General features: G+C 60.9%; 112 protein-coding genes, 1 tRNA gene and 4 pseudogenes (1 of these 117 cut by a window edge). 52 read left to right on the top strand and 65 right to left on the bottom strand.

The features are described from left to right. The 7 genes from C266_RS16885 to C266_RS16855 all read right to left on the bottom strand — a co-directional run. Positions 1 to 664, bottom strand: the 5' portion of a protein-coding gene (locus C266_RS16885; RefSeq protein ID WP_010805713.1) for a pilus assembly protein TadG-related protein. The gene continues 593 nt to the left of window position 1, outside the view; only the first 664 of its 1,257 coding nucleotides appear in the window; its start codon is at positions 662 to 664; the stop codon falls past the left edge of the window. Positions 665 to 701: 37 nt separating this feature from the next. After that, on the bottom strand, positions 702 to 1,037 hold the full coding sequence (locus C266_RS16880; protein WP_010805714.1) for a hypothetical protein: 336 nt from the start codon (positions 1,035 to 1,037) through the stop codon (positions 702 to 704). Positions 1,038 to 1,061: 24 nt separating this feature from the next. Next, the gene (locus C266_RS16875) at positions 1,062 to 2,873 is read right to left on the bottom strand and encodes a type II and III secretion system protein family protein (RefSeq protein ID WP_010805715.1); all 1,812 of its coding nucleotides are present in this window, start codon (positions 2,871 to 2,873) and stop codon (positions 1,062 to 1,064) included. A gap of 124 nt (positions 2,874 to 2,997) precedes the next feature. Next, complete coding sequence (gene cpaB, locus C266_RS16870) at positions 2,998 to 3,831, bottom strand: Flp pilus assembly protein CpaB (RefSeq protein ID WP_010805716.1); 834 nt, start codon at positions 3,829 to 3,831, stop codon at positions 2,998 to 3,000. Continuing rightward, positions 3,828 to 5,255, bottom strand: a complete 1,428-nt coding sequence (locus C266_RS16865; protein WP_144265855.1) for an ATP-binding protein — start codon at positions 5,253 to 5,255, stop codon at positions 3,828 to 3,830. The genes cpaB and C266_RS16865 overlap by 4 nt, the downstream gene beginning before the upstream one ends. 88 nt (positions 5,256 to 5,343) lie before the next feature. Continuing rightward, on the bottom strand, positions 5,344 to 5,934 hold the full coding sequence (locus C266_RS16860) for a prepilin peptidase (RefSeq protein WP_010805718.1): 591 nt from the start codon (positions 5,932 to 5,934) through the stop codon (positions 5,344 to 5,346). A gap of 168 nt (positions 5,935 to 6,102) precedes the next feature. Continuing rightward, positions 6,103 to 6,288: a Flp family type IVb pilin gene (locus C266_RS16855; RefSeq protein ID WP_010805719.1), complete on the bottom strand. Its 186-nt coding sequence runs from the start codon at positions 6,286 to 6,288 to the stop codon at positions 6,103 to 6,105. Between the two features lie 1,220 nt (positions 6,289 to 7,508). Here C266_RS16855 and C266_RS16850 point away from each other — a divergent pair. The 3 genes from C266_RS16850 to C266_RS16840 are packed head-to-tail and all read left to right on the top strand — an operon-like array spanning position 7,509 to position 9,867. After that, a complete protein-coding gene (locus tag C266_RS16850) occupies positions 7,509 to 7,907 on the top strand; it encodes a hypothetical protein (RefSeq protein ID WP_010805720.1) in 399 nt (132 codons plus the stop codon). Next, complete coding sequence (locus C266_RS16845) at positions 7,904 to 8,839, top strand: phosphatase PAP2 family protein (RefSeq protein WP_010805721.1); 936 nt, start codon at positions 7,904 to 7,906, stop codon at positions 8,837 to 8,839. The genes C266_RS16850 and C266_RS16845 overlap by 4 nt, the downstream gene beginning before the upstream one ends. After that, on the top strand, positions 8,836 to 9,867 hold the full coding sequence (locus C266_RS16840) for a glycosyltransferase family 2 protein (RefSeq protein WP_010805722.1): 1,032 nt from the start codon (positions 8,836 to 8,838) through the stop codon (positions 9,865 to 9,867). The genes C266_RS16845 and C266_RS16840 overlap by 4 nt, the downstream gene beginning before the upstream one ends. A gap of 72 nt (positions 9,868 to 9,939) precedes the next feature. On the opposite strand, the gene C266_RS16835 is transcribed toward C266_RS16840, so the two are convergent. The 6 genes from C266_RS16835 to queA all read right to left on the bottom strand — a co-directional run bounded on the left by C266_RS16835 (position 9,940) and on the right by queA (position 16,696). Next, the gene (locus C266_RS16835; protein WP_010805723.1) at positions 9,940 to 10,626 is read right to left on the bottom strand and encodes a cytochrome b/b6 domain-containing protein; all 687 of its coding nucleotides are present in this window, start codon (positions 10,624 to 10,626) and stop codon (positions 9,940 to 9,942) included. 188 nt (positions 10,627 to 10,814) lie between these two features. Then, positions 10,815 to 11,792, bottom strand: a complete 978-nt coding sequence (secF, locus tag C266_RS16830; protein ID WP_010805724.1) for a protein translocase subunit SecF — start codon at positions 11,790 to 11,792, stop codon at positions 10,815 to 10,817. A 24-nt stretch (positions 11,793 to 11,816) separates the two neighbouring features. Further along, positions 11,817 to 13,709, bottom strand: a complete 1,893-nt coding sequence (secD, locus tag C266_RS16825; protein ID WP_010805725.1) for a protein translocase subunit SecD — start codon at positions 13,707 to 13,709, stop codon at positions 11,817 to 11,819. Positions 13,710 to 13,844: 135 nt separating this feature from the next. After that, positions 13,845 to 14,111, bottom strand: coding sequence for a preprotein translocase subunit YajC (yajC, locus tag C266_RS16820; protein ID WP_237165309.1), 267 nt, complete (start codon positions 14,109 to 14,111; stop codon positions 13,845 to 13,847). A 227-nt stretch (positions 14,112 to 14,338) separates the two neighbouring features. Then, the gene (tgt, locus tag C266_RS16815) at positions 14,339 to 15,469 is read right to left on the bottom strand and encodes a tRNA guanosine(34) transglycosylase Tgt (RefSeq protein ID WP_010805727.1); all 1,131 of its coding nucleotides are present in this window, start codon (positions 15,467 to 15,469) and stop codon (positions 14,339 to 14,341) included. A gap of 144 nt (positions 15,470 to 15,613) precedes the next feature. Beyond that, a complete protein-coding gene (gene queA / locus C266_RS16810; protein WP_010805728.1) occupies positions 15,614 to 16,696 on the bottom strand; it encodes a tRNA preQ1(34) S-adenosylmethionine ribosyltransferase-isomerase QueA in 1,083 nt (360 codons plus the stop codon). A gap of 102 nt (positions 16,697 to 16,798) precedes the next feature. On the opposite strand from queA, the gene recG reads away from it, so the two are divergent. The 3 genes from recG to C266_RS16795 all read left to right on the top strand — a co-directional run bounded on the left by recG (position 16,799) and on the right by C266_RS16795 (position 21,999). Then, a complete protein-coding gene (recG, locus tag C266_RS16805; protein ID WP_036663404.1) occupies positions 16,799 to 19,099 on the top strand; it encodes an ATP-dependent DNA helicase RecG in 2,301 nt (766 codons plus the stop codon). Positions 19,100 to 19,242: 143 nt separating this feature from the next. After that, positions 19,243 to 20,187, top strand: a complete 945-nt coding sequence (locus tag C266_RS16800) for a LysR substrate-binding domain-containing protein (protein WP_010805730.1) — start codon at positions 19,243 to 19,245, stop codon at positions 20,185 to 20,187. 363 nt (positions 20,188 to 20,550) lie between these two features. Beyond that, positions 20,551 to 21,999: a catalase gene (locus C266_RS16795; RefSeq protein ID WP_010805731.1), complete on the top strand. Its 1,449-nt coding sequence runs from the start codon at positions 20,551 to 20,553 to the stop codon at positions 21,997 to 21,999. A 137-nt stretch (positions 22,000 to 22,136) separates the two neighbouring features. Here the strand turns inward: C266_RS16795 and C266_RS16790 are convergent, their stop codons facing one another. Then, positions 22,137 to 22,796, bottom strand: a complete 660-nt coding sequence (locus tag C266_RS16790) for a thiamine phosphate synthase (protein ID WP_010805732.1) — start codon at positions 22,794 to 22,796, stop codon at positions 22,137 to 22,139. A gap of 224 nt (positions 22,797 to 23,020) precedes the next feature. On the opposite strand from C266_RS16790, the gene C266_RS16785 reads away from it, so the two are divergent. Together C266_RS16785 and C266_RS16780 are read left to right on the top strand one after the other, a co-directional pair. Continuing rightward, on the top strand, positions 23,021 to 23,809 hold the full coding sequence (locus tag C266_RS16785; protein ID WP_010805733.1) for a YdcF family protein: 789 nt from the start codon (positions 23,021 to 23,023) through the stop codon (positions 23,807 to 23,809). Positions 23,810 to 23,927: 118 nt separating this feature from the next. Continuing rightward, positions 23,928 to 24,335, top strand: a complete 408-nt coding sequence (locus C266_RS16780) for a heme-binding protein (protein WP_010805734.1) — start codon at positions 23,928 to 23,930, stop codon at positions 24,333 to 24,335. Positions 24,336 to 24,724: 389 nt separating this feature from the next. On the opposite strand, the gene hemP is transcribed toward C266_RS16780, so the two are convergent. The 10 genes from hemP to bfr all read right to left on the bottom strand — a co-directional run bounded on the left by hemP (position 24,725) and on the right by bfr (position 31,543). Beyond that, on the bottom strand, positions 24,725 to 24,970 hold the full coding sequence (gene hemP, locus C266_RS16775) for a hemin uptake protein HemP (RefSeq protein WP_010805735.1): 246 nt from the start codon (positions 24,968 to 24,970) through the stop codon (positions 24,725 to 24,727). A gap of 174 nt (positions 24,971 to 25,144) precedes the next feature. Next, the gene (locus tag C266_RS16770; RefSeq protein ID WP_010805736.1) at positions 25,145 to 25,615 is read right to left on the bottom strand and encodes an SRPBCC family protein; all 471 of its coding nucleotides are present in this window, start codon (positions 25,613 to 25,615) and stop codon (positions 25,145 to 25,147) included. Positions 25,616 to 25,684: 69 nt separating this feature from the next. Beyond that, a complete protein-coding gene (locus C266_RS16765) occupies positions 25,685 to 26,095 on the bottom strand; it encodes an OsmC family protein (RefSeq protein ID WP_010805737.1) in 411 nt (136 codons plus the stop codon). 158 nt (positions 26,096 to 26,253) lie between these two features. Continuing rightward, positions 26,254 to 27,150: a pirin family protein gene (locus C266_RS16760; protein WP_010805738.1), complete on the bottom strand. Its 897-nt coding sequence runs from the start codon at positions 27,148 to 27,150 to the stop codon at positions 26,254 to 26,256. Positions 27,151 to 27,388: 238 nt separating this feature from the next. Then, positions 27,389 to 27,814, bottom strand: coding sequence for a biopolymer transporter ExbD (locus tag C266_RS16755; protein WP_010805739.1), 426 nt, complete (start codon positions 27,812 to 27,814; stop codon positions 27,389 to 27,391). A gap of 27 nt (positions 27,815 to 27,841) precedes the next feature. After that, positions 27,842 to 28,579 carry a MotA/TolQ/ExbB proton channel family protein gene (locus C266_RS16750; protein ID WP_010805740.1) on the bottom strand — a complete coding sequence of 246 codons (738 nt, stop codon included), beginning with the start codon at positions 28,577 to 28,579 and terminating at the stop codon, positions 27,842 to 27,844. A gap of 39 nt (positions 28,580 to 28,618) precedes the next feature. Continuing rightward, positions 28,619 to 29,323, bottom strand: a complete 705-nt coding sequence (locus tag C266_RS16745) for an energy transducer TonB (protein ID WP_010805741.1) — start codon at positions 29,321 to 29,323, stop codon at positions 28,619 to 28,621. A gap of 384 nt (positions 29,324 to 29,707) precedes the next feature. Further along, entirely contained in the window at positions 29,708 to 29,968 is a 261-nt protein-coding gene (locus C266_RS16740; RefSeq protein ID WP_010805742.1) for a bacterioferritin-associated ferredoxin, read from the bottom strand. A 113-nt stretch (positions 29,969 to 30,081) separates the two neighbouring features. Next, on the bottom strand, positions 30,082 to 30,951 hold the full coding sequence (gene murI, locus C266_RS16735; RefSeq protein WP_010805743.1) for a glutamate racemase: 870 nt from the start codon (positions 30,949 to 30,951) through the stop codon (positions 30,082 to 30,084). A 112-nt stretch (positions 30,952 to 31,063) separates the two neighbouring features. Then, the gene (gene bfr, locus C266_RS16730) at positions 31,064 to 31,543 is read right to left on the bottom strand and encodes a bacterioferritin (protein ID WP_010805744.1); all 480 of its coding nucleotides are present in this window, start codon (positions 31,541 to 31,543) and stop codon (positions 31,064 to 31,066) included. Positions 31,544 to 31,644: 101 nt separating this feature from the next. On the opposite strand from bfr, the gene C266_RS27800 reads away from it, so the two are divergent. Then, positions 31,645 to 31,803, top strand: a complete 159-nt coding sequence (locus tag C266_RS27800; protein ID WP_168162929.1) for a hypothetical protein — start codon at positions 31,645 to 31,647, stop codon at positions 31,801 to 31,803. Between the two features lies 1 nt (position 31,804). On the opposite strand, the gene C266_RS16725 is transcribed toward C266_RS27800, so the two are convergent. The 3 genes from C266_RS16725 to C266_RS16715 form a co-directional block, all read right to left on the bottom strand. Then, a complete protein-coding gene (locus C266_RS16725) occupies positions 31,805 to 33,328 on the bottom strand; it encodes a fumarate hydratase (RefSeq protein ID WP_010805745.1) in 1,524 nt (507 codons plus the stop codon). A gap of 15 nt (positions 33,329 to 33,343) precedes the next feature. Beyond that, positions 33,344 to 33,571 (bottom strand): hypothetical protein, encoded by a 228-nt coding sequence (locus tag C266_RS28440; protein WP_371257156.1) that lies wholly within the window; start codon positions 33,569 to 33,571, stop codon positions 33,344 to 33,346. A gap of 218 nt (positions 33,572 to 33,789) precedes the next feature. Then, positions 33,790 to 34,743 carry a DMT family transporter gene (locus C266_RS16715; protein ID WP_081636349.1) on the bottom strand — a complete coding sequence of 318 codons (954 nt, stop codon included), beginning with the start codon at positions 34,741 to 34,743 and terminating at the stop codon, positions 33,790 to 33,792. A gap of 272 nt (positions 34,744 to 35,015) precedes the next feature. Between C266_RS16715 and acs the strand changes: the two genes are divergently transcribed. From acs to C266_RS16690, 5 genes are all read left to right on the top strand, one after another. Continuing rightward, positions 35,016 to 36,998, top strand: a complete 1,983-nt coding sequence (gene acs, locus C266_RS16710; protein ID WP_010805748.1) for an acetate--CoA ligase — start codon at positions 35,016 to 35,018, stop codon at positions 36,996 to 36,998. A gap of 21 nt (positions 36,999 to 37,019) precedes the next feature. Next, positions 37,020 to 37,508, top strand: coding sequence for a DUF4212 domain-containing protein (locus C266_RS26955; RefSeq protein ID WP_010805749.1), 489 nt, complete (start codon positions 37,020 to 37,022; stop codon positions 37,506 to 37,508). Beyond that, positions 37,505 to 39,523, top strand: coding sequence for a sodium:solute symporter family protein (locus C266_RS16700; protein WP_010805750.1), 2,019 nt, complete (start codon positions 37,505 to 37,507; stop codon positions 39,521 to 39,523). The genes C266_RS26955 and C266_RS16700 overlap by 4 nt, the downstream gene beginning before the upstream one ends. 85 nt (positions 39,524 to 39,608) lie before the next feature. Next, positions 39,609 to 39,699: transfer RNA gene (locus C266_RS16695), tRNA-Ser, on the top strand. A 216-nt stretch (positions 39,700 to 39,915) separates the two neighbouring features. Next, positions 39,916 to 40,101, top strand: coding sequence for a hypothetical protein (locus C266_RS16690; RefSeq protein WP_144265854.1), 186 nt, complete (start codon positions 39,916 to 39,918; stop codon positions 40,099 to 40,101). A gap of 128 nt (positions 40,102 to 40,229) precedes the next feature. Here C266_RS16690 and C266_RS16685 read toward each other — a convergent pair whose 3' ends face one another. The 8 genes from C266_RS16685 to C266_RS16645 form a co-directional block, all read right to left on the bottom strand. Then, complete coding sequence (locus C266_RS16685; RefSeq protein ID WP_010805752.1) at positions 40,230 to 40,649, bottom strand: type II toxin-antitoxin system HicB family antitoxin; 420 nt, start codon at positions 40,647 to 40,649, stop codon at positions 40,230 to 40,232. A gap of 83 nt (positions 40,650 to 40,732) precedes the next feature. Beyond that, positions 40,733 to 40,918 (bottom strand): type II toxin-antitoxin system HicA family toxin, encoded by a 186-nt coding sequence (locus C266_RS16680; RefSeq protein WP_010805753.1) that lies wholly within the window; start codon positions 40,916 to 40,918, stop codon positions 40,733 to 40,735. Positions 40,919 to 41,077: 159 nt separating this feature from the next. Continuing rightward, positions 41,078 to 42,031, bottom strand: coding sequence for a tyrosine-type recombinase/integrase (locus tag C266_RS16675; protein WP_246831201.1), 954 nt, complete (start codon positions 42,029 to 42,031; stop codon positions 41,078 to 41,080). A gap of 82 nt (positions 42,032 to 42,113) precedes the next feature. Next, a complete protein-coding gene (locus C266_RS16670; RefSeq protein ID WP_010805755.1) occupies positions 42,114 to 42,359 on the bottom strand; it encodes a DUF4224 domain-containing protein in 246 nt (81 codons plus the stop codon). A 12-nt stretch (positions 42,360 to 42,371) separates the two neighbouring features. Further along, a complete protein-coding gene (locus C266_RS16665; RefSeq protein ID WP_036663398.1) occupies positions 42,372 to 43,172 on the bottom strand; it encodes a hypothetical protein in 801 nt (266 codons plus the stop codon). 1,726 nt (positions 43,173 to 44,898) lie between these two features. Further along, positions 44,899 to 46,101: a Fic family protein gene (locus C266_RS16655; protein WP_010805758.1), complete on the bottom strand. Its 1,203-nt coding sequence runs from the start codon at positions 46,099 to 46,101 to the stop codon at positions 44,899 to 44,901. A gap of 727 nt (positions 46,102 to 46,828) precedes the next feature. Beyond that, positions 46,829 to 47,929: a hypothetical protein gene (locus C266_RS16650; RefSeq protein WP_010805759.1), complete on the bottom strand. Its 1,101-nt coding sequence runs from the start codon at positions 47,927 to 47,929 to the stop codon at positions 46,829 to 46,831. A gap of 9 nt (positions 47,930 to 47,938) precedes the next feature. Next, positions 47,939 to 49,123: a hypothetical protein gene (locus C266_RS16645; RefSeq protein ID WP_010805760.1), complete on the bottom strand. Its 1,185-nt coding sequence runs from the start codon at positions 49,121 to 49,123 to the stop codon at positions 47,939 to 47,941. A 642-nt stretch (positions 49,124 to 49,765) separates the two neighbouring features. Here C266_RS16645 and C266_RS16640 point away from each other — a divergent pair. The 3 genes and pseudogenes from C266_RS16640 (at position 49,766) to C266_RS28115 (ending at position 50,907) form a co-directional block, all read left to right on the top strand. Next, positions 49,766 to 50,081, top strand: a pseudogene (locus C266_RS16640) (transposase). Then, a complete protein-coding gene (locus tag C266_RS28120) occupies positions 50,078 to 50,485 on the top strand; it encodes a hypothetical protein (protein WP_246189685.1) in 408 nt (135 codons plus the stop codon). Before C266_RS16640 ends, C266_RS28120 begins: the two are co-directional and overlap by 4 nt. Next, the gene (locus tag C266_RS28115; RefSeq protein WP_246831200.1) at positions 50,413 to 50,907 is read left to right on the top strand and encodes an integrase core domain-containing protein; all 495 of its coding nucleotides are present in this window, start codon (positions 50,413 to 50,415) and stop codon (positions 50,905 to 50,907) included. The genes C266_RS28120 and C266_RS28115 overlap by 73 nt, the downstream gene beginning before the upstream one ends. A gap of 100 nt (positions 50,908 to 51,007) precedes the next feature. Here the strand turns inward: C266_RS28115 and C266_RS16630 are convergent, their stop codons facing one another. After that, positions 51,008 to 52,357 (bottom strand): PLP-dependent aminotransferase family protein, encoded by a 1,350-nt coding sequence (locus tag C266_RS16630; RefSeq protein ID WP_010805761.1) that lies wholly within the window; start codon positions 52,355 to 52,357, stop codon positions 51,008 to 51,010. 198 nt (positions 52,358 to 52,555) lie between these two features. On the opposite strand from C266_RS16630, the gene C266_RS16625 reads away from it, so the two are divergent. From C266_RS16625 to C266_RS28435, 5 genes are all read left to right on the top strand, one after another. After that, positions 52,556 to 53,842: a hydroxymethylglutaryl-CoA reductase, degradative gene (locus C266_RS16625; protein WP_010805762.1), complete on the top strand. Its 1,287-nt coding sequence runs from the start codon at positions 52,556 to 52,558 to the stop codon at positions 53,840 to 53,842. Beyond that, entirely contained in the window at positions 53,835 to 54,764 is a 930-nt protein-coding gene (locus tag C266_RS16620; protein WP_010805763.1) for a hydroxymethylglutaryl-CoA lyase, read from the top strand. Before C266_RS16625 ends, C266_RS16620 begins: the two co-directional genes overlap by 8 nt. 58 nt (positions 54,765 to 54,822) lie before the next feature. After that, positions 54,823 to 55,329, top strand: coding sequence for a hypothetical protein (locus tag C266_RS16615; protein ID WP_010805764.1), 507 nt, complete (start codon positions 54,823 to 54,825; stop codon positions 55,327 to 55,329). After that, positions 55,326 to 56,705 (top strand): tripartite tricarboxylate transporter permease, encoded by a 1,380-nt coding sequence (locus C266_RS16610; RefSeq protein WP_010805765.1) that lies wholly within the window; start codon positions 55,326 to 55,328, stop codon positions 56,703 to 56,705. The genes C266_RS16615 and C266_RS16610 overlap by 4 nt, the downstream gene beginning before the upstream one ends. A 214-nt stretch (positions 56,706 to 56,919) precedes the next feature. Continuing rightward, complete coding sequence (locus C266_RS28435; RefSeq protein ID WP_081636316.1) at positions 56,920 to 57,396, top strand: LysR substrate-binding domain-containing protein; 477 nt, start codon at positions 56,920 to 56,922, stop codon at positions 57,394 to 57,396. Positions 57,397 to 57,434: 38 nt separating this feature from the next. Here C266_RS28435 and C266_RS16605 read toward each other — a convergent pair whose 3' ends face one another. The 3 genes from C266_RS16605 to C266_RS16595 all read right to left on the bottom strand — a co-directional run bounded on the left by C266_RS16605 (position 57,435) and on the right by C266_RS16595 (position 60,375). Next, a complete protein-coding gene (locus C266_RS16605; RefSeq protein WP_036663394.1) occupies positions 57,435 to 58,331 on the bottom strand; it encodes a LysR family transcriptional regulator in 897 nt (298 codons plus the stop codon). A gap of 161 nt (positions 58,332 to 58,492) precedes the next feature. After that, positions 58,493 to 59,461 (bottom strand): alpha/beta hydrolase, encoded by a 969-nt coding sequence (locus C266_RS16600; RefSeq protein WP_010805767.1) that lies wholly within the window; start codon positions 59,459 to 59,461, stop codon positions 58,493 to 58,495. Positions 59,462 to 59,490: 29 nt separating this feature from the next. Further along, a complete protein-coding gene (locus C266_RS16595; RefSeq protein ID WP_010805768.1) occupies positions 59,491 to 60,375 on the bottom strand; it encodes an MBL fold metallo-hydrolase in 885 nt (294 codons plus the stop codon). A 357-nt stretch (positions 60,376 to 60,732) separates the two neighbouring features. Here C266_RS16595 and C266_RS16590 point away from each other — a divergent pair, with 357 nt between their 5' ends. Then, positions 60,733 to 61,074 (top strand): BrnA antitoxin family protein, encoded by a 342-nt coding sequence (locus tag C266_RS16590; RefSeq protein ID WP_010805769.1) that lies wholly within the window; start codon positions 60,733 to 60,735, stop codon positions 61,072 to 61,074. Between the two features lie 413 nt (positions 61,075 to 61,487). On the opposite strand, the gene tauA is transcribed toward C266_RS16590, so the two are convergent. Then, complete coding sequence (gene tauA, locus C266_RS16585) at positions 61,488 to 62,519, bottom strand: taurine ABC transporter substrate-binding protein (protein WP_036663391.1); 1,032 nt, start codon at positions 62,517 to 62,519, stop codon at positions 61,488 to 61,490. Between the two features lie 71 nt (positions 62,520 to 62,590). Then, positions 62,591 to 63,565, bottom strand: coding sequence for an agmatinase (speB, locus tag C266_RS16580; protein ID WP_010805771.1), 975 nt, complete (start codon positions 63,563 to 63,565; stop codon positions 62,591 to 62,593). Between the two features lie 210 nt (positions 63,566 to 63,775). Here speB and C266_RS16575 point away from each other — a divergent pair, with 210 nt between their 5' ends. Further along, complete coding sequence (locus C266_RS16575) at positions 63,776 to 64,681, top strand: LysR family transcriptional regulator (protein ID WP_010805772.1); 906 nt, start codon at positions 63,776 to 63,778, stop codon at positions 64,679 to 64,681. 376 nt (positions 64,682 to 65,057) lie between these two features. Here the strand turns inward: C266_RS16575 and C266_RS16570 are convergent, their stop codons facing one another. Genes C266_RS16570 through C266_RS16560 form a run of 3 tightly spaced genes read right to left on the bottom strand, consistent with a single transcriptional unit; the run spans position 65,058 to position 68,025 of the window. Next, the gene (locus C266_RS16570) at positions 65,058 to 66,386 is read right to left on the bottom strand and encodes an MFS transporter (RefSeq protein WP_010805774.1); all 1,329 of its coding nucleotides are present in this window, start codon (positions 66,384 to 66,386) and stop codon (positions 65,058 to 65,060) included. Positions 66,387 to 66,420: 34 nt separating this feature from the next. Continuing rightward, positions 66,421 to 67,173, bottom strand: a complete 753-nt coding sequence (locus C266_RS16565; protein ID WP_010805775.1) for an SDR family NAD(P)-dependent oxidoreductase — start codon at positions 67,171 to 67,173, stop codon at positions 66,421 to 66,423. A 9-nt stretch (positions 67,174 to 67,182) separates the two neighbouring features. Next, the gene (locus C266_RS16560; protein WP_010805776.1) at positions 67,183 to 68,025 is read right to left on the bottom strand and encodes a fumarylacetoacetate hydrolase family protein; all 843 of its coding nucleotides are present in this window, start codon (positions 68,023 to 68,025) and stop codon (positions 67,183 to 67,185) included. 157 nt (positions 68,026 to 68,182) lie between these two features. Here C266_RS16560 and C266_RS16555 point away from each other — a divergent pair, with 157 nt between their 5' ends. Next, a complete protein-coding gene (locus C266_RS16555; RefSeq protein WP_010805777.1) occupies positions 68,183 to 69,133 on the top strand; it encodes a LysR family transcriptional regulator in 951 nt (316 codons plus the stop codon). Here C266_RS16555 and C266_RS27505 read toward each other — a convergent pair. From C266_RS27505 to C266_RS16515, 9 genes and pseudogenes are all read right to left on the bottom strand, one after another. Then, a pseudogene (locus C266_RS27505) lies at positions 69,056 to 69,322 on the bottom strand (CoA transferase); the annotation flags it as partial. The gene C266_RS16555 and the pseudogene C266_RS27505 overlap by 78 nt on opposite strands. 28 nt (positions 69,323 to 69,350) lie before the next feature. Beyond that, entirely contained in the window at positions 69,351 to 70,472 is a 1,122-nt protein-coding gene (locus C266_RS16550; RefSeq protein WP_051126420.1) for a porin, read from the bottom strand. 222 nt (positions 70,473 to 70,694) lie between these two features. Next, positions 70,695 to 71,687 (bottom strand): hypothetical protein, encoded by a 993-nt coding sequence (locus C266_RS16545; protein WP_010805779.1) that lies wholly within the window; start codon positions 71,685 to 71,687, stop codon positions 70,695 to 70,697. A gap of 83 nt (positions 71,688 to 71,770) precedes the next feature. Beyond that, positions 71,771 to 72,718: an ABC transporter ATP-binding protein gene (locus C266_RS16540; RefSeq protein WP_010805780.1), complete on the bottom strand. Its 948-nt coding sequence runs from the start codon at positions 72,716 to 72,718 to the stop codon at positions 71,771 to 71,773. A 17-nt stretch (positions 72,719 to 72,735) separates the two neighbouring features. After that, a complete protein-coding gene (locus C266_RS16535; RefSeq protein WP_010805781.1) occupies positions 72,736 to 73,161 on the bottom strand; it encodes a heme-binding protein in 426 nt (141 codons plus the stop codon). Between the two features lie 10 nt (positions 73,162 to 73,171). Then, complete coding sequence (locus C266_RS16530; RefSeq protein WP_010805782.1) at positions 73,172 to 73,981, bottom strand: SDR family oxidoreductase; 810 nt, start codon at positions 73,979 to 73,981, stop codon at positions 73,172 to 73,174. After that, positions 73,972 to 75,414, bottom strand: coding sequence for a dihydropyrimidinase (gene hydA / locus C266_RS16525; protein ID WP_036663583.1), 1,443 nt, complete (start codon positions 75,412 to 75,414; stop codon positions 73,972 to 73,974). The genes C266_RS16530 and hydA overlap by 10 nt, the downstream gene beginning before the upstream one ends. Continuing rightward, on the bottom strand, positions 75,414 to 76,196 hold the full coding sequence (locus tag C266_RS16520; RefSeq protein WP_036663389.1) for an ABC transporter permease: 783 nt from the start codon (positions 76,194 to 76,196) through the stop codon (positions 75,414 to 75,416). Before C266_RS16520 ends, hydA begins: the two co-directional genes overlap by 1 nt. Further along, complete coding sequence (locus C266_RS16515) at positions 76,193 to 77,299, bottom strand: ABC transporter substrate-binding protein (RefSeq protein ID WP_010805785.1); 1,107 nt, start codon at positions 77,297 to 77,299, stop codon at positions 76,193 to 76,195. The genes C266_RS16520 and C266_RS16515 overlap by 4 nt, the downstream gene beginning before the upstream one ends. Positions 77,300 to 77,591: 292 nt before the next feature. Here C266_RS16515 and C266_RS16510 point away from each other — a divergent pair, with 292 nt between their 5' ends. The 6 genes from C266_RS16510 (at position 77,592) to C266_RS16485 (ending at position 83,575) form a co-directional block, all read left to right on the top strand. Next, positions 77,592 to 78,188 (top strand): GntR family transcriptional regulator, encoded by a 597-nt coding sequence (locus tag C266_RS16510; protein WP_168162928.1) that lies wholly within the window; start codon positions 77,592 to 77,594, stop codon positions 78,186 to 78,188. Positions 78,189 to 78,567: 379 nt separating this feature from the next. Further along, entirely contained in the window at positions 78,568 to 78,951 is a 384-nt protein-coding gene (locus C266_RS16505; protein WP_010805787.1) for a hypothetical protein, read from the top strand. Between the two features lie 426 nt (positions 78,952 to 79,377). Next, entirely contained in the window at positions 79,378 to 80,070 is a 693-nt protein-coding gene (locus tag C266_RS16500) for a hypothetical protein (protein ID WP_010805788.1), read from the top strand. After that, positions 80,071 to 80,697: a LysM peptidoglycan-binding domain-containing protein gene (locus C266_RS26300; RefSeq protein ID WP_051126380.1), complete on the top strand. Its 627-nt coding sequence runs from the start codon at positions 80,071 to 80,073 to the stop codon at positions 80,695 to 80,697. Then, positions 80,694 to 83,075 carry a hypothetical protein gene (locus tag C266_RS16490; protein ID WP_144265852.1) on the top strand — a complete coding sequence of 794 codons (2,382 nt, stop codon included), beginning with the start codon at positions 80,694 to 80,696 and terminating at the stop codon, positions 83,073 to 83,075. The genes C266_RS26300 and C266_RS16490 overlap by 4 nt, the downstream gene beginning before the upstream one ends. Beyond that, complete coding sequence (locus tag C266_RS16485) at positions 83,072 to 83,575, top strand: SMI1/KNR4 family protein (protein WP_010805789.1); 504 nt, start codon at positions 83,072 to 83,074, stop codon at positions 83,573 to 83,575. Before C266_RS16490 ends, C266_RS16485 begins: the two co-directional genes overlap by 4 nt. Here C266_RS16485 and C266_RS27945 read toward each other — a convergent pair. Both C266_RS27945 and C266_RS16480 read right to left on the bottom strand, forming a co-directional pair. Next, entirely contained in the window at positions 83,556 to 83,924 is a 369-nt protein-coding gene (locus C266_RS27945) for a hypothetical protein (protein ID WP_210400017.1), read from the bottom strand. The genes C266_RS16485 and C266_RS27945 overlap by 20 nt on opposite strands. A 652-nt stretch (positions 83,925 to 84,576) precedes the next feature. Continuing rightward, on the bottom strand, positions 84,577 to 85,092 hold the full coding sequence (locus C266_RS16480; RefSeq protein ID WP_010805790.1) for a 3'-5' exoribonuclease: 516 nt from the start codon (positions 85,090 to 85,092) through the stop codon (positions 84,577 to 84,579). Positions 85,093 to 85,447: 355 nt separating this feature from the next. Here C266_RS16480 and C266_RS16475 point away from each other — a divergent pair, with 355 nt between their 5' ends. Beyond that, entirely contained in the window at positions 85,448 to 86,368 is a 921-nt protein-coding gene (locus tag C266_RS16475) for a hypothetical protein (protein WP_144265851.1), read from the top strand. Next, entirely contained in the window at positions 86,365 to 86,679 is a 315-nt protein-coding gene (locus C266_RS27500; RefSeq protein ID WP_144265850.1) for a hypothetical protein, read from the top strand. Before C266_RS16475 ends, C266_RS27500 begins: the two co-directional genes overlap by 4 nt. A 387-nt stretch (positions 86,680 to 87,066) precedes the next feature. Here the strand turns inward: C266_RS27500 and C266_RS27790 are convergent, their stop codons facing one another. Beyond that, entirely contained in the window at positions 87,067 to 87,237 is a 171-nt protein-coding gene (locus tag C266_RS27790; RefSeq protein ID WP_168162927.1) for a hypothetical protein, read from the bottom strand. 1,295 nt (positions 87,238 to 88,532) lie between these two features. On the opposite strand from C266_RS27790, the gene C266_RS16470 reads away from it, so the two are divergent. From C266_RS16470 to hutG, 3 genes are all read left to right on the top strand, one after another. Beyond that, positions 88,533 to 89,540: a LysR family transcriptional regulator gene (locus C266_RS16470; RefSeq protein WP_036663574.1), complete on the top strand. Its 1,008-nt coding sequence runs from the start codon at positions 88,533 to 88,535 to the stop codon at positions 89,538 to 89,540. A 170-nt stretch (positions 89,541 to 89,710) separates the two neighbouring features. Then, positions 89,711 to 89,929, top strand: coding sequence for a hypothetical protein (locus C266_RS16465; protein WP_010805793.1), 219 nt, complete (start codon positions 89,711 to 89,713; stop codon positions 89,927 to 89,929). A 62-nt stretch (positions 89,930 to 89,991) separates the two neighbouring features. Then, the gene (gene hutG / locus C266_RS16460; RefSeq protein WP_036663571.1) at positions 89,992 to 90,789 is read left to right on the top strand and encodes an N-formylglutamate deformylase; all 798 of its coding nucleotides are present in this window, start codon (positions 89,992 to 89,994) and stop codon (positions 90,787 to 90,789) included. A gap of 162 nt (positions 90,790 to 90,951) precedes the next feature. Here hutG and C266_RS16455 read toward each other — a convergent pair whose 3' ends face one another. From C266_RS16455 to C266_RS16430, 6 genes are all read right to left on the bottom strand, one after another. Continuing rightward, on the bottom strand, positions 90,952 to 91,881 hold the full coding sequence (locus C266_RS16455) for an electron transfer flavoprotein subunit alpha/FixB family protein (protein ID WP_010805795.1): 930 nt from the start codon (positions 91,879 to 91,881) through the stop codon (positions 90,952 to 90,954). Continuing rightward, positions 91,882 to 92,631: an electron transfer flavoprotein subunit beta/FixA family protein gene (locus tag C266_RS16450; protein ID WP_010805796.1), complete on the bottom strand. Its 750-nt coding sequence runs from the start codon at positions 92,629 to 92,631 to the stop codon at positions 91,882 to 91,884. Positions 92,632 to 92,734: 103 nt separating this feature from the next. Next, entirely contained in the window at positions 92,735 to 93,328 is a 594-nt protein-coding gene (locus C266_RS26295) for a HutD family protein (protein ID WP_010805797.1), read from the bottom strand. 16 nt (positions 93,329 to 93,344) lie between these two features. Further along, on the bottom strand, positions 93,345 to 94,532 hold the full coding sequence (locus C266_RS16440; RefSeq protein ID WP_010805798.1) for an FAD-binding oxidoreductase: 1,188 nt from the start codon (positions 94,530 to 94,532) through the stop codon (positions 93,345 to 93,347). A 286-nt stretch (positions 94,533 to 94,818) separates the two neighbouring features. Further along, complete coding sequence (locus C266_RS16435; protein ID WP_010805799.1) at positions 94,819 to 95,499, bottom strand: TauD/TfdA family dioxygenase; 681 nt, start codon at positions 95,497 to 95,499, stop codon at positions 94,819 to 94,821. Between the two features lie 131 nt (positions 95,500 to 95,630). Continuing rightward, on the bottom strand, positions 95,631 to 95,954 hold the full coding sequence (locus C266_RS16430; RefSeq protein ID WP_010805800.1) for a ferredoxin family protein: 324 nt from the start codon (positions 95,952 to 95,954) through the stop codon (positions 95,631 to 95,633). Positions 95,955 to 96,192: 238 nt separating this feature from the next. On the opposite strand from C266_RS16430, the gene C266_RS16425 reads away from it, so the two are divergent. From C266_RS16425 to C266_RS28430, 11 genes and pseudogenes are all read left to right on the top strand, one after another. Further along, positions 96,193 to 97,668 (top strand): FAD-binding protein, encoded by a 1,476-nt coding sequence (locus C266_RS16425; protein ID WP_010805801.1) that lies wholly within the window; start codon positions 96,193 to 96,195, stop codon positions 97,666 to 97,668. 340 nt (positions 97,669 to 98,008) lie between these two features. After that, on the top strand, positions 98,009 to 98,341 hold the full coding sequence (locus C266_RS16420; protein WP_010805802.1) for a chorismate mutase: 333 nt from the start codon (positions 98,009 to 98,011) through the stop codon (positions 98,339 to 98,341). Between the two features lie 34 nt (positions 98,342 to 98,375). Beyond that, positions 98,376 to 99,146, top strand: coding sequence for a ferredoxin--NADP reductase (locus tag C266_RS16415; protein WP_010805803.1), 771 nt, complete (start codon positions 98,376 to 98,378; stop codon positions 99,144 to 99,146). Between the two features lie 252 nt (positions 99,147 to 99,398). Next, the gene (locus C266_RS26290; RefSeq protein ID WP_144265849.1) at positions 99,399 to 100,418 is read left to right on the top strand and encodes a LysR family transcriptional regulator; all 1,020 of its coding nucleotides are present in this window, start codon (positions 99,399 to 99,401) and stop codon (positions 100,416 to 100,418) included. Between the two features lie 212 nt (positions 100,419 to 100,630). Beyond that, complete coding sequence (locus tag C266_RS16405) at positions 100,631 to 102,001, top strand: MFS transporter (protein ID WP_010805805.1); 1,371 nt, start codon at positions 100,631 to 100,633, stop codon at positions 101,999 to 102,001. Positions 102,002 to 102,048: 47 nt separating this feature from the next. Continuing rightward, the gene (locus tag C266_RS16400) at positions 102,049 to 103,182 is read left to right on the top strand and encodes a porin (RefSeq protein ID WP_010805806.1); all 1,134 of its coding nucleotides are present in this window, start codon (positions 102,049 to 102,051) and stop codon (positions 103,180 to 103,182) included. 80 nt (positions 103,183 to 103,262) lie between these two features. Further along, positions 103,263 to 104,087, top strand: coding sequence for a shikimate dehydrogenase (locus tag C266_RS16395; RefSeq protein WP_246189681.1), 825 nt, complete (start codon positions 103,263 to 103,265; stop codon positions 104,085 to 104,087). An 8-nt stretch (positions 104,088 to 104,095) separates the two neighbouring features. Continuing rightward, positions 104,096 to 105,355, top strand: coding sequence for an FAD-dependent oxidoreductase (locus C266_RS16390; RefSeq protein ID WP_246189680.1), 1,260 nt, complete (start codon positions 104,096 to 104,098; stop codon positions 105,353 to 105,355). A gap of 92 nt (positions 105,356 to 105,447) precedes the next feature. Next, positions 105,448 to 106,401, top strand: coding sequence for a LysR family transcriptional regulator (locus tag C266_RS16385; protein ID WP_010805809.1), 954 nt, complete (start codon positions 105,448 to 105,450; stop codon positions 106,399 to 106,401). A 270-nt stretch (positions 106,402 to 106,671) separates the two neighbouring features. Beyond that, positions 106,672 to 107,445, top strand: coding sequence for an SDR family oxidoreductase (locus C266_RS16380; RefSeq protein WP_010805810.1), 774 nt, complete (start codon positions 106,672 to 106,674; stop codon positions 107,443 to 107,445). 102 nt (positions 107,446 to 107,547) lie between these two features. After that, a pseudogene (locus tag C266_RS28430) lies at positions 107,548 to 107,721 on the top strand (LysR family transcriptional regulator); the annotation flags it as partial. A gap of 15 nt (positions 107,722 to 107,736) precedes the next feature. Here C266_RS28430 and C266_RS28425 read toward each other — a convergent pair. Further along, a pseudogene (locus C266_RS28425) lies at positions 107,737 to 107,799 on the bottom strand (hypothetical protein); the annotation flags it as partial. Here C266_RS28425 and C266_RS16375 point away from each other — a divergent pair. Together C266_RS16375 and C266_RS16370 are read left to right on the top strand one after the other, a co-directional pair. Next, entirely contained in the window at positions 107,773 to 108,456 is a 684-nt protein-coding gene (locus C266_RS16375; RefSeq protein ID WP_371257155.1) for a LysR substrate-binding domain-containing protein, read from the top strand. The pseudogene C266_RS28425 and the gene C266_RS16375 overlap by 27 nt on opposite strands. 304 nt (positions 108,457 to 108,760) lie before the next feature. Continuing rightward, positions 108,761 to 109,714, top strand: coding sequence for a LysR family transcriptional regulator (locus tag C266_RS16370; RefSeq protein WP_010805812.1), 954 nt, complete (start codon positions 108,761 to 108,763; stop codon positions 109,712 to 109,714). Positions 109,715 to 109,745: 31 nt separating this feature from the next. Here C266_RS16370 and C266_RS16365 read toward each other — a convergent pair whose 3' ends face one another. Next, entirely contained in the window at positions 109,746 to 110,105 is a 360-nt protein-coding gene (locus C266_RS16365) for a cupin domain-containing protein (RefSeq protein ID WP_010805813.1), read from the bottom strand. 62 nt (positions 110,106 to 110,167) lie between these two features. Further along, on the bottom strand, positions 110,168 to 111,583 hold the full coding sequence (locus C266_RS16360) for an FAD-binding oxidoreductase (protein ID WP_246831198.1): 1,416 nt from the start codon (positions 111,581 to 111,583) through the stop codon (positions 110,168 to 110,170). A 401-nt stretch (positions 111,584 to 111,984) separates the two neighbouring features. Here C266_RS16360 and C266_RS16355 point away from each other — a divergent pair, with 401 nt between their 5' ends. The 3 genes from C266_RS16355 to C266_RS16345 form a co-directional block, all read left to right on the top strand. Further along, on the top strand, positions 111,985 to 112,998 hold the full coding sequence (locus C266_RS16355) for an ABC transporter substrate-binding protein (protein ID WP_010805815.1): 1,014 nt from the start codon (positions 111,985 to 111,987) through the stop codon (positions 112,996 to 112,998). Between the two features lie 58 nt (positions 112,999 to 113,056). Then, entirely contained in the window at positions 113,057 to 113,824 is a 768-nt protein-coding gene (locus tag C266_RS16350; protein ID WP_010804170.1) for an ABC transporter permease, read from the top strand. Between the two features lie 71 nt (positions 113,825 to 113,895). Then, a partial coding sequence (locus tag C266_RS16345) for an ATP-binding cassette domain-containing protein (protein WP_168162943.1) occupies positions 113,896 to 114,049 on the top strand: 154 nt, incomplete at its 3' end.

Genomic DNA, 114,049 nt, shown 5'->3' with positions numbered 1-114,049 from the left:
TCAGGTTGGCCCAGCCGAAGTCGCCCTGGTTGTAGGTGCCGGTGCGGCTGTCGCCCTTACCCTGCAGCCACTGGCCCTGGAGGTAACTGGCCGCCGGCGAGAACTTCGACGGGTCGCAGATGAACACGGGAATGGCGCAGGAGGTCTGCGCGGAGGTGGTGCTCGCCACCGCCCGCGCCGAGACCGAACTCGGGCCGATGTTGATGCCCGGCAAGACGTTGAGCACGCTGATGAGCCATGGCACGATGCCACTTATCGAGGTGGTGCACTGTACGTACTTGATCGTATTGATGTTGCCGGTCACGTTGTCCTTGGTCAGAAACGGGCCGCTCGACGAGGCGCTGTAGGTGACACTGCTGTTGACGTTCATGCTGACGTTGGCCGACTGGAACAGGGCGCGGTTGGCATAGCCCGCAGCGATGCCGGCGGCCTCGGAGACCGTCAGCGCCGTGGCGCCCGTGAGGTCGCGTGCGGCGGACAGTGCACAGGCGTCGGCACTGTTCTGCAGTTCGCTGCGCGCGACGTAGAGCTTGCCCAGGTCGAGTGCCAGACCGGCGAAGCCGATCAGCACCGCCAGCACAAGCGCCACCACGATGGTGATCGCGCCGTCTTCGCGCCGTGGTTTGGCGGCGCGCGAGCGTTGGGGATTCACAGAGTTACGCATTGCGGTTTGCCTCCTTGGGTCGGAGTCTGTCAATGCACTACTGATTCATGCCCGAGCCGCCGCTCGGCGCAAGCGGCGCACCGCCCTGACTGACACCGATCACGTACGGGTTGGAATTCGGCGCGGGCGAGCGCATCGCCTTGTCGTAGCTGTTCAGCGCCGAGACGGCCGCCTTGCCGTCGGTGCTCATGGGCCCGGCGTCGTCCGGCGGGCCGGGATGAATGATCTGTGCCTTCATGACCTTGTGCATGGCCTCGCCCATGTGGGCGTCCCAGATCGGCGACGAACTCATGCAGGCCGCCAGCGGCAGGCAGGCTGCGCACAGCGACGCAAGGGCACCGGCGCGGGACAGGATAGCGGTAAGCGTTTTCATGGCAGTTCCCCCGAAACACGAGAGTCAATGGAGATAGGGCGAGCCCGCATCGGCGAACGCGGGCAAGGACGGCGCTTGGGTGTGCGCTTCAGTACGCACCGCGCGAAGTGCTGCCGGTGCTGGCACCGATGCCGGTGCCGCCCCGGGTGCCGCTGCCGTCGCAGCAGGCGTACTTGGCGCAGCACCGGTCGATGACGTTGGCGCGTTGGCCGGGTTGGGCGTGCTCGACGGCGCCGACGACGAGGGACGCGCCGGTTGCGGGCCGGGTGCTGCGGCGGGCTGCGGTGCAGGTGCGTTGGGGGCCGACGGTGCAGACTTCTGGCCGCGGCCTTCCATGTTGCCCGTGGCGTAGATGTCGATGGCGCTGGGCGTGGTGAAGCTGTCGGTCGGCATCGGCAGCTCCGCGGCGGCCGTTTGCAGCGGCTTGACAAGGTGCGGGGTGATGATGAACACAAGCTCCGTCAGGTCGTTCTGGAACGACGTGCTGCGCATGAGTGTGCCGAGCACCGGCACTTCGCCCAGGCCCGGGAACGCCTTGAGCGCGCCGGAGATGTTGTTCTTGACCAGGCCGCCGATGGCAAAAGTCTCGCCGTCGCGCATCTGCACCGTGGTCGAGGCGCGCCGCGTGGTGATCAGCGGCAGGATGTTCACGCCGTTGATGTTGGTCGCCGTGAGCGTGACACCGGTGGGCGAGAGTTCCGAGACCTCGGGCGCGACGCGCAGATTGATGCGTCCGCCGTCGAGCACGGTTGGCAGGAACTTGAGCGCAACGCCGAACTCCTCCTGCTGCAGCGTGATGACCGTGGTCGAGCCATTGGATTGCGGCACCGGGATGAAGATCTTGCCGCCCGACAGGAAGCTCGCTTCCTGCCCCGAGAGCGTGACGAGGTTCGGCTCGGCGAGGATTTTCACGAGGTTGTCGGTCTTCTGCGCGTCGAGCGAGAGCTGCAGCGGCAGCCGGTTCGCCTTGGACGCCGTTAGCGCCGTGGCCGCGCCCGAGAGCAGGTTGCTGACCAGTGCGCCGGTCCATGTGCCGAAGCCGCCCTGCAGGTTCAGGGCCGAGCCGAGCTGGTTGATGAGTGTCTTGGACACTTCGGCGACCTTGACCTCGAGCATGACCTGCTGCGGGGTGTCGACCGACATCATGTTGAGCACCGTGCCGTCGGCGTTGCCGCGCTTGGCGTACGCTTTGGCGATCTCCACGGCTTGCTGCGCGGCTATCGCGCTCGATACCCGCCCGGCCAGAACGAGGTTGGCGCCCGCACTCGTCACGCGAATACCGTGCTCCTCGGGCATGAGTTGCGCAAGGGAGGTCTGCACGCCGCCGGCGTCGCCGTTGACCACCACGTTCACGATCTCGCAAGCGCCGCTGCGGCCCTGCACGATCATATTGGTGGTGCCCACCGACAGACCGAGCAGGTACATGGCGCGTGGCGAGACCATGGCGGCCTGCGCCACCGACGGATCGCCCAGCGTACGGTTGCGCACGGGCTCTTCAAGCTGCAGCACGGTGGACTTGCCGATCGGCACGACGACCGTGCGCTCGTTGCGCAACTCGCCCGTGCAGTTCGGTCCGCGCATGCTGCCCGGCGTGGACGCCGCAGCGGCGTTGGCTGGCGGCGCGGATGGCGTCATGCTGATGGTCATCTGCATCGGTGCGCTGCCCTTTGCGGCCGCAGCGCCCGTCTTGCCCGGCGCGCCATTGGCGACAGCACCGTATTCGACGGCGGTCTGCGCCCCGGCCGGCGCCGTCGCAGCCAGCATGCCGCAGGCGGCCACGGCCAGCGCGGCCCGCGTGAAGGCGTGAGTTCTACTCGATTGACGTGTCCTGTTCATGGCATTTCCCCGGCTGATCCTGTTCGTTCCGGCCGCGAGGCCTGGCTGCTGTGCAACCCCCTCGCGGCGTCTCATTGACGACTGGCTGTCGTGTCCTTGTTGTTGTTCACTTCGTGCGACGTGCTTAGAAGCACTCGACGCCGCCGTGCGCGCCGGTCAACACACCAACGCAATCCCCCTGGCGTGCCGCCACGTGCGGCGCGGGCTTGCGCACCACAACGCTCTTGACGGCCGGCTTGACCGGTTCCGGGGCCGCCGGCACGTTGAGCAGCGTGTTCTTGGTGGCGCCGAGCGTGGCGAACTGTGCGCCGTCGACCTGATTGCGCAGCACGAGCGAGAGCGTGCCCACACTGCGTGCGAGGTCCAGTTTCTCGGCCTGCTCGGGGGTGACCTCGAGCGTCACCGCGTTGACGACCTTCGGCTGAGTGTCGTCACGACTGACCTGTTGGGCCACGGCGAGCACGAGAATCTTCTCGAGCACGATCTTCGAGATGCTCTGCTCCGCGCTCTTCTTCTCGGCATCTGTTGTATTGACGATCACGTCGACGTAGTTGCCCGGCAGGGCAAAGCCCGCCACGCCGACGACGTCGTTCACGCGTACCGTGATCGCGCGCTTGCCTTCGCCGATGACGGCCGACAGCCCACCCTTGGTGCCTTGCGGCGCGAGCTTCGACTCGAGGATCGGCTCGCCGCGCTGCAGCCCCACGCGCGCCACGCGGCCCTGGAGGAGCTGCGCGTCGGCAAACGCGCCGGGAGGAATGCTGTCGGCCGGCCAGTTGACCACCTTCACGAACTCGGCGGTCAGCGGCTGGCCCAGGTTGACGTCGTTGGCGGCCACGGCCACGGTAGTCACCGAGGCCGAGGATTGACGCGAGAGCCATTGCGCGGCAAAGACCACCGACGCCAGCCCGGCCAACACGGCCACCAGCAGCATCGAGATTGCCTTCGGGTTTTTCATGATGTGCTCCTCAGTGACGATCGAATGGTTTTGCGTGGGCTGCGTCTTCGGTGCCCGTGCGCAGGGCCGGTTCCGGCGGAGTGCCGGCGTGGGCGGTGAGTCATGTCGAAATAGCGCCGCCACGCCTCGTCGAGCCGGTCGGCCGTGACGACTTTCGGATATTCCTTGTAGCGGCACTCGGCATCGACGAGCGCCAGCAGGTCGCGTGGATAGCACGCCATGAGCGGCGTGGCCGACCGGCCGTGCAGCGTGGACGCCAGGTAGGCGAAGGCACCCGCTTCGGCCGACATCCCGAAGCGATGGCATTCCGCGTCGAAGATGCGGCGGTATGCGGCAACGTCCACCGGGCCGACGAAGAGCTTGCAGCCCAGGCGGCGCAGGAACGCTTCGTCGCAGGCTTCCCAGGGATTGAGATTCGACGAGAACACGGTCCAGACGTCGAACGGCACGGTAAAGCGCCGTCCGGTATGCAGCGTGTAGACGTCGACGTTGCGATCGAGCGGCATGATCCAGCGGTTGGCCAGCGCCTGCGGCGATGCCAACTGGCGGCCGAAGTCGTCGATGATGTAGATGCCGCCGTTGGCCTTCAGGTGCGGCGGCGCCTGATAGAAACCGGCGGCCGCGTCGAAGGACACTTCGAGCATGTCGAGCGTGAGTTCGCCGCCGGAGACCACGACTGGGCGCTTGCACCACTGCCAGCGGCGGTCGCGCACGCTGGGGACCCCCGCCGCATCGATCCTGGCGCACACGGCGGCCAGTGTCTCGCCCTCGAGCGCCTCGTGGATCAGCGGGTCGAACACCTGGATGATCTCGCTGTCGACGCAGACCGCGAACGGCACTGGCACGAGCCCTTCGAGCAGCAGTCCGAGGCGCTCGGCCAGATAGGTCTTGCCGCTGCCTGCCGGGCCGAACAGCATGAGCGGACGCCCGGCGTTGAGCGACGAGGCGACCTCGTCGAGCAGGCGGGCGTCGAGTGTGGTGTCGCGAAAAATGTCCTTCACGAACGCGTGGTTGACATGTTGGTGCCGCACAGACACCGCGTGCACGGCCTGTATGTAATCTTCAAGCGTGACCGGGGCGGGCCCCGCGTAGCTGCAGCGCGCCATAGACTCGCGCGCACGGGCGGTGCCGGCGTCGGTCAGGCGCAGAGACACGTCGGCGTCGAGCGCGCCGCGATGCGTGATTTCCATCAGGCGCTCGCGCACCGCGAACGCTACGACCTCGTCGAGCACGCTAAGCGGCAGCTTGAGCACCGCCATCAGGTCGAGCATGCAGATCGAGCCGCGCTGAAGGCCCACTTTGCCGACCAGGTCGACGAGCAGCGCCAGCGGGATCCCGGTGTCGGCGACCGAGCGAATCGACTGCACGCCGGCACCATCACCCACGTGGCTGGCGCCGTGGTTCCACGGCGTGGTGGCCGCCACGCTTGCCGAGTCCGTTTGCATACTTGTCATGGTCCGTTCCCCGTGTGAGCGCAATGGTGTGAATGCGTATGAGAATGAGCGTCCGAAGTCAGGCCTGCGCGAACAGCACGCCGATCGTGCCGAGCGCGATGGCCACGCCGTACGGCAGGGCACCGATCGGGCTGCGGACGGCCGCAGTGTTGAGCGCTGTAGCACTCGACGCAGTGACCGATGAACTCGCCCCGTCGGCGCCGCCGGCATGCGGGACCTGCCATGCCTGACCGCGCAAGACGGCGCAGGCGCCCGCCAGCAGGTCGCGTGTCCGGCCCCGGTACATGGCAAGGGCCACGCTGCCGATGCCGCCAAGCACGAACGTCGCAAGCCCCGCGTCGAACGCCAGCGATGTGCCGAGCCAGGCGCCCGCGCCGGCCATTAGCTTGACGTCGCCGGCGGCCATGCCGCGCAGCAGATAGAACGGAAGCAGCATCGCGAATCCAGTCAGCCACCCGGCCAGCCAGGCCAGTGCCCCGGCCGCCAGGCCATGCGCGGCACACTGCGCGGGCAATGCCGCGAGCCAGCCGGCCAGCACCAGGCGGTTCGGGATGCGGCGCGCGCGCACGTCGCACACGGCCGCAGCGATGACCAGCGTTACGGCGCCGATGGCGATGTAGTTCGGTGCGGCGACTGTGCTTGCATTCATCGCTGTCTCTCCTTCGTGTCCGTTCATTTCGCGTGGCTACTGTCTAAAAAGGGCAGCGGCCCCTCGAATCTCTGCCGGGGCGACGCGACTGCGCTGCCCCAGGCATCGCCTGTCGACAGCGAACCGGCCGGGCCGGCCCGCCATCACCAGGTGAAGCCGACCGCACGCTCAGGCGTTGGCCGAAGTCAACGCCGACCCGATCTTGCTGAACGTGGCGTTCAACTGCGTGCCGACCGTGGTCACGGCGGTGATGATCACCACGGCGATCAGTGCCGCGATCAGGCCGTACTCGACTGCGGTGACACCGCTTTCGTCCCGAAAAAAACGCTTGCTGAAAGTCAGAATGGCTTGCATGACAGACTCCTTCATGAGATTGCAGGGGCTATCTGCCGCAGGAGGCGGCAGATTCGGGATGCGACGTGGCGGCGCCGTTGGCGTGCCGCGACGCAAAGATGGGCTGGCCGCAGCGTGCGCAGCGGCGTGAAGCGAAAGGGGATGGCACCGGGTCTCGCGGCGCGATGGCGCGCGGCACCGGCAATGCCATGGAGAGGTTGCGCTCGGAACGCATGTCTGGCTGCTACACAGCGTCGTGCGTGCCCAGCGTATCTGGTCTGCGAATGTCTTGGTGTCGACATTTCATTCCCCCGGTCGGCCTGCCGTGCTCCTGTCGGATGCAGCGGCTAAGCCGTGTGGCCGTTCGATCATGCGAAACCCTCGTTTCGCTCGGACGGATCAGATGCGCGTGACGCAGTGTTGTTCTCGACCCGTCCGCCCCGTGACTTGGCGGCACGCCCCGGATCGAGCAAGAGGCGGGCCAGCTTCACGTGAAAAGCCGTGGGCATGCGGGTTTGGACGTGCCAGCCATCCCCGCCGGCAACGGCAAATTCGGCCGGGTGCGGAAAAACGTTTCAAAAATGAAACATCAGGCCGCGCGCCAGGTAATTTCAATCGGTCCGCGTATCGCCGCAGGCATCCCGTAAATCGATTTGATTTAAAAATTAATTCTGGATGTCTGATTTAATCAGGGAAAAGCCGTACCTGAGATTTAAAGGATTACCCTTGATTGGCATGCGTGCCGCCGGGGGTTTTCGCTGACAGGGTCTGCGCTGAGATTGCCTTCGCTTCCTTCGCCCATCGCGCTGCATGGGTTCGCCGGAGCCACCGCCAGATAACGACTTCAGGTGTGCAAAGGACATTGATGGAGAGTCGCTGCCGCCTTGCCGAAATCTTCAGGGTCGCAATGACCAGCTACGGCATGCAAACGTAGAAAAGCGTTGCGTCGGCAAATGAAGTAATCCGTAACATTTCTGAAACTAAGGAAAATTCTGGGGTGGAAAATTCAATTGATTTCGGATAAACACCTAGTCAGTTGATTGAGGATAAACACCTAGTCGATTAATTTCGGATAAACACCTAGTTGTATTTTTAAAAAGGTGTGCCAACAATGCTCAGCATGAGGTGCCGCCACGCAACGCGTCTATGCCGTCGGTGCGCCAAGACCGCCCTGGGGAATCGCGCCCGATCGCGATGGAACATCGAGGCGGCAGCCATAACAGTGATTCGGGGACCGGGACATGAAGACGAGCGACACGGGCGACGTCGTGCACGCGCGCCAACCGTCGGGGAACGAGCCGCGTCGTCTGGCGACACTCGTGCTCAGCGTGGCCGCCAGCGTGGTGGTGTTTGGCCCCGAGACGATCACGGGCTTCCTGCACGGCGTACAGAGTGAGCAGGCTGCCGCGAGCACGGGGCAGGCCCATCGCTTTCGCATACCGTCCGTTTTCATCATGGCGCATGCGCCGCTGTGGCTCGCTTGGGCCCTGCTCTCGGCCGCGTCGCTGATGAGTCCCTATGTCCACGACTACGATGTGGCATGGTTCGGAATCCTGATCGCCTGGCTGTGCGCGCACGGCCAGGCGCATGGCAACGGTGGCGATGGTGGCGGTGACAACATGCACGCGGTGTCGCCATGAACTGGCTGCAGATCAACCTGACTACGGTGGCACTCGCCGCCCTGGCGCTCGGCTGGCTCGGCATGGGCGTCGAGCTGGCGAGCCTCGCCATGCCGGGACTCGCTTGCCTGGCGCTGGCGTGCCTTTGGGCCGTCTACACGTGGTGCCGGCCCGATGCACGCATCGGTGCCGCGGCAGGCCACGTCATCGGCCTCATCGTCTTCACGCACGCGGCCGCCGCGCTCGACTACGCCGTGGTCGCCACCGGTGCGCCGCTCGTCGATCAGGTGCTGACCACCCTGGACGGGCGTCTCGGCTTCGACTGGACGGCGTGGCACGCCACCGTGCGCGGCTCGCGCATGCTCTCGCTCGTGTTGCCGCTCGCCTATGACAGCGGCATGCCACAGATCGCGCTGGTGGTCCTGCTGCTGTCGTTCACCGGACGCTTCGCCGAGCTGCGCCAGTTCGCCAACGCAATGACCGGCGCGTGCCTGGCGACCATCGCCATCTCGGGACTCATCCCTGCGGCCGGCGCCTTCGTCCATTTCGGGGGCTCGCCGGGCGAGCTGGCCACGCTGTCGCATTTTGCGCCGCTACGTGCCCACACCCTGACCGTCGTCGATCTGTCGGCCTTGCAGGGCCTGATCTCGATGCCGTCGTTCCATGCCGTCATGGCTGTGCTGCTCGCCTACGCGGTGCGCCGTTGCCGGGCGGCGTTCGCTGTGCTTGCACCGCTCAACGCGCTGGTACTGCTCTCGACGCTCAGCGAAGGCGGCCACTACCTCGTCGACGTGCTCGCCGGCATCGCCCTGGCTATCGTTGCCATCAAACTCACGCGCCGGCATGGCGTCCCTTTGAAGACCCCCTCGCTGCCCACACCGGCGCTCACGTCCGAGCCCGTGCATGAGCGGGGGCTTGCAGCCACGCGCCAAGTTTCCGGGGAAACATCATGAGCAAACCCATCCACATCAAGCGCTTGTCTCTCGTGGTGCCGTGCTTCAACGAAAGCGAGTCGCTCGACGCGTTCTTCGGCACCGTCGTGCCGATTCTCGAGGCGGTGCCCGACACGCGCTTTGAGATCGTGTGCGTGAACGACGGCAGTACCGACGACACGCTCGGGCGCCTCATCGCGCACCGCCGCCGCGACGCGCGCATCCGGGTGCTCGACCTCACGCGCAATTTCGGCAAGGAAGCCGCGCTCACGGCCGGCATCGACGAGGCGCGCGGCGACGCGGTGATCCCCATGGACGTCGACCTGCAGGATCCGCCGCAGTTGATTCCGAGGATGGTCGAGCTATGGCGTGACGGCGCCGAAGTCGTGCTCGCGCAGCGCAGCAGCCGCGTCTGCGACTCGTGGGCCAAGCGCGTCACGGCGGGCCTTTATTATCGTGTGCACAATCGGCTCTCAGACGTGAAATTGCCGGAGAACGTGGGCGACTACCGCCTCATGGACCGGCGCGTGGTCGAGGCGCTCAAGCGTCTGCCCGAGCGGCACCGATTCATGAAGGGGTTGTTCGCCTGGGTCGGCTACCGCACCGCTGTGCTGCGCTACGAGCGGCAGCCGCGCTGCGCGGGGCAATCCAAGTTCTCCGGCTGGCGCCTGTGGAATTTCGCGCTCGAAGGCATCACGAGCTTCAGCTCGCTGCCGTTGCGCTGCTGGACCTACATCGGACTGTCAATCGCCTTCGTTGCCTTCTTCTATGGCTCGTTCATCGTCGGGCGCACGCTCGTGCTCGGCGTCGACGTGCCCGGCTACGCCTCGCTGCTGAGCGCGCTGCTCTTCCTGGGCGGCCTTCAGCTCATCGGCATCGGCGTGGTCGGCGAATATGTCGGACGCATCTACGATGAGGCGAAGGGTCGGCCCGTCTACCTCTTGCGGCGCCGGTACGAGGACAGTGGCAAGGTCAGTCAGTTGCCGCTCCAGTCGCTGCAACCCGGCACACGGCGCGCCGAGAAGCTCCACAGGGTGTTGAGCAAATAGGGACTGCATGCGTACTTGCTTAGGACTGGACAGCGACGTTTCTCGCCGGCGACGTACCTTCAAGCGGCCCCTTCAATACGACGGCAGCGCCGCCACGGCCGGTGTCAGGTGCACGATCCGGTACACCAGCGCCGAGGCCAGCACGATCAGCACCAGCGCCCCCGCGCGCACTCGCCAGTCGTCGCGCGCCGGGTGCACCGGTGCGGCGAGCCGCTTGTCGCCCACGAGCATCGGCTTGATCAGATCTTTCTTGCGCGCGATGCGATAGTAGAGAATCGCAAGCACATGCAGCGCCACCAGCGCCACCAGCACCCATTGGTTACGCAGGTGCCAGCCGGTGAGCATGTCGCTCGTGTCCTTGTCGATGAATTTGACGAGCGGGCCGTCGTTGAAGATGTCGTCGTTCGAGAACAGGCCGAGCACGACCTGAATGCCGAAGAACAGCAGCATGGCGATGACCGACAGGCCGCCCAGCGGTGTGTGGCCTGCGAAGCGCGCGTCGGTATCCGGCGCGCTGCGTAACGACCGGACGAACGCCTGCGGCCCGGTCATGAACGCGCTGAAGCGCGCATAGCGCGGCCCCGTGATGCCCCACACCAGCCGGAAGAGCAACAACGCGAGGACCGCGTAGCCGCACCAGAAGTGGTAGACCATCGCGTTTCCGCCGGTCTTGGCGGTGACGTAAGCGGCGACGGCGAGCACGACGAATGACCAGTGGAACAGACGTGTGGGCAGGTCCCAGATGCGGATCGGCTTCATTGATGTGACGTTTGGTAATTGACGAATTCCGCGAGATTACCGTAAGCCCGCTACGCCTGCACGTTCGGAGGTAAGCCGCGAGCCGAACCCAACGCGCACCCACAACGGCGCATCGGACGAATCACGGGTGAAAAAAAACCGCCGGACATGCCGGCGGCCTTTCTGACTGACGATGCGTTGCGAGCCGGTCAGACGCGTGCGCCGAAGTTCGGGTCGTTGCGATCGGCGCCTTCTTCCTCGTCCTTGTTGCTGTGCTTGATGAGGTCTTCACGCTTCACGCCGAGCCACATCGCGAGTGCCGCGGCCACGAACACCGACGAGTAGATACCGAACAGAATACCCACGGTCAGGGCAAGTGCGAAGTAGTGCAGCGTCTGGCCGCCGAAGAAGAACATCGACAGCACCATCATTTCCGTGCTCGCGTGCGTGATGATCGTACGCGACATGGTCGTCGTGATGGCGTGGTCGATCACTTCCTGCACGGTCGCCTTGCGCATCTTGCGGAACGTCTCGCGAATCCGGTCGAAGATAACGACCGACTCGTTCACCGAGTAACCGAGCACAGCGAGCACCCCCGCGAGCACCGCCAGCGAGAACTCCCACTGGAAGTATGCGAAGAAGCCCAGAATGATCACCACGTCGTGCAAGTTGGCGATCACGCCGGCCACGGCGAATTTCCATTCGAAGCGGAACGACAGGTAGATGATGATGCCGACGACCACAAAGGTCAGGGCCAGCAAACCGTCCGTGAACAACTCGTGGCCGATCTGCGGACCGACAAATTCCACGCGACGCAACTGCACGTCGGGGGCGTCGGCCTTCAGCGCGGTCATCACCGCGTCGCTTTGCTGCGCGCTGGTGACCTGCTTGCCGTCCGAACCGGTCTGAATCGGCAGACGGACCATCACGTCGCGCGAGGTGCCGAAGCTCTGCACCTGCACGTCGCGATAGCCGAGCTTGCCGACTTCGCTACGGATCTTCTCGAGATCGGCCGCCTGCGTGTAGGCCACTTCCATGACCGTACCGCCTGTGAACTCGATCGACAGGTGCAGGCCCCGCGTGAGCAGGAAGAACACCGCCGCCACGAACGTGAGCGCCGAGATGATGTTGAAGATCAGGGCGTGCCGCATGAACGGCACGTCTTTCTTGATGCGGAAAAATTCCATGACTGTTTCCTCTCGCGCCTGCGGTTATTGCTCGCCTGCGTCGGGTGCGTTCGTCGCACCATCCGGGCGCCACACCTGACCGATCGCCAGCGTCTTGAGCTTGCGACGGCCGCCGTACCACAGGTTGACCAGACCGCGCGAGAAGAACACGGCCGAGAACATCGAGGTCAGGATACCCAGGCAGTGCACCACGGCGAACGCGCGCACCGGGCCCGAACCGAACGCCAGCAACGCCAGACCGGCGATGAGGGTCGTCACGTTCGAGTCCAGAATCGTTGCCCAGGCATGCTCGAAGCCCAGCGAAATCGCCTTCTGGGCCGACGCTCCCGCGCGCAGTTCTTCACGGATACGTTCGTTGATCAGCACGTTGGCGTCGATGGCCATACCGAGCGTAAGCGCGATAGCGGCAATGCCCGGCAGCGTGAGCGTGGCCTGCATCATCGAGAGCACGGCCACGAGCAGCAACAGGTTGAACAGCAGGGCGATCACCGAGAACACGCCGAACAGCATGTAGTACAGCATCATGAACACCGCGATGGCGATCAGGCCGTACATCACCGAGTCGACACCCTTTTGCACGTTATCTGCACCGAGGCTCGGGCCGATCGTACGTTCTTCGATGATTTCCATCGGGGCGGCGAGCGAACCGGCGCGCAACAGCAGCGCCAGATCGTTGGCGCCTTGCGCCGAGCCCATGCCGGTGATCTGGAAGCTCTGGCCCAGTTCGCTGCGGATGTTCGCCACCGTCAGCACTTCGCCCTTGCCCTTCTCGAACAGCACGATGGCCATCGGCTTGCCGATGTTGTCGCGCGAGACATCGCGCAACACACGGCCGCCTGCGGCATCGAGCTTGATGTTGACCGACGGCTGCTGGTGATCGTCGAAGCCAGCCGAAGCGCTCGTGATGCGATCGCCGCTGAAGATCACCTGACGCTTGAGCATCACCGGTGCGCCATTGCCGTGCAGGAACAGTTCGTCCTGCGGCGGCACCGGCGTGTCGGCCGACACCAGACGCGGCGCATCCGGATCGGCCAGACGGGCTTCGAGCGTCGCCGTACGGCCGATGATGTCCTTCGCCTTGGCGGTGTCTTGCACGCCGGGCAACTGCACCACGATGCGATCCGGGCCTTCCTGCTGAATCACCGGTTCGGACACACCGAGTTCGTTCACCCGGTTATGCAGCGTGACGATGTTCTGCTTGACGGCGTTGTCCTGCACGGCGCGGCGTGCCGCTTCCGTGAACGCACCCACCACCTTGAACGTACCGTTCGGGCCGGCTTGCGTGGTGTAGGTGAGATCGGACAGACCATCGGTGAGGGCGGTGCGGGCACGGTCCGCGTCGTCCTGGCTGCTGAAGACGGCTTCGATACCGGTATCCGTGCGCGTCACGCCGTTATGGCGGATGTTCTTGTCGCGCAGCAGCGTCCGGGCATCGGCTGCGGCAGCATCCAGGCGCTTGGTGATGGCGCCTGCCATGTCGACTTGCAGCAGGAAGTGGACCCCGCCGCGCAGGTCGAGGCCGAGGTACATCGGCAGCGCGTGGATTCGGGAGAGCCATGCGGGCGAGGCCGAGAGCAGGTTGAGCGCGACGACATAGGTCGGATCGGTCGGATCGGTGTTCAGCGACGACTGAAGCAGATCCTTGGCGCGAAGCTGCGTGTCGGTATCGGCGAAGCGAATGCGTACGCTCGGGTTGGCGCCCGTGTTGTCGAACACGGCGCCGTTATAGACAATGTTCTGTGCCTTGAGCGCGTCTTCGGCGCGTGAAAGCGTCGAGGGATCGACCTTGACGGTCGCCTTGACGCTGGAAATCTGTACTGCCGGCGTTTCACCGAACAGGTTCGGCAGTGTATAGAGCACCCCGATGGCAAGTGCCACCAGAATGACGATGTATTTCCAGAGAGGATAGCGATTCATAGCAGCGGGCTAGGGTGATGCCTCGTGGCAAACCGTGCTTCGGACCGGCCGGCATGGCGACGTAGGTCGCCACGACCGGCGTCGCCATGCACTGCGGCCGCCAGTCGTGGCGGCCGCGTGCGGATGCGCGAAGGATCAGAGCGCCTTGATGGTGCCCTTCGGCAGCAGGGTGGTGATAGCGCCCTTCTGCACGTTGATCTCGACGTTCTCGGCGATCTCCACGGTCACGAAGGTCTCGCCGACCTTCGAGATGCGTCCGGCCAGACCGCCCGAGGTCACGACTTCGTCGCCCTTGGTGAGGGCCGCCAGCATGTTGCGGGTCTCTTTCTGGCGCTTCATTTGCGGACGGATCATGATGAAGTACAACACCACGAACATCAGCACGAGCGGCAGGAAGCTCATCAGGTTGCTGGTCGGACTGGCAGCGCCAGCCGTCTGAGCGAAGGCTTCGGAAATCAGCACGTTCGGTTCTCCTTATGTAAGACGTGTAAAAGCCGCGTGTGGCCGGGTCTCCGGACACGCGCGGCGTGTGTTTCGGTACGAGGACGCATGATCCAAGCCCGGCATTTTACCACTGCCCGACCCCGTTCCCCCGGGGGATTCGGTGCCCGCTGCCGGGCTCCGGCCACTTACTGCACGCCGCGTGCGCGATCGGCCCGGAACCGGGCGACGAATGCGTCGAAGGCGTGGGCTTCAATGGCATCCCGGATTTCCTGCATCAGCGTGAGATAGTAATGCAGGTTGTGGATGGTGTTGAGCCGCGCGCCAAGAATCTCCCCGGCTCGCTGCAAGTGGTGCAGATAGGCGCGCGAGAAGTTTCGACAGGTGTAACAGCCGCAAGTTTCGTCCAGCGGGCGTGTGTCGCTCTTGTGCGAGGCGTTGCGGATCTTCAGATCGCCAAACCGCGTGAAGAGCCAGCCATTGCGGGCGTTGCGCGTGGGCATCACGCAGTCGAACATGTCCACGCCCGCCGCCACACCGGCCACGAGGTCTTCCGGCGTGCCCACGCCCATCAGGTAGTGCGGTTTGTTCGCCGGCAGACGCGGCGCCACGTGCTCGAGCACGCGCATCATGTCTTCCTTCGGCTCGCCGACCGACAGCCCGCCGATCGCATATCCGTGGAAGTCCAGCTCGGACAGCCCGGCAAGCGACTCGTCGCGCAAATGTTCGTACATGCCGCCTTGCACGATCCCGAACAGCGCATTCGGGTTCTCGAGACGGTTGAATTCGTCGATCGAGCGTTTGGCCCAGCGCAGCGACATGCGCATCGACTGGCCGGCTTCGGCCTCTGTGGCGGGACGGCCGTCGATCTCGTACGGCGTGCACTCGTCGAACTGCATGACGATGTCCGAATTGAGCACGCGCTGGATCTGCATCGAGATTTCCGGCGAGAGGAAGAGGCGGTCGCCATTCACCGGCGAGGCAAATTTCACGCCTTCTTCGCTGATCTTGCGCAGTTCACCGAGGCTGAACACCTGAAAACCGCCGGAATCCGTGAGAATCGGACGGTCCCAGCCCATGAAGCGGTGCAGGCCGCCATGAGCGGCGATCGTCTCCAACCCCGGGCGCAGCCAGAGGTGGAAGGTGTTGCCGAGGATGATCTGAGCGTTGTTTTCGACGAGTTCGGCCGGCGACATCGCCTTGACCGAACCGTAGGTGCCGACCGGCATGAAGATGGGCGTCTCGACCACGCCGTGGTTGAGCGTGACGCGCCCCCGGCGGGCCTGCCCGTCGGTGGTGATGAGTTCGAACTTGAGCATGTGTCGTGCGCCCCGGCACCACCGGCAACACAAGCCGGCGCCCGCGCGGGACGTCAAAAAAGCGGCCAGCGCCCCATGCGCGGCCAAGGCGCCATTGTACCGGGTCGGACCGCCGTCGGACGCGGATCAGACGGCCATGCGACTTCAGGCGGCGGCTTTCGGTGCGTCGTGCAGCGCCACGCGCGAGAGGATCATGGCGTCGCCGTAGCTGAAGAAGCGGTAACGCTGCTCGATGGCGTGCCGGTAGGCCGCGCGGATCGTCTCAACGCCCGAGAATGCCGACACGAGCATGAGCAGCGTCGATTTGGGCAAATGGAAGTTGGTGACGAGACGGTCAACCAACTGGAAACGGTAGCCCGGCGTAATGAAGATGTTCGTCTCGGCGCTCCCGGCGCGCAGGGTGCCCGGTGTGCCGCCGGCTGCCAGCGTGGCCTGTGCCGCAGATTCCAGCGCCCGCATCGACGTCGTGCCCACCGCGATCACGCGAGCGCCGCGCGCCCGTGTGGCGGCCACGGCGTCTACCAGCGCGGGCGTGATCTCGTACCATTCCGAATGCATCTTGTGCTCGGCGATGTTCTCCACGCGTACCGGCTGGAACGTGCCCGCGCCGACATGCAGCGTGAGCGCGGCGCGCTGGACGCCCAGCGCGTCGAGGCGGGCGAAAAGGGCGTCGTCGAAGTGAAGGCCGGCCGTCGGCGCGGCCACAGCGCCCGGATTGCGGGCGTAGACAGTCTGGTAGCGCGTTTCGTCGGCTGCGTCGGCGTCGTGCTCGATGTACGGCGGCAGCGGCAAGCGGCCGTAGGTCTCGAGCAGCGTGTAGCAGTCGTCAGGGAAATGCAGGGTGTAGAACGGCTCGACGCGCTCGCCGACCGTCACCTCGAAGGCATCGGCCAGACGCAGCACGGTGCCGGGCGCCGGGCTCTTGCTTGCGCGAATCTGGGCGAGGGCCGTGTGGCGGTCGATCACGCGCTCGACGAGCACTTCGATCTTGCCGCCGCTCGCCTTCTGGCCGAACAAGCGGGCCTTGATGACACGTGTGTCGTTGAACACGAGCAGGTCGCCGGGCGCGAGCAGGTTGGGCAGATCGGCAAAGTGCCGGTCGTACAGATGGGGGGGCGTGACGCTGCCGTCGACCTCCAGCAGGCGGCTGGCCGTGCGCTCGGTAAGCGCGGTCTGCGCGATCAGATCGGGCGGCAGGTCGAAATCGAAATCGGAAAGGGTATACATCAGCGTTTACAATGCGTAGCAACCGACATTTTACTTGGTTCGTCCGAAGGCCTGCCGGCACGGTGTGCGCCGCACGGGCGAACGCCCCCGACTCGCGACTGCATGACCGAACGTAGAATGCCCGCCACCGCGCCTGACGACGCCCCTGCCGACCTTGTGGATCTTGCCGGTGCCGCAGGCGCTCAGGCAGACCCCGCGCCACGCCCCGCTGCGAAACGCGCGCGGCGCACGTCCTCGCCAGCTGAGGCGCAGACTGGCATCGACGCGCCGGTTCCCGCCAAATCGGGGAAGCCTTCCAAATCCGCCAAGGCCTCGAAAGCGGTCAAGCCGGCCGTACGCAAGACGGCAGGCTCCGGCACCGCCGACAAGCTCGCCAAGCTCGGCCTGAAGCGCGATATCGACCTGATACTGCATCTGCCGATGCGCTACGAGGACGAAACCACGCTACGTAAGATCGGCGAAGTGCTGCCCAGCGAACTGGCGCAGGTCGAAGGCGTTGTCACGTCGAGCGAAGTGGCCTACCGGCCGCGCCGTCAGTGGGTGGTACGCATCGCTGACGAAGGCCACGAACTCGTGCTGCGTTTTCTGAATTTCTACGGCAGCCAGCAGAAACAGCTCGCCATCGGCACCCGCGTGCGAGTGCGCGGCGAAGTGCGTGGCGGCTTTTTCGGATTGGAGATGGTGCATCCCGCGTATCGCGTCGTGCAGGACGCCGCAGCACCGTTGCCGGAGGCCCTCACACCGGTGTACCCGAGCGCGGCGGGACTCTCGCAAGCCTATCTGCGCAAAGCGATTCACAACGCCATGGAGCGCACCCCGCTGCCGGAGTTGCTGCCTCAGGGGCTGCTTCAGCACGCTATCGGCCCCGATCACCCGCTCCCGGCACTGGCCGACGCCGTGCGTTTGCTGCACGCGCCCCCGCCCAAGGTGTCGGAGACGGCGCTCATCGAGCGTTCGCATCCGGCGTGGTTGCGCATCAAGTGCGAGGAACTGCTCGCGCAGCAACTCTCGCTCAAGCGGGCGCAGGCGGCGCGCCGGCGTCTGGCGGCGCCGTCCTTTGGCAAACCCGTGCCGGGCGGTTTGCTCGCGCGCTTCGAAGCGGCGCTGCCGTTCCGGCTGACGGGCGCGCAGCAGCGAGTGTGGGCGGAGATTCAGGCCGATCTGGCCGAACCGCATCCGATGCAGCGTCTGTTGCAGGGAGACGTGGGCAGCGGCAAGACGATCATTGCCGCGCTGGCGGCCGCGCAGGCCATCGACGCCGGTTTCCAGGCGGCCATCATGGCGCCGACCGAAATTCTCGCGGAACAGCATCTGCGCAAGCTCTCGGCGTGGCTCGTGCCGCTGGGCGTCGACGTCGCGTGGCTGGCGGGCAGCATGAAGGCGAAGGAAAAGCGCGAAGCCCTTGCCCGTGTGGCGAGCGGTGAAGCGCAACTCGTCATCGGCACGCACGCCATCATTCAGGACACGGTCACGTTCGCGCGGCTGGGCATGGCGGTCGTCGACGAACAACACCGGTTCGGGGTCGCGCAACGTCTGGCCCTGCGCAGCAAGATGCAGACGGCAGGCCTCGGCGAGAGTGCGATGCCGCATCAGTTGATGATGAGCGCGACGCCCATTCCGCGTACGCTCGCCATGACGTACTACGCCGATCTCGACGTCTCGGTGATCGACGAGTTACCGCCGGGCCGCAGCCCGGTCGTCACGAAATTGATCAGCGACACGCGCAGGCCCGAAGTGATCGACCGCGTTCGCGCGGCGGCGCTTGCCGGGCGTCAGGTGTACTGGGTTTGCCCGCTGATCGAGGAGAGCGAAGCGCTGCAATTGCAGACGGCCGTCGACACCCACGCGCAATTGGTGGCGGCGCTGCCCGAACTGCGCGTGGGGCTCGTTCACGGGCGACTCTCTCCTGCGGAAAAGGCCGCCGTGATGGACGACTTCACGCGGGGCGACACGCATCTGCTGGTGGCGACCACGGTCATCGAAGTGGGGGTGGACGTGCCCAACGCGTCTCTGATGGTGATCGAGCACGCCGAGCGCTTCGGACTCGCGCAATTGCACCAGTTGAGGGGACGCGTCGGGCGGGGCTCCGCAGAATCGGTCTGTCTGCTGATGTACGCATCGCCGCTGTCGATGGGCGCGAAGGCGCGCTTGCAGACGATGCGCGAGACCACCGACGGTTTCGTTATTGCCCGGCGCGATCTGGAGATCCGCGGCCCGGGCGAGTTTCTCGGTGCGCGGCAGTCGGGCGCGGCCATGCTGCGCTTTGTCGATCTGAACGAAGACGCCTGGTTGATCCCAGGGGCGCAGGAAGCGGCCGATGTGCTGCTGAAGTCCCATCCTGGCGCGGTGGCGGCGCATCTGGAGCGTTGGCTCGGGGCGCGGGAAGACTATCTGAAAGCGTGACGCCCGGCGTTTGTACGGCGGCGGGGCGGGAGGATGACGGTAAGCGCGTCGCCCGAAAACGGGCAATTGCCGCCCGATTGTGCTATAAAAAAGAAAATCTATCGATTGCGGTATTTCGATTAATTTACACAGGTTAGGACGACATGACCCTCACGGAACTCAAGTACATCGTGGCGGTGGCGCGTGAACGCCATTTCGGTCGCGCGGCGGAAGCCTGTTTCGTCAGCCAGCCGACGCTCTCGGTGGCCATCAAGAAGCTCGAAGACGAGCTGAACGTACAGATTTTCGAGCGTGGCGCGGCGGAAGTGAGCGTGACGCCGCTCGGCGAGCAGATCGTGGCACAAGCCCAGCGCGTGCTCGAGCAGACCATTGCCATCAAGGAAATTGCCAAGCAGGGCCGCGATCCGCTCGCCGGGCCGCTGCGTCTTGGCGTGATCTACACGATCGGGCCGTATCTGCTGCCGGCGCTCGTCAAGGAGATGATCGAGACCACGGCGCAGATGCCGCTCATGCTGCAAGAGAACTACACGCTCAAGCTCATCGAATTGCTCAAGCAGGGCGAAATCGATGCGGCGATCATGGCGCTGCCATTCCCGGAGAGCGGCCTGATGGTGCGTCCGCTATACGACGAGCCGTTCGTGGTGGCGCTGCCGCGCTCGCATCCGTGGGCCGACCGTTCGCAGATCGACGCCGGCGATCTCAAGCAGGAGACGATGCTGCTGCTGGGCAGCGGGCATTGCTTCCGCGATCACGTGCTGGGTGTGTGCCCGGAACTGATGCGCTTCTCGCAGAATGCCGACGGCATCCAGAAGACGTTCGAGGGCTCCTCGCTCGAGACGATTCGTCATATGGTCGCGAGCGGCGTCGGCATCACCGTGCTGCCGAAAACATCGGTACCCGATATGCAAGCGCCCGACAGCTTGCTGCGCTATGTGCCGTTCTCGGCGCCGGTGCCCGACCGTCGTGTCGTGCTGGCGTGGCGCAAGAGTTTCACGCGTCTGCCGGCCATCGACGCCGTGGCGCAGGCCATTGCCCGGTGCCATCTGCCGGGCGTGATTCCTCTCGACCTGCCTGCAACATCGAACTGATGTCGCACTGACACACCGGGGCGCACTCGCCCCGACACCCCCAAAACCGCCATACGCCGCTGCCTCGTGCCGCGGCGTATTGCTTTTGCCTATTGCATATATAAAAACGATTAATTCGACGATTTTAATAAAAATAATTAATCTGGTGTCGCGCGTTTGAAACCGGTGCCACCCGAGATGCCGGTCTGCCAGACGCCGATCGCTGCCCCCGCAGCACGACGCATTCGAGGTACCGACGATGACCCAACTGAAGGCCTATTTGCACGACATCGAAACCACGCTGGAACGGATACTCGCCGACTTCGCGCTCATGAGCGCTTGAGTCTCGCGAGATTGCACGATCAGGAAACAGGAGAGCGTCACATGTCAGATACGAAAAAACTCACCACCGCCGCTGGTGCACCGGTGCCCGACAATCAGAACACGATGACGGCCGGACCCCGCGGTCCGGCATTGCTGCAAGACGTGTGGTTCCTCGAGAAGCTTGCGCACTTCGACCGCGAGGTGATTCCCGAGCGTCGTGTTCACGCGAAGGGCTCGGGTGCATTCGGCAAGCTCACCATCACGCATGACATCACGAAGTTCAGCCGCGCTCGTGTGTTCGAGGCGATTGGCAAGGAAACGCCGGTTTTCCTGCGTTTCTCGACGGTGGCGGGCGAGCGCGGTGCGGCCGACGCCGAGCGCGATGTGCGCGGCTTCGCCATGAAGTTCTATACCGACGAGGGCAACTGGGATCTCGTAGGCAACAACACGCCCGTGTTCTTCGTGCGCGATCCGCTCAAGTTCCCCGACTTCATCCATACGCAGAAGCGCGATCCGAAGACCAACCTGCGCAACCCGACGGCCGCCTGGGACTTCTGGTCGCGTCATCCCGAGTCGCTCCATCAGGTGACGATTCTCATGAGCGATCGCGGCTTGCCGGCGAACTATCGCCAGCAGCACGGCTTCGGCTCGCATACGTTCAGCTTCATCAACGCCGCGAACGAGCGCTTCTGGGTGAAGTTCCATTTCAAGTCGATGCAAGGTGTCGAGAACCTGACGAACGCGCAGGCGGCGGAAGTGGTGGCAGGCGATCGCGAGAGCGCGCAGCGTGATCTGTTCGCCTCGATCGAGGCCGGCAACTTCCCGCGCTGGCGCATGCAGGTGCAGGTGATGCCCGAGGCAGACGCCGCGACCTATCGTATCAACCCGTTCGATCTGACGAAGGTGTGGCCGCATGCGGATTACCCGCTCATCGACGTCGGTGTGCTGGAACTCAATCGCAACCCGGAGAACTACTTTGCCGACGTCGAGCAAGCGGCGTTCAATCCGGCCAACGTCGTGCCGGGCATCGGCTTCTCGCCGGATCGCATGTTGCAGGGGCGTCTGTTCTCGTATGGCGACACGCAGCGTTATCGCCTGGGCGTGAATCACAGTGCGATCCCGGTCAACGCGCCGAAGTGCCCGTTCCACAACAGCTTCCATCGCGATGGCGCGATGCGTGTGGACGGTAATCTGGGCAGCACACCGAACTACGAGCCGAATCGCTACGGCGCGTTTGCCGAGCAGCCGGCGTTCCGCGAGCCCCCGCAGGCCGTGGGCACCGTGGCCGATCGCTTCGACCATCGCGAGGACGACGATTACTACTCGCAGCCGCGCGCGTTGTTCAATCTGTTCGACGATGCGCAGAAGTCGCGCCTGTTCGGCAATATTGCCGCCGCCATGCAGGGCGTGCCGGACGATGTGGCCGAGCGTCAGATCGGTCACTTTGCCAAGATCGATCCGGCGTACGCGCAAGGGGTGATCGCCGCACGTGAGGCGTTGGAGACGTAACGCAAAGGCGTCGTGCGACGGCGCAATCGCGCCGAAGCAAGACGCTCAGTCAGTCGGCGGGGGCGGGTGGCACCGTCCCCGTGCTGCCGCGACTGCTGACGATGGTGGCTTGCGGATCGTGGTTCGTGGGGGAGGCGTCAGGCAGACGGCCAGAAGGCACGTATCGCCGCGATGCCGTAGGCCCCGGCATGGCGAGCGCTCGTCAACATGTCGGCGCGCATGCCGCCGAGGGCGAACACCGGCAGCGACGTCTGTGCGGCGAGTGCGGTGAACGCGGGCCAGCCGAGCGGTGTGGCGTCGGGATGCGTCGCAGTGGCGAGCACCGGCGACAGCGTTACCAAGTCGAGTCCCAGACGCGTGGCGTGCGCGAGTTGTGCGGCGTCGTGGCAGGCGGCGCTCACGACCTTCCAGCCCGCCGGACGCTCGTGGCAGGCCATGAGCCGCGCGCTGGTCAGGTGCCAGCCGTCCGCCAGCGGTACAGTGCCGGCATGCACGCCGTTCGTGGCGTCCAGCCAGAGATCCGCGACGTCGTGCGGCGGATTGAGGATGAGTTGCGCGCCAGCCGCATGCGTCAACGCCAACGCACTCTCAGCCAGGGCACGATAGCCGTCTGCATCGAGCGACCGATTGCGAAGCTGCACCAGACGCGTGCCGCGCGCGAGCGCTTGCGCGAGCTGCGACGCAAACGTGGCGATCTGTGTGCGCGATGCGATATCGGGCGTCACCAGAAGCTGGCGGGGCAGGGGAATCTGAGCGGGGGATGAGGCGTCGTTCGCAACGGCGCTCGTGCGTGACATTCCGGCGGGATGAGTGGGCATCGACAGGCGGTAGGCGGAATCTGCTGAATCCGCGGTAGCGGCAGGTATGCGCGCAGTGTAACCGGAATGCCGGGACGAACGTCTCGAGGAAAGTACGGAGGCGGCGCGCTTGCTTTTCCACGTACGCATACCTAGCCCCTATCAGGCGAGAAATGTCATAGAGAAAAGGTGCACTTCGTAGTGCAGTCCAGTACACTCGCCGGATGCCCTTCGATTGGCTCGCCCGCAACCTTCTCGTCAGTCTGTTCCTGCCACCGGTCAATGTGTTGGTGCTTGCAGGGCTTGCGCTCGTCGTCTGGCGGCGCTGGCCGCGCGTCGGCAAGACGTTGGCAGTCGCTGCCGTGCTGGCGCTTTGGGTGCAGGGGATGCCTTGGTTCGGCCGGCAACTGGCCTATCCGCTAGAGGTCGGGACTGCGATCGATCTCAAGGCGCTCGACGCTGCGCGTCAGGCGCCTGACGCTACCGCGAAGCTGCCGCAAGCCGTGGTGATCCTCGGCGGTGGGTCGAGCCTTCACGCGCCGGAATTCGGCCGTGCAAACGGCGCTGACGCCAGCGATGCCACCCTGGGCCGCGTGCGTTACGGTGCGTTTCTCGCACGCCGGGCGCAGTTGCCGGTGCTTGTCTCGGGGGGCAGTCCGACGGGCGAAGCTGTCGAGGCGCGCGTTATGGCGCAGATTGCGACGGAAGAGTTCGGTGTACCCGTGCGCTGGATAGAAGCGCAATCATTGAATACGGCGCAAAACGCCGCTTTTAGCGCGAGTATGCTGACTAACGCTGGCGTATCGCGCATCTATCTGGTCACGAACACATGGCATATGCGCCGTGCCCGCGACCAGTTCGAACGTGCCGGACTCACGGTGGTACCGGCACCGTGCTGCAATGCGAACGCGTTCGAGCCGGATATCGTCCCAGGCTGGTGGCCGACCGTTGGTGGCCTGCGCACTACGCATCAAGCGTTGCGCGAATGGATGGGCCTGACGGTGGGGCACTGACCCGCGCGGTATCCGCACAATGTCACGAAGCACCGGCATCGTAGGCACGAAGATGAATTGTCCGGAGCCCCGCGTTGGCGAGGCTTCCTGAATTGCCAACCTTAAACGAGAGAGACGTATGAAGACGAAAGCAGTTCTGAGCGTTGAAGACGTGCAGAAGATCAACGCCGCTGCCGTGGCCGAAGCTACCGCCAATGGCTGGAACGTATGCATCACGGTCGTCGATGACGGTGGCCATGCCCTGTCGTTGCATCGTATGGATGGCGCAGCCCCCAGTACCGCCATGATGTCGCTGGGCAAAGCGCAGACCTCGGCGGTCGGCCGTCGTGAAAGCGGTGCGTTCGAGGAAATGATCAATGGCGGGCGCTTTGCGTTCCTGAGCGCGCCGAACACCGCGATGCTCGAGGGCGGTGTGCCGATCATCGTCGATGGCAACGTCATTGGTGCGGTCGGGGTGTCGGGCGTGAAGTCGGCGCAAGACGCGCAGATCGCCCGCGCGGGCATTGCGGCCGTGACCGGCGCCTGATCGGCGCGGTGGTGCGTCCGGGGCTTTGTTCGGCACCGGAAGGATAAAAAATCGCTGACGTAAGTCGGCGATTTTTTTCGCATATCAAAAGAAAACCCCGTCCGGGAGGACGGGGCAAAGGCTTGTCAGGCCGGATGGCCTCGCCTGAGGCTTGGCAGGCTGGGCCACGAGGAGAACATCAATGAAACCCGAGTGGATGGACAAAAAAAGCGGCTTGGCTGGCGTGCAACGCAGGTAGAGAGGGGCTTGCCGTAACTACATGGGATCGCGTTGCGTTCGCTGGCTACTGCCAAACACCTCTTAGGCGAGGTGGTCCCCACAAAACTCGGTGAAGGCGACGGCACGGTCGTGGTCATGCCGCCGCCAAAATTCGTCACAACTCCGGCGTCTTACTTCGTCAGAATCAACTTGCCATAACGCGTGGCGCGCAACTGATATGTCTGTCCGTTGTGCAGGATATTCACACATTGCGTGCCTTGCAGCAGGTGATCGCTGGTCAGCACTCGGCCCGTGGCGTGGCTGGCCGGCTTTTCTGCCGCCGGGCTAGCCACTTGCGTGCGCGACACCGACAAGGTGGTGCGGCGCGGCGCCGTAGCGGGCTGGGTCTGGCGGGCAGTGGGGGGGCTTGCGGTCATCTCGCTCATCCGTGTGGCTGACTGTGAGATGAATATTAAATGAGAATCATTCCCATTTATATTTAAATTTGGTTATTGCTGTTTTTTTCGCATAGATTTTGGCTAAACGCCGCTTTGCCGGACGGTGGATGTCACCATCCGGCAAATGGTCTGCCTGAGGCGGCTCCCGGCCGTTCAGCCCAGTGCGCCCTGCTCGGCGAGCGCGCGGATCTGCCCAATCGTGTCGATGTCGGCCTCGCGGTAAGCGGATTTCACGAACTCGCTGTAACGCGTGTCGGCGGTGGCGGCGTCTTCCGGCAGCGTCGTGCTGTAGGTGAAGCGCACGAAGTAGTGCGTCGGTGTCGGCTCTTCGATACGCATCGTGAGGGTGCCGCCGGCGTGCTGCTCGGTGGCTGCCGTTTCATAGCGCACGGACTGCTGGGCGTCGAAGACGACCCGGTCGTGCACCACGGCTTGCCCAAAGCGCAGCTCTCGGGTGAGCGTGTCGTCGGTGCGTTCGTGCACGATGCACTCGTCGAGTCCCAGCACGAAAGATTCCGGCTGCTCGGCGCGCAGCACGAGGCCACGCCAGAGTTGGTCGCGCGTGAGCGCGAAGGCCAGCGGATTCAGGAGGTCGTTGACCTCGATCAGGTGTTCGTACTGCAAGAAAATTTCCCCTTCAATCGATGACGGCTGGCGTGTCGTGACGACATGCCGGCAATGCGCCGGATGCTATTACTCGACCAATGTACTGTCGATGGCGATGGTGCCCGACAACACCTTGTGAATTGGGCACGCGTTGGCAATTTCCAAGAGGCGCTGACGTTGCTCTTCCGACAAATCACCTGCCAGTTCGATCTTGCGGGTGATCTGCGTTGTCCCGGCGGGCGGTTTGCCGTCAGGGTTCATCGCGAGCGTCACCTTCACGTCCTTGAGCGGCCACTCCTTGCGACGTGCATACATCTGCAACGTAATCGACGTGCAAGCACCGAGACTGGACAACAGCAACGCCGCCGGGACAGGGCCCAGATCGGCACCGCCGAGCGTTGCAGGCTCGTCGGCGCTCCATTCGTGCTTGCCGTCCGTGAGATGAGTGGTGAAACCTGCGGCGCCCAAATGGGCGGTGACAATCGCGTCTGCGGCCATGGCAACTCCTGTAGGGGCTCGATGCACGTCATGAAACGTGTCGAGAGATGACAAACACGGCCCGGCAAAGCCATCGGGCCACAACGCACTCTGCGTGCCATTGTGACCCAATTTGGCCGAGCAGGTGTGAACGGCGGGGCCTTCCCGCCGGCCCAGATTCAGGTGGCGGAACCCGAGGCGGGAATGCGTCCCATCCGGCCCGCCTGGAAGTCGAGAATAGCCTGACGGATTTCGCCTTCCGTGTTCATGACGAACGGGCCGTAACGTGCGACCGGCTCGCCCAGCGGCTTGCCGCCGATCAGCAGGAACGACAGCGGCTTGTCGCTATCGTTGCGCACCGTGACGCCTTCCCCCTCGTTGCCGAAGACGACCATTTGATGGGTCTTTGCGAGCGAGGCATCGGCACCGAAATGCCCCTCACCATCAATCACGTAGGCGAACACGTTGAAGTCCGCGGGCACCGGGTGATCGAGCAAGGCCTGAGGTTGCAGCGTGAAGTGCTGATACAGGATCGGGGTGCGTGTCTCGATGGCGGCACGCGTGCCCAACGCTTCGCCTGCGATCACACGCACCGAGACCTTGCCGTTGTCGCTCGTCGCGCTCGGGATGCCCGCCGCAGGCAGTTCCTGATAGCGCGGCGTCATCATCTTGTCGGTGCGCGGCAGGTTCACCCAGAGCTGAAAGCCATGCATCTCGCCGCCACGCTGCTGGAAGGCTTGCGAGGGCATCTCCGAGTGAATGACGCCGGCGCCTGCCGTCATCCACTGCACGTCGCCGGGCGTGAGCTTGCCTGCGTGACCTTGCGAGTCACGATGCTCCATCTCGCCGGCAAGCAGGTACGTCACGGTCTCGAAGCCGCGGTGCGGGTGGTCGGGCGCACCCTTGGCATCACCGGGGGCGACTTGCATCGGGCCCATCTCGTCGAGCAGCAGGAACGGATCGAAGTCCGCCAGCATGCGGGTCGGGAACGGACGATTGACGTGGAAACCGGCGCCTTCCTGCGTTTGCGCTGCCGTGAAGACGCGGGCGACCGGGCGGGCGTAGGGAGTGCTCATGGGGGAAATCTCCTGTGGGGACGGGCGCCGAGATGGCGTCTTGCGTCCAATGTCATGCCCAAACTATATCGGGGTAAATGCCATCGGGAGTAGCCCGCAACACAGGAAGGATTGTTACCCGATTGGAACAATATCGGGAAAACGCTGGTGCGTTGCGCGATTCGAGAATCTCAGGGACGAAAAAAAGCGCGGTGGCGAGCACCGCGCTTTCCTTCTGCGATTCGTGGATCGGCCGGACTTACTTGGCCGCCGGCTCGGTCACGAACCCGAGTTTGGTCACCCCTGCCGTCTGGGCTTCCGAGAGCAACTTCGCGACACTTTCGTAACGCACGTTCTTATCGGCGAACAGATGCAGTTCCGGTTGCGGCTGCGCTGCGGCGGCCTGCGCCAGACGCGCCTTGAGCGTGGCGTCGTCGATGGCCTGCTTGTCCCAGAAGACGGTGCCGTCGGCCTGGATCGACAGGTCGACCTTGGCTGGTTTGGTGTCTTCGGGCTGGCTGCTCGCCTGCGGCAAGTCGAGCTTGACCGCGTGATTGAGCACCGGCAGCGTCACGATGAAGATGATCAGCAACACCAGCATGACGTCGACGAGCGGCGTCATGTTGATCTCGCTCATCATGGCGTCATCGGCACCGTCGTCGCTGCTGTATGAACCCATAGCCATAGCGAACTCCTTCCTTTGCGCTGCCGCTTAGCTGGCGCTGGCCGGCGTGGACTTACGCACCGGCGTGATGTTGGTCGCGAACTGCGTCGAGTGCAGGCTGGCGCCGGTCAGGAAGTAACCGTGCAGGCTGTGGGCGAAGCGGTTGAGCTTCGAGACGATGCCCTTGTTGGCGCGTGTCAGTGCGTTGAAGCCCAGCACTGCGGGAATCGCGACGAACAGACCGAAGGCGGTCATGATAAGCGCCTCACCCACAGGGCCAGCCACTTTGTCGATGGTCGTCTGACCCGATGCGCCGATGGCCAGCAGGGCGTGATAGATACCCCACACCGTACCGAACAGGCCAACGAACGGCGAGGTCGAGCCGATCGATGCCAGCATGGCCAGACCGCTTTGCAGACGCGAAACCGTGTCGTCCACCGAGTTCTTCAGTGCGCGCGTGATCCAGTCGCTCACGTCCATCTTGTCGTGCAGATGCGGCTGGCTTTGGCGGTGATGTTCAGCGGCGTCCTGACCGGCGAGGGCGAGGGCGAGGAACGGGTTGTTCTGACCGGATTCGCCCAGCTTCTGCAAACCGGCGGAGAAGTTCTCCGAGTGCCAGAAGTCCGGCTCGGCGGTGCGCGTCAGGCGGCTCAGGCGGAAGACTTGCGTGCCCCTGATGATGATGACGGTCCAGGACAGCACCGACATCACCAACAGCACGATCGCGATCGCGCGGGTGACGAAATCGCCCTGCGCCCAGACGTGACTCAAACCATACTCTTGCATTTTGCGTTCCTCGGGAGATCCAGTTCGTAAATCGTGACGTTAATCGTTCAGATTGAAATTAAACGGTTTGGTCGCCGCGGCTTCCACCGCTCGGCCGTTTTGCATCGGGGGCGCGCAGCGCATCGCCAGTGCAGCGGTGCGGGCGGCCTGATCGAGACGGGGGAAGCCGCTCGATTTGACGACATTGGCGCTCGAGACCACACCGCGGGTGTCGATCACGAGACGCAACGTGACGGTGCCTTCCTCGCCAACGCGACGTGACTGCGTAGGATAGACCGTACGCGGTTCTTCGCATTTGACGGCGAGCCCTTCGATCGGACCCGACGGCGCGGGTGCCGGGGCCGGTGCGGGCGGGGCGGGGGGCGTCGGCGCGGCGTTTTGTACCGGTTCGACTTGCTGCTGCGGCGGTGCGACCGGTTCGGCCTTCTGGGTGATGGCGTTCTTCGGTTGCTCGCGCGGCTTGGGCAGCGGCTGTGCGACCTTCGGTTTCGGCGGTTCCGGCTGTGGTTTGGGCGGCGCGGGTTGCGGTGGCGTTGGCGCGGGCGTGAGCGGAATAATCGTGGCGGTAAATGTCGTCGGTTCGATCGTTGCCTTCTCGGGGTCGCTGCGCAGGTGCGACAGACCGACCAAGGCGGCAATGTGAAGGACGACGATCGCAGCCGCGATCGCGATGGCGCGCGGCGACGTCAGCGGATCTTGGATCTGCGTGAGCGCAAGGCCAGATGGGGGCACGGCGGTCGACATGATAACGGCTAGGGTACGCTAAATTGCGGCGGTGAACGATGAGGCAAGCGCGGTGTGCGAAGCCTCGGAGTTCGGGAGGGCCGGACGTACGATCAAAGGAAAACCGCGCCAAGGGGCGCGGTCGGCGAACGCAGTGAGTAAAAGCACCGGGCTTGCACTCACCTTCTAAACAGAAAAAAAGACAAGCATAGCGTCGAGACAAAGCCAATCAGGAGTTCCATCGGACACCTCCAGGGTGACGAATCGCTGGCTGGCGCATGACGTCTGCGAGACGCCTGGCTGGCTCCGTAGCCGTCGTGATCCGGACGAACTCCGGTCATGACGGTGATATCGACATGGATGATACGGGTGAAGTTTCGCCTTCGCCGAACGTGCTGGCAGCGATTATGCCGCCAGTGCGAATTCTCGTGTCACGACCACGGCTTCGGTCGAGGTTTCAACCTGCGCGGATTGACAGCAGCCCCCGCACGAGCGGCCGCAGCACGGCGTGGCACCCGACACCATCTCCTGAACGTACGGCCCGCACTTGCCGCAGCACAGTGCAACGCCGAGGTCGATCTGGAGATCTTCCATCGTGGAGGCGCCAGCGTCGAGACAAGCCTTGATCTGGCGCTCGGAAACGGATTTGCAGACACAGACGATCATGGTGAAAACGTCAAAATGTAACACTAATGAGAATAATTATTATTCAAGACCTAGTGTTTTGCAAGCCCCATCGACCTATCCCATAGTCCGCGCAGGGATATACGTCGGCGGTTTTAAGCGGGAATGATGGGAAGGTTCGGCGGCCGATCCAGACAGGCCGGGCCGTGCGGCGCGATCCCGTCAATTTCAACTGTTTGTACGCGGGGGGCGTTGGGCAGCAGCCGATCTGCCATGGTTTGCAGCGCTTCCGCGTTGGCGGTCGTCATCAGTTGCAGACTGCCGCGTCCGTCTGACGGTTGGGAAGCCTTCAGCCCATCGGTTTCAAGACGTCGCTGAAGCTGGCGGGCAATGGCGGCGCCTGTGTCGACGAGGGTGAGGGCCGTGCCGAAGCGTCGCTGGATGGCGGGGATCAGGAACGGGTAGTGGGTGCAGCCGAGTACGAGCGTGTCGGCGCCTTGCGCCACCATCGGCTCGATGAAGCGGTCGAGAAGCGCCATGACCGTTGGGGAGTCGACGTCGCCGGCTTCGATGCGCTCGACAAGCCCGTGGCCCGGCTGGCAAAGGAAGCGTTGCCCCTGCGCAGTGTGACGCGCGAGCAGATCCGCGAACCGGGCGCTACGCAGCGTAGCGGCTGTGGCGAGCACACCGATGACACCACTGCGCGATGCCGCTGCGGCAGGCTTGATGCCGGGTTCGACGCCGACGACCGGCCACGACGCGTCGGCGCGCAGCGCTGCCACCCCATGCGCCGTTGCCGTGTTGCAGGCAACGACGAGCGCCTTGGCGCCGCGCTCTCGCAGCCACCCGCCGATCGCGAGGCTGCGTTGTTCGATGAACGAATCGGGGCGTTCGCCGTAGGGGGCGAAGCGCGAGTCGGCCACGTAGAGCAGCGACTCATGGGGGAGCAGGGCGCGTACGGCCTGAAGGACCGACAGGCCACCGAGGCCGGAATCGAAGACGCCAATCGGCGCGTTGGAGGGCATGGCAAATGAAAAAGGGCCGGCAAATGCCGGCCCCGAAATTCTAGCGCAAACCTTGCCGGCCGATACTGACCCGGCGATGCGCCTGTTATGTGTCTTGTGGGGAGTGACGGGCTTATTCTTCGAACGACGCCATGCCCGACTGCTGGTAGTTCTGAAGACCGACCTTGCCGACCAGTTCGATCTGCGTTTCGAGCCAGTCGATGTGTTCTTCGGTGTCGTGCAGGATCTCGTTGAAGATTTCACGCGAGACGAAGTCCTTCACGCTTTCGCAATGCGCGACACCTTCCTTGCAGGTCTTCTGCGAGAGGCATTCGAGCTTCAGATCGCACTTCAGGATTTCCAGCGTGTCCTCGCCGATGAGCAGCTTGTGCAGGTCTTGCAGGTTGGGCAGGCCGTCGAGCATGAAGATGCGTTCGATCAGCTTGTCGGCGTGCTTCATTTCGCCGATGGACTCGTCATATTCGTGCTTGCCGAGTTTGTTGAGACCCCAGTGGTTGTACATCCGGGCGTGCAGAAAGTACTGGTTGATCGCCGTCAGTTCGTTCGTGAGCTGTGCGTTGAGGAGTTCGAGGACTTTCTTGTCGCCTTTCATTTCGGATCCCTGTTTTTCATGCAATTTGCGAGCGGTTGAAGCGTAGCCTGAAAAGGCCGGGAAGCCAAGCTTCGCAAGGCTTTTCGTGAACCGAGGTGCGAATGGAAATGCAATCCATTCGCGTCCATCGACGCGACATCGACGTGGCGCAAGGCGGCGCCGGTGTAAAAAAAGCCCGGTCGATGCCGGGCTGGGTCCTGCGGGCCGACGAGGCCCTTTGCGGGTCTCGTGCAGCCTGTGTTGCTGTTCTGCTGGCCTGAATTACTCGGCCGCGACCGGAATCTTGCCGATCTTGGCTTGCCATTCCTTCGGGCCCGTCTGGTGCACCGACACGCCGGTCGAATCGACGGCCACGGTCACCGGCATGTCCTTGACGTCGAACTCGTAGATCGCTTCCATACCGAGGTCTTCGAAGGCCAGCACGCGCGCGGCACGAATCGCCTTGGAGACGAGGTAAGCGGCACCGCCGACCGCCATCAGGTACGCAGCCTTGTGCTTCTTGATGGCTTCGATGGCGGCCGGGCCACGTTCCGACTTGCCGATCATGACGGTGAGCCCCGTCTTCGACAGCATCATGTCGGTGAACTTGTCCATACGCGTGGACGTGGTCGGACCTGCCGGGCCGACGACTTCGTCGCGCACCGGATCGACCGGGCCGACGTAGTAAATGGCGCGGCCCTTGAAGTCGACCGGCAGCGGTTCGCCGCGGGCGATCATGTCGGCGATGCGCTTGTGGGCGGCGTCGCGGCCCGTGAGCATCTTGCCCGAGAGCAGCAGGGTCTGGCCCGGCTTCCAGCTTGCGACTTCTTCCGGCGTGAGCGTGTCCAGATCGACGCGCTTGCTCGTCTCGGTGTTCGGTGCCCAGTGCACGTTCGGCCAGGCGTCGAGCGACGGTGCGGCAAGGAACGACGGGCCCGAGCCGTCCAGCGTGAAGTGTGCGTGGCGCGTGGCCGCACAGTTCGGGATCATGGCGACCGGCTTGGACGCGGCGTGCGTCGGATAGTCGAGGATCTTCACGTCAAGCACGGTGGCCAGACCGCCCAGGCCTTGTGCGCCGATACCGAGGGCGTTGACCTTCTCGAACAGCTCGATACGCAGTTCTTCGTTCCAGTTCTGCGGGCCGCGCTTGATTACGTCATGGATATCGATCGGGTCCATGAGCGATTCCTTGGCGAGCACCATGGCTTTTTCCGCCGTGCCGCCGATACCGATGCCGAGCATGCCCGGCGGGCACCAGCCGGCGCCCATCGTCGGCACGGTCTTCACGACCCAGTCGACGATCGAGTCGGACGGATTGAGCATCACGAACTTCGACTTGTTCTCCGAGCCGCCGCCCTTGGCCGCGACCGTAATGTCGACCTTGTCGCCTTCCACGATTTCGTAATGGATGACGGCGGGCGTGTTGTCCTTCGTGTTCTTGCGGCCGGCTTCGGGCGGCGCCACGATCGAGGCGCGCAGCACGTTGTCCGGGTGCAGGTAAGCCTGACGCACGCCTTCGTTGATCATGTCGGTGAGGCTGCGCTTGGCATCCCAGCGCACGTTCATGCCGACCTTCACGAACACCGTCACGATGCCGGTGTCCTGGCACAGCGGGCGGCGGCCTTCGGCACACATGCGGCTGTTGGTCAGGATTTGCGCGATGGCGTCCTTCGCGGCGGGGCTTTGTTCAGCATCAAAGGCGCGGCCCAGCGCCTGGATGTAATCTTCCGGATGGTAGTAGCTGATGTACTGCAGGGCACCGGCGACGCTCTGAATGACGTCGTCTTCTTTAATGACGGTAGACATGAAACGGCTCTCGACTTAGTGGGGACTGGTATGGGTGAGGACTTGCGGGGTCGCGTACACCGGGGGGTGGCTGTCGTTCGTCATCTTGTTGACGAACGCCACGACGGCGGCGGAAAGCAGGAAGGCACGGTGAATGATCACCATGACGAGCAGGTTCGAGATCATCACCACGTCGATCAGGCCCAGGTACAGCGGCAGTTGGCGCCAGCGGCTGAAGAAAATGACGCGGGGCAAGGGGCGCATCGGCGCGTCGGACGGGCGGCCGGGAGTCGACATGGCTATTTTGACGGAGTGGAGGCATAAGCCTGCGATGACGGCCGCAGGCTGTAGTTATCAAATACGCAAAGCAAATGCGAAACCACCGGGCAACGCGCTTACCGCTGAAACGTCACGGATGGCGCGTCGCAAAAATCGGCATGGCGGGCATTTTACAACGTCTTGCCGGGGACGCCGTGTCCGATTCAGTCCCGGGCCGGCAATAGCGTTTTGCGCGTCCCGGCGGACGGCAACGCGGCGAGCACGATCCCGGCCACCGTCAGGGCCAGTGCAGCGCCCTGCGCCACCGTCAGCCGCTCGCTCAGAAAGATCACGCCGTACGCCGTGGCGGCCACGGGCACCATGGCGGTGAAGACCCCTGCCAGTTGTGCACTGACGTGTCGAATGCCGCGCATCCACAGGAAGAACGAGAACACGCTGGCGGCGAGGCCGTACCAGACGATGAGCGCCCAATGGCCGGGGGTGAGCGACGCGTAATCCACGGCCATCAGCCCGACCACGCCGAGCGGCAGCATCAGCACGCCGCCTATCAGATGCGTATAGGCGCAGATATCGATGGCGGACAATTCTGCGGCGAGCCGCTTCGAGACGATCACGTAGATGGCTTCGCACACGACGGCGCCCAGCACGAGGGCGTTGCCGAGCCATGCGTTGCCTGCCTCGGAGGCGCCGGCGCCGTGCGCGTCGTCGCGAGAGAGGTTCAGCAGCGCCACACCGGCAATCGCGAGCGCAACGCTCACCAACGTGCGCCGCGACGGGTGTTCGCGCAGCACCGCCCACGACAGTAGCGCCACGCAGGCGGGCAACGTGGCGGTGATGACGCCGGCGGCGGTGGCCGTCGTCATCCGCACGCCCGAGAGCATGAGCAGGGTGAAGAGGAACGTGCCGAAGAACGTTTGCACGAAGAGGTGTCCCCATTGGCTGCGCGTCACGCGTCGCATGGCGGCTGGCCGGTAGCGGGGGGCGAGGGCGATGACGGCGATCACGAAGCGCCACAGGGCGAAGGCGGCCACGGGCATGACGGCGACCATTGTTTTGCCGATGCCGACGTTGATACCCACGAAGGTCATCGCGAGGGCCAGCGCGAAGCTCGGAAAACGGGCAAAGACGCGCTCGGTGGCCGAGGGCGCTGAGGGAATGTCGGCGGACGGTTGAGGCGGAGATGTCGAATTCACGGGGGCTCCGGGCGAGTCCGGGGTGGCGAGACGGGGTTGATACGGGTAGGATTGTAGCGAATACGCCACAGTCTGTTGTCATGCGGTAATGCGTTCGCGTGAGTCCCGCACGGGGGGCGCGGAACTCGGATGCAGCAGTGTAAGGCGTTAGTAAGTCGCTCGTCTTAATGTGACGTTAGCGATTTGTTTAGGCTTGATTGCAATCGTTTTTGCATATCCATAAGAGGGGACAACTCATGGCAGCAATTGAATCGGTATTGCAGGAGCAGCGCGTCTTCGCGCCACCGCAGGCGCTGGTCGCCAAAGCGAACATCTCCGGCATGCCGGCCTATGAGGCGCTGTGCGCCGAGGCCGAGAAAGATTACGAGGGATTCTGGGCGCGTCAGGCGCGCGAGAATCTGGCCTGGCACAAGCCGTTCACCAAAGTCCTCGACGAGACCAACGCCCCATTCTATACGTGGTTCGAAGATGGTCAGATCAACGCTTCGTACAACTGCCTGGATCGTCAGATCGCGGCGGGTTTGGGCGACAAGAACGCCATTCTTTTCGAATCCGATGACGGCACGGTGACGCCCGTCACCTATCGCGACCTGCTGGCGCGCGTGAGCCGTTTCGCCAATGCGCTCAAGGCCAAGGGGGTGAAGAAGGGTGACCGCGTGGTCATTTACATGCCGATGTCGGTCGAAGGCGTGGTCGCCATGCAGGCGTGTGCGCGTATCGGCGCGACGCACTCGGTGGTGTTCGGCGGCTTCTCGGCCAAGTCGCTCAACGAGCGCGTGATCGACGCCGGCGCGGTGGCCATCGTCACGGCTGACGAGCAGATGCGCGGCGGCAAGGCATTGCCGCTGAAGGCCATCGTCGACGAAGCGCTCGAGATGGGCGGCTGCGACCATGTGAAGTCTGTGATCGTCTACCGCCGCACCGGCGGTAACGTCAAGATGCAGGCCGGTCGAGACGAAGTGCTGCAGGACCTCGTCGCGGGCCAGCCGGACCAGTGCGAACCCGAGTGGGTTGGCGCGGAGCATCCGCTGTTCATCCTTTATACGTCGGGCTCGACGGGCAAGCCGAAGGGGGTGCAGCACAGCACCGGCGGCTACCTGCTGTGGGCGTCGCTCACCATGCAGTGGACGTTCGATATCAAGCCGGACGACGTTTTCTGGTGTACGGCCGACATCGGCTGGATTACCGGTCACACGTACATCGCTTATGGCCCGTTGGCCGTGGGTGCGACGCAAGTCGTGTTCGAAGGCGTGCCGACGTACCCGAACGCTGGCCGTTTCTGGGAGATGATCGGCCGTCACAAGGTGACGGTGTTCTACACCGCGCCGACGGCGATCCGGTCGCTGATCAAGGCGGCTGAGCAGACGCCTGAGGTGCATCCGAAAAAATACGACCTGTCGTCGCTGCGCATTCTCGGGTCGGTCGGTGAGCCGATCAACCCGGAAGCGTGGATGTGGTACTACGAGAACGTGGGTGGAGGGCGTTGCCCCATCGTCGACACGTGGTGGCAGACGGAGACGGGCGGTCACATCATCACGCCGCTGCCGGGCGCGACGCCGTTGGTGCCGGGTTCGTGCACGCTGGGTCTGCCGGGCATTGCGGTGGCGATTGTCGATGAAACCGGGCAGGACGTGCCGAACGGTCAGGGCGGCATGCTGGTGATCAAGCGTGCGTGGCCGGCGATGATCCGGACGATCTGGGGGGACCCGGAGCGTTACAAGTCGAGCTACTTCCCGTCGGAGCTGGGCGGCAAGATCTATCTTGCGGGCGATGGTTCGATTCGCGATGCCAAGACCGGTTACTTCACGATCATGGGCCGTATCGACGACGTGCTGAACGTCTCGGGGCACCGCATGGGCACGATGGAGATCGAGTCGGCGCTGGTGGCGAACCCGATCGTGGCGGAGGCTGCGGTGGTGGGGCGTCCGGACGACACGACGGGCGAGGCCATCGTCGCGTTCGTGGTGCTCAAGCGTTCGCGGCCGACGGGTGACGAGGCCAAGCAACTGGCGCTTGAACTGCGTAACTGGGTGGGCAAGGAGATCGGGCCGATCGCCAAGCCGAAGGACATCCGTTTCGGGGACAACTTGCCGAAGACCCGCTCGGGCAAGATCATGCGCCGTTTGTTGCGTGTGATTGCGAAGGGCGAGGAAATCACGCAGGACACGTCCACGCTTGAGAATCCGGCCATTCTGGAGCAACTCAAGCAGGCGCAGTGAGCGCGCGGTACCCGGCCTGCTATGGCAAATCGCTCGCCGACCGGCGCGGCCGGCACGGCTGACACGATGCGCGTCGGCGGGTCGCTGCCGGACGCTGCTTCCGGCGGTCCGCGGCCCGATGTCGATTGGCATGGGGCCGCGGCTGGCATTGCGTCGCGTCACTGGTGGCGCACGTTGCGGCTGGTGGCGGTCCTCATGGTGATCGGCTTCGTGACGACGTTCGTGCCGCAGTTCTGGGCGCGCGAGTGGGCGTCGCTGCGGGTAGCCGGGTGGCCGCTGCCGTTCTACATGGGCGCGCAGGGTTCGATCCTGATCGACATCGGACTGATCGTCGTTTATGCGTGGCGGCAGCGTCGCAATGACGCCCGCTACCACCGTGAGTTGCACGCATTGCGCGATGCCCATCGCGACAGTCTGGGGCCTGACGGTGCCGGGCTGGGCCAGTCGGCGGTGCCCGCAACATCGAGAAGTGCTTCCTCTCGCGCCGTTTCGGCGCCGACTCACCGATGAGTTTCACGCGCAGACTGCTGCGCTACTACCTGTATTACACGGCGGGCTTTCTTGCGTTCGTGCTGATGATTGGCTTGCTTGAGCGGGTCAATGGTCCGGGCGTGTGGATCGGCTATGCCTTTCTGTTCGTAACGATTGCCGTCTACGCGGTGATCGGTTTGATCTCCCGGACCTCTGACGCGACGGAGTACTACGTTGCGGGTCGACGTGTGCCGCCGATGTTCAATGGCATGGCGTGTGCGGCGGACTGGATGAGTGCGGCGTCGTTCATGGGGCTGGCGGGATCGCTGTACGTGTCGGGTTACGACGGCCTTGCGTACGTCATGGGATGGACGGGGGGGTATTGCCTGGTGGCGTTCCTGCTGGCGCCGTATTTGCGCAAGATGGGGCGTTACACGGTGCCGGATTTTCTCGGCACGCGATACGACAGCAATCTGGTGCGGGCGCTGGGCGTGTTCTCGACGATTCTGTGTTCGTTCGTTTATCTCGTGGCGCAGATTCAGGGCGTGGGTCTGATTGCGTCGCGATTCATTGGTGTCGAGTTCACTATCGGCATCTTTTTCGGGTTGGCGGGCATTCTGGTTTGCTCGTTCCTGGGGGGCATGCGCGCTGTGACTTGGACGCAGGTCGCGCAGTACATCATCATGATTACCGCGTTCCTGGTGCCGACGGCCATGATTGGTCATCAGACGGGCAATGGCTGGTTTCCGCAGTTCGCTTATGGCGAGGCGTTGGCGAAGGTTGAGGCGTTGGAGCGAGAGATCCAGCAATCGGTGCCGGAGCGCGAGGTGCGGGATTATTACCGCGAGCAGGCGGAGCAGATGCAGCGTCGTCTGGATGGCTTGCCGGACAGCTTCTATAGCGAGCGTGCGGAACTGGAGCGGCAGTTGCTGGATACCAAGCGTCGAAATGGGCCGTTGCGCGACGTGAAGGTGCTTGAAACGAAGCTTGATGCTTTCCCGCGCGACGTGGGTGAGGCGCAAAACCAGTGGCTGGAGATGCGTAATCAGTATGTTGAGCGCAGCGAGCCGCCCCATGCGATGACGGAGCCGTTTCCGGCGCGAGACGACACGACACGCAGTTCGCAGCGTTTGAACTTCCTGTTGCTGATGGTGTGCCTGATGATCGGCACGGCGAGCTTGCCGCATATTTTGACGCGCTATGGCACAACAGCGACGGTGCAGGGCGCGCGCAGTTCGGTGGGGTGGACGTTGTTCTTCGTGGCGTTGTTGTATGTGAGTGCGCCGGCATTGGCGGTGATGCTCAAGTACGACATGCTGCTGCATCTGGTGGGTGCGCGATATGAGAATCTGCCGGGGTGGGTGACGCAATGGCGTCATGCGACGCCGGTGCAGTTGGACATCTCGGACGTATATCGCGACGGGGTGGTGCAGTGGGGTGAGATCTGGATGCAGCCGGACATGCTGGTGTTGGCCGGACCGGAGATCGCGGGGTTGCCGTATGTCATTTCGGGGTTGGTGGCGGCGGGGGCGTTGGCGGCGGTGTTGTCGACGGCGGACGGGTTGCTGCTGACGATTGCGAATGCGTTGTCGCACGACGTCTATTTCCACATGGTGGACAGGAATGCATCGAGCCAGAAGCGGGTAACGACGTCGAAGATCTTGTTACTGTGCGTGGCGATGTTTGCGTCATATGTCACGTCGTTGAAGCTTGGAAATATCTTATTTCTGGTGGGTGCGGCATTTTCGTTGGCGGCGTCGTGTTTGTTCCCGGCATTGGTGCTGGGGGTGTTTTGGAAGCGTACGACGCGATTGGGAGCGACGGCGGGGATGGTGAGCGGGTTATTGGTGTGCGTGTACTACATCACGACGACGTATCCGTTCTTTACGCGGTTGACGGGATTTGCTGGGGCGCGCTGGTGGGGAGTGGATCCGATTTCGGCGGGGGCGTTCGGGGTGCCGGTGGGGTTTGCGGTGGCGATTGTGTTCAGCTTGCTGGGCGGACGTCCGAGCGCGCGGGACAGGCATCTGGTGGACCATTTGCGCCGTCCGTAACGAGGAGATCGCGAAGAAATTTTGCGGGGTCCGCACGAAAGGGTATGGGATGTTGCCGACGATCTGCTATAATGCGCGACCTTCAGGAGAGATGGATGAGCGGTTTAAGTCGCACGCCTGGAAAGCGTGTATAGGTTAATAGCCTATCGGGGGTTCGAATCCCCCTCTCTCCGCCACAGATGTTTAAAGGGCTCCCCGCAAGGGAGCCCTTTCGCGTTTTACTATAGGGCGGATGTTTACTATTCCGGGGGCTTGGCGGGGTGGCTTTTGGCGCTCAGGCTCGCGTCGGTAACACGTCCGTCATTAGCGTGATCCGGTCGACTAGCTCCCCGCGCAGGTACACTCTTCGCCTACTCTATTTGAGTTAATAGATGGCGATCGAGGCGAAGAGCATGGCGCATCAAATTCCAGTTGAATCAATGGAGGGCCGTTCCGGCATGGACGAGTCCGATCCGCTGGCGGCGATTCATGAAATCGCCAAAGACATGCATGCTGCGGGCGGTATCAGCGAGCAGACGATGCGCGTGTATGACGAGTTACGAGCGTCTCCTCGACTTCAAATGCACGAAGACAGCTAGAGACATGGGGCGACTTCTCTGGCGGCAGATCCGCTGAGCGGTCGACTTAGGACGGAGTTTCGCCCCCATAGAAGTACAGAGGGCTTCCCGAATGGAAGCCCTTTGCATGTTTACTGCTGGTCGGTTGCCTAAACGGCACGCACTTCAAGACGTTTGCCGAGGGCTTCGAACGCACTTTCAACGGCATCTAGTTTTGACGCATAACCAAGCTTCAAAAGTCGATCAACCTGCACCTGGTTGACGTGCATCCGTCTTGCAAGCTCAGCCTTTCGAACGTTTTGGGCCAGCATTTCGTTAGCTAAAAGCACCTTCATTGACGCTAGGATCGGGAGCGTGACCAACTGCTGCCCCCTCTTGGGGCGCGACGGGCGTGGAATCTCGCGTTTTTCCGCGAAATAAATCTCCAAAGCTGCTTCCAGCGCATCCAGTGCTTGGGCGCGAGCTTCTTCCTCATTTTCACCAACGGTGATCGCCTCGGGCACGTCTGGAAACGTGACAAGCAGCGTTCCGTTCGTGTCCGGTCGCATATCAATCGGATAGCTCAACATATCGATACTCCTTTAGCGCTCTTCCAAAACAGTTGAACGCTGCAATACAGGTAGAACGTGAAATGGCGCGGCAACGACGGGGCTCACTTGAGACCAAGCTGCTTCTTGATCGCCTCAACGAGACCAGTACCAATCTCCTTGGCTCCATGGTCAGGGAAAATCGTTGTTTTCCCGTTCAAGGTCACGCGAAAGTGGCTTGAACCCGAGCGATGCCTCTCAAACGTTGCGCCTTGCTGCTTCAACCACTTTCGAAACTCGCTGTACTTCATGTCCCTTCCATTAGCAAACAATACAACACAAATGTTGTATTTTCAAGTTGAGTTCGGAGCGCTTCTGTTACCGGTGTCGATGCGCCGTTGCTATCGCCTTTCGCCCGAACTTGCCGGGGCGGCTCAGGACAGGCACCGAAGCCATAATTCAGGCAATGCCTAGCGGAGCGGTTTGACTCGCTCCGGCTTGCGTCGATAGACCCTCGCGGTTAGGCGACTGTCGGCGTGCGCGAGAAGCGTCTGAGCATGCTCAAGCGTTTGGGCATCGCTGGCGCACTTGGCACGAAGGTCATGCTCAGTGAAGCGGACTTCAACCTTCGTTTCGGCCAACACTCGCTGCATAAATCCCTGCCACATTGAGTCCCACGAACCGGCTCTGCCTGTCTTTTCGTTGAGGAAGGATTCGCCTCGCTGGGTACAGAAGAGCCATTCGGACGCATGCATTGGCCGTACGGCCTTGGCTTCCTCTACGGCCTCCCGCAACGCGTCGGTCCACTCGATGATCAACCGCTTGCGAGTGGTGTTCGCCGTCTTGGCTGGCGTGACGTGAATTCCGTCCTTTTTGAGGTCATCGAGACGAAGCCGCAATAGATCCCCGCGACGCAACCCCGTGAGCAGCTTGACACGCATATAGGCTTGTACGGCGAGGACGCTCCCTGACTTCCGCTTCGACGTCAGCGAGAAGCACTCGACGATTTCCCAGTCTTCTACGTACCGAGTCCTTGGCGGAATGCTAGCCAGGCGCAACTCGCCCTTGAACGGATGTCGGTCGATGTATCCCCACTCAACAGCTTTCGTCAGTGCATGTGACAACACTTCGACCTCGCGACGCGCAGCCACCTTCGCTCCTCGTTTATCGATGTACTGATAGACGTGACGAGGCTTGATGCCGTTGAGAGGCATGCGCCCGAAAACCGGCTTAAGCGACTTCAACGCAGACGTGTTTTGCGCTTGTGTTGTTACCGCCTTGGTCGGCAAAACCTCCCGTGCATAGCGCTCTAGCAACTTCTCGACGGTTCGCACGTTTTCCAGATCGGCAAGCCGATCCGACCACACTCGATACGCCTCCGGAAGAGACGATCCGAGACGGAACGTCTGCTTGTCGTCCCACATCGATTCGAGGCCCGGTGGCACTTGGTAGTAGTACGCGCCGCTGATATGCCGCCAGCGCGTCGGTAAGCCCTTATTGCGGGGATCACGCTTTCGCGGCATTCATCGCCCTCCAGTCTGGCTCAATGGCGGTGTCACGGGCCGCTACGGCAGTTTGCGCGCCAAGCACCACGGCAACGTGTTCGCTCAACACCACAATCGTGCCGTTTGGCCGCACACGGTGCTCAATGCCCATCATGCGCAATGCGCGTGCCTGAGCACGGTTCTGAGTGCGTCCAGTCAATGTCACTAACTCATCCGGTTCGAGAAACATCGAGGTCAGATTTCTCATCGATGTACCTCCTTACGCCTTGCCGTCGGAGTCACGTCGCTCTCGTGTTGCGAGCCAGAAATATCCCGCGTCCTCGTTCCAGTAAAACTGGTGACCTTCGAGCGATACGCCGGTCTCAGTTGCGGAGTTGTACGCGGCAACAATGGCATCGTGAGCTTCGTCTTCGAGAAAATGAACAATAGTCTCCGCTTCCGGAACCTTGATCCCCCGACTTGCCCAGTACCGCTTTTCATTGAGATTGTGCTCGTCGAAATTCTTGACGATGTACTTCCCAATGTAAGTCGCGATCTTGTGACGAAGACCGACCTCGCGATTCGGGTTGCGCACATCAACGTTGCCGTTACCCTCGCCGACGACACGGAGCCACATCGCTCGCAGGACGCGATAGTTCTGCCGCCCTTTGACCGCGATGTGCAGATGCCACGCACCCCGCTTTTGCCGCTCGGGGACAGCGACGTATTGAAAGTTCTGGACTCGACCCAAGAGGCGCCGCAGCGCGTCGAAATCGCGCTTGATTCGCTCTTTGTCGAGCACGTTTTCTCGATACGTAAGCGTGATCATGCGGTCGGCGCCAATTGCTTTGCAGCGCAACCGCACTTGTTGTTTGGCGCGTTTCGCGGCGCTCAGCATGCTCTTCTCCTCGTCCTTCGACTCGCCACGCTTTGCCCTAGGCATGAGATGAAGATCTTGAGCTTTCATGTACCGATCAAAGCGGATTGCAAAGGCTTCAACTTGTCCATCCTCAAACACACGTCGGCGGACGATCCATTCACGGCGGAACGGCGAGTAATCCATCAAGGGGGTGTCATTCATCGCAAACCTCTATCTCTCTGATCAGGATGCCCCTCGCATTGATCGCTTGGGGGTAAGTGTTCTTGTCGTGCCTGATCTGGCCGGCGATTCCGATGACTTGTACGTTAAGTGTTGTAGATACAAGTCTAAGGGCGCGCTTCGCGCGCCCGCCGTCCTCGCCCCTGCGGGCGGCGGGCGCTCGCAGCGCTTCCCAACTTTTGTCCGCAACCCTTCACGTTCAAGACAAGCGATATCGCTGCATCGAACGCAGAAAGGTTCGGCATGAAAGCCGGAATGCATAGGTATGAGGTTGTGGCGAGCGCACGAGGAGAGACCCGCTGCTCGGTCACGCGAGCCGCGCTGAGCCGCGCGATAACCGCCCGGACTCCGCAGGCACGCACACGCAACCCTCTCTCCGGGTACGGCGCTGACACTCCCGACGCTAGACGTCCTGAAAGACGACCGGTTAGCGGAAGTAAAAACGTCAATGCACGAACCAACGGTGAGGTTGGGTTACGACTGTGTTACCTGCCGGGTGAGATAGGAAATTTTTTGGATGATGGCCGCAGCACGACGAAGGTTACTGCCCGCATTAGGGATTGGCCGAGCTCTCGTAAAACTGCCCCAGCGTACGCATCTGAGCGCCGATGTAAATCCGGCATTTGTCGCCGGAAATAATATGGGCCAGTGCGAACCCATGCTTCTATGCACTGAATACAACGGTACAAACTTAGGCCGCGCATGTATACGCGGCGGGAATGTCTGGGTATTAAAGCAGGGCGCGAAATCAGCGTATATGGGGAAATTCCGATTGGCGCGGAAGTGGGGAGGATGATGGCTTGCATGGCGAATGGCGTGGCTTGAGATTGAAGCAGCGAGCCGCGTCGTGCGTGGCGCGATGCTATGAGAACAGCCGAAACATGCGGGGGGCCATGCCGGAGGCAGAGTTAGATGCGGAGGTTGATGCTATGCGACCAGAAGGCTTGATTTCAGCCTGTGGCATTCGCTGACAAGTTCCCCGGCCATTTCGCCGAGTTCTTCGAAGATCGCGAGTAGAAATCTGTGAGGGATCTCTTTGCCTGCGTCTGTGGTCGAGCACATCGCGAGAGCGAGGATGCGTTCTGAGAGGGTGTTGAGTCTATCCACGGAAGCGTGGACTAAGGGACCTGCCGGGAAATAGGAAGTCATGCGAGTGCCTCGTTCTAGCCAACTTTCGAGAGCCCCGCCACCCACCGCATTGCGCAGAGGTGGGCGGGCACTGGACTAGGTTAGCGAACCGCTGGTCACTCCGATAGGCGGCACACCCGAAGGTGTCCCAATCCAGGCCCGCCCGTTGACACGGATGCGCGGCACTACGCACACGAAAGCCGCAAATTTCGCGGCCGTGTGCCGGAGATATGACCGTTCGGGTCGCTAAACCCGGTCGCGTTTGTGGCGCGACGGGGACAAGATTAGCGATCCGACAATATCGGCACCACGCGTTCCGAGTCCCATTCTAGGTCACTCGTTGCGATTCGGAACATTCCGATGCCTCAATAGGGACTCTTCTTGGTTGATGGGGGCGGTCTGAACAATGTGTTGCACGAAAACGGAGCCTTGGGCTCCACTCACGTGTAAGCGGGCGATTGGTTCAACCGCGTCTAAGGACACTGTTTCGTATCCGCTCGGGAACGAAAGCCGTTAAAACGGTGCAATTTCGGCATTTCGTTCCCGCACGGGAACGGTATCTATCGAATGACGGCAGTGTTTACTCGGAATCTACTTCGGGCCAGAGCTTCGGAAACAGGAATCTCAAGCTCTTTAGCGGCAGAGCGAAGGCAAGATCACCCCGATGCGAGTCAGAGCGCAGAATCCCGAAATCCAAAAGACTGCGGGTAATGCGTCTAGCGGTCGCATCGCTCTCTCCGAGAATCTGTGCGAATTCCGCCCGCGAAAGCGGTCGGGTGCGAGCGATGAATTCGAGGGCTAGGGCCGACTTCTCAGGTCTGATAACCGATTTGTCGGAACCGATCTGCCAGGGGTTGGCATCGAGGTAGTAGAGCAGGTCGCGTAGCCGCGCCGTGAATCCGCCGAACTCCATCATCTTCAACATGAAGGTGACTTGATCCAGACAGCAATCGAGGAAGTAATTGATGAACTTGACTAGCTCCTCCTGCGACAGGTTGCCTCTTCCGTCCAGGTCGTTTCGTCGAGACATATCCGCTGCGGCGAGGCGAGCGTAGTACTCATCGTGGGTACGAGCGAATCCGCGTAACGGAGACCAAAGGCCGTCGGTCAATCCAGATGCGTGTAGTGTCAAATGCGAATGCAAACGGCAGACGCGACCGTTGCCGTCGATGAACGGGTGTATCCACGCGAGGCGATGATGTGAGCAAGCTGTCGCTATCAGTTGGTACTCAGAGGCCTTGATGCGGGAGTAGCGCTTCTCCCATTCCTCCATTAGCTGGGGTATGAGATCTACGGGGGGCGCCATGTGCTTGCCAACGGTGACATCCTTCTCTCTGAATTCGCCAGGTCGGATAAGGTCGCCTTCGTTCGTGAGTCGGAATTTTTCAGGCAGCGCTTCGAAGAACAGCCGGTGAATGGTGCGCACGCGTTCCGCGTTGAACATTTCGCTGGCGCTTACATCTTTCCATTGCTTTTCCAACTGCTCCTCGGCGTGAATGTGCGCCGTGGCCATCAACTGCTTCTTGTGCTCTTCTGTGTCCAACGAGTAGTGCTGCTCAAGAGCCTGCTGAATCTTGGCCGGAGTGGTGTGTTGCCCCTCGATCTTGTTCGTGTAGTAGGAGTTCATGTTCCGAAGGAGCGGAACAAGGGCGTCAGCGACCGGGCCTTTCCCATCGGCCTGTAACTCGCGGGCTCTCTCGGACAGAGAGGCCGCCAGTTCGAGCGAACCGTCAAGCACTCGGTCTTCCGGGAAGAGGGGCTGGATCGAGACGATAGTAACCATGGGACCTTTCTTTGCGTTGGTTTCTCCCGTAAGAGCTTACCTATCTCCGCCCAGGTTTGTACAGTTTTCTGGAGGGATAGATGTAGGGTTCTTTGGAGGGTTGAAAATAACGTAACTATTTGTAGATTATAGATTTTTTTATTTTTCTGTGTGGATAAATGTAGGGTTGTTCGTAGGGTTCTTTGAGCGGTTACACTGCTCACCGAACCCACGAGGCCGTGCTAGCCCCGAATGGCCACTCATGCCACGTTCTTGGAGGTGTCGAATGCCCACACCTCTCACCCTTAACGACGAACTACTCGTGAAGGCTAAGGCGCTCGCAGGCCTCTCAATGCACGACGGCATTGATCATTGAGGCCTTCAGAGCATTGATTGAAAGGGAGGGCCATCGAGCCGATGGAGATAGCTTGGCGCAGATGCCTAAGCGCCCGCCCGTTCGTAAAGCTTGAAATGAGATCCCGGCACTTTGGCGTTGCTCTCGGGGTGCGTGGTATGCCGAGGGCAGATATTGCTGCTATAGCGATCACTTGGCCTGAGAGGGCGTCGCTCCTCCCAATAGTGACCGGATGTGATCGTCGCCTATCGGCCAGGAAACGTTATTTGTCCGTAGCGCTATCGACACGTCCACGCGTCTGTTCGGCTCCGGAAAACGGCCTTTGAATGTTGAATCTGTTTTGTGACAGAAGATCGTATTACTGCGTCGAATGTATTCCTGTCACCGTGGAACTTAAGCCACTGTTACTGCCCTGTACTGTCCGAACGACTCTATCAATAGAGACAGTATCGCTCGGATTTTCTTACCAAGGTCATCCGGCGTGATGACTTCCTTGTCAAAAGTCTGATGTGCCAAGCGGTGACGCAGCTCGGTGATTTTCTCAATGGCGTCAGCCTTGAGCTTTCTCACAGTGTCTTCGTCGGCATCAGGAGCTAACTCTCGATCAAGACACAGTTTTGCAAAAGTCGTCCCGCCATAATCGGCTGCCGCGCGCGCGCCATACTGATGGTTCACATTCCAGTTGAGGCTTGCCCGGCAATATTCGCGCAACTGCAACATTGATCCCGTAAACTCGAGCTGAGCTTTAAGAGACATCAACCCCTTCATGGGGAAAAAGAATTCAAAGATTCTGTAAAGAGCCAGATACAGATGCTCTGGTCGTCGGCAGGATATAGCAAAATAAACCTGGTCGAAGAGCCAATCATGATCTTTTTCCGGCATGGTTACCGCCAGCTCAGCAAACTCCAATCCGTTTTGCCGTACGAGGGCATTATCAATTTCTAAGTTTACTAGGGCTTTAGATATTAATATTCGATCACCCTCGATCCGAGATGCGTCATCCTTACCAATCGACCATGCTTCAACTTTGGGAAGATAATTTTCTAAATCCGCCTCGAGAATTGGCTCTTTTGATGTGGTTGCGCTTAACAATATACGATTAGGAATTGGGCGTACGGCGGAAATCCCCATTTCTATAATGAAGTCAAGTCGTTGCAAAAATGTCAACTTCCCTATCTCGAACGGGAATAGAAATTCTGCTTCATTGGTTTCGAAGAAGCCGCGAATGTTAGCAATCGTCACCTGTCGAGCCCCGGATTCGTCAACAATACGGAAGCGCCAGAGATCGACCTCTTGCCGACTCGTAACTTTCGTTGACTCGAAACGGGCGATAAGTTGCTTTTCCTCCTCGGTCTGTTTCGAATCCGTTTTTGCGAATGGCTGAACCCAAAAATCATTGCGATTCAACCCGGCAACCTGCGCCGGGTCAGATGAATTTTGCACGAGCCAATCAAAAATATCATTCTGTATGAATTTTTTGATATTTTTACTCATTTTTCGACCCTAGCGTGCTTGCCAGCATGGGGTCATTGAGTTTTGCTTGATAACTTGCGCCGTCTTCTCCATGAGCACTGTGAACGCTTTCTTGTAGACGTTTCGCTGGTATTCACCTATCCGACTCGACTTTACCGTGAGCACTTGATTTAGCGTTCCAAGATCGAGAAATTCGGCGAGATCGCTATCAGATTTCTTATTGAGGAACGCAATGAGTTTATTCATTTTCGCGCGGACGAGTTTAAGCTCATTTTTTGCGGCCACTAGGTCGTAGTCGAAGCCGGCCGCGCCCAACAATTTTTCCGCCACTGCGGCCATAAAACCAATAGAACCAGGCGCAGAAGTAAAAATATCGCGACCCGCTTTGATTTTTGCCTCAGTCATGGAGCCCGTTTTCCTGCCTGCGCGGTCAAAAGCTCCGTCGACTTCGATCATCAATTTCATTGCGTCAATGAATAAAGGCATGAACTCTTCATTCGCTGTCGCCTCAGTTATGTCGATCTTGGCGAACTCTTCGGCAACGCGCTCCTTGATATCGACGTCCGTAGATCGAGAGGTAAATGCCAGGAAAAGTTCGATAATCCGAGTGCTTCGATATTCACCTGCTTGAGAACGACGGAACGTCTCATCCAGGGCGATAATCTTTGCCTTCGGGACGGACTGTTCGACCTTCTTCACGATTGGTCGATACAGGGTGTCTAGCTGTCGCTTCAGATCCCAAGGTACTTGACCAGTATTGAGCACCAACATCCTATAAATCAAACTATCAACCTTCTTTGCGACCCATAACTCAATTCTTACCATAGTCCTCCTGGCATTCAGCTTGGCGTCTTGCAAAGCAGTCGTGCGCTGCATGCCGTCGATGATCGACAGATCAACACTCTTCGCGCGAAGCAAGTCGACTAGTTGCTGCGAGGTCGTTAGTCGCTGAAGTTGAGTCACGATCGCAGGAGCACAAACGGCACCCACAACAATTGGTGGAATCACTGCGCCATTTTTCAGGTCGTTGACGAGCCTGCTCCGGATCTTCATGCCAGTCTTGGTTGTAATCGGGGCGCGCTGCCCGTCTAAGCCGCCTTGGTCTTCGTATGCTCCTGCAATGAGGGCAAAATAGTCAGCAAGAGTAACGGTCGCAAGCAGTGAGAGGCATTTGCTGTTCTTGTCTTCCAAAATTACTAATGGCTGGCCGCTCAATTATCCGCTCCTCAGATGTTGGTCATAACACTATATCGGATGCCATCGCCTGGCTGGTCGAGATGAAGGGAATGACGTTAGCAGCGCACTATATCGTAGGTGCGCCGATTTGCGGTTAAACCCCTGTCCGTGGGGATGGGCTCTCCATAGCCGTACGGCACTCAAAATGACGAGTCGACTATATTATGATCGGCTGGACAGTCAGGAAAGAGTAACGGTTGTATCTTCGAAGCCTTCGTTAGCGTTTTGTCGGGCCACTGGGCTGAAATGGGTCGAATACCGCCATCGCAATGCCGTACCTTTCGCCCCAATTCGCTGCCATGCCTCCTACTATCACCAAATCCCCTCCACCATAAAAATCAACCACTTACCCTCTTCGCGTAACACCCCAAAATAGTAAACGCACCCCCCGCAATCCCTTGCCAGATAAGCCTCTCAGCCACGGCTAGCCAAGGTTAATAGCCTATCGGGGGTTCGAATCCCCCTCTCTCCGCCAAAAGCATCAAAAAACCCCATAAAATCAAGTGTTTTATGGGGTTTTTGTTTTTCGACTATCAAATAGACATCAAACGTAGACTCGTTGGTCGAGGGGGTGTAATGACCCAGTGAAAACCTGCTCACGTCATAATCGAGGAAAAGACGATGAGCAAGGTGATGGAGGACGACATCAAAAGGTGGACAGCGAAGCGCAAGAGCGCCCTGGTGCTGGACATCATTCAGGGCAAGACCACAGTGGCGGAGGCGAGCCGCCAGTACGATCTGTCACCCTTCGGAGGTCGAGCCGTGGGTCGATGACGGCAGGCGGGGCATGGAGAATGCCTTGAGAGCCAACCCACAAGACGTGCGGGAACAGTATGAACACCAGATCAAGGACCTCCAGGAGGCCTACGGCGAGGCGATGCTGGAGTTGCGTGCCAGAAAAAAATTGCAGTCCCTGCTGGGCGAGGACGAGAAGTGATCGAGACGATCCGCCAGGGACTTCAAGCCGACGGCATCACCGTCTCGATTGCCAAGCTGTGCCGCGGGTTCGGTGTACCGCGTCGCACCGTGTACTACAAGCCCGTGAAATCGGCGCGCAAGGTCGATGCGAAGTTCGCCGCGCTGATCAAGGCGTTGATCGAGGAGTCGCCGTCGTTTGGCTATCGGACGGTCGCGTACCTGTTGGGGTTCAACAAGAACACCGTGCAGCGGGTGTTCCAGTTGATGGGCTGGCAGGTTCGCAAGCGGCCAATCGGCTTCAGACCGAGGATTCAGGCGTTGCCATCGGTGGCGACGATGCCCAATGAACGTTGGTCAACAGATTTGTGTCGCGTGTGGTCTGGGCGGGACGCCGGGACGGCTGGGCGACACTGGCACGGGTGATCGACTGTCATACGCGCGAGCTACTGGGCTGGCATCTGTCACGCAGTGGCCGCGCCAGCACGGCTTCGAGCGCGTTGGAGCATGCGTTGATTGCTCGCTTTGGTACGCTCGGACGGGTGCCGAAGCCGTTCCTGCTGAGAAGCGACAACGGGTTGGTCTTCACTAGTCGTGCCTACACGGCCCTGGTGCGCGGTTACGGACTGCGTCAGGAGTTCGTCACGCCACACTGCCCGCAACAGAACGGTTTGGTCGAGCGCGTGATTCGCACGCTCAAGGAGCAAGGCGTACATCGTCACCGCTTCGAAACGCTGCAGCACGCCAGCCGTGTGATCGCCGACTGGATTCAGTTCTACAACCATCGACGGCCCCATCAGGCGCTGAACATGAAAACCCCGGCTGAGGTATTTGCATTAGCCGCTTAATCTGAGCAGGTTTCGCTGGGTCATTACAGAAGTGCCAATTTTCGATCTCGACCATTCGGCGGGATGGAGAGCCTCGCAGGACTACGGCGGTGAGGCTCGGTTACGCGCAGGCGTTCAACGCAGCCGCAAAGCGCTTGTCCGCGAGGTACGCAACGTTGAACCGGCAGTAAGCCGACACTTGCTCCCCCGTCGGCGAGAACACCGCGCCCGGCGCGAGGATGACGCCATGTTCGATGAGCGCCGCGGCCAGTTTCATCGAATCGGACCAGCCCGGCAACGATGCCCACAAATACAGACTCTGGTCGCAAGGCCGATAGATTTCCGCATTCAAACGGGTCAGCGCGGTGATAGCCGTGCCTGTAGCGCGTCGTAGCTTCTCCTGGAGACGATTTGTGTGCCGCAGGAAGTGACCGTCGCTGATGATCGCATCGAGTGTGCGTTCGCAGTATTCGGAGCTGCTTACGTGAGTGAGCATCTTCACGTCGGCCAGATCGCTGGCAAGCGCTGGATTGCACGCAAGGAATCCGACGCGTAATGCTGCGGAAACGGACTTGGCGAAGCTTCCGATGTAGATCGTGCGCCGCAGTTGGTCCAGGGTCGCGATGCGTGTCAACGAGCGTGGTCTCAGATCGGCAAGCGCGTCGTCCTCGACGATCGTCAGATCGTGTCGTTCGGCCAGCTGCAGAATGCGATGGGCTTTCGCCGCACTGGTATCGGTCGCCGTCGGATTATGGCCCACCGACTGTGTGAAAAAAAGCTTCGGCCGATACGCGACGAGATGCGCTTCGAGCTTGCCGATGTCTGGCCCATCGACGGCGCGCGGCACGCCGACGATGTTCGCCCCACTCAGCCTGAGCTTTCCGAACAGCGGGTAATACCCGGGATCGTCGACCAGAACCGTGTCGCCGGGCCGTACGAAGTAACGCAGCACCAGGTCCATTGCCTGATTGGCGCCGTGCGCGAGCACGATTTGCGACGGACTCGCGTCGATCTCGTAGCCTGCCAGTTTTTGCTGCAGCGACTGCCTCAGAGGCAGATAGCCGTAGCGGCTTCCATAACGGAACAGCGACGCCACGCCGGTGCGCACGACGCGTTGATGGTACTGATCGAGGCGCGTCTCTTCGAGCCATTCGACCGGCGGGAACCCCTCACCGAGATTGAGCACGTCGGGTTTGACCTGCAACTGCTCGCGCATCAGCCAAACGATATCCATTGCGCGATCGAGCGTCGATGGTTCATCGATCTCGTCGGTGGCTTTCACGCGCCGTGCCACGAAGAAGCCGGAGCCGCGCCGCGGCTCGATCAGCCCTTTCGCCGTCAGATTGTCGAACGCGCTGATGACCGTGTTCTTCGAGCAACCGGCCGCCTCAGCGTATTCCCTAATTGAGGGGAGCTTGGCGCCGGCGGGCAGTAAGCCGTCCTCGATCTGTCTGGCCAAATTGTCTGCCATCGAGCTTGATAGGGTGCCCCTCTCATGCCGATTCCTCATTGTTGCTCCGCAAAATAAGCCGACCGTAATGGGTACAGTCATTCGACTGTCGTGGATAACTGTATCTTCAAAATGGGTACACGGAGCCTATTATTCGTCCACTGACTGGCCACCGCAAGCAATAGCGCCCCTGCGGCATTCGACACAAAGGACAAATGAATGACCATCGATTCGACGCTTCCCAACTATCGTGCGCTGTCACCAGCACAGCGTCTCGCACATCTCAGCAAGGCCGTTGGTCTTGACGATGCGGCGCACGCGCAGTTGGCCAAACCCGGCGCACTACCGCTCGACATCGCGAATGGAATGATCGAAAACGTCATCGGCACGTTTGAGTTGCCAATGGCTGTCGCCGGCTACTTCCAGATCAACGGAAAGGACGTGATCGTGCCGATGGCGGTCGAGGAACCCTCGATCGTGGCGGCCGCATCGTTCATGGCCAAACTCTCGCGAGAGTCGGGCGGTTTTCGAACGTCGAGCACGGGGCCCCTGATGCGCGCGCAGGTACAGATCGTCGACGTGTCCGATCCGTATGGCGCGCGACTGTCGATCCTGAAGCACAAGGACGAGCTGATCGAACTCGCGAACGGCCGTGACAAGGTTCTGATCGGTCTCGGCGGAGGATGCCGGGACATCGAAGTGCATGTGTTTCCCGACACGCCACGCGGCGCGATGGTGGTCGCGCACCTGATCGTCGACGTGCGCGATGCGATGGGCGCAAACACCGTCAACACGATGGCCGAATCCGTTGCGGGCCGCATCGAGACGCTGACGGGAGGCAAGGTGCGTCTGCGCATTCTCTCCAACCTCGCCGATCTGCGGCTCGCGCGTGCGCAGGTCCGTTATTCCGCCGAGACGCTCGCAACCAAGGCGTATTCGGGCGAAGACGTCATCAATGGCGTGATCGACGCCTATCTGTTCGCGTCCATCGATCCGTACCGCGCGGCGACGCATAACAAGGGGATCATGAACGGCATCGATCCGGTGATCGTTGCGACCGGCAACGACTGGCGCGCGGTCGAAGCGGGCGCGCACGCCTACGCGAGCCGCAGCGGGCGCTATACATCGCTGACGACGTGGGAGAAAGCGAAGAACGGCGACCTCGTCGGGACAATCGAGTTGCCGATGCCGGTCGGTCTGGTCGGCGGCGCGACCAAGACGCACCCGCTGGCACGCCTGGCGCTGAAGATCATGGATGTGAAATCGGCACAGGAACTGGGCGAGATCGCGGTTGCGGTGGGTCTCGCGCAGAATCTGGGCGCATTGCGCGCACTCGCGACCGAGGGGATTCAGCGCGGACACATGGCGCTGCATGCCCGCAACATTGCAATGTCGGCGGGCGCGAAAGGTGACGAGATCGACTGGGTCGTGAAAAAGATGGTCGCCGCGAAGGATGTACGCACCGATTTCGCTATCGAATTGCTGGCAGGGCCTCGTCATGCGTGAGCAGGTGCTACCGCAGGGCGTGAAGATCGTCGAGGTCGGTCCACGCGACGGGTTGCAGAACGAGTCGTCGATCGTGCCGAGTGCGACGAAGGTTGAGCTGGTCCGCCGGCTGGTCGCTGCGGGGGTGAGATGGATCGAGGCGGCATCGTTCGTCTCGCCGAAATGGGTGCCGCAGATGGCGGACGGCGCGCAGGTGCTGCGCGACATCGAACGCAAGGAAGGCGTCGTGTTCTCGGCGCTGGTGCCGAACCTCAAGGGACTCGATGCCGCGCTGGCGGCGAGATGCGACGAAGTCGCCGTCTTCGCTGCGGCATCGGAGACTTTCTCTCGGAAGAACATCAATTGCTCGATCGCGGAGAGCATCGATCGCTTTGCCCCCGTCGTGGAGAAGGCCCTGGCAGCGGACGTTCGCGTGCGCGGTTACGTTTCCTGCGTGCTGGGCTGTCCGTTCGAAGGCGACGTCGATCCGGACCACGTCGCCGCGGTGGCAGCGCGGCTGTACCGGATGGGCTGTTATGAGATCAGTCTGGGCGACACTATCGGCACCGGCACACCAGTGAAGACGCGGCGCATGATCGATGCGTGCGCGAAGGATGTGCCGGTCGCAGCGCTCGCTGGACACTTCCACGACACGTGGGGCATGGCGACGGCCAACGTCTACGCTGCGTTGCAGACGGGTATCTCGACGTTCGACAGTTCGGTGTCGGGAATCGGCGGATGTCCGTATTCGCCGGGCGCGACGGGCAATGTGGCGACAGAAGACGTGGTCTATCTGTGCCACGAACTCGGTATTGCGACGGGAATCGATCTTGCAGCACTCATCGACGCAGGCAGCTTCATTTCGAATGCGTTGAGCAGGACGACATCGTCGAGCGTTGCACGCGCGAGCCGCGCGCGTGAAGTCAGGCTTGCGTCGGTTTGAAAGGGATGGCGGGAAACACGCGAATCCCATAACAAATGCTTCAGAACGGAGGAGACAGATGGAACAGTACCGCGGACATTCCGCGACAACCGCTATGGTGCAATCGGCATCGGCAATCCGCGCCGAGGAGACCTCTGCGCGCTATGCCGAGGTGTGGGGTGACACGGTCGATCTCCGTCATCTCGGAGGGTCGGTCGCGCTTGGCATAGGCATCAGCGTCGGGGCGTTTTTTGCGGGTAAGCATGTGCTGTCGGCGTTCGTTGCCGACGCGGCCATCGCGCGCGCTTACGCGATGCTCGTGGGACTTGCCGGCTGTCTGATGGCCGGCGCTATTTGCGCATACCTGTTCAAACCGAAGCGGCTGGTCGTTGAGCACACGACCGACGAGTCCGAGCGCATGCGCGTGCTGCAATTACTCGCCGCGGAATCTGGCGGTCTGGGATCCATCGACGATCTTTCGCCGTCGGCTCGAGCCGAGATGGAGGAGCTCGGTCTGCTCGAACTGTTTGCGTCGGCGGAAAAGCGCCGCGGTGACGATGCTGCGATTCATGGAGAACGTCAATGAGTCCGCTCGTCCATCAAATCGTCGTCGCGCTCGGCATGGGACTGATCGGCGCGATCGTTTTTTCAGGCATCGGTCTGATCTCCGGCACCGACGAAACTACGACCATTGCGCCGCTCACCTTGCTGGTCGCCTTGCTCGGGGTGCCGCCGGCGGGCGTGTTCACGTTCTTCATGGCCGGGGCAGTTGCCAAGCATATGACGCACTCGATTCCTACGGCATTGCTGGGCATTCCCGGCGACACGATGGCGGCGCCACTGCTTCAGCAGGCGACGATGCTGCGCGCACTCGGCGTGCCACATATCGCGCTGCGCAAGATGACGTCCGGTGCGATTATCGCGGCTTTTGTCGCGGTTCCGCTGGCGGTCTTGTTTGCGGTGCTGCTTGCACCGTTCGGCGGCGCCATCGCCAAGGCAGCGCCGTGGGTGTTTCTTGCCGCTGCGATCGGCATCGCCTACTTCTCGGCGGGCCGCTTGGCGTCCGTGCTGCTGTTGATTCCGTTCGTGTTGCTGATCGTGGGTCTGCAGGCGTTGACGAGCACGTACAGCGTAAAGCTGAGCGTGAGCTATTTTCTCGGCATTGCCATTGGCCCATTGATCGCTGACCTGTTTGCCGTGCTGTCTCCGGTCGAGCGCCGTCGCATGCGTCGCGAACACCGTTCGACGTTTTCGCTGGCGCCGGATGTGAAGGGATGGAAGGGTTATTTTCCCAATCCGTTTCGGGTTCTGGATCGCCAGCAGGCGGGATGGACAATGGCGACCGCTGCTGTTTCAAGTGCGACGTTCGTATTCAGTCCGGTCGCCATGACGGTCGTGATGGGGGAGGTCGTCGGCGCGCGTATCAAGCACGCGTATCAACGGCTGACCACGGTCATCGCGGCGAGAAATGGTGTGACGGAGGCAACGTATATCGCTGAGGCGCTGATTCCGCTCATCGCGTTCGGCCTGCCATTGAGTCCGGTCGCTGCGGGACCGGCCGCGCCGCTCTTCAACGCGCCGCCGCGCTTCTTTGTCGATGCATCGACGGGGCATGTCAACAACCTGCATACGCTGATGTCGAGCGGGGAATTCCTCGGCTACGGATTGCTATCGGTGCTGCTTGCCGCGTTAATCGCGTATCCGCTCGCCATGAACTACGCGCACCGTGCCGCATCGATCGTGGCCCGAAAGTTGAGTCACGAAGCCATCATCGCGACGTTCGCCGGACTCATCGTCGTCATCAGCGTGTGGGAGGGGCAGCTTCTCGGGCTGGCGGTCATCCTGACAGTGGGGTTATTCGGCGGGCTGCTGTCGCGCATGTTTGCTTTCAATACCGGTGTGCAGTTCATGGGCTATTACGTCGCGGTATTGAGTGTGCCTGCACTAGTCAAACTCTTCTGAAAGTCATCGGTCGACAGTGGCGATGGCCGTTCCAGTGAGCGGCCAAATCGCTCAGGCCAGGATCTTCTGTCAGTTGGTTATAGAGTCTCCACGAAATCATGGGAACTCCAGTCAACCCTGGTGCAGACGGTGATACTGAGACTCGAGGAAACGCCGGATGTCGATAGTTCGATAATCGAAGCACTGCGCATGTTCTCCGCGGAATTGACGTCGCGTGGACAGCGGCTGCTTTGTGTGTCCCCGGGGATACCTTGAAAAGGACGGGCGCCCGGAGACGCTGAAAGATCTGCTCGATCACGAATGCCTCACGGTGTCGTCGAAGCCGACGCCACGTGGGTGGTGGACTTTTCCCGGTCTGAACCGCGGTGCCCCGTTGCCCATTAAAGGGCGACTGCAATGCGACGACACCGAGACGTTGCCCGACGCCGCGGTCGCGGGGTTCGGCATTGTGCATCCGGCTACGTGGCTGGTCGATGAGCGTTTGCGACGTGGCGAACTTGTCTCACTGTTTCCGTCGGAGGACGGGAGCGCCGCGAAGGATGCCCCAGCAATCCATGCAGTCCGTCTTCCCGGTCGATCACATGTGAAGAAGGCCCGTCTCTTTCTTGAACATATGCGCGACCATGTCGGGACCCCTCCATACTGGGATCAGGCGTCCTCGCGTGGGCCAGAAGCGACGCGAAACCGGTAGCGCTCGACAGAGTCGGCCGGACCCCGCGCCCAGGAAGGCTAGGCCTTGCGCAAAATCTCAATCGCCCAATCGACAAATACACGGACCTTCGACGCCAGATGCCGGTTGGCGGGGTAAGCCACGTGGACCGGAATCTGGGCGCCGTGCCATTCTGGAAAGAGTCGTTGCAAAGCGCCAGATTGCAGATGGGGACTCACCAGGAACTCGTAAGTGGTGAGCACGCCGAGACCAGCAATACCCGCGGCGAGCGCCGCGCCGGAGTCGTTGACCGTGATCTGATAGGCACCGTGTACGTCAGCTACAGCGTCGCCCATTGCGAGCCGGAACACAAGGTCACGACCGGTGCGCGGTGAAGCCATTCGCACGATCGTATGGCCCTGACCGAGGTCGGAAGGGGCTTGCGGTGTGCCCTGTCGGGAAAGGTATGCCGGCGCCGCACAGGTCACAAGCGTCAGCGTACCTGCGGGCCTCGCAATCAGCGAGTCGTTGAGCAACGGTCCCAGCCGCAGCACACAGTCGAGGTTTTCGGCAATCAGGTCCACCGGCCGATTTCCCACATTCATGTCGACCTGTACATCCGGGTAGCGCGCAAAAAAATCAGGCATTGCCGGTATGACGACGTGCTGGGCCAGCGAACTGGGTAGCTCGATCTTGATCTTCCCCTTCGGGGAGCGAGTCGCACTGAGCACGCTGCCGTCCAATGAGCCAACTTCGTCGAGTACGCGTATTGAACCTTCGTAATAAACCTGACCTTCCTGGGTCAAGGTGAGTTGTCTGCTGGTTCGATGCAGAAGGCGCACACCCAATTCCTTTTCGAGTTCCTGGACCAAACGTGTCACAGTTGACTTCGGCACATTCATCAGATCAGCCGCCCGAGTAAATGTCCCGGAGTCGACGACCCGAACAAATGCTTGCATCGCAGAGAGTTTATCCATTCATTGAGCCATTACGATGGGCCAGACGCAGAGCTATGACGAAGGTCGGTTCGGCAGCAACGCGTGCGCGCTGAATTCTCGCACACCCAATGTGTCAACGGCGGATAGTCGCGTCCGCGGGACGCCGCTTGCGTGTTGTTCCCGCGCACGACCCGGATGGCTTACGCCTCGCCCATGAACCGGACAAGCGCCTCGAAGGCTTCCCGGCGATTCTTCTCGAGCACCAGCATATGAGTTGCTTCCCCGAGTTCAAGCCAGCGCTTGTCGGTGGTGCCGGTGAGATGGAGGAAATAGTCTTGAGCCAGCGCAATCGGCACGTCAACATCCCATTCGCCGTGGATCAGGAGAACGGGCACTTCGATCTGGGCCGGGTCATAAAACGGCTTCCCCTTGGACCAGAACTCGCGAATATCCTGTACCGGTCCGTTAACAGCGCGCACCGATTGATTCGCACGAAGTTCCGCATCCGGTTCAGACCGAACCGTGTTGTCGAGCCAGGCTTCGAAGCCACCGGCGGGAATCAGGGTATCGCGCTTCCATTGCGGTGCTGCGCCCACCCAACGCTCACGTGCGTCAGCGGCGCGCACCACACGGTAGCCGCCAAGCGGGCCGCCTGCATCCAGCGGAATCGGCTTGTCGCTGACCCACTGAGGCGCGATAAGTCCCAGCTTGCGAACCTTGTATCCGTTACGCGCTGTGAAAGTACCTGTGACGCTGCCGCCCCACGACATGCCAATCACATTCAATCGCGCAATGCCCGACGTGCGCAACACGAAGTTGACTGCTGTCGTGAAGTCGCGAATGCCGGACTCAGTTCGACCGAGCGGCTTATTTTGCGATGCCGGGAGGTCCATTTCCTGCGGGCGGGTGGAGTCGCCGTAGCCACGGACATCGACGGCGTACACGTCGAAGCCTGCCTGCGCCAGATAGTCCATGAACGAGTACCCTTCGAGGGACGTATCGTAAAGGCTCCCCGATCCGTACGTTGCGCCGTGCATCATCATCACGGTGTGGGCATCGTCGAACTCCTCCTGACCGACGGGACGCTTGTTGCGGATATGGAGCTCGATGTCTGGCGTGTCGCTTGGAATCATGAAGTCGCGGACTTGAACTTCGGTTTTCTTGGTCATGATCTTCTCTCGGGAAAGAATGGGATTGATTAGCGCGGAATCCAGTTGAATCCGGTGCCGTCGCGCTCAACAACGCCAACCGAGGTGCCTGGGAAATGACTGCTGAAAAACGTGGCGTGATTGTCCGCTGCGAAATTCAGCGCCCAGTCGCGTGAGCGTCGCGCGTCGTCCTGGAACTCACAAAAGACTGAGTTCCAGTCAGGTTTGGCGACCTGCACTGGGTGATGCATGACATCACCTGAGAACAAGGCCAGTTCGCCCGCCGATTCAAGGCTGATCGACAGATGATCGAAGCTATGTCCTTTGGTCTGGTGGAAGGTGAAGCCCTCGACAGGCTGCTGATGCGAGGCATCGATCAATACAGCCTGACCCGCGTCCACGATCGGCTGCACGCTGTCAGCGAAGACGCCGGCGCTCGGGGTTTGCACATGCTTTTCGTTCGCATAGAACTGGTACTCGGGCGCAGAAAACACGTATTGCGCGTTCGGGAATGTCGGTATCCAGCGATCGCCGGCGAGCACCGTATTCCAGCCAACATGATCGACGTGCAGGTGCGTGATGAGAACGAGGTCGATGTCGGCTGGTCGCACGCCCGCGGCCGCAAGCCGGCTCAGATACGGCGTTTCCAGCTGATTGAATACCGGATTCAGCGGGCGGTTTTTGCCGTTACCTGCGCCGGTGTCGATAAGGAGGGTCTTGCCACCAATCTGAACGATCCAGCTGTGTACGCTCAGCGCGACGTTCTGGCCATCATCAGAGGTGTTTTCCGAGCCAATCCAGTGCGGCCGGGCGTCGGTCAGAACGGATCGGTCGCGGTCAGGGAAAAGATAATCCGCGGGAATCTCTGGCAGGATGAGTTCGGTCACGCGAGTGACCGTCGCGTTCCCGATCTGATAACGGTGAATCGTGTCCATTTGGGGCCGTCCTGTGAAAGGCGCCGCGAAGAGGTATCGAGGCATGGACCGCATAGTGCCCGGCGCAGACCGGACAAAGAAGCAGGCAAGGGCGAAACCATCGTTGCGAAAACGCGAACGTTGGACGTCACCTCAATCAGGGAACGCGACGGATGACCGCTGTCGGCTGCCAGAGCAGTGACGTCCCCCTGATTACCTCTTTGCTGGTTTTCAAGTCCTGCTGGGAAATCGTTGTGGGGGAAGGGGTTAGGGGAGGCGTTGCTTCGAAAGCGGGAGGGCGTGAAAAGCCGGAAACCCACATGTAAAAAATACATGTCATCAGCTTGCGCAAGGCGAATTCGCGAGAGGTGAAACGCTATGCCGAAACTTAAGCCGGGAACCGTCCTCCCTATGCCGGCTGAGGACGCCAAGATCAAGAAGCAGATGGGCCAGGATTCTCAGAATCCGGAATGGACGAAGAAGGAGTTCGCTAAGGCGCGACCTGCGAGTGAAATGTTGTCGGGGATTGTTGGCGAGGAGGCTGCTGAGAAACTGCTCAAGCCTCGTGGTCGGCCCAGGGCCGAAGTGACGAAGGAGCGAATCAACATTCGGCTGTCGCCGGAGGTTGTCGATTACTTCAAGGCGTCGGGGAGCGGTTGGCAGACGAGAATCGATGCGGCGTTGCGGCAGTTCATTGCAGAGCATCCGCATTTGGTGTGATGGAAGGTGCTGAGATATTCTCTCGCGACAGACGCGTCGATAAGTTCAAATGGTTCTTTCGAAATCGTTCTCATACCGGGTGAATTGCCGGCCAAACCCTAGCTTGTGGGTAACACGGCGCCCGGTATTGATGACAACGTTCGCGGGCAACTGCGTGGTGCTGCCAGCGTTATGGGCCGCGAATCTGCTTGGGTATGTCTTGACGCCAAGCCGCTTGAGCGCCTGCGGAGCCAGACCAGCCTATGCGCACAAGACCACTAGCCGGTGTGCCTGCCACCATCGATAGTTTCCGGGCAGCCCGGGAGGTGTTCGACGCGCAAGTGTGACGGCGAAGTACGCCGGTGAGGGCGCCGGAAGCTGCCCTCACCCAGGATGGACTTCATCTGCGTGCCGGATCTCGGCACGCAGGTTCGTCACTTCCGCGTCGTCTTCCTTGCGGCTTCCGCATAGCCGGCGGCAACGGCGTCGCCATAGTCCGGCTTGACCGCGTCGATCTTCTTTTGCTGCAAAAGGAATTCTGCGGTTGACGTGAGCGTCTGCGCAGCGCCGCTCTTCGCGCCACAGCCTAGCCATTGGCATGACACCTGAGCTTCCAGCGTCGGGTATTTGTAAAGGGCCATTTCTTCTGCCGCGTCTTCGGCTTTGCCCCCGAGTCCCTTGATCACAGCCGCGAGATTGGCCGAACCGACAGCCCACGCTTGCGGGTGCGCGACGAAGTCGCGATTGGTCGAGTCGAGGACTTCGATGAACTTGGTCATGAACTCCGGATTGGCCGATCCGAAGGATCGGGTAACTGCCATGCCCTCAAACGTGCATCGTCCTTGTTCGCAGATTTGCCCAGCCGTGATCAACGGTTTCCCCGTCGGCCTTATTCGCCCCAGCGCGGGTCCCCAAATGAACGCGCCATCGACGTCGCCTCGCTCCCACGCTGCCGCAGCCTGTGTAGGTGTCATGTTGACCAGCTTCACCTGGGAGGTGATGCCCCATTTGCCGAGCATGTACATTAGTTGATAATGGCTTGTACTCGCGACGGGCACAGCGATCGTTTTGCCTTTCAAATCCTGTGGCGAATTGATATTCGCTGCGTTGCGCACCATGAGTGCTTCGGCATTGGCGATGTCCTCAAGAATCCAGAACAATTGAATGTCCATCCCCCGGCTGGCTGCCGCCGCGATTGGACTCGATCCGAGTACGCCGATGTCGATGCTGCCCGACGCCATCGCGCTCATGACCGCAGCACCGGAATCGAATTTCTTCCAATTGATTCGATAACCGGTCGTCTTTTCGAACGCACCGTTGACCATCGCCGCAATCCAGGGGCTGTACGTGGTTTGGTACGCGATGTTGACAACTCTTTCGGCTGCGTGAAGCGGCGTAAGCAGGCTGCCGGCTACAAGGCCCAGACCACATACGAGTGACCTGGCGATTCTCCCGATTTGATTCATCCGTCTCTCCAAAGTAACTGTTCACGAGGAGCGGTCTGGTCTCGCCCCCCACGGTATTCAGGTTGCCGCAGTCAACGCGGTTTCCGGCGCCGAAGGCTATCTGCCAGCACACAAAGAATCTCGAACATGAGTGTTGCACCCACCAGTGCGGTATTGCCACTTGTGTCGAACGGCGGTGAGACTTCCACAACGTCACCGCCTACCAGATTCAGTCCCTGCAGACCCCGAATCATGCGCTGCGCTTCGAGGGTCGTCAGTCCGCCAATCTCCGGTGTTCCTGTGCCGGGCGCATAGACCGGGTCAAGCGCATCGACATCGAATGTCACATAAGTAGGGCCATCGCCAACCACCCGCCGCGCTTCGGCAATGACTGCCTCGCATCCCAACGCACGGCATTCCTCAATGTCGATGACGCGAATGCCCTGGCGCTCTCCCCAATCGTTTTCGCTATCGTTATATAAAGCGCCCCGAATGCCGATTTGTACCGTGCGCTTCGGGTCGAGCAAGCCTTCTTCGATGGCACGTCGAAATGGGGTGCCGTGTGTGTAAGGGTTATCACCGAAATACCGGTTCCAGGTATCCGTGTGTGCATCGAAGTGCACCATGCCGACAGGACGATCCCTGGCGATGGCCCGCAAAATCGGGAGCGTCACCAAATGATCCCCGCCGACGGACAGAGGCGTAATGCCCGCGTTGCAGACCTCGTCATAAAACGAAGCGATGCGCGCCAGCGAGTCCATCAGATCGACCGGATTCACCGGGGTATCGCCAAGATCGGCGCAGTTGCATAACGCAAACGGGTTAATGCCACTGGCTCTGTTGACGTTGCGCACCATCGTGGAAAGATCGCGCACCTGACGCGGGCCATGACGCGCACCCGGTCGATTCGTGGTGCCGCCGTCCCATGGCACGCCGATCAGGCCGATGTCCACTTCACCGATATTCTCATCCGCCAGGCTGAGATAGGGCAGCCTCATGAGGGTTGCGAGCCCCGAGAAGCGGGGCATGACGGTTCCGGTGATGGGTGCAAATTTATTTTCTCTCATGGACAATTCCCGGGAACGCGTCGTGAATTTGCAGGGCTAGCTGACTCCCACCGCCACACGACGCAATTGGCGGCGTGAAGCGAGTGTGTCCCGTTCCACAGTGCTCATGGAATCCCGAACAATCAAACTGAACTTCGGCACTTTCCAAACAATCTGCGCGGCAAGGCGTTGCGGCGCAATGCAACCCGCGGTATTCACGGTAACCTTGTCATGATCAAAGTCACGGACTTCGACCTGCGTTTGCTACGCATATTCAAAACGGTGTCGGATTGCGGTGGATTCTCGGCTGCAGAGGCTGCGCTGAATATGAATCTGTCGACGATCAGCACGCACATGGCGGATCTGGAAGCGCGTCTGGGAATTCGGTTGTGCGACCGCGGGCGTCGCGGCTTTCGGCTGACCGATGAGGGGCGCGCGTTTTACCTGTCTGCGCAGCGGTTGCTCGATTCGGTCGAGGCCTTTCGGATGGATGTAGGGGCGCTACATCGCCAGATCAGCGGGGAATTGCTGATTGGTATCGTCGACAACACGATTACCGACACGCAATCGCAAGTCGCCCGCGCGATCGATGTGCTGAAGCGTCAGAGTCGTGATCTGGAGATAAGGCTGGAAATCAAGTCCCCCTCCGAGATCGAGGATGGGGTGTTGCAGGGGAAACTGCACCTGGGCATCGGTCCTGTTCGCAACGCCCAGCCGGGGCTGAATTATGAGCCGCTTTATCGCGAGGAGTTGCAGCTCTATTGCGGATCGGGGCATCCGCTATTCGATGCGTCGCCAGATGATATCGATGTGGAGACCTTGGCAAGTTTCGACTATGTTGCACGCGGTTATTTGCGTGAAACAAAGGAGTCCGGAAGTATCGCGAGCTTCAAACATACGGCGACGGTCTTTCACATGGAAGCCGTCGCAATGCTGATTCTGTCGGGGCGATTCATCGGCTACTTGCCTTCGCACTATGCCGGGCTTTGGGTGTCGCAGGGCACGATGCGGTCAATCTGTCCGGAGCGCCTCACGCACCATGCCGAGTTTCAACTGATTACGCGAAAGGGCAGGGAGATGCCCACACCGGCGCAAGCATTCGCTGAAACACTTCGCTCCAGTGTTGGCGGCAATTGAATGGGCGGTTGATGCGCCCTTGAATTCAACCTCCCCTCAACTTCTGCCCGGTGGCCACCGCCGCTCTTTCCGCGGCAATCCACTCCCGGAATGCGGCGATCGCGGGTTCGTCTGCGCGTACCGACATGAAAAAGTGTCCGAAGCGCAGATCACGCTCGCCGGCCCTTGCTGCCCCTTTCCACTCGACCGTCATGATCGGATCAACGCGGGGCGCCCCTTTGCGCCGGCGGGATCCCCACCCGAATCGCAACATCGAACCCGTCCCGCTCGAACTGAGCTGATTAAGATCGTGCCAAAGGCAATTGGAGGTGGCGACGACACAAGATCGCAACGATCTGCCGTGACCTCGCGGCAGCCATATACGCCACCGCGCATCTCAGATTTGACCCCGCTCCTTCAGGTACAGATGGCGAGGCACACCCCAGAGTATTAGCAACGTCGCAACAAGGCACGCGCCGGCAATTGCGTACAGACCAAGGGCGGGGCTCCCTGACACCGTCGTGACTTTGCCGACCATGTACGGGCTGATGATTCCCCCAAGTTGGCCAAATCCGTTGATCAGAGCAATGCCTCCTGCCGCGGCAATACCAGTGAGAAATCGGGAAGGCAGAATCCAGAACAGCCCCAGCGACGTGATGATCCCGGTCGCTGCAACAGTCAGGCCAATCACAAGTATCAGCGTGTTGGACGGAAACAGCCCGCAAACCAGATATCCCACTGCCCCGGCAAGCGCGCTCATTCCGAGGTGCCACCTGCGCTCACCCGTCCGGTCCGAACTCCTGCCGGCGAGAACCATTACAACGCCAGCCACTGCATATGGAAGCATGGAAATGATGCCAATTTGTAATGCATCCGATGTTCCTGCGCTCTTGATCAACTGCGGCATCCAGAAAACCAGGCCATAGATGCCCATCGCAAGAAACACGTAGATGAACGCCAGCATGATCGTGACGGGATCTCGCAGCGACGCCCCCAGCGAATGGACTTCCCGAGCCTTGGGGTCATTGGCAATCTGCGTCTGAAGCACCCGCTTCTCCTGTGCGGTCAACCAACGTGCCGAACTGATGGAGTCGTCGACGAAAAAGAAAACGACGACCCCGAGTAAGATCGACGGAATACCCTCCAGAAGAAACAGCCATTGCCACCCCGCCAGCCCGTGCATGCCGTCGAAGTATTTGAGAATCGCCCCTGAGATAGGGCCGCCGATAATGCCGCAAAGCGGAATCGACGCCATGAAAATCGAATTGCATCGACCGCGTCGCTCCGAGGGGAACCATGTTGTAAAGAAATAAAGGACCCCCGGAACGAACCCGGCTTCCAGCGCACCGATAGCAAATCGAAGTACGTAGAACCATGTCTCGTCGCGCACAAACATCATGGCTGCCGACGCAATCCCCCACGTCACCATGATGCGTGCGATCCACTTTCTGGCCCCCACGCGGTGCAGGATGATGTTGCTCGGAACCTCGAGCAGAAAGTAGCCTATGAAGAAGACGCTTGCCCCGGTACCATAGATTGCATCACTCAAACCAAGTTCGCTCTGCATCTGAAGCTTTGCGAAGCTAATATTGATCCGATCGAGATAGGAACAGACAAAGCACATCACGAACAGCGGGATAAATCGCCAGAACACTTTTCGCGTAGCATTTTGCGCGTCCACGTCTGCGTCGACATCCAGCGGCCCAATAGGGCGAGCAGTCTCCATTGTTGTCTCCTTTGTTGATTATTTTTTTTGCGTTTTAGTAAGTTGCCCGGCCACCGGAAAGATCGAATACGGCGCCGGTAGTGAACGAGTTTTCGTCCGAGGCCAGCCAGGCAATCAGCGACGCAATTTCGCTCACCTCGACAAAACGGCCACGCGGGATTTTCGAGAGCATGTAGTCGATGTGCTCCGCCGCCATTTGCTCGAAGATGCGCGTGCGCGCGGCGGCGGGTGTTACGCAGTTGACCGACACGTTGAGCTTCGCCGTCTCTTTGCCCAAGCTCTTCGTCAACGCAATGACCCCCGCCTTTGCGGCGCTATAGGCAGACGCGTTCGGATTGCCCTCCTTTCCTGCAATCGATGCGACGTTGACAACGCGGCCGTAACCTCGCTCGATCATGGTCCGAATCACGGCTTTGTTGACATGGAAGGTTGCGTCCAGGTCCACGTCGATAACACGCCGCCATTCGTCATCCGGGTACTCAGCCAGCGGCGCATTGGGACCGGCAATGCCAGCGCTGTGCACCAATGCGTCGATTTTGCCAAAGGCGCCAATCGTTACGGTTACAGCCTCGCTCACCGCCTGCGAATTTGTGACATCCACCGTAACGGTACTGACCTCGCCGAAGCGTCCAAGCTCGGCGCGCGCAGCGGCAAGCGCGGCTTCGTCCCGGTCCCACAGCGCCACGCGTGCGCCACTGGTCAGCAGTCGTTCTGCCACGGCAAATCCGATACCGTGCGCGCCACCGGTGACAACGGCGGATCGCCCCAAATAGTCGTATTGGTTCATCGAAGCCCCTCAACCCTGCACGAGATGTTGGCGCTGTTGACCGAGGCCTTCGATACCGAGGCTCATCACCTGACCTGCACGCAGATAGACGGGGGGCTTCTGTCCCATACCCACCCCCGGAGGCGTTCCCGTCGAGATGACGTCGCCAGGATGAAGGCTCATGAACCGGCTCAGATAGGAAACGATCTGCGCGACAGAGAAAATCATCCGGCTGGTATTGCCAGACTGGTAGCGGGTCCCGTCGACGTCCAGCCACATCTCCAGCTTTTGAGGGTCGGGAACCTCATCGGAAGTGACAAGCCAAGGGCCGAGCGGTCCGAACGTATCGCAACCTTTGCCCTTGTCCCATGTACCACCCCGCTCTAGTTGGTACTCCCGCTCCGACACATCGTTGATCAGGCAATAACCCGCGACGTGATTGAGGGCATGCGCTTCGTCGATGTAGCTCCCTGCCTTCCCAATCACCACACCCAGTTCGACTTCCCAGTCGGTCCGCTTCGAACCGCGCGGAATGATCACGTCGTCGTTGGGGCCGCAAACCGCAGAAAGCCACTTGTTGAACACGACGGGTTCGGACGGAATGGGCATTCCGGATTCTTCCGCGTGGTCTACGTAGTTCAACCCGATACAAATGAACTTCCCGATACCGCCAACGCAGGGGCCAAGACGGGGCGCTTGGTCCACTCGCGGAAGCGCCGACAGATCCATACCTCTTAACCGTTCAAGCTCCTCCGGCAGCAACGCCTCTCCTCCGATATCGCTAACGATAGAAGACAAATCGCGAATGTCCCCTTGTGCGTCGAGTACACCGGGCTTCTCCTGACCACGCTCGCCAAATCTGAGCAACTTCATTTCAACTCTCTCCTATGCATTTTTCTCGTTCTGCCGGCACTACCTTGCCGGCGAGGCGTGATCCGAAATGTAGAAGAGTGCAGATGTTTTGAATAATGATAGATTGCGAGCAGGCGATAACTTTCCCTCATCGGGTCTTTCCCCTAGAGACAACGACATGCTTCCAAGTCCCGACGTGCTTTCCACTCGCCTCAAGCTCAAGCAACTGAGGTTACTTGTGGCGATAGACGATTTCGGATCGCTCCATCGAGCTGCCGACGAACTGGCTTTGACGCAACCTGGGGCGACCAAGGCGTTGCGGGAGATCGAGTCCACCTTCGGCAATGAGCTTTTCGTCAGGACGTCTCAGGGCATGGTGCCGAACGAGCTGGGCCGATGTGTCATTCGTTATGCCAAGTTGATACAGACCGATGTGACCCACCTTGTCGAAGAGATGGAAGGCGTGCTTACCGGTATTGGCGGGCGGCTCGCGGTGGGAGCCATCATGGGCGCCGTATCTGGCGTGCTGGTCGATGCAGTGATGCGACTTCGCCGGAAGCAACCGTCGCTCAGAACGGAAATCACGGAAGACACCAGTGTCCGTCTTTTGGCGCTGGTAGAAAGCGGAAGGCTCGAGTTAGCACTTTGCCGGTTGAGTGTCGCGCGCCAGCCGGAGAATTTTGTCTATATCCCCTTGCGCGACGAACCGCTGACGATAATCGCGGGCCCCACGCATCCACTGGCCCGCACGCCAAGCCTCGCGCTTACCGATCTTGCTGACTGTGGGTGGATCGTCTATCCAAGCGTCATGCCGCTGCGCAGTCTCCTCGAGCGAGAGTTCAAGGAGGCAGGGCTCCCGTTTCCCGCGCACCCGATTGAGACAGCATCGATGACGGCCACGATGCTACTCCTGCAAACAGACCCCAATTTGGTGACCCTCATGCCGCGCGACATGTCCGACTTTCTGATCGAGCATGGACTGGCGATTCGACTGGACATCGATGTCCAGTCGCGCACGGAGCCCTATGGAATCGTCACGAGACGGGGCACTTCATTGAGCGCTGCAGCACGGTTGCTCATCGACGAGCTTACGAATTCGGCCAAGGGCGGGGGGGACGGGCACAGGTGACGGTGTTTCCAGCCGCTTGACGCTCCCGCCCAGTGCCCATTTGCAGGGAATGTCCATCGCGGCCCCTCGCGCTTTCATGTGAGGTTCGTTGTACACCCCCTCAAGGTTATTGACGGGCCCGCACGGCACGCCTACCGCTTCCAATTGATCGAGCCATTCCGATCGCCTTTTACGGGAGTGGACCGTGGCGAGCTCCGCGTGATTGGTTTTATATAGGCTAGAACTTGGTCAAAACGCCCAACTGCAAGCCGAGTTGCGACTTGCCGTTGACATCGCTTCCGGCCAGGTTACCGCTGGGGGCGCCTGAGCCACTGAAACGAAAGCCCGCGTTCTTGTCATTCTTGAGATAGCTAGCCACGCTATAAATCTGAGTCCGGACCGATAACGAGTAGAACGCCCCTACGCTGCCGCCACGCGCCCCCGCGCTTCCGCCGGAGGTGTCGCGCAACTCGCCGTAAAGCGCCCCGACCCGCCACGCGGCCGAAATCACGTAGTCGACCGATATCTGATAGATATTGTAGAAACGCTTCACGTTCGGGTCGGTGCCTGCGAACGAATTGTTCGGATTGCTGATATTGCTCAGGATTGTGGTTGCGGTATTACCGTTGGCGCTGGACGTGACGTTGTTGGTACGCACGTAGCCTAAATAGATCGTGCCCGAACCATAGTTGTAGTTCAGGTACACGTTGTGATACTGAATCGCATTGCGGTAGATCGCGGTTTTCTCGTCGGGCAGCGCGACGAGGCCTGCATAGCCGCCACGCCACGGCCCATGGCTGTAATCCAGCGCCGCCTGGTAGATACCGCGCGCTGCCGACCCGCCAGCAATCCCGGGGACTGCGTAATGCAGCTCCAGTTGAAGGTCCGACAAGCGAGGGGAGCGCCACGAGATATCGTTGTCGTACTGCGTCGGGTTGCCGATGTCGTTCATCACCGACCCATACGTCGTTCGGCCTGTGTAGTCATTCATCAGACCAGTGAAGAAGATGGCCGTGGCTTGCCGGCCGACGCGAAATTCTCCCGCCGGTGTCTGCATGCCGACCCAGGCCTGCCGATCGAAGATTCGGTTGCTTTGTGTCGACGCACCGTTGTTGCCGTTGAATCCGCTTTCCAACTGGAATGTGGTCTTGTAACCACCGCCGAGATCCTCGATACCCTTGAAGCCGAAGCGACTCTTAAACAAGCCGCCGTCATTGATCGAAGTCACGTTGGTGCCGGTGCCGCTGCGGATGTAGCCGACATACTCGTCAAGAATCCCGTATATCGTGACGCCAGACTGCGCATGGGCTGCACCTGCGGCGAGTAATCCCGCCCACAGGACTAGTGGTCGTAGTTTCATGTTCTCGTTTCCCGTCATTGCATTGTCGCGTTGGCGCGGGCTTGCCTCGGAAGGCGCCGTTGCGGTCGTGATCAGTCGTCGTTCGGACGTGCGTTTCCCTCCAACCGACGTGGATAGTTCAGTGCCTGAAGGGGGGGGCAGAGGCGTCTGCTCGCGATCAGACGCCGTGCCGCTAGGGGGTGCCCGAGCGCCGTCGCGTGTCGGGCATGGACTGCCGCAGGGTCAGCCCACCATGTGCGGACACGCGATGGCGACGCTTGCCTTGGCCGCGCCTTCGCTGGCTAACACCTGCTCCACGGCCTGCGACAGGAGGTCGCGCTTTGTCGACAAAGAGTAGATATTTTCCTTCTCGTCGAGCGTTCCCTTATTGTTGAACACGTATCCCGCCATCACGCGATCGCCTAGAATGCGGCCGAGCAGCGTTTGTGCGTCCTGCAATGTCTGCGGCGCTTCTGAGACGATGACGTTCGTTTCCTGCTGGTCCGGACTCATGGTCGACTTAATGATCATTTCGTGGGCGTTTTCCTGCGACAAGGTCCACAGCGCGGAGATCACCACATAGAGCTTTTTCCACTGAGCTTCACCGATTTCGGCTTTCCACGCTTTGAGTGTGGCGGTCATCTCGTCGACCTGGATCTTTGCCGCAAATTGTTGGCACACGACGATTGACCCGGTAACAAATCGGCAATACTTGAGGTAATCGTCCAGGGTAAATGTCTTCTGCTGAATCACCTTTTTCATCCAGTCCGACATGTACAAAACGATCGTGATTCCTGCCTCCTCCGCTTCGGTACCCGCAATGTCGAGCTCGAAATAGTTGCTGCGAACAAGCATCACCTGCTCCAAATAGCTGGTCAATGCCGGGATCCACTGCCCTTGGCGGGGATCGTCGATATAACCGCCGATGATCGAATAGATACCCAGCGGGATATGTGCGATCGCTTTACAGATGTCATACACCGGGCCGACGTTCTGCTTCACGTAACGCGTGTCCTCGTCAACGAGAAGCGTGTAGCGGCCGCCGTCGAAGGTCGATTCCACGTACATCATCGGGAAGATTCGTTGTCCGATGATCTCGATGTTGGTCGCGTAATTTGCACGCATAGCCGTATCGATATCGAGCACGAACTGCATGGATTGCTGCTTGAGGTCGCCTGCCCAGGCGCCAATCGCCGGATCGGTCGTCGGGTAGCCATTTGCCGGATCAAGTGCCATTTCTTATTTCCTTTTTCTATCGGTAATGTGAGGGCTACGCCGTCGACGCGGGGTGCCCGGGATGCCGCTGTGTAGTGAAGCGTTCAGGTCGGAAGGTGGCGTGTGTCTCCTATCAGCGAAGGAATAGCGTCGACGTGTCGCGCAGACGGCGGCTCGTCGACGGTTGCGGATGTCGCACGGGCGTGCCCGATATGACCGCGCAGCGTCATCACGATCTGGGCGAAGTCAGACGTGTAGGTCACATCGATCGGGCGTGGGCGCGGCAAGTCGACCTGCTGGCGTAGCAGGAAGCGCCCCGGGCTGGCGCTCATGACGTAGACGGTGTCGGCCAGAAACACCGACTCGCGAAGATCGTGCGTCACCAGAATCACGTTGAAGCGCCGCTTCTGCCATAGGTCGCGCAGGATGCACCACAGCTCCTCACGCGTGAATGCGTCGAGCGCACCGAAGGGCTCGTCGAGCAGCAGCAACGACGGTTCGTGAATCAGCGCACGGCAGATACTGACGCGCTGCTGCATACCTCCCGATAGCTGCCACGGATATTTGTCCTCGTAGCCGGCAAGCCCCACGTCGGCCAGCAATCGCTGCGCGCGCGCAGCGTATTCGTCGCGGCGTTTGCGAAAGTCATGGCGATATGGCGCCACGATCTCAAGCGGTAGCAAAACGTTTTCGAGCGTCGTGCGCCACGGCAGCAACGACGGCGACTGAAATGCCATGCCCGAAATTTTTAGCGGACCGTCGAGTCGGCGGCCGTCGATATGGATCTCGCCCAACGACGGCGAGCGCAAGCCGGTGGCGAGCTTCATGAACGTGGACTTGCCGCAACCCGAAGGCCCAACGATAGCGACGAATTCGCCCCGTGCGATCTTCAGATCGATGCCTTCGACGGCGAATTTTCGCTGGCGCGTCAGGCGCTCGTCGTAGGCCAGCCATACGTTGCGAAAGTCGATGAAATGCTCATGTTCAGGCGCTTCGGCAAGCGCCGGCGAGGCGACTCGATCCAGCGGGACGGCGTTTTTCAGCGTATTCATGATCGATGGGGACTCCTTCATTCAAACGACGGCGTGCCGTCAAGGCACTTCAGGGCGTGTTTTGCGACCTCGACGTCCTGCTCGCCCGTACCTGAGCCCACGCCGATGCCGCCAATGACATGGCCGAACACCACGATTGGCAAGCCACCGAGCAGATGAGTCACACAGCCGTCGGTCGCAAGCGCAAGCTTGATGTCCAGTCCTGGTGTCGCGTTGCCGGTCGGTGCCCGGTTCGAGGCAGCGGTCATCGCCTTGCGGATGGCCGACTGCTCCGAAAGCACCTTCGCGCCATCCATGCGCAGGAACGCCATCAGACGGCACCCATCGTCCACCACGGCGATGCACTGCGGTTGCCCCATGGCCTGTGCATGCGCGACTGCGGCGGTAACGATCGCTTGGGCGCCGGCGTGGGTGAGCTTGAGTCGCTCAACGAAATTCGACATGATCTGGTCCTCAAACAGAGCGGATATTGCCGCCGTCACAGCGCATCAGGCTGCCCGTGATATAGCTGGCCGGCTCGCTTGCTACAAACGCTGCCAATGCCCCAAATTCGGCCGTCGTACCGTACCGTCCCATGGGTATCGTCGCGGTGGAACGGGCCCGGGCTTCCTCCGCCGTGATCCTCTCCTTGTCGGCCACGGCCGCATCCGTCAGTCGCACCCGCTCCGTATCGATGCGACCCGGCACCAGTACGTTGACGGTGACGCCCTCGCGTGCCACTTCCTGCGACAACGTCTTCGACCAGGTCACGAGCGCATTGCGCAACGCGTTCGAAATACCGAGGATCGGAATCGGTTGCACGACACCACTCGAGACAACCGTCATGACCCGTCCCCAGCCGCGTTTTCGCATGGCGGGGAGGAGGGCGTCCGTCACGGTGATCACCGAGAGCACCATCTCCTGGAAGCTGTCGTTCCAATCGCTGGCGCTGCGCCCCGAGGCACCGCCGTATCCCGGGCCGCCCGTGTTGTTGACGAGGATGTCGATGTCGCCGAACGTCTCGACGATCTCAGCCGCGAAGGCGGGTAGTGTTGAGACGCGCGTGAGGTCGACGGTGCGGCCTTCAACGCGTTGCTGGCTGTTGCCGCCACGGTCGAATGCAATCGCCCTCAGTTCGTCAACGGCCTCGCCCAGTCGCGTAGCATCGCGTCCGGTGACGACGACGCTCGCGCCTTCCGCCACGAGTGCGCGCGCAATACCGAGGCCGATGCCTCGGTTGCCGCCGAGTACGAGGGCACGTTTGCCGATAATGCCTAGTTCCATGATGCAGCTCCTTTCGCGGGACGATAGCGTTCGAGGAAGTGACCGTGGCCTGCGTGGCCGAGCAGCTCGCCCTCGTGCACGACGACTTCGCCGCGCGAGATGACAGTGACCGGCCAGCCGCAAATCTCGCGACCTTCGTAAGGGGTGTAGTCGACGTTGTGATGCAGCATGTCGTTGGTAATCGTCACGCGCCGCGCCGGGTCCCAGATGGCGATATCGGCATCCGAACCCACGGCGATCGTGCCCTTGCGGGGGTGCAGGCCGTACAACTTCGCGGAATTGGTCGAGTTGAGCGCGACGAAGCGATTCAGGTCGATGCGGCCGGTCATCACGCCTTCCGAGAAAAGCAGTGGCCCGCGCGTTTCCAGGCCCGGAATGCCGTTAGCGACTCGCCGGAACGAGACTTTCGGTCCGTACATCAGCTTGCCCGACGGATCGAAGCGATACGGCGCGTGGTCCGACGAAAAAATGTCGAATAAACCATCCTCGATTCCCTGCCAGACATGCGTCTGATTGACGGGGTCGCGCGGCGGAGGGCTGCACATGCACATCGCGCCGCGAAAGTCGGGCTGATCGAGGTCGTCCGTACTCAGGAACAGGTATTGAGGACACGTCTCGGCGTAGATCCGGATGCCTCTCGCGCGTGCACGCCGGATTTCTTCGATGGCCTCTCGCCCGGAAACATGGACGATGAGCATCTCGGCCTGCGCGACTTCGGAGAGTGTGATGGCCCGATGGGTCGCTTCGCGTTCGATGGCCATGGGGCGCGAGTCTTCATGGAATTTCGGAGCGAGCTTTCCCTCCGCTTCCAGACGATCGGTGAGCCACGAAATGCATTCGTAGTTCTCCGCGTGAATCATCGTCAGGGCCCCGGCCCGTCGATTGCAGTCGAGAACGTCGAGAATCTGCCGGTCCGATAGGCGCATCGCTTCATAGGTCATATAGACCTTGACTGACGCGTGCCCGCGAGCGATCAACATCGGAAGCTCGTCGGAGAGGACTTCCGGGCGCGGGTCGGAGACGATCAGGTGGAACCCGTAGTCGATGAACGCCCGGGCACTGGCGCGTTGGTGATAATCGGCCACTGCGGCCACGAGCGATTGTCCGCGATGCTGGACGGCGAAGGGGATGATCGTCGTATTGCCGCCAAATGCGGCCGACAGGCTGCCGGAGTGAAAGTCGTCCGCCATCAGTGCGCCGCCGGACGCCAGACCCTGCGCACGCGGCTGATCCAGATGGCAATGGGCGTCGATACCTCCGGGCAGAACAAGCCGGTCACGGGCATCGAGCATTTGTCGTCCCCGCAGGTCCTGGCCTAGCGCGGCGATCTTGCCGTTCCGGATGCCGACGTCGCAAAGCGCGGTGTCGCTGGCCGTGGCGACCGTGCCGCCATGGATGACGGTATCGAACAAGTCGATGGAGTGTGCTGACATCATGTGGCCGAGAGCAGGCCGCCGTCTCGCTGCGACCAGAAGGTGGTGCGCCGTTCGATCAGCGCAAACAGGGCGTAGAGCACCACACCCATGACGGAAGTGACAGCCAGACCGCCGAAGACAAGCGGCGTGTCGAAGTTCGATGTGGCCGACATCATGAGGAAGCCGATGCCATGGCGGGACGCGACCGTCTCGGAGATGATCGTGCCGACGAAAGCGAGCGTGATGGCCACCTTGAGCGATGCAAAGAAGTACGGCATCGATCGAGGCATGCCCACCTTCGCAAGAATGTCGCGTCGCGTCGCGCCTAGCGCACGCAGCACGTCGAGCAGCTCCGGTTCGACGGTGGCGAGGCCGGTGGCCATGTTCACGGCGATCGGAAAGAACGACACCATGAACGCCGTGAGCACAGCCGGAATCGTGCCCGCGCCAAACCAGATCACGAAGACCGGCACGACGGCTACCTTGGGCACGCTATTGAACGCCACCAGTACCGGAAAAAGACCGCGGTAGATCAGACGCGACGAGCCGATGGCCACCCCGATGACGAGCCCGGCGGCCACCGCCAGAGCGAAGCCGATCAGCGTGGAGAGCAGGGTGAAGCCTGCGTTTTCCAGGATCGGCCCCGACCATTTGGCGATCGATGCGGCCACGGCCGACGGACTGGGCAGCAGAAATGTCGGGATCGAGAACAGGCGGCAGGTGATTTCCCAGATAACCAGGATGCCGGTTACGAAACACCACGGCATGGCGCCTTCGAGCATGCGAGCACGGGCGTTCATGGCAGACGGCGCACAGCGGCGGCAGGCAGGAACGTGTCGGTGAAGACGTTGCCAGGTGGCACTTCCGCGGGCAGCTCGAACGCCTTGGTCAGCAAGACGACCGACTTCTGAAAGCGTGGTGCACGCACACCGCCCAGGCCGTCGGCCTTCGACTCGGCGGTTTCCATCTGGTGGGAGATGATCCAGCGCAACTTGGCCAGTTCGAGAGTCTCGTCAGTCATCGGCGCATATTTCTTGAGCGCGGCAATGGCGGCGGCCGGATCGGCGATGGCGTCGCGCCAGCCCTTGGCCGATGCTGCAACGAAATGCCTGACGACATCCGGTTGTGTATCCAGCATCTTTTTCGACGCAAGAATGGCGTTGCCGTAAAGGTCGAGGCCGGCGTCCGAGTAGTAGAGCAGCTTGATATCGGTGGGCTTGATGCCTTGTCGGGTGAGATTGAAATACATGGTCGAGTCGAAGCCGAGGATCGCATCGACATCACCCTTGAGCAGCATGGCTTCGCGCAGGCGCAGGTCGCCGTACTCCCATTTGACCGAGCCCACGGGCACGCCCGTTACCTGGGCGTAGGCGGGAAACAACTTGTAGGCGCCGTCCGTCAGCGCGCCACCAATCTTCTTGCCTGCGAGATCGCCGGGCTTGTTGACCCCGGTCTTGGCGAAGCTCGCGATCGCCAACGGCGAGCGGTAGTACAGCATGTAGACCGCCTTGCCGGCGCTGGCCGGGTTGCGCGCGGCGAAATCGAGCAGGACGTTGACGTCCGCGAAGCCGAAATCGTAGGCACCGGTGCCGATGCGTGTCACGGCCTCCCCCGATCCACCCGACGGGTCCATGACGACGGTAAGTCCCTCTGCCGCAAAGTAGCCTTTTTCCTGGGCCAGAAAGAAAGCCGCGTTGCTACCGTCGAAGGGAGCGTTGAGCGATAGCTTGACCGTGGTGGCGGGTTGCCCGGCCGCCTGACCTAGCAATCCGAAGTAAATGAGCATCGCTGTGAAGATTGCAGCGATCACCTTGGAAATCAAAGATGGGAGTACGTCGATTCGACGCGGGTGCAGACCCCGATTGAGGTAGTGGTTTTTTTCGTGTTTCAGGATGGTGCGCATGCGGGCTCTCCTTTGGATATCGGCCGACAGCCCCAGCAACGCAATTAATGTGCCAATTGTTGCTCGCTATTTTGATATTTTTTTTTGGTCAATTTTTTATTAAAATTGCGCACAATTGCAGCGGCTAATCAAAGAGACGGAAATGGCACGAAAAGGTACGGGGAAATCGTTTGAAAATGCGCAGGACAAATTGACGCCAGGCGCAACGGATGCCAAATCGTTGTATCGGACTTTTATCGATGCGATCGTCGACCAGCGCTTGCTTCCCGGCACCCGGCTAAATGAGTTGGCAATGAGCAAGCTGTTCGATGTATCACGTCGGGAGATGGGGCACTTGTTTGCGCGACTCGAGTGTGAGGGGCTCGTGGTGCCGATTCAGAACCGAGGGGCTTTCGTGGCGTCGCCAGACGCGCAGGAGGCGCGCGCCATCTTCGGGGCGCGCAAATCAATCGAGGCCGGCATCGTCGAACTGGCGGCCACTCGAGCCTCTGGCGCCGACTTCAAGGTTCTGGAAAAATCCATTGCCGACGAGGACGCATTGCGCCGTGCGGGGCGAATGCGCGAGGCGATCAAGGAGTCGGGCCGCTTTCACCTGTTGCTGGCCGATATCGCCGGCAACGCGATCCTCGCGGACCTGGTCAAGCAATTGGTCGCGCGCACGTCGCTGGTCACGAGCCTGTACGACAACGCCAGCGGCATGAGTTGCTGGCATGACGATCACGGCAAGCTGATCGGACACCTCAGGGCCCGTCGCACGAAGCGTGCCATCGACACCATGCGCCAGCATCTGGACGACCTGGAAGCCAGCCTGGATTTGAGCGTCAAAATTGGCTCAAAGGCAGATTTGCGCACAATTTTCGGCTTGCCGTCCGAGCAGCCGAAGAAGTGACGCCGGTGCCAACGGGAGCGCTTCGAGGCCCCACAGCAGTGCATGGCGACCTGTCGCTGGAGATTTCATGCACAAACTTGGTTGACTTCCACCGCTCCGACAGCGAGGCGCCGGCCCAGACGCGCCTCCCGCGATCTTTTCGAGCAGCACCGCAAGCTTCGGCGAGAGGGCGTTTGGTCGAAAGCTCAACACCAGCCTGCAGTTCGTCCACCTCGCTTTCTTGACTCTGCCGCTCAGATGATCGTAAACGCGTTCTTAGCTCGGTTAAGTACGAGCGGCGCTTTACGACACGTACTACTACACTGCCTATCCGGCCGATCCGAATGCACACTGATGCGTGTGCCGAAGCCGATCTGCGGCTCTCCGGTCGGATATCTGGATGAGGCGGGCACCCGGCACCTATACCCCCAACCAACACTGGAAGGCAACAAGGTCGTTGCGGGGGCCGTACGCGGTCTCTCGTACGGTCGAGGAGGCTCACACGGTCACGCCGGAGGATCCGTCGAAGTACGTCATCGGATATGAGTACGGTGTGCCGTTCGTGACCGGCAGGGACGAAGATGGAGGTCCTCTCTTTGGCGCGCACTACGGCATTGTGAACGGCAAGGTGTCGGCGATTTCTTACACCGTGTATGACACTCAGAACGTTGAGGAGCAGTACCAGGTGTTGGGCGTAACGCCGTTGCCAACGATCGTCGATACGACACCGACTTACGTCCCGGGCTACTGGATTCCGGGCGCGTCGCCGCAGCACGCTCGGTGACGACTGGCAGCGTGACGACGTCAACCCGCCGGCCCGGCCAACCGATTGGGGTGACGGTGTCGCTGGCCATCGGCACCAGCGGTGGCACGAACGCCGTGCGTCCGACGATCAACCAGACCTACGGCCGCTGGGGCAACGTGTTTTCCGTGTCCGACCCGCGCTCGCCGTATTGGGTTACGACGTACAAGTACAACGCCAGCAACCAGTTCACCGAGCGGCGCCAACCGAATGCGAACGGCGATCAATCGTCGGCATCCGTCGTCGCACGCCACACCTACGACGCGATGGGGCTGCCGTTTCGGCGTTTGATGCGAACCGTCACGTCAATGGGCAGACGAACGACGCCGCAGTCGATGTGGTGGTGCCGGCGCAGCCGCTGGGGCGGGTGGTGCGCGCGGCGTTCGATGCCACGAATCACAAGAACAGGTGTCAACGTACGCATACGACCTGGCGGGCAACCGCACACACATCACTTCGCATGTGATCAACGCGATGGACCAGAGCCAGGATGCGGATCGCTGGTTCAAATACGACGCGATGAACCGTCAGACGGTGGTGGACGGCATCAACGCCAACGGAGATATCGGCGTTGGGCAGGGCCATAAGATCACGTACGACAAGAACGGCAACCGGATCAGCGACACGCACTACGGCACACGGGTGCAGGCCGACCGTGTGTTTGACCACCTCGAATGGACTTCGGTCTGGGGAGTCGTCGGTACTGACGAAGCGGGCAATCCGGGATATGGCTATATCTCGCAGCCGTCTGCCGCCTATCGGACGCAGTACACGGCGGTGAACGGTCTGACGACCGAGGCGTACGACTACGACATCAATAACCGCCTGTCGCACGTCTCGCGCGACGGCGTGCTGTTGGACACGCGTTTCTACGACGGTGCGAATCGGGTAGTGCAGACGGGGCCGGCGGGTGCGTTGCCGCAGGAGTATGTGACGGCGCTGAACGGTGCTGCGGGCGGTAACGGCAGCGAGACGCGTCAGAGCACCTATGACCAGAACGGCCGGCTGCTGCATCAGAAGGTGACGAAGAGCGACGGCGCTTCAAAGTACGAGGTGAACTATTCACAGTACGACGGCGCTGGCAATGTGGTGAGTTATTAGATGGCCAATCAGGATGGTGATTGGTACACGAACAACTATACGTACACGATGGCGCGCTTCGACGGCTACAAGGAAGCGCGTGTCGACGGATCGAGCGACAAGTTCAACCCGGGGTCGACGACGAGTAGCTATGACGTCAACGGCAATCTGACGTCTGTGACGGATAGTACGAAGCCGGAGAACAATCGGACGTTCGTGAACGACGCACAGGGTCACGTGTTGTATGTGAATCAGGGCGGGCACACGCAGCGCCAACTTGTGGTGGACGGTGAGGTTCTGGGTCGCTTTGGCGACATGGTCAACCCGAACGCGCCGCAGGATCCGAACACGGGTAACCCGAACTTTATCAACAAGGCGGACTTCAGTTTTGGATTCCAGCCGATCAACGGCAAGTACCCGACGGGAGCGCCGGGTGCAGTGGCGGTACAGGCGGGCGACACGCTAGAGAGCATTGCGCACTCGGCCTATGGCGATTCAAAGCTGTGGTACCTGATCGCGGAAGCGAACGGGCTGTCGGGCAATTCAGACCTGCGCGTCGGCCAGTCGCTGACGATCCCAAACCGCGTTAGCACGGTCCACAACGACAGTAAGACGTTCAAGCCAAGCCGTACGACCCAAGCTAGGTGATCGGGGATACGACGCCGAATCTGCCAGTGCCGCAGGCGGATAGTGGTGAGGGGGGTGGTGGGCTTGCGTCGATCATCATGATCGCGGTGACGGTTGTGGTCGCGGTCTATACGGCAGGGGCGGCGGCATTCGCGATGGGCGCAGTGCAAGCGGCTGAAGGGGCAACCGCAGCATCGCTTTCGTTCGGAGGTGTCATGTCGGCGGGTGCCTCCGCGATGCTGGGCGGGACGGCCGTCGGCGGACTCACCGTCACGGGTGCAACGATTGGTGGGCTCTCAGCAGCCGTCGGTGCGGCAGCAATCGGGGGCATCGCTGGTTCGTTAGCGGGGCAATTGGCTGGTGTGGCGATGGGAGAGCAGAACGGGATCAGCCTCAATCAGCTTGCACTTAGCGGATTGAGCGCAGGTATCGGGGCGGGTGTCGGTGCTCAAATAGCCGGCGAAGGCATCGGTGCCGGCGCGTTGCGTGCGGCGGTGACTAACGTCGCCCGTCAGGGTGTCGGCGTTGTGACAGGTCTGCAATCAAGCTTCAGTTGGACATCGGTGGCCGCAAGTGCTGCGGGTGGCGCAGTTGGAGGGGCATTGAATGCGGGTGGGGCTAACTCGATCTCGCAGTCGATTAATAACGAAATTGGTGGTTTGCTTGGGCGCACGGTTTCGGGCGTGCTGGTCGGGACGGCCTCTGCGGCAACCACGTCAATCCTTCGAGGTGGACGAATTGCGATACAGCAGGTCGCGACGGGTGCGTTTGGCAATGCGTTGGCTACATCGCTAGTGGCGTCGGCGATGCCCGCAGACCCCCAATACAGCGCGGGATCGGTGATGTTCGGACCGGCATATCGCTTGCCATCGTTGGGGCCTGTGCGGCCTTCGATATTCAGTATCGGCGCAATTCCGCAAACGATCGCAACCGATGATGGCGGCGATGGTGGTGGCGATACATATTCGACGACTCCGGACACAGATGTCCTTGGAGACCGCATACGCGAACTGCAGCAATCGCCGTCGTGGACCAGAAATGGAGCGAGCGTCCCTGCAGGGGTATCGCTGCCACCGGCGGCTTGGGGCAACTCGGGTCAGGTTATTGTGCCAACACCGCAGGTTGTGGCGAGCGGCGTGGATGCATCCGGGCGAGCCTGGTATCAGTACGATGACGGCGTATCGACCCACGCCGTGCCCAATCCCGTTATTGAGGCTCGGGAACTTCCGCCCTTGCCAAGCGGAGATGCCGCTAGGGCGTCATCTGGTCAAGCTGGGGTTAGTTGGCTTGGCAGGCTGGGACAAGAATTCATAGGAACCGGGCTGGGGGCCGCACAGTTTGGTGCAAGTGCGGTGCGGTTCGTGAACGACCAAGGATGGGTGCTTGCCAATGGGCTGACAGGCGGGTGGCTGGCTGAACACAACGCGGACGCATTGGCGGCGGTCCTGCGCAACGAGGCTGTCGGACAGGTCATCTACGATGCGCCCGGCGCAGTCGCAAGGTTTGGGTTGCGGTTGGCCACAGGTAATGTGTCCCTTGATGAGATTGGGCAAAGAGCCAACAGTGCCTGGCAATCGGATCGTATCGACCAGTTGCGAGCGGCCGGGGACTATGTTGGTGCGCAAGCGATTCGAACGCAGAATGTGTTGGGCATCGCTTCGTTCGCAGTTGGCGGAGAAGGGGTGGTCGCAGCAGTCACGGATGTGGGAGCGAGCTTCGCGCGTACGGCTACAATGGGCGCAAGGCTAGCCGGAGAGGAGATCGCCGCGTCGCGTACAATGCAGCTTGCCGGGGCCAAGGCCGAAGAGTTGATGTATCGGTCTGGGGTTGGGCCAAGCTATGTAGTGGCGCCTGATTTTACGGTTGCCGCATCAATGGGCAGTGGTAATGGTGCCATAGGGTTCGCTGGTGAAAATGCTGCACACAGTGCTTACCAGTATGCCTTGCTGAAGGCTGATCTGTTGCGCCAAGAGGTTGCCAATCCCGGCAATTTGATGTCTGGGCCAGTTGTTCTCCGAGATCCGGTGGCCGGTGTGACGCTTGCTCAGGAAAGGCAGATCCGACAGTATGCTTCCATTGCTAACCTATCGATCGACGAGGGGTATATGTCTTCCACCGGTCGGGTCTCGACGACTGGGGCGACGCGGGTCGAGGCCAGCGCAGCAGCGCGCGAGGAGCGAGCGGTGGCGCTAGCTGAAGGTAAGCCGTACGTTGGCGTTGTTGGCCACGGGCCAGATACCAGTTGGACGGGTAGGCCGGTTGCTCCCTTCTGGTTGGATATGGACTTCTCCATCAATTCCAGCTTGGGGCGCCAGGCGCAGGATTATCCGATTGGATATAAGCCGACACGATTCATTTACCAAAAGGACCTAAGTTGGACTGGAAACGGGAATTGGTGATCGCCCACCTTGTTAAGCAAAAGATTGCTGAGGTAGACGTTGCCCATCTCTGGGAAAACACATTGCCTGAGCTTGCTGCCTCGGAGGACCAGTTGCAGTCTCTCGAGGCACGAATGGGCTATGCGTTGGACTTGCGGCACAGGGAGTTCCTGTTGCATGCGAACGGATGGCGGGCCTTCATGCAGCATATCGATGTGTTCGGTGCGGATGATCTTGAAGGCGGTCCGCGCGCGACGCGTGCCGTAGCGTTGATTGAATCTCTTGAGCCCCTGAAGCCACTTTGTGGCTTCGACAGGCGAGATGTGCTGCCGATCGCCGTCTCTTCAGATGACATCGACGTGATGGTGATGGCACGGCCTCATACGGCGACGCCGGGAAAGGTGCTGTGGCTTGCGGGTGAGCTTATTGACGTCTTCTCAGGATTTGAGGAATGGTTCCTTGCGATGGTTGACTACAATCGTCAGGAGTACCAACGGCTGGTCAAGGAAAGTGTGTCCTGACCGAGCTGGAGGGGGCACACTCTGACGTATGGGCAAAGAACCAGGTTGGGAATCGTAAATAGTAATTCCTCCAACGCCCGCCTTGTGCGGGCGTTGTCGTTTCTGGGGTGCTATGCGTCTGGCTGAATGAGACATGCTCGCCCTGGAGATCGAAGCGCACGAACTGCCGGGTGCCGTCCGGGAAACGCTTCTCTACTGTGCCCTTGGGTGTGTCCGGCGCTGACACATAGATCGGATTGCCGTTGGCAAGATGCTCGCGGGCGGCTGCGCCATCGTCGTTGAACATCTCGGCGAAGAGGCCTTCTAGTTCGTCGTCCGACAGCAGGTGAATCGGTTTAGGTGGCAGCATGGCAGCGCAAGAGAACAAAAACTAAACAGAAACAGAACTTGTTCTAAACATCAGCAGAACAGTCCGAGCCTGAGGGGTACTGAAAGGCAACTTAAAGGTAACAGTAATGGGACAGTTGTGGGACTGTCATGGGACATCGCTGGCCCTGCAAACCGGATGGGATACGCTCTTTAGCCGCGTTGGCGGGGTCGGAAAGGCCCTCAGCCCGCTCCGATTCTGCTGCAAATCCTGGTCCTAAGCTCTCTACACACCATACGCACCTCGTTCGAGGAGCCTGAAACCCGCGCCAGGCTTGGCTTTGCGGCCGATCGATGCGTTTCCGGTGGGCGTTTGCGTCATACACGAGGCCCGGAAACCCGCATGAAATCAAGGATTCTGCGTATTACGAGCAGATCCGACTCCGGTCTGGCAAAGAAGCCCGCGCAATCGCTCCCAACTCTGGCAACAGGCCGTGCATGAAAGACCGTCAGGCTGCTTCTGGTCTGCCGCAAGGCTACGGCAGATGCGCCGCAGATTTACCGCATGTGTGTGAGAACGGTACAGGGCAGGATGCCAGATGTATGTCTCACGACATGCATCTGGTCCTGGTCTGCTAGGTCGCTACGCGCCCGTCGCCGACACTCAGGGCTGCGCCCCGAGACCCCGGATGGCCTTACCTGAAAGCAAAGGCGTTCGCGCGGGCATCGTGCAGCGCGTGATGCTCGCCACCATGCACGGCGATGTACTGCGCGAAGCGTTCTGGATCGACCTTCAGAAACACGTTCTCGTGCTTCCATCCGCGTGGCAACGGTCCCCTGAGCAAGTGGGTGATGAGCGCGTAGTCGCAGTCGGAGTCATAGCAGAGCACAGGCTTGGGCCGAAGTGGCACGGCCAACAGCCACGCCCGCAGTTCAGCGGCGAGCTGCGACGCCGGCATCGAGCGGCCAGGGAAGCCTCCGAGCTGCGGCAGCACCGTCACCCGCACGAACTCGCTGCAGGCGGACAGATCGAAGTCCGAGCACTCGCCATAGAACTCGCGCCCATCCTCGCTCACGATGGCAATGCTGATGAGTTGGCTGTCCTTCCAGTCCGTGAACTCGGTATCGATGAAGTAGCGTGTCTTCCACGGGCTGCGCGGGCCTCTGCGCATCATTCTGTCGGAGGTGTTGTGTTCATGATTCGTCTGCATTTCGTCCCCTCTTGCTGCCGGCAATGCGTTGGGTAGCAGCCTGACCGAGAGCAACGATAGCTCGCAGCGAAGCGCCCAAGCGGCTGAGCAGCAGCGCCGTGACGAGTTGTATAGTCTGGCCGGTCCAGAGTCGAGCGGCTTTGGCCTGAAAGTGGGCGGGAATACAAACACGGGTGTGGCCGTTTCGGGTGCGGGCTACGTAGCGTGGGCAGCGGACGTCCAGGCTGGCATCAGTGCGGCGGCCGACCGCCTCAAACCTGCCGAGATCGACTTCTCGCACGGCGACGTGGTCATAGGAGGCCGCTCCTTCGAGGACAGATTGAACGACGCGTATGGTCCTGGGCGACTGGCAAACGTGAGTGACCTTCAATCTGGCGCAAGCCTCTTTGCTAGCCGCAGGCCAAATAACCCAATGAGCTTGAACAACCCCGATCCCCATTCGATTGGCGGTTTTGTGGGCCGAGCGATCAGCGGTGCTGGGAGTGCAGTGTCAGAGATGGGCCCGCTTGCCCTGGATGGATTGGGGGCGTTTGCCAATGCAGAGAGGGCCGGGCTATCGTCGGATTTTGAGCCGAAGTCGCAGCTTGGGAAGTTGTTGGCCGATGACAATCTGACGGTGGGAGAGAAGGCTAAGCGCATTGGGTTAGGTGCGCTGCAGGGTATTGCTGATGTGGTCGATGGCAAGCCTGAGGCGATTGGCGGAGCACTTGCTAGCTGGGGAGCGGCTCGCCTCGTAGCCTCCGGTAGCCGCGCGACCATAGCCGTCGACGACTTGGCGGCAGCTGACGGTGCATCAAGACTGGGTTCGCGGCTCAATGGTAGTAGTGAAGTTACAAACAGCGGACCGCAGATTTCAAATCTACGGACGATTCGCTCAGCGGATGCAAACGCACCATTTATTAGCGATGCGGCGAAGGCCGAGGGTTGGTATCCACCGTACGCTGATGGTCCAGGTGTTCGAACATTTACGACTGCCGGCGATTTGTCTTTCGTGCGCTTGCATACCGGAGAAGGTAATGCTCCAGGTGGCTTCCTTGTTCGCCAGGAAGAGATTGCTCATCTTCGAAACGATCCTGCAGCCATTCAGAATTACCTCGGACTTAAGGACACGCCAGCGTACATGTCTGATGTAACTGTTCCTGTCGGAACTAGGATGCAGGTTGGTATCATTGGACCGCAGCCAAACTTCGGTCTCTACAACAACAGCGGAATGCAGTATCAGTTGCTGGAGCAAATTCCACGGTCTAGCTTCTACAACACGAGGCCCCTTAAGTGAAATCTTTGATAACCGCCAGTGATCTGGTCATTGCAAGCGTCACTATTGGTCAATCAACGCAAGTCGTTCTCGTTGACGTTGCCGGAAAAAAGGACATTTCGGCTGAAGATTTAAACGCAAACATATATTGCGTCGATGATAGTGGTGTGGTGATTTGGCAGGTCACCGCCCCTCCCCCAAAAATGGGGCGAGACTCGTTTGTTTCTCTTCGGCAAACCGATAAGGGGCTCCGTGCCGATCGGTTTTTTGGAGGGGAATTTGCGATAGATGTTTCGACAGGTGCTGCTACAGAAGTTGGCTGGCACAAGTAGTTGTGCACGGTTTCTCCGGGGCGAGCTACGGCCTGTGGCGAGGCAAGTTCGGTGGTAGAGTGTGTCGGACGTGAAGCGCCCGAAGGGGGGGTGGAGGCAGAGAACGCCCGGCTGAAGAAGCTGCCGGCGCGAATCTCTGCTGGAAGATGAGGTTACTCGCGAGGCATTGCGGAAAAAGTGGGGAGCGAACCGCTACTCCGAGACGTGGTGCGTCATATATCCCGGTGTGGCATGAGCGAGCGCCGGGTTCAGCGGGGGTAATCGGCATGAGCGTCAGCGTGTATCGTTGGTTGATTCGGAAGTCCTCACCTAACCTGCGGCGCCCGCCACCTTGCGGGCGTTGTCGTTTCTGTTCGTTGGATCGGTCGGTCGCGACGGTCGAGTTGGTCAGAATAGCCGCTTTGCCACCTCACGCCGCGCGCCCTCATCGAGGTGCATAAGCCGAATTCCGTCCATCGCGTGGCGAATCCAGTCATCGGTGGTTTCGCGCAATTCGTTGGATTGGCGGTCTTCGGGCGGGTCGATGGAATTGATCAGTTGTTGATCGTGCTCAGTCATGAGATTCCCCTTCAGATAAGTACACACATTACGCACGTACCAATTCGCGTGCAAAAAAGCCTAAGAGCCACGTCAGCATTGGCGTTGCGGGTGGTAGCGCCGTGCTTTGAGCCGAAGGGGGCCGGTGGCGGTGAAACATCGGCAAAGCCTTGTGGAATAAGGATTTGCGGTGTGGTGCAAAATGCATCAACTGGGTTCTGCTGCGGGCCTGGCGTGTGTTGGTCGGCACGCCGGGCCACCGTAGCTCGACTGGCCCGAAATAGCCGAGCCGATCAGGCGTAGAAGAAACAGTGATTATTATTGAATTTAGCTATAAGAGAAAATTATAGAAAATGGCATCGGAAGATAGGAAAACTTCGCGATTTAATGTGATTAGACTATCCATAATTGCTGTTATTTTTATAGGATTTCTATGTTTTCCGCTATTCAAATTGTTGCCTAAGTCGTATGAGTACTTGGTGGTTGTTTACGTCGCTGTTTTTGTGATCTTGCTGCTGCTAATAATTGGTTGTCTGTACCGTTGCCCGTTCTGCAACTCGCTACCACGCGGATATCCGATTCCTTATATCGACCTGGCACCTAGCAGATGCAGAGTGTGTGGGCATTCATTGAGGGATAGCGTTGACGGAAACGCATCGGAGAATCCTTAGTCCGTCCGACGGCTTAAATGGCGGTTGAGTCGGAAGAAAGGTTTTGGGCAGTGACCGGTCGAATCCGCCGGTACTAATTCGGGTGTAGGGGCAGATTGGACTGCTACCGGAAACATGGCGTTTCAGAGGTCGCAGTTTATAACTGGCGTAGCCGTTACGGCGGCATGGATGTCTCGTGGGCGCGGTGATTGCGCCAGTTGGTGGAAGAGAACCAGCGGCTCAAGCGCTTGGCCGCCGACTAGGCGATCGACATCCAGGTCTTGAATGGCGTTCGAGGAAAAATGTGAGTTCGCCCGTGCAGCGTCGAGAAATCTTGTGGCAAGTGATTGAGCCGCACGACTATTAGGAGCGTCGGCATGTGCCGAGATTAAAGTCCGGTTCGGGGTGAGTTTTAGCTCGTAGAGCAGTCGGTCGACGTCGTCGGGGGGGGCAATTCCGTGTTCAAGGCGGGTTGAGAATCACACGGACGGGCGAACGAATCGATCCGCGTAGATTCAGAATTCCCATCCGACCGGCGACGCGGATATCGATCAAGCACTGGCGCAGATTGTGGCGACGGCGACGTCTCCCCCGATTTGAGTCGCTTCCTCGTGCATGTGACTCGCTATGCTAAAGTCGTCGCTCTCGCATGCAATTTATACGGCTATGAATGATGTGGTCAGTGGACGGTACCCTGACTGGGAGTTGCTCGAAAGTTGGGTGGCCGTTGTCGAAGCCGGGTCTATCTCCGACGCCGCCAAGCGCCTGCGCATTTCGCAGGCAGGCGTGTCGCAGCGCGTGAAGGCCATCGAGTCGATGCTCGATACGGTGTTGCTTGACCGCTCAACACGTCCGGCGCGTCCTAACGCTGCGGGGCAGCGCCTCTTCGAACATGCGACCGCCATCTTGCAAAGTGCCGACCAGATGGTGGAGAGCGTGCGTAATGTCACGCGCGCCAAACGGGTCGTCGTGCGACTTGGTGCCGTCGATTCATTCGCTGCCACCGTGGGGCCCATCATCATCAAGGCGCTCACCGGAACGTCGCAGCAGATCAGGCTTTGGTCCGGCATCACGCCGACGCTCGACGCCTTGCTCGACGCGCGCCAACTCGACATGGCCGTCACCACGACGGGGGTGAGCAGCACGCCCGGCGTGCGTCGACAGAAACTGTTCTCCGAGCCCTACTATGTGGTGCTGCCCAAGGAGGCAGCGCTCGATCGTTTCACCTCGCTGACCGAACTCAGCCGCCATCTGCGCTTCATTCGCTACAGCGCACGCTCGGTGATCGGGCAGCATGTCGACGCCTATCTGATGGCCCACACCGACAACATCGAGCGGACGTGCGAGTTCGACGCCACTGACCCGATGCTGAGTCTCGTAGCAGCGGGTCTTGGCTTTGCAATCACCACGCCGCTGTGCATTTGGCAGTCGCGCCATTTCGTGCCCGAACTCCGGGTAGTGCCGCTGTCGGACTTCTCGCGCCACGGCCGTCCGTACGAGCCGTTGTCGCGCACGTTCTATCTAAGTTCCCGCGAGAACGAACTCGGCAACATGCCGAATGAAATGCACGACTTGCTATGCCGCGCCTATGAGAAGCAGGTGGCGAAGGACATCGCGCAGGCGCTTTCGCTCAACCCAGACCATGTGTTCTCGTTCGGACTGGCGAGCGACTGATATAACCGAAGCCCGACCTAGAACATAAGCGCGCCTTAAGTAAGGCGCCTCTTTTTTTGTGCGGCTTACGCTTGACGCCATCGCACACCAATCCCTGAATCGCCCATTGCTTCAGGGTTTCCCTTGGTTTCAATGTGGAGTCAGCGTGGATCAATGCCTACAAGGCGGCCATGTGGTGTGACATTGCGGTTGGGCTTTATGGCACCTTCAGCTCGGAGCGCGGCTTCGGCTCATTGCACTTCGACGAGACGCTCAAGTACAAGGGGGGCGCTCAAGGTCGACATCACGCGTCAGATCAAACGACCGGCGCATTGCGCAAGACACGATGCGGCGGGCAGGTACGGCTCGACCTCGCCATCGTCTCCCGAGCCACGTGTATCGTCGCTTGACTGAGCGTGGCGTAACGACTGTTATCAACGTAGATCGCAAACTTTACCGGATGGCTGAAATCATGTCTGAATCCGTATTCCACTTCCAGCAGGGCACCGTGCCGCTGCTGATTTCGATACCTCACCTCGGCACTGAAATTCCTGCTGCGATCGCCGCGCAGTTGCAGCCGCACGCGCTGGAGGTGGCCGACACCGATTGGCACCTCGACCGTCTGTACGATTTCGCCCAACGCATGGGCGCGTCGGTACTCGGCGCGAAATACTCGCGCTATGTCGTCGATCTGAACCGTCCGTCGACGGGGGAGAGTCTTTATCCGGGCCAGACGACGACTGGCCTGTACCCGATGGAGACGTTCCGTGGTGAGTCGCTCTACCGAAATGGCTCGGAACCGGACACTGCCGAACAAGCCATGCGACTCCAGACGTATTGGCAGCCGTATCACGCAAAACTGGAAGCAGAGATCGCGCGGCTGAAGTCGGAATTTGGATCGGTATTGCTGTGGGAGGCGCACTCGATTGCAAGTGTGCTGCCGCGCCTGTTCGAGGGCAAGTTGCCGGACCTGAACCTGGGGACCAATTCCGGCGCGAGCTGCGACGCGAGAGTGCTCGATGCGGTGACCGCGACGTTGGGCGAGCAGCCTTACACCTGGGTGGCCAATGGCCGCTTCAAGGGGGGCTACATCACGCGCAGCTTTGGCCGGCCGGAGCAGGGCGTGCATGCGATTCAACTGGAGATGTGCCAGTCGACGTATATGAACGAAAGCTCACCGTTCGCCTATCGTCCCGACCTCGCGGACGGCGTGCGTCCGGTGGTCGAACGCATGATGCAGGCTGCGTTGGATGCGCTCAAGGCAGTGTGAGCGGTCGTGTCCGGGTGCTTCCCTTGAGCGCCACGTTCCGCATGATGGCCTCTTCAAATGAAATACACCCTGCCGCGTTACCGCGTACAGGGTGAGGGGCCATCTCATTAACGCCGACGCGCTAGCCTCGGCGTTTTTGTTGGCATCGCATCCCGACGAACCTCACACCGACTGCGTCAGCGCCGGCACGACCTCAAACAGATCGCCGACAAGCCCGTAGTCGGCCACGCTGAAAATCGGTGCGTCGGCATCTTTGTTCACGGCCACGATCACCTTGGAGTCTTTCATCCCCGCCAGATGTTGTATTGCGCCCGAAATGCCCACGGCGATGTACAACTCCGGTGCGACGATCTTGCCTGTCTGACCCACCTGATAATCATTCGGCGCAAACCCAGAATCCACCGCAGCGCGTGACGCGCCAATCGCCGCACCAAGTTTTTCCGCCAGCGGATCAAGTATCGCGAAGTTCTCCGCACTACCCAGCCCACGCCCCCCCGACACCACAACGCGTGCCGCTGTCAGTTCCGGACGGTCGCTTTTTACCACCTCGCGCTTCACAAAACGCGAGGTACCCGCGTCAGGTACTGCCACCACCGTCTCGATCGTGGCCGTCCCCCCCTCCGGGCGAGCGGCATCGAAAGCCGTCGTTCGCACCGTCGCCACGATCACCGCGTCGGACGACTGCACTGTCGCCATCGCATTGCCTGCATAAATAGGACGTTTGAACGTGTCCGGTGCCTCGACCGCAACGATCTCGGAAATCTGCGAAGCATCGAGCTTCGCGGCCACACGCGGCGCCACATTCTTGCCTGCCGCCGTGGCGGAAAACAAGATGTGCGAATACCCCCTCGCCAATGCGATCACCTGCGCGGCCACGTTTTCGGCCAAGCCTTCGGCGAGCTGCGGCGCATCGGCGACCAGCACCTTCTCGACACCCTCGATGCGTGCCACCGCGTCGGTCACAGCCTGTGTGTCCAAGCCCGCGACGAGTACATGCACCGGCCCGCCGATCTTGCGCGCAGCGCCGACGGTATGCAGCGTCGCGCCCTTGAGTTGCGTGTTGTCGTGTTCAGCTATTACCAGCGTTGTCATTCAGATCACCTTCGCTTCGTTCTGCAGTTTATCGATCAACGTCGCCACATCGGGCACCATCACCCCGGCTTTTCGCCCCGCCGGTTCTTCAACGCGCAACGTCTTCAGTCGAGGCGACGGATCGACACCCAGCGCGTCAGCCGTCACCACGTCGAGCGGCTTCTTCTTTGCCTTCATGATGTTGGGCAACGTCACATAGCGTGGCTCATTCAGACGTAAATCCGTCGTGATGATCGCCGGCAACTTCAGCGAGATAACTTCCAGACCACCGTCGACCTCACGCGTAACCGTCGCCCAGCCGCCTTCGATCTGGATATCGCTGGCGAACGTGGCCTGTGGCCAATCGAGCAGGGCGGCGAGCAATTGCCCGGTCTGCCCCGCATCGTCATCAATGGCCTGTTTGCCGAGAATCACGAGTTGCGGCTGTTCTTTCTCGACGACGGCCTTGAGCAACTTGGCGACCGCGAGCGGTTGCAGCTCAGCATCGGTGTCGACCAGCACCGCGCGATCAGCACCGATCGCCAGCGCGGTGCGTAGCGTCTCCTGGCTCTGCGCCGTACCGCAAGACACCGCGACGACTTCGGTCGCCACGTTAGCTTCCTTCAGACGCGTGGCCGCTTCCACGGCGATCTCGTCAAACGGATTCATCGACATCTTCACGTTGCCGATATCGACCCCGCTCTGGTCGGACTTCACGCGGACTTTGACGTTGTAGTCAACCACGCGCTTGACTGCCGTAATTATTTTCATCAGAGATTCCTCATTACAAAGTCTTCCACGGACGGCGCCACAGCGCCGTTTCCGAATTCATGGGGATTTTGCGGTTCGTCGGCGTGGCCTGGCGTTTCACCGCTCAAGCTAATGGCTCGATCACGACCACCGCACACGGCATGGCGTCTTCAAGCGCGCTCGACGTCACCGTGCATGTGAGGGGCGATGCATCGGCGTCGAGCGTTACGAACGTACGGGGAGGCATCATGCAACGCTCGCCTGCGCGACGAATCTCGCATTTGCCGTCGCCGGAGAACACGACCAGGACGCTACCGATGCGCGGCACAAACTCGGCAAGGGTTTCGGGGGCCAATGTCTCGACGCGCGCCAGCCAACGGGTGCGATCGACCATGACATTCAAGGCCTGGCAAGCGCCGTCGACGAGCGAGGCTTCCCATACCGGCTCGCCGTCATACTGCGCGGGCGCACCGGGGGCGAGCACGACCGTGTCGCTGCCATTGCGAAGCACGATGCCACGACCCGCGACGATCAACGAATGACGGACTACACCGTCAAAACGCGAATAGGGACCATCCTGGGTAATCTCGGCAAGGCTCACCCGCCACTGGCAACGCAAGCCGTCGTGCGCGGCGAGTGTCCGGGTCACCCCCCCGCCATTCTTCCAGGGTTCCGCGCTCACCCGATCGAGCGCGATGACGTTGTGCGACGCGATCATGGCGTGCGCTATCCGATCAGGACACCGCGCCGAGGCCGTACTTGCCGGTCAGCAGCTTGCCGGTGTGGAAGCGTTCGATCGAGTACGGCGCAAGCGACACGTCGGTCGGCATGCCGAGCGCTTCCTGCGCGAGGATGCGGCCAACCGTCGGCGAGAGCTTAAAGCCGTGGCCCGAGAAGCCGTAACCGACGACAAGTCCCTCGATTCCCGGGAGTTTGCCCAGTACCGGATTCCAGTCCGGCGTGACGTCATAGACGCCGGTCCACGACGACGCAATGCCCGACGCTTCGTAGGCCGGGAAACGCTCTGCGACCTGGGCGCCCACTTCGACGACATAGTCCATCGGGATGTCGCCCTGTTCGACCTGAGCGGCGGCAAGGCTTTCGCCCACGACACCCTCGCTCACGAGCATCTGACTGCCACCGTAGCTACGGCAGTAGAGCATGCCCGGCGACGCCAGATCCTTGAACACCGGCATCGAGAAGGTGTACTTGGCGACGTCGCATTCGAGCGCGAGCACCGCGTGGCGCTCCGGTGTCACCGGCAGTTCGCGTCCGGTCCAGCCGGCGAGTTCCGGCGTCCAGATGTTCTGCGCGCTGATGACCATCGACGTCTTGAAGTCGCCGATCGACGTGGAAACGCCAACGACCTTGCCGTTCTCGATCAGCACGCGATTGACCTCGGCATTCTCGCGAATTGTCACGCCGCCGCGGCGTGCTGCACGGGCGAAGCTGGTCGCCACAAGATAGGCGTCGGCAAAACCGGCTTCCGGCTCGTAGCCGATCAGTGCGGCGTCGTCGAACTGTGCGATGGGTAGCAGTTCGCGTGCCTGAGCCTGAGACAGGGTCTCCAGCGGGATGCCTTGTTCGCGCTGTTGGTCGAGTGAGGCGCGCAGCGGTTCGAGCTTGTCACCTTCAGGCGCGACGATCATGTAGCCGCACTTGACCATGCCGCACGAGGCTTCGTCGTCGCCGAGATACTCGGCGAAGTTGTTGAAGACTTGCCAGGAGTGACGCGCAAGCTCGACGTTCTCCTTGACGGAGTAATGCGTGCGCAGAATTCCCGAGGACTGAGACGTCGTGCCGGCGCCAATGGTGCCGCGATCGAGCACGAGCACGTTTTTTGCGCCGAACTTGGCGAGGTGAAATGCCACTGAGCTACCGATCACGCCAGCGCCGATGACAACGACATCGTATGTATTCACGGTTCTGCCTTTCCGAATGCGAGGTTTACGAATGGATAGTCGAAGTCTCGTACAGCCGAAAAGACATACCTTCAATATAAGTGCGGGCGATTTTTAGTAGAACTGTCGGCTAAGTTACCCCTGGAATGGCCCGGGATTCCGAACAGAATGCCCGGTCCAATCGCTCGTGGTGGCGTGCGGTAACGCCAATACCGTTGAGATCAAGCGCGGGTGTGAGGTTGTGCCGCGTCAGGAAAAGGCTCATTCGAGGAAATTCCGCAGGCGATTGACCCTGCCCCAAGATCGCTCAATCCACCGACGCCCACGCACGAACCAAGAGGCGATTGGGGTCGGAGAATTCGGTCCGCGAGTGCAACATATGGTGATTGGCTACGACGAGAACGTCCCCAGGCTTCAGAAGGATGGATGTTTTCGATTGCGCATGGCGGGTCGCAATGTCCGCGACGAGTTTTTTCGTGTGGGCGTCGTCGCTCTGCCGGGAGATGTAGTTGGTGCTGTATCTATAGATTGAACGTGCGGCGTCGTATATGGGGCATTGGATGGGCATGACCTCGCGCGTGGCCTCCTCCTGATGTTTCGGCTTTGACTTGAACACGTAGGGGCGAGTCTCCAGCAACTGACGGACGTCGGTATCGACGTTGTCATGAATCTGACGAAAATCGGACACTTCAGTAGCGCCGTCATTATTCTGGGACGCCCGGATACAGTAAAGGAATAGGTATTTCGGCGGCGCCTCCAGATCGTGCCCGTCGGTATGCGGCCCTATGGAGGCCGATCCTTTGGAGTAATACGTCTGCATTCTTGAGTCGTCCCTGGCAACGTCGAACATGATGTTCCCGTCGTATTGAGGGGTAGGGCGGCCAAGACGTTGAATAAGGTTCAGATATTCGGCCCGATTGCGAACGCCATTAAACACGGCATATCCACGCGCGGGCAATGCGTTGTAAGGATCGTGCTGTTGCGTCATGATCGATTTCTCTCAGGAGTTGGGCGACTGGCTTCGTCTTCTCGATGCACGGGTTGCGAAGTGTTGTGACACACAAATACTCTGGTACGAGCCACGCTTGCGTCTCGACATCGTTGCGGCACGATGTTCGGTCAGCGCTCAAGAAATGGCAGCTTGCCGGTGCTGGCTCGCCAGGCGGAGGCCTCGGGTAGCGCCTCGATGGGGTGTGAGGCGACCGGCCAGGATTGCGCCAATTCAGCATTGATCGTTAGGAAAACTCTCTCGTGTTCGGCCAGGCTGTCGGCCTGCCGGATTGCGTCGACGGGGCACACGCTGACACATACGCCGCAGTCGATGCAGGATCGGGGATCGATACACATGAAGTTCGGACCTTCATGAAAACACTCGACCGGGCAAGCTGCCACACAGTCCGCATAACGGCATTTGATACATGCCTCCGTGACCACGTGCGTCATTGACTTTCTCCGGAAAGTGAGTGTGTCGGGGAATGAAAAAACCGGATTGGCAATGGGAAGAAGTTTAGCTATCCGATGTTGTCTATCAAGCGAACATATTTGCTTTGCCGTTGACTATCGGTTAACTGGTTGCCGACCGTGATTCTCCCCTCGATACTCCGCCCTGCACGCATTGCGTTCGACGGTTCGTGTTTCGCGCCGGAATGCACTGAAAATCCACGCTTCAGGAGAGGTCGACATGTCGGTATGCATTATTGGCGGCGGTTTGGCTGGGATAGCGCTATCCATCAATCTGAAGATGTCAGACCTGGACGAGGAGGTTGTTCTGGTCACCGATGCCAGGCCGAGCAATACGCGAGTGGCTGGCCAACGGTTTCGGAATCGCGTTGCCCATCAGACGGGTGATCGGGTAGAGCAACTCGAGAAATTGTTTGCAGACCGAAACGGCGGTGTCGTGACAGATGCCATGAAGCGCTTCGCCCGATTGTCTGTCTCAGAACTGTCACGATGGCTGTCGCTTAACCCTGCCGATCATGGCATTGACCTGCCGCCGCTCGACTTCGATGACGAACCCACGTGGTTCGGGCCGCAGCTGGGACGGCCGAATGAATGGGGGAACGCCCGCGGATTCGCGTTGATGCAATGGCTTTCCGAGCTTGCGAAGGGACTCGGCGTACGCACGGTGCAAGGGACCGTGACGCGACTGTCCCGCCAGGCAGATATCATCGAGCATGTCACGGTGCAGACGAAACAGCCGGATGGTTCCATTGGGCGAAACCTGCTGCGTGCCGATACCTATGTCCTGGCCGGGGGGAATCCGGGGGGCGCCCTGTTTCAATCGACGAACGTCGAGATCCGGCACAGTCCGCATGAACTTGCTTGGGAGGCCGGCCTTTCGCTCACGGACCTTGACCTCACGATGTTCCACATCCTGGGAAACTGCGATCGCACCGGTGCTGCACGCGTCGGATGCTTCGAGACCGACGTGCTCGATCAAGCCACGATTTATCTTCGCAGTGCGAGCGGACACTTCGATGTCCTCGACGAGGAAACCACACATCTGCTGGCACAACATCAGGCGCACTATCAGTTTGCCGAGATATCGAAGCGATTTATCCGGCATGGCGGGGTGGTGCGGATTGTGTTCCCTGATCAGACAGAGAAGCTGGGTCGTGTGTCGCATCACTACAGCCACATGGGGATCGAGACACATGACGGCTTCACGGTCGCGGGCATGCGCAACCTGTTTGCCGTCGGCGATGCCGCCGGCACCGGCTACTGGTGCGGACACAAGGTCCGATTTCCGGGGGTAGCACTGGTCAACTGTATCGTTGGCGCAGCACTCGTCAATGACGCGGTTGCGCGCCGAGCCGCCGCAACGCGCGCCATTGAATGGGAGGCGGTGACTGTTGATTCCCGAAACAGCGGTCCTGCCGAAAGCGCGATGGGGGGCCGGAATTTGAAGGAAATCAATACGTCAGGCCTCTTCGATTTTGCATTCGGATCAGACCCCGAAGCCGGAACCTTGGCGTGGGCCGACGCGCTGACAACTGTCTGGAAGCGCACCGATGGCGTCAATCCCTTGCTGGAGATCAGTCTCGCGTGCGCGTTTGCGTGTCACGACGTAGCCTCGGGGGGCTGGCCGCAGGCGGCCATAGGACGTTCCGATCTGGTCGAGAGAGTTCATCTTCATTACGACGCGAGCTTCGCCTGATCTCGTGGGCGGCCTCGGTTGCGCGCACGGCGCTTTCTCGACAGGTGCTGTACTCGAAGCCAACGCTCGCGGCGAAAGGCGCGGGATAGTGCCCGTCCCACCACTATTCGCGTTTCAGGAAAAGTGATTTTCCACTTCAGATCGTGTGTCGCGAGCGAGGTGCACCGTAAGATGCTCCGACGACCTTTGGAACGTACCTGAACGCGCGGCGTTCGACCTCTGCAACCACGATCCACCTCGTGTCCCGCGGCAGGGGCTTTGTTTCCGATGCACTCGTCGATCAGGGCCGGGATTTACTGGAAAACGGGAAAGCCGATTTACAAAGGATGGAAGTTACTACATGACCACTCAATCGAACCACGGACTGGATGTCGAACTTAAACCTCTGCGAGATGCAATCGATGTGCTCGACGACAGGATCATCGCATTGCTGGCAGAACGGTTCGTGCATGTACGGGAAGTGGCGAAAGTGAAGGCCAGACTTCGCGCGCCAGTCCTGGCGGATGCCAGATTCCAGCAGATCAAGGCAAGGCTCCGTGCTGCCGCGACAAGCCACGGGATTGACGCAGGCATGGTCGAAGCCATTTACCAGGCGATCCATGTCGGCGCATGTCAGTTGGAACAGGAAGTCGTGGCCGCGCAACGTGTGGATATAAGCGGCGGCACGCAATGATCTACCCCACCGCTCGCATGATGATCGAACGCCCATGTCCAATCTGACCTCACAAACGGTCCTGAGCGTGCATCACTGGACAAGCACATTATTCAGCTTTACGTGTACGCGCGATCCGGCATTCCGCTTCGAGAGCGGGCAGTTCACCATGGTGGGCCTCGAAGTCGACGGAAAACCGCTGATCCGCGCCTACAGTCTTGTGAGTGCGCATTACGAAGCCTGTCTGGAGTTCCTCAGCATCAAGGTGAAGGACGGTCCGCTGACGTCGCGCTTGAAGCATCTGAGGGTCGGCGACCAGGTGTTGATCGGCAAAAGGCCCGTCGGTACGCTGGTGGCCGACAGTCTTTTGCCCGCCAGGACCTTGTGGCTGATTTCCACGGGCACCGGTCTCGCACCCTTCATTTCGATCATCAAGGATCCGCAGACCTACGACCGGTACGAGCGCATCGTGCTTACGCATACGTGCCGCTTCGTCGACGAATTGGCTTACAGGGAATTCATCACGGATCATTTGCCCGCACACGAGCATTTGGGCGAGGTCGTCAGGGAGAAGCTGCTGTACTTCCCTAGTGTGACACGTGAGACTTTCAAGAATCGGGGCCGTATTACGGAACTGATCAAGACCGGGAAGCTCTTCAGCGACCTTGGCGTGCCGAGTTTCTCGCCGGACGCCGACCGCGTGATGCTGTGCGGCAGTCCCGAGATGCTGCGTGATACCCGTTATCTGCTCGACGATCTGGGCTTCAAGGAGGGTAACAATAGCGCGCCGGGTCATTACGTAGTGGAAAAGGCGTTCGCCGGCTAACACGGGCGCCGGGCTCTGCGCCGCCCGTGCAGAACGGCCCGGTGCGGTGCGCCGTCCCGCGCCGGAAGCCATCATTTCTCCCGCTTCCGGACGAACAGTCCCTCTCCCGAGGGGAAGCATCGTCCGGGGAATGTCGATCTGTAATATTCCGAAATTATTCTCGCCGGAGAAAAAATCGATTTCCCGGTTGCACGTTTTTTGCGCTCATTTCTTGGATTAGAGTTGGTGCCGCGAAGTCCCGATGTCGCTGTTGTGAAAACGAAACTCACAGAAAACAACGCGACGCCGACAGCATTCTCAACATGCTTCGATATGAGGGCCAACATGCAGATCAATATGCGGCAGATCGAGATATTTGATGCAGTCATGCGCCATGGTGGATTTACGGCGGCTGCTCAGCAATTGCACGTTTCGACCCCGAATGTCAGTAAAACGATATCGTTGTTGGAATACCGGCTCGGTATCAGTCTGTTTCATCGCACTCCCCGCGGCATTCGGCCGACGCAGGCAGCACTGTCGCTTCACGAACACGCCAAGCCGATCAGCCAATGGGTCAACTCCCTGAACGCGTTTGCAGAATCGCTTCGTGGCACGACCGCAGGCCGATTGCGCATCGTCTCGACGCGGGAATCCGGTATCGAACTGATTCCCATCGTTATCGCCGACATTTGCCGTCGATTTCCCGCGGCGCAACTGACGTTCGAGTGTCTGCCAAAGGAAATGCTCGCCACCTACGTTGAGCAAGGGCGGGCAGATCTCGCGGTGACCTTGTTTGGCCTCCCGGATGACGATTTCGGCGTATATCCGATGGGCGACGTGCCATTGGTTGCGGTGTTCAGAAACCTGCCGGCACTCAGCGAGAAGCTGTGGGTTGGCCCCAAGGATCTCGCAGGACATGCCTTGGTTTCCTATTTGCCGGGCTCGTACGGCGACATGGCGGTGCGGCGCTGGTTCGGGCTTGGCGGGCTCGAACCGGATCCGACAGTGCTCGTGCGAAACGGCGCGACAGCGTGCAGTGTGATCGAGCAACAATCGGCGGTGGCAATTGTTGATGGCCTGACCGCCAGGTCGGCTGGCATGCGTGGTCTGCATACGCTGCCAATTGCACCGCCGATGGCGGCGCCACTCGTGATTTCGCGACGGCGCGATGCCGTCAGCACCCCGCTGACGATGACCTTCGAGCTGAAGTTTCGCCAACTGGTGGATTGCTGGTTCGGCGATCCGCTGCTGGGTAACGACCTCGCCCCCCAGACTGAACGTTTGACTTCATGACCAACGACACCATGACACACGCGTCATGGTTCACGTGGGCTCGGCACTGCGCGCGTAAGCGCCGGGTTGTCTATTGAAACGCACAGTCATCATTCGCGAATCGCAAATCGTCGTTTTCTCCGGCGATGCGTTCTCTGCCGATATCGTCGTGGCTACACTCCAGCATCGAACAAGCGTCGCCAGGCGTACAACAAATAATTAAAGGAGACACCATGACGGCACCCCGCCCCATGGAGATTCAGGACTTCATCGATTCGGTACCGCTCTCAGGCTTTCAGATCCGTACTATCTTCCTGTGTTTTCTCATCGTCGCCATCGACGGCATCGACTTGGGGCTGGCGGCCTATGTCGCGCCGTCGGTCCGGCATGAGTGGCATCTCACGGCCGCGCAACTGTCGCCGATCTTCGTTTCGGGCCTGATCGGCCTGACCCTGGGGGCGTTGCTCTTCGGACCCATGGCGGATCGCTTCGGCCGTCGGCCGGTCATTCTGTGCTCGGTGTTCGTGTTCGGCGTCGCGACCCTGCTGACGCTGTCGGCCCATGACGTGACGGACCTGACGGTGCTGCGCCTGCTCAGCGGCATCGGGCTGGGCGGGGCAGCGCCCAATGCCGTGACCCTGACCGCCGAGTTTTCTCCCAGGAAGCGTCGGCTCTCGCTGGTCACGATGATGTTCTGCGGCTTGTCGTTGGGTTCGGCCTTCGGCGGTTTGGTGGCGTCGTTCTTGATCGGCCATGCCGGTTGGCGGGCAATGCTGGTGTTCGGCGGCGTTACGCCGCTGGTGCTGTGGCCGTTGCTATACGTCCTGTTGCCGGAATCGATCCGCTTCGTGGGATTGCGTGGGAACGCGCGCAAGGCGCAACTACAGAAGATGGTCGCGCGCATGTCGTCTGGCTCGACGGTAGACGCTTCGCAATTGTTTGCCGCGGAAGTCGTCACACGCCGCTCTCCCGTGCGCGACCTGCTCACGGCCGCACATCTGAAAGCCACCGTGCTGCTGTGGATCACCTTCTTCGCGGGGCTGCTTGTCCTGTATCTGTTTTCCAGCTGGTTGCCGACGATCGTCGCCAATGCCGGCGGTTCGGTACGTGCGGCGTCGCTGCTGATGGCGACGTGGTCGATCGGCGGCACGTGCGGTGCCGTGGTGCTCGGTCGCGTGATGGACCGCGCCATGCCGCAGGTCGTGCTGGCATGCGCTTACACCGTCGCCGCCGCGGTGATCTTCTCGATCAGTCACCTGGTCGATTTGCCGGTCGTGCTCGCGTTGGCAATCTTTCTCGGGGGCTTCTGCATCAGCGGCTCGCAGGTCGGTGTCAATGGCCTGGCGACGTTGTGCTATCCGACCACCATGCGCGCGACAGGGGTGGCATGGGCGTCCGGCATTGGTCGCCTGGGATCGATCGCGGGCTCGCTGCTGGGCGGCTTGCTGCTAGGCGGCGGCTGGAGCATCGGCACGATCTTCACGGTGGTGTCGATCCCCGCGCTGGTCGCAGCCATCTGCGTCGCCGGCCTGCGGATGCCCGTCACGCACGCCGAGGCGAGCGCGCCTGCGCCGTCGAACGATTCGGGCATCGCTGCCCGTTGACAGTGGAAACACGCAGTACCCAAAACTACAACATTAAGGAGACTTCTATGCAAAAGCGATTCGTCGTTGCGTCCCTGCTCGCCTGTGCCAGTCTGCCGGTGCTTGCGCAAAGCGCGGTTACCCTTTACGGCACGCTCGATACCGGCATCACGTACACGAACAACCAGAGCGGTGCGGCGAGTTGGCAAGAGAACAGTGGGTCGCGGGGCGCCAGCAAGTGGGGCCTCAAGGGGCGCGAAGATCTTGGCGACGGCTACGCGGCGATCTTCAATCTCGAAGGGGCGATCAGTTCGATCAGCGGGACTTACCTCGGCAATCGCGAATTCGGACGCTATGCCGACGTCGGCATCACCGGCCCGTTTGGTACGGTGACGGTCGGCCGGCAGTACGACCTGGCCATCGACTATGCGCAGGGCCTGACCGGCGCATTGCGCTTTGCCGGTGCGCTAGCCACGCACGCGGGCGACGTCGACAACCTGTGGGGCACTTACGAACTCGATAATGACATCAAGTACGTGACCCCCAGCTTCGGAGGCTTCTCGGCGGCGACAATGGTCAGTCTCGGGGGCGTGGCCGGTGACGGATCGCGTAACAGCGCCTATGAATTCGGCGCCGGCTATGCCGGCAGCAACCTCAGGTTTGGGGCGACATATCTGAATCTGCGCAATCCGGCCGTGTCGTTGTACGGCGGTGCGGCGCCGGTGGCAGGCGCCGGCTATGCCAATCCGATCACGAACCCCATCTTCAGCGGCTATATCTCGGCCAACCGTCTGCAGGTGACGTCAGTGGGGGGGCTGTATTCGTTCGGCGCTTCGACCGTTGGCGCCCAGTATTCGCTCACGCTCTTCGACGACATGGTGCATACCGCTTCCACGCCGAACAGGGGCAGTGCGCAGTTCTCGAACGTCGAGGTCAGCTACACCTACCAGTTCTCGCCATCAGTTGATGCCGGTGTCGGCTACGACTACACCAAGGCGCCGAAGGCGCATTACAGCCAGGTGAACTTTGGCGCTCAGTACAACCTCTCCAAACTCACCTACCTGTACGCGATTGTGGCCTGGCAGCACGCCTCGGGCGAAAGCTCGCTGGGCGGGGAAGCCGTCGCCAATATTGCGACCCTGAGTGCGTCAAGCACCCAGACGCAACTGGCCACGCGTATAGGCATCCGGCATTCGTTCTGACGTTGCCCGGCAACGCGGCGACAGGTTTTTCCTTTTAGCTCATGCAAGAGGTTGGTTTGATCACTGGACATACTAGATTGGTGGCAATCGTCGGATCGCCGGTGGCGCAAGTGAAGTCGCCCGCGAACTTCAATGCGCATTTCGCATGTGTCGGTGCCGACATCGCCATGATTCCCATGAACGTGCTACCCGCCGCGCTGGACGGTTTTGTTGCGTTGCTGCGCGGCTGGGAGAACCTTGCCGGTTGCGTCGTGACCGTGCCCTACAAGCAGCAGCTCGCCGGGCGTGTCGATTGTCTGAGTGATCGCGCGGCAGCACTGGGCGCGATCAATGTCGTTCGGCGTGAGCCGGACGGTCGGCTGGTCGGCGATATGACCGACGGACTGGGTTTCCTGCGTGCTGCGCAGCGCCATGGTTTCGCAGCGCGGGGGCGCACTGCGATGATCGCCGGCGCCGGAGGCGCTGGCAGCGCCATTGCTCACGCCCTGTGCGAGGCGGGTATCGCCCGCTTGATCGTGCTGGATCGTGACGACGCTCGCGCCGAATCGCTCGCGGCACGGCTGTTGGATGACTTCCCGTGGGTCGACGTCGGCACAGGGGGGCCGCCGAAGGCACTTGTCGACGTGCACGCCGATCTGCTCGTGAACGCCACGCCTGCGGGGATGGCTGACGATATGTCGCTGCCGCTGCCCGCGTGGGTCATCGAGGCAAATGCACCGGGCGCGTTGGTCGCCGATGTGGTGACTTCGCCAGAACTGACCCAGTGGCTAGCGCTGGCGGTGCAACGTGGCTGCAAGATACAGACGGGCGCGGAGATGGCGCACGCGCAAATGCCGCTGATGGGGGCGTTCATGAACGTGATGACTTCGGACGCCGCCGACATTAGCGCGGAACAAGGCAAATGATGGCGGCGATGACGAAAACTCAGTACGACGTGGTGGTCGTCGGCGGAGGGGCTGCCGGCGCGGCGGCGGCAGTGGGCGCGGCACGTACCGGTGCTCGCACTGCGCTGGTCGAGCGCTACGGTTTTCTCGGTGGTGCGGCGACCAACGCACAGGTGCTCGCGTACTGCGGCTTCTATGGGCAGGGGCAGGCGCCGGTGCAGCAGGTGGCCGGCGTCGGCGAGGACGTGTTGCGCGAAATGCGCAGCCTGGGCATCGACACGACCCCGGTGTTCACCAGGACCGGAAACTGGATCATCTCGCTGGACGCGGAAGCGACCAAGTTCGCTTTCGACCGCCTGCTGCTGTCTGCCGCGGTCGAGCTCAAGCTGCATAGCCGTCTGGTGGATGTTAAGCGTGCCGGTGACACTATTGCGTCGGTGGTCGTGGCCGATCACGAAGGAATGCATGAGATCGAGGCAGGTGCCTTCGTTGACGCCAGCGGTGAGGCAAGCCTGTCGGCTTTCTCCGGCGTCGACCTGCAGACCGGCGCAGCCGGCGACGCGCCACTGCAACCTGCGACCTTGCCGGTGCGCATCGGTGGCGTGGCAAAAGCCACCCGGATCGATCGTGCGCTGCTTCGCCAGAGCATCGAGCAGTACAATCGCGCGGCCCCATATCCGATTCCGCGTGCCGATGGCGGCATCATGCTTGACCTGCCGTTATCGGGCGACGTATTGTGGATGGCCGTCGATTTGCAGACTGGCGGCCTGTCGGGCGACGACGTGGGGCGTGCCGAAACTGCCGCGCGCGAGCTGGCCTGGTCGTATCTCGACGTGCTGCGCCAGCAGCCAGGCTTCGAGCGGGCGTATATCGTGACGACCGGACCGCAACTGGGCATTCGCGAGACGCGTCATCCGAAATCCGTGCGCGATGTCAGCGTGACGGATGCCGTTGAGGGGTTGCGCTCGCCAGACGGCATTGGACGAGGGTGCTGGCCGATGGAAGTGCATGCCAGTCCAGGGAAGATCAAGTATTCACCCATTGGCGGCGAAGGCTTTTTCGATATTCCGCATCAGGCGCTGCTGCCGAAGGGTGTGACCAATCTGCGACTGGCCGGCCGCGCGATCGGTAGCGATCGTCAAGCGTACGGCTCGATCCGGGTGATGGGCACGGCGTTCGCCACCGGGCATGCGGCGGGGGTATCGGCGGCGCTGAGCGTGGCCGGAAGCAAGCTGGTGTCGAGTGCTGCGCTGCGTCACGCGCTGCTCGAACAGAACGCCATCGTCTGACGTCTGGCCGCCAGGCGGCTAGCGGCCCTTCGGTCGCTCGATTCGGCGACCGGATAATGCCCGACCTGACGGCCGGGTCTGCGAGGATGACAATGGATGCGATCGACCAGGCTCGTGCGTTCCTGGTAGTGGCCGAGACGGGAGGCTTCTCGGCGGCGGCAAAGCACCTTCAGGTGGTGCCGTCGGTGATCACCAAGCGCGTGAGTCAACTCGAGGCGCAGATCGGCCGGCAACTGTTCGTGCGCACCACGCGGCGAGTCGAGTTGACAGCGACCGGCAAGGCCGTGCTATCCCACGCGCGCGACCTCGTCCAGGCTCACGATCGCATGATGGGAGACATCTCTAACGACGTTGCCGAGTTGTCCGGCCGGCTGCGTGTGAAGGCGCCTTCGGCACTGACCTACCTGCACTTTTCGAAGATCATCAACCGCTTCCTGGTCCAGCATCCCAAAGTGATTCTGGAGTTGCTGCTGATCGACCGGCCAGTCAATCCGGTCACCGAGGGGTTCGATCTCGTGATCACCGGGTTGCCGCCATCCTATGATCAAATCGAGGAAATCGCCCTTTTCCCGATTCAGCGAATGCTCTTCGCATCGCCCTCATACCTGGCGCAGAAGGGCACACCGTTACAGGCCGAGGACCTCGCGAATCATCGCTGCCTGCAATACTCATATCTGAGTCCCGGCGTCACGTGGACGCTCAAGGGCATTCGCGGGCAAGTGGACGTGCACGTCAACAGTACGTTTCAGACCAACGACATCAAGGTGATGTACCAGGCGGTGGTCGACGGCCTGGGCATCGGTATCCTGCCGAACTATGTCGCTCAGGAGGCGATCGACAGCGGGACGCTCGTTCAAGTACTGGAGAACTTCGCGTTACCCGAGTTCTGGTTTCGAGCCCAATTTGCTCGTTCACAGCGGCAGCGCCGGCTGCTGATGGTGCTGATCGATCATATTCAAGACGAACTTCGTAGCTTGGGGTTGGCAGGGCCGGCTGGCTGCGGCATTACCTCCGATGTGCCCACGGCCATTGCGCCGCGTGAATGAGTCAGCACGAGGCCGGCTAGCGCGCCAGATGCGCATACCGTTCAGCCAACGACCGTTGTCGCAATCTTGGTCTTGATGTCCTGCACGTCGAGAGCCTTCGCGCGATGTTCAGCGTCGCAGCGCAGTCCGAGGGAGTCATCGCACGGCTAAGGCAGGGCGGGGGAATCGATTAGCACGATTTCCTGGATTCTCTATCCAGATTCCGGGTATTTATGCGACAGCGTGGCGCGTCTACATTGGAAGCTCCATCGTTCAGGCAGGGAGATTTCCGTGGCAGACCATTCCATCAAGGGCAAGACCGTTCTGATCGCGGGCGGCGCCAAAAACCTGGGCGGGTTGATCGCTCGCGATTTGGCGCAGCAGGGTGCCAAGGCCATTGCCATCCATTACAACAGTGCCCCGAGTAAGGCGCACGCCGATGCCACCGTGGCCGCCATCGAAGCTTTGGGGGCCAAAGCGGTGGCCTTTCAAGCTGATCTGAGTACCGCAGGGGCCGTCGAAAAGCTCTTCGCCGATACGATCGACGCCATCGGGCGCCCGGATATCGCGATCAACACCGTGGGCAAAGTACTGAAAAAGCCTTTCGTCGAGATCAGCGAAGCTGAATACGACGAAATGAGCGCAGTCAATTCGAAGACCGCCTTTTTCTTTCTGCGCGAGGCCGGCAGGCACGTCAACGATAACGGCAAGGTGCTCACCCTGGTGACGTCGCTGCTGGGCGCGTTCACGCCGTTCTACGCGTCGTACGCCGGCACCAAGGCGCCGGTGGAGCACTTCACCCGCGCGGCAGCCAAGGAGTTTGGCGCACGTGGCATTTCAGTCACGGCGGTCGGGCCGGGTCCCATGGATACGCCGTTCTTCTACCCCGCAGAAGGGGCCGATGCGGTGGCGTATCACAAGACGGCGGCTGCGTTGTCGCCGTTCAGCAAAACAGGTCTTACCGACATCGAGGACGTCGTGCCGTTTATCCGTCATCTTGTCAGCGACGGCTGGTGGATTACTGGCCAGACCATCTTGATCAACGGCGGATACACGACCAAGTAAAACGTATTGGCGGCTCTTCGTCATGGGCGACAATGACGGCTTCTCTGGATCAAGCCGAAGGAGAGTGCCGGTCGCCCGACAGGCGCGGTGCAAAAGACGCCCATGGACAGATTCGACCAGTACCGAATCTTCGCGCAGGTCGCGGAGATGGGAAGCTTCATCAAGGCCGCACACGCGCTGGACGTGCCTCGCGCGTCCGTGTCAGCGGCCATTCAGCAGTTGGAGGCTCAGGTCGGCACGCGTTTGCTGCACCGAACCACGCGTCAGGTGCGACTGACCGGCGACGGGGCGCTGCTGCTCGATCGCGTACGTGCGCTGCTGGCGGACGTGGAAGAGATCGACCTGCTGTTCCATGCCAGTCAGCGTCAAGCGTCCGGCCAGCTTCAGATCGATGTACCCAGCCGCATCGCACGCCGGCTGATCGTACCGGCGCTGCCGGCGCTGCTACGCCGCCATCCACGGCTACGCCTGATATTGCGATCAAGCGACCGCACGGTCGATCTCGTACAGGAGGGCGTGGATTGCGCGGTACGTGTCGGCACGTTGCAGGACAGCAGTCTGGTCGTGCGCTCGCTGGGGGCGATCACATTGATCAACTGCGCGAGTCCCGACTATCTCAAGGAACAGGGGACACCTGAGCGACCGGACGATCTGCTGTCGGGGCATTGGATGGTGGGTTACGCTTCGCCCACGACGGGGCAAGCGTTGCCTTGGGCGTCATTGGGCGTCGATGGTGTCGAGCGCTTGCTCGATGTGCCCAGCCAGGTCGTGACGAACAACGCCGAGGGATATATCGCGTGTTGCCGCGCCGGCCTGGGACTCATCCAGATCCCCCGCTTCGACGTGCAGTACCTGCTCGATGCCGGCGAACTGGTCGAGGTGATGCCGGCGTACCGTGCAGCGCCGATGCCCATCTCGCTGCTGTACCCGCACCGCCGCCAGCGTTCGCGGCGATTGACCGTCTTTCTGGATTGGTTCGAAGACCTGATGCGCAAACATCTGGACACGTAAATCCGGTGTTTGACGATGCCTGAAACGGCCGGTATTGTCGCTGACCCTTCCGATCGATCGTCGCCATCTTGGCAGGCAAGCCCGGTTAGCTGGCGCGAAGCCGGGTTTTCAACGCCGCGGCCCCCGGATGCCAAGGCCAGGTGCCATTGGAATCGGGGCGACGTCGCAACGATCAAGGATCGTTTCCCGCCAACGCTATAATGCCGCAGCAAGTACGCTGAAGATTCTTGCTGCGCGCTTAGGCCGCAATGAGCTTTGTGCTTCCCCTACATGGCGTTTTTTGTTTGATTGGAGATGCGCCTTCATGAATTCCATCGCACCGCCGATCGACCTTCGCGCATTGCAGGTGTTTGTCACCGTCTGCGAAACCGCCTCGATGACTGAAGCCGCTCGTGTACTCGGCATATCGCAGAGTGCGATTAGTCAATGTATCAAGGTACTTGAGCGCGAGCATGGCGATGTTTTATTCGACCGGCAGATGCGGCCGTTGAGACCTAACGCCGCTGGCCGCGTTCTGCTCGACAGGGCGCGTCCATTGCTCGCTCATGCCCGGGACGTTGCCCTCAGTGTTCGCGCGGCCACCAAAACGAGCTTGTCGCTGTTGCGCATAGGCTGTGTCGACTCGTTCGCCGCAACGATCGGGCCGGCCCTGGTAGAACAACTGGTGGGTACGGCAGAGAATCTTCGAATGTGGTCCGGCCTGACGCCGATGGTCAGTGAGCAGTTGGTAAATCGCGAGCTGGATCTCGCCATTTGTACCGAGTCGACAGTCGACCCCGAACGTGTCACTCAGCAACTGCTTTTCTCCGAGAGATTCATCGCCGTCGTTCCGCTGTCACATGCGGGTGCGCCATTTGTCGAAGTTGCGCGCAGCATTCCTTTGATTCGTTACTCCCGGCGTCAAATGACTGCGCAGCAAGCGGAACGATTCATCCGCCATATCGGAATTGACGCCCCCCCCATGTATGAGTTCGACGCGACGGACCCATTGCTTAGTCTGGTTGCCTCCGGCCGCGGCTGCGCGTTGACAACGCCACTCTGTTTGCTTCAGGCGCGCCACCACCTGCCCAACGTTGCGCTGGCGCCATTACCCGAAAGTCCTCTGGCAAAGCGCCATTTTTTCCTGCTGAGGCGCAACGGGGAATGGGACGACATCGCAAAATTACTCGCCGACTGTGCCATCCGGACACTGCGCAATGAAGTCGAGCCGACGCTTCGCAAAGCGATGCCGGCTCTGCCGCTCGAACTATTCAATTAACCTTGGTGGGCGCGTCGCAAGGGGTTCCGGATTAACGGTTGTGGAACACGTACCACTTCCGTGTACGCTCCACGACTTCTAGCGTCCCTTTAAATCCGGGCTCGAGCACGAAGGTGTCTCCCGCGCTAAACTCCACGCGCTCGCCGCCCTCGGGCTGGATATAAAAACGTCCTTCAAGGACAAAGCAATATTCCCAATCGCTGTAGTCGAGCGCCCATGTGCCCACCGACGACTCCCAGGTACCGACTTGGTACTGTTTGTCCTGAGACTCGTATCGGTTGACAACGAATGCTTTGGGATCACCAAGGACGGGGGCGCCTCCCCAGTCTTCGCCGAACGCCGCGGTACCGTTCGCAAAGCGAAGGGCATGGAGAAATTGATTTTTCTTCATAGTGAATTCCTGGTCAAAAAGAATGCTGTCGAATTGCGGTACCCGTCGATGACGGCCCGCCGTTAGAATCCCGCGTCCACGATAGTGGGAGACCCATCACTGAATCTCTCCAGACGAAAGTCTCTGGCGTCGACGATTGGGTCGTCGTTGCAGACGATGTCAGCCATCAATCGGCCGGCCGCCGGCGCGATCCCGAACCCGTGCCCCGAATAACCGGTCGACACGTACAAGCCGGGATGCGAGGCGACGCCGGATATGACCGGAATGGCATCGGGGGTAACGTCCATGTACCCGGCCCAGCGTTGCGCAACCTGGATGCCGCGAAGCTGCGGAAATGCCTCGAGAAATCCGCGCAGCGCGTATTCCGTACTTTGCAAGACCGGAGACGGATCCAGCTCGCGCACATCTTCGAAGGGCGATTTCTTGTCCAACGGCCAGTGGCTGGGGCGCATGAGTTCCGAGAAGAATCGCGAACCCACACTCAGGCGCAAGGCCGAGCCCTGACTTTTCAATGCTTCTATGTACTTGAAGAACAAGCGAAATGCGTCCGGGGTAAGGTCGGCATACGTCCGGAAACCGCTCGCGATCGTGTACCCGCCGTCGGCTCTTTTCCGGAACGCGAAGTGCTTGTTGCTCGCCCCTATTGCCGGACCGTCCTTGACGGCGGTGGTCCGTAGAACCGAGCCTTTGGCCAGAAGCTGAGGAAGCTCAACGCCCAGGCTGCGGCATAGCAGCCGCGACCAGGCGCCACCTGCAATCACGACGCCTTTACACTTGATTTCACCCCATTCCGTCACAACGCCGCTCACCGCTCCAGCGCTCGTCTCAACGCCCCGAACTGCGCAAGGCGCCACCACGCTGACCCCTCGCGCACGTAGGGCAGCGGCAACGGCGGGCGCCGCTTGCTGAGGTTCGGCACGGCCGTCAGTCGGCGTATACAAACCGCCCTTGAATCGCACTGCCGACTGTGGCAACAGCCGGGTGATCTGTTCGGTGCCGACCAACTCCGTGTGAAGTGCGTCGCCCACCAGATCTTTCGCGCGTCTGAGCCAGCTCACATAGGTGTCCAGCGTCTTTTCATCCGACGTCATATACAGCAACCCACATTGCTGATAGCCGGTGTTCCCACCTAACATCTGGTCGAACTGTCTCCACATTTTCGAGCTTTCGATGCTCAGGCGGAGTTCGCGGAGGTCCCGGCGCATGACGCGGACCCATCCCCAATTTCGACTCGACTGCTCTCCGGCAATACGTCCCTTCTCGCAGACAGCAACACTCAACCCCTTTTCGGACAGATGCAGCGCGGTACAGAGGCCGACAATTCCTCCACCGACGACAACGACGTCCACCTTTTCCGGCAAGACAGGGTCCAGCGCAACGTTTTGTACTTCAGGTCCCATCGGATTCCTCAACTCATTGATCTGTCGATCGAGCTTGTCCCATCGACAGAAGATGTCCATGGGAATAAGAAATGACAAAGATGCCACTCGAGGGACCAAACATGAATCCGGATAAGACGATCTAATACTGAAGATTTCAGTTTCTGAACGACTACGTCGGGTCATCGGGCAAATGCTCGCCGGGGCCACCCCCCCAATCACCCCAACCACCCATTCCCTGAACGGAAGGATGCCGGGGGGAGCATGGCGACAGCCCCTAATAAGCCGTATTAGTTTTACTTCACTTATTTTTTTCCTCTCCTCGCATCCCTACAATCGCCGGAAATTCGAGTGCAAATTCATTGTGGCGCAACAATTGGGCTGCCTGCCGTTGCCGGGGTGCACCACCTCCGGCACGAGGCGTGCCAAGGCGGGCAGCCCCAATCTGAGGCGCACCTTACGTTCGACGCGAGTTTCACGAAGCCTCCCAGGAGAAATGCATGAACTTTTCACGACGTCAGTTCCTTCGCACCAGCGCCACCATGTCAGCCCTGTCCGCCGTTAGCGCCGTCGGCGGTCTGTCACTGACCGGCACGGCCCGCGCCGCAGACGCCATCACGGTTCAGTACGGTGGCTCGGCGTGGCTCGGTCACTATCCGGCCTATCTCGCCATGAAGACCGGTGCATTCGCGGCCGCTGGCATCAATCAGCAATGGCAATCGTTCGGCACGTCATCTGCCCGCATGAGCGCCGTGCTCTCAGGTGGCATCGACATCGCCTGCACCGGCATCGTGTCGGCACTCGCGCTGATGGCGCGCGGCTCCAAACACTTCTCCATCGTGGCGATCCCGGATAGCTTCTCACGTGTCGAAGGGCTACTTGTGCGCGACAGCGTGCGTTCGATACAGGATCTCAAGGGCAAGAAGGTGGGGGTGACGTTTGCCTCCAGCTCGCACCTGCTGGTGCTGGATCTGCTGGGTAGCGCCGGTCTGTCAAACGATGTGACCCTCCTGAATGTCCCTGCGCCCGAGCTGCCTGGCGCGATTCAGTCGGGCCAGATCGACGCCGCCGCAGTCTGGGCGCCGCAGTTCAATCGCATCCGCGCCATGTCCGGCATGAAGGTGCTCGCCGACGACACACAGTTTTCGCTCCATAAGAAGTACGGCGTAACGCCGGGCCCCGACGTGCTGATCGTGCGCAACGCGTGGGCCGAGAAGAACGTCGACACCGTGCGCAAGTATCTGAGCGCGTACTTCGAAGCCAGTCAGATGTTGCGAACGAAGCCCGAGGAGGCAGCGCGCTCGCTGATCGCCCTGACCGGTATGTCGGCGCTTGATCAGATTGAAGCCATCAAGGACGCCGAGTGGTACTCACTCGAGCAGCAAACCCAATTGCTCAAGTCGCCGGGTAACTATGTCGACGGCCTTCAACGTCTTGCCGAAATGCTCGTGACGTACAAGCAGATCGATAAAGCGCCCGCCGTGCGTCAGTGGGTCAATACGTCGTATCTGTAAGCTGTCGCGCGCCGGTACCCACCCGACGGGTACCGGTGTTCGCAAAAGGAGTCTGATAGTGAATCATCGTCAACCGTCCCGCGCCACGTTGCTCGGCGTGGGATTTGCGTCCGTGGTCGTGTTCCTGCTCGCGTGGGAGATGGCCTGCCGCTCGGGGATCGTCGATCCCCTGTTCTTGCCGCCGCCGTCGGCTGTCGGGGAACGCATCGTCTCGATGCTGGCCGACGGCTCGCTGCTCGCCAATGTGCTCGCGTCCACGCGCCGTGTGATGACCGGCTTCATCGCCGCAACGGTCGTGGCCATTCCCCTGGGCATCGTGCTCGGCACGTCGAGCTACGCCCGCGCGGCCTTCGATCCGATCCTGTCGTTCCTGCGCCCGCTGCCGTCGATGAGCTGGATTCCGCTCTCGCTGCTGTGGTTCGGTATCTCTGAGACGCAGAAGTACAGCATCGTGTTCATGGGCACGTTCGCTCCGGCGCTGGTCTATGTGATCGAAGCCACACGCAATGTCGACCCGTTGCTCATTCGCGCCGCAAAGAACCTCGGCGCGAGTAACGCGCAGGTGATGCGCGAGGTCATTCTGCCCGCAAGTCTGCCGCAGATTCTCTCGGGCCTGAAGATCATTCTCGGCCTGTCGTGGACGTGCGTGATCTCGGCCGAACTCGTCGCAGCGCGCGAAGGCCTTGGCTTCCTCATCATGAACGGCAAGGAGTTCTTCCAGACGGAAGTCGTCGTGCTCGGCATGGTGATGATCAGTGTCACCGTGCTGGTGACGGATATCGTGTTTCGCGCCATCGAGCGCAAGGTGTTGAGGTGGCAGGCATGAACGATCGCATCGATTCTCACGTTGGCGCACAGCGCACCCCCGGCGGCGCGGCCTCAGGCAACGCCGAAACGATGATCGCTATCGACGGTGTCTCGAAGCGCTATGGCGACTTCCAGGCGCTCGAGCGCGTGGATATGAACATTGCACGCGGTGAGTTCGTGGTGTTGCTCGGCGCGTCCGGTTGCGGCAAGTCGACGCTGCTCAACCTCATCACGGGCTTCGACG

The sequence above is a fragment of the Pandoraea sp. SD6-2 genome (assembly GCF_000389825.1).
Lineage (GTDB): Bacteria > Pseudomonadota > Gammaproteobacteria > Burkholderiales > Burkholderiaceae > Pandoraea > Pandoraea communis.
This window is presented reverse-complemented; position numbering and strand designations above follow the sequence as displayed.

Excerpts from the sequence above, each read along its gene's own strand:
- C266_RS16405 (WP_010805805.1), top strand. The coding sequence starts at position 100,631 with ATGACGGCACCCCGCCCCATGGAGATTCAGGACTTCATCGATTCGGTA.
- recG (WP_036663404.1), top strand. The coding sequence starts at position 16,799 with ATGACCGAACGTAGAATGCCCGCCACCGCGCCTGACGACGCCCCTGCC.
- speB (WP_010805771.1), bottom strand. The coding sequence starts at position 63,565 with ATGAGAGAAAATAAATTTGCACCCATCACCGGAACCGTCATGCCCCGC.
- C266_RS16780 (WP_010805734.1), top strand. The coding sequence starts at position 23,928 with ATGAAGACGAAAGCAGTTCTGAGCGTTGAAGACGTGCAGAAGATCAAC.
- C266_RS16760 (WP_010805738.1), bottom strand. The coding sequence starts at position 27,150 with ATGAGCACTCCCTACGCCCGCCCGGTCGCCCGCGTCTTCACGGCAGCG.
- C266_RS16510 (WP_168162928.1), top strand. The coding sequence starts at position 77,592 with ATGAGCAAGCTGTTCGATGTATCACGTCGGGAGATGGGGCACTTGTTT.
- C266_RS16365 (WP_010805813.1), bottom strand. The coding sequence starts at position 110,105 with ATGAAGAAAAATCAATTTCTCCATGCCCTTCGCTTTGCGAACGGTACC.
- C266_RS16540 (WP_010805780.1), bottom strand. The coding sequence starts at position 72,718 with ATGAATACGCTGAAAAACGCCGTCCCGCTGGATCGAGTCGCCTCGCCG.
- yajC (WP_237165309.1), bottom strand. The coding sequence starts at position 14,111 with ATGAGCTTCCTGCCGCTCGTGCTGATGTTCGTGGTGTTGTACTTCATC.
- C266_RS16535 (WP_010805781.1), bottom strand. The coding sequence starts at position 73,161 with ATGTCGAATTTCGTTGAGCGACTCAAGCTCACCCACGCCGGCGCCCAA.
- C266_RS16620 (WP_010805763.1), top strand. The coding sequence starts at position 53,835 with ATGCGTGAGCAGGTGCTACCGCAGGGCGTGAAGATCGTCGAGGTCGGT.
- C266_RS16790 (WP_010805732.1), bottom strand. The coding sequence starts at position 22,796 with ATGTCACGCACGAGCGCCGTTGCGAACGACGCCTCATCCCCCGCTCAG.
- C266_RS16765 (WP_010805737.1), bottom strand. The coding sequence starts at position 26,095 with ATGGCCGCAGACGCGATTGTCACCGCCCATTTGGGCGCCGCAGGTTTC.
- C266_RS16595 (WP_010805768.1), bottom strand. The coding sequence starts at position 60,375 with ATGGACACGATTCACCGTTATCAGATCGGGAACGCGACGGTCACTCGC.
- cpaB (WP_010805716.1), bottom strand. The coding sequence starts at position 3,831 with ATGAAAAACCCGAAGGCAATCTCGATGCTGCTGGTGGCCGTGTTGGCC.
- C266_RS16570 (WP_010805774.1), bottom strand. The coding sequence starts at position 66,386 with ATGGAGACTGCTCGCCCTATTGGGCCGCTGGATGTCGACGCAGACGTG.
- C266_RS16880 (WP_010805714.1), bottom strand. The coding sequence starts at position 1,037 with ATGAAAACGCTTACCGCTATCCTGTCCCGCGCCGGTGCCCTTGCGTCG.
- C266_RS16850 (WP_010805720.1), top strand. The coding sequence starts at position 7,509 with ATGAAGACGAGCGACACGGGCGACGTCGTGCACGCGCGCCAACCGTCG.
- tgt (WP_010805727.1), bottom strand. The coding sequence starts at position 15,469 with ATGCTCAAGTTCGAACTCATCACCACCGACGGGCAGGCCCGCCGGGGG.
- secD (WP_010805725.1), bottom strand. The coding sequence starts at position 13,709 with ATGAATCGCTATCCTCTCTGGAAATACATCGTCATTCTGGTGGCACTT.
- C266_RS16545 (WP_010805779.1), bottom strand. The coding sequence starts at position 71,687 with ATGGCACTTGATCCGGCAAATGGCTACCCGACGACCGATCCGGCGATT.
- C266_RS16725 (WP_010805745.1), bottom strand. The coding sequence starts at position 33,328 with ATGTCTACCGTCATTAAAGAAGACGACGTCATTCAGAGCGTCGCCGGT.
- C266_RS16505 (WP_010805787.1), top strand. The coding sequence starts at position 78,568 with ATGAGGCGGGCACCCGGCACCTATACCCCCAACCAACACTGGAAGGCA.
- C266_RS16565 (WP_010805775.1), bottom strand. The coding sequence starts at position 67,173 with ATGAACCAATACGACTATTTGGGGCGATCCGCCGTTGTCACCGGTGGC.
- C266_RS16860 (WP_010805718.1), bottom strand. The coding sequence starts at position 5,934 with ATGAATGCAAGCACAGTCGCCGCACCGAACTACATCGCCATCGGCGCC.
- C266_RS16550 (WP_051126420.1), bottom strand. The coding sequence starts at position 70,472 with ATGAAACTACGACCACTAGTCCTGTGGGCGGGATTACTCGCCGCAGGT.
- C266_RS16745 (WP_010805741.1), bottom strand. The coding sequence starts at position 29,323 with ATGTCGACCGCCGTGCCCCCATCTGGCCTTGCGCTCACGCAGATCCAA.
- C266_RS16415 (WP_010805803.1), top strand. The coding sequence starts at position 98,376 with ATGTCCAATCTGACCTCACAAACGGTCCTGAGCGTGCATCACTGGACA.
- C266_RS16560 (WP_010805776.1), bottom strand. The coding sequence starts at position 68,025 with ATGAAGTTGCTCAGATTTGGCGAGCGTGGTCAGGAGAAGCCCGGTGTA.
- C266_RS28440 (WP_371257156.1), bottom strand. The coding sequence starts at position 33,571 with ATGCGCCCCTTGCCCCGCGTCATTTTCTTCAGCCGCTGGCGCCAACTG.
- C266_RS16740 (WP_010805742.1), bottom strand. The coding sequence starts at position 29,968 with ATGATCGTCTGTGTCTGCAAATCCGTTTCCGAGCGCCAGATCAAGGCT.
- C266_RS26295 (WP_010805797.1), bottom strand. The coding sequence starts at position 93,328 with ATGATCGCGTCGCACAACGTCATCGCGCTCGATCGGGTGAGCGCGGAA.
- C266_RS16400 (WP_010805806.1), top strand. The coding sequence starts at position 102,049 with ATGCAAAAGCGATTCGTCGTTGCGTCCCTGCTCGCCTGTGCCAGTCTG.
- murI (WP_010805743.1), bottom strand. The coding sequence starts at position 30,951 with ATGCCCTCCAACGCGCCGATTGGCGTCTTCGATTCCGGCCTCGGTGGC.
- C266_RS16675 (WP_246831201.1), bottom strand. The coding sequence starts at position 42,031 with ATGTGGGACGACAAGCAGACGTTCCGTCTCGGATCGTCTCTTCCGGAG.
- C266_RS16615 (WP_010805764.1), top strand. The coding sequence starts at position 54,823 with ATGGAACAGTACCGCGGACATTCCGCGACAACCGCTATGGTGCAATCG.
- bfr (WP_010805744.1), bottom strand. The coding sequence starts at position 31,543 with ATGAAAGGCGACAAGAAAGTCCTCGAACTCCTCAACGCACAGCTCACG.
- C266_RS16435 (WP_010805799.1), bottom strand. The coding sequence starts at position 95,499 with ATGACGCAACAGCACGATCCTTACAACGCATTGCCCGCGCGTGGATAT.
- C266_RS16430 (WP_010805800.1), bottom strand. The coding sequence starts at position 95,954 with ATGACGCACGTGGTCACGGAGGCATGTATCAAATGCCGTTATGCGGAC.
- C266_RS16625 (WP_010805762.1), top strand. The coding sequence starts at position 52,556 with ATGACCATCGATTCGACGCTTCCCAACTATCGTGCGCTGTCACCAGCA.
- queA (WP_010805728.1), bottom strand. The coding sequence starts at position 16,696 with ATGTATACCCTTTCCGATTTCGATTTCGACCTGCCGCCCGATCTGATC.
- hydA (WP_036663583.1), bottom strand. The coding sequence starts at position 75,414 with ATGTCAGCACACTCCATCGACTTGTTCGATACCGTCATCCATGGCGGC.
- C266_RS16845 (WP_010805721.1), top strand. The coding sequence starts at position 7,904 with ATGAACTGGCTGCAGATCAACCTGACTACGGTGGCACTCGCCGCCCTG.
- C266_RS16455 (WP_010805795.1), bottom strand. The coding sequence starts at position 91,881 with ATGACAACGCTGGTAATAGCTGAACACGACAACACGCAACTCAAGGGC.
- C266_RS16605 (WP_036663394.1), bottom strand. The coding sequence starts at position 58,331 with ATGGATAAACTCTCTGCGATGCAAGCATTTGTTCGGGTCGTCGACTCC.
- C266_RS16370 (WP_010805812.1), top strand. The coding sequence starts at position 108,761 with ATGAATTCCATCGCACCGCCGATCGACCTTCGCGCATTGCAGGTGTTT.
- C266_RS16670 (WP_010805755.1), bottom strand. The coding sequence starts at position 42,359 with ATGAGAAATCTGACCTCGATGTTTCTCGAACCGGATGAGTTAGTGACA.
- C266_RS16465 (WP_010805793.1), top strand. The coding sequence starts at position 89,711 with ATGTGGTGTGACATTGCGGTTGGGCTTTATGGCACCTTCAGCTCGGAG.
- C266_RS16575 (WP_010805772.1), top strand. The coding sequence starts at position 63,776 with ATGATCAAAGTCACGGACTTCGACCTGCGTTTGCTACGCATATTCAAA.
- C266_RS16555 (WP_010805777.1), top strand. The coding sequence starts at position 68,183 with ATGCTTCCAAGTCCCGACGTGCTTTCCACTCGCCTCAAGCTCAAGCAA.
- C266_RS26955 (WP_010805749.1), top strand. The coding sequence starts at position 37,020 with ATGGCAAATCGCTCGCCGACCGGCGCGGCCGGCACGGCTGACACGATG.
- C266_RS16420 (WP_010805802.1), top strand. The coding sequence starts at position 98,009 with ATGACCACTCAATCGAACCACGGACTGGATGTCGAACTTAAACCTCTG.
- C266_RS16385 (WP_010805809.1), top strand. The coding sequence starts at position 105,448 with ATGGATGCGATCGACCAGGCTCGTGCGTTCCTGGTAGTGGCCGAGACG.
- C266_RS16355 (WP_010805815.1), top strand. The coding sequence starts at position 111,985 with ATGAACTTTTCACGACGTCAGTTCCTTCGCACCAGCGCCACCATGTCA.
- C266_RS16655 (WP_010805758.1), bottom strand. The coding sequence starts at position 46,101 with ATGGTTACTATCGTCTCGATCCAGCCCCTCTTCCCGGAAGACCGAGTG.
- C266_RS16520 (WP_036663389.1), bottom strand. The coding sequence starts at position 76,196 with ATGAACGCCCGTGCTCGCATGCTCGAAGGCGCCATGCCGTGGTGTTTC.
- C266_RS16680 (WP_010805753.1), bottom strand. The coding sequence starts at position 40,918 with ATGAAGTACAGCGAGTTTCGAAAGTGGTTGAAGCAGCAAGGCGCAACG.
- hemP (WP_010805735.1), bottom strand. The coding sequence starts at position 24,970 with ATGACCGCAAGCCCCCCCACTGCCCGCCAGACCCAGCCCGCTACGGCG.
- C266_RS27790 (WP_168162927.1), bottom strand. The coding sequence starts at position 87,237 with ATGACTGAGCACGATCAACAACTGATCAATTCCATCGACCCGCCCGAA.
- C266_RS16450 (WP_010805796.1), bottom strand. The coding sequence starts at position 92,631 with ATGAAAATAATTACGGCAGTCAAGCGCGTGGTTGACTACAACGTCAAA.
- C266_RS16755 (WP_010805739.1), bottom strand. The coding sequence starts at position 27,814 with ATGGCTATGGGTTCATACAGCAGCGACGACGGTGCCGATGACGCCATG.
- C266_RS16795 (WP_010805731.1), top strand. The coding sequence starts at position 20,551 with ATGTCAGATACGAAAAAACTCACCACCGCCGCTGGTGCACCGGTGCCC.
- C266_RS16480 (WP_010805790.1), bottom strand. The coding sequence starts at position 85,092 with ATGCAGACGAATCATGAACACAACACCTCCGACAGAATGATGCGCAGA.
- C266_RS16700 (WP_010805750.1), top strand. The coding sequence starts at position 37,505 with ATGAGTTTCACGCGCAGACTGCTGCGCTACTACCTGTATTACACGGCG.
- C266_RS16390 (WP_246189680.1), top strand. The coding sequence starts at position 104,096 with ATGACGAAAACTCAGTACGACGTGGTGGTCGTCGGCGGAGGGGCTGCC.
- hutG (WP_036663571.1), top strand. The coding sequence starts at position 89,992 with ATGTCTGAATCCGTATTCCACTTCCAGCAGGGCACCGTGCCGCTGCTG.
- C266_RS16875 (WP_010805715.1), bottom strand. The coding sequence starts at position 2,873 with ATGAACAGGACACGTCAATCGAGTAGAACTCACGCCTTCACGCGGGCC.
- C266_RS16685 (WP_010805752.1), bottom strand. The coding sequence starts at position 40,649 with ATGTTGAGCTATCCGATTGATATGCGACCGGACACGAACGGAACGCTG.
- C266_RS16835 (WP_010805723.1), bottom strand. The coding sequence starts at position 10,626 with ATGAAGCCGATCCGCATCTGGGACCTGCCCACACGTCTGTTCCACTGG.
- tauA (WP_036663391.1), bottom strand. The coding sequence starts at position 62,519 with ATGAATCAAATCGGGAGAATCGCCAGGTCACTCGTATGTGGTCTGGGC.
- C266_RS16750 (WP_010805740.1), bottom strand. The coding sequence starts at position 28,579 with ATGCAAGAGTATGGTTTGAGTCACGTCTGGGCGCAGGGCGATTTCGTC.
- C266_RS16630 (WP_010805761.1), bottom strand. The coding sequence starts at position 52,357 with ATGGCAGACAATTTGGCCAGACAGATCGAGGACGGCTTACTGCCCGCC.
- C266_RS16590 (WP_010805769.1), top strand. The coding sequence starts at position 60,733 with ATGCCGAAACTTAAGCCGGGAACCGTCCTCCCTATGCCGGCTGAGGAC.
- C266_RS16800 (WP_010805730.1), top strand. The coding sequence starts at position 19,243 with ATGACCCTCACGGAACTCAAGTACATCGTGGCGGTGGCGCGTGAACGC.
- C266_RS27945 (WP_210400017.1), bottom strand. The coding sequence starts at position 83,924 with ATGCTGCCACCTAAACCGATTCACCTGCTGTCGGACGACGAACTAGAA.
- C266_RS16425 (WP_010805801.1), top strand. The coding sequence starts at position 96,193 with ATGTCGGTATGCATTATTGGCGGCGGTTTGGCTGGGATAGCGCTATCC.
- C266_RS16470 (WP_036663574.1), top strand. The coding sequence starts at position 88,533 with ATGAATGATGTGGTCAGTGGACGGTACCCTGACTGGGAGTTGCTCGAA.
- C266_RS16610 (WP_010805765.1), top strand. The coding sequence starts at position 55,326 with ATGAGTCCGCTCGTCCATCAAATCGTCGTCGCGCTCGGCATGGGACTG.
- C266_RS16690 (WP_144265854.1), top strand. The coding sequence starts at position 39,916 with ATGGCGCATCAAATTCCAGTTGAATCAATGGAGGGCCGTTCCGGCATG.
- C266_RS16515 (WP_010805785.1), bottom strand. The coding sequence starts at position 77,299 with ATGCGCACCATCCTGAAACACGAAAAAAACCACTACCTCAATCGGGGT.
- acs (WP_010805748.1), top strand. The coding sequence starts at position 35,016 with ATGGCAGCAATTGAATCGGTATTGCAGGAGCAGCGCGTCTTCGCGCCA.
- C266_RS16530 (WP_010805782.1), bottom strand. The coding sequence starts at position 73,981 with ATGGAACTAGGCATTATCGGCAAACGTGCCCTCGTACTCGGCGGCAAC.
- C266_RS16785 (WP_010805733.1), top strand. The coding sequence starts at position 23,021 with ATGCCCTTCGATTGGCTCGCCCGCAACCTTCTCGTCAGTCTGTTCCTG.
- C266_RS16650 (WP_010805759.1), bottom strand. The coding sequence starts at position 47,929 with ATGAGTAAAAATATCAAAAAATTCATACAGAATGATATTTTTGATTGG.
- C266_RS16665 (WP_036663398.1), bottom strand. The coding sequence starts at position 43,172 with ATGAATGACACCCCCTTGATGGATTACTCGCCGTTCCGCCGTGAATGG.
- secF (WP_010805724.1), bottom strand. The coding sequence starts at position 11,792 with ATGGAATTTTTCCGCATCAAGAAAGACGTGCCGTTCATGCGGCACGCC.
- C266_RS26300 (WP_051126380.1), top strand. The coding sequence starts at position 80,071 with ATGGCCAATCAGGATGGTGATTGGTACACGAACAACTATACGTACACG.
- C266_RS16600 (WP_010805767.1), bottom strand. The coding sequence starts at position 59,461 with ATGACCAAGAAAACCGAAGTTCAAGTCCGCGACTTCATGATTCCAAGC.
- C266_RS27800 (WP_168162929.1), top strand. The coding sequence starts at position 31,645 with ATGGAAATGCAATCCATTCGCGTCCATCGACGCGACATCGACGTGGCG.
- C266_RS16840 (WP_010805722.1), top strand. The coding sequence starts at position 8,836 with ATGAGCAAACCCATCCACATCAAGCGCTTGTCTCTCGTGGTGCCGTGC.
- C266_RS16855 (WP_010805719.1), bottom strand. The coding sequence starts at position 6,288 with ATGCAAGCCATTCTGACTTTCAGCAAGCGTTTTTTTCGGGACGAAAGC.